98 protein-coding genes (1 of these 98 running past the window's edge) are annotated in these 115,343 nt (G+C 50.4%); 58 read left to right on the forward strand and 40 right to left on the reverse strand.

Annotation, left to right across the window (positions count from 1 at the left end):
- Nucleotides 1-228, forward strand: a 228-nt coding sequence (locus BMW93_RS29060; RefSeq protein WP_143061713.1) for a transposase, incomplete at its 5' end; no start/stop codon positions are given.
- Between the two features lie 257 nt (nt 229-485).
- Here BMW93_RS29060 and mraY read toward each other — a convergent pair.
- The 5 genes from mraY to rsmH all read right to left on the reverse strand — a co-directional run bounded on the left by mraY (nt 486) and on the right by rsmH (nt 6,966).
- Nucleotides 486-1,700 carry a phospho-N-acetylmuramoyl-pentapeptide-transferase gene (mraY, locus tag BMW93_RS29065; protein WP_090384841.1) on the reverse strand — a complete coding sequence of 405 codons (1,215 nt, stop codon included), beginning with the start codon at nt 1,698-1,700 and terminating at the stop codon, nt 486-488.
- Nucleotides 1,701-1,771: 71 nt separating this feature from the next.
- On the reverse strand, nt 1,772-3,247 hold the full coding sequence (locus BMW93_RS29070) for a UDP-N-acetylmuramoyl-L-alanyl-D-glutamate--2,6-diaminopimelate ligase (RefSeq protein WP_090384844.1): 1,476 nt from the start codon (nt 3,245-3,247) through the stop codon (nt 1,772-1,774).
- Between the two features lie 7 nt (nt 3,248-3,254).
- On the reverse strand, nt 3,255-5,399 hold the full coding sequence (locus BMW93_RS29075; protein WP_090384847.1) for a penicillin-binding protein: 2,145 nt from the start codon (nt 5,397-5,399) through the stop codon (nt 3,255-3,257).
- A 22-nt stretch (nt 5,400-5,421) separates the two neighbouring features.
- A complete protein-coding gene (locus BMW93_RS29080; protein WP_090384851.1) occupies nt 5,422-5,835 on the reverse strand; it encodes an FtsL-like putative cell division protein in 414 nt (137 codons plus the stop codon).
- Nucleotides 5,836-6,048: 213 nt separating this feature from the next.
- Nucleotides 6,049-6,966 (reverse strand): 16S rRNA (cytosine(1402)-N(4))-methyltransferase RsmH, encoded by a 918-nt coding sequence (gene rsmH / locus BMW93_RS29085; RefSeq protein WP_090384853.1) that lies wholly within the window; start codon nt 6,964-6,966, stop codon nt 6,049-6,051.
- Between the two features lie 140 nt (nt 6,967-7,106).
- Here rsmH and BMW93_RS29090 point away from each other — a divergent pair, with 140 nt between their 5' ends.
- The 4 genes from BMW93_RS29090 to BMW93_RS29105 all read left to right on the forward strand — a co-directional run bounded on the left by BMW93_RS29090 (nt 7,107) and on the right by BMW93_RS29105 (nt 11,999).
- Complete coding sequence (locus tag BMW93_RS29090; protein WP_090385279.1) at nt 7,107-8,354, forward strand: peroxiredoxin; 1,248 nt, start codon at nt 7,107-7,109, stop codon at nt 8,352-8,354.
- Between the two features lie 145 nt (nt 8,355-8,499).
- A complete protein-coding gene (locus BMW93_RS29095) occupies nt 8,500-8,964 on the forward strand; it encodes a MarR family winged helix-turn-helix transcriptional regulator (RefSeq protein WP_090384855.1) in 465 nt (154 codons plus the stop codon).
- Between the two features lie 39 nt (nt 8,965-9,003).
- A complete protein-coding gene (locus tag BMW93_RS29100; protein ID WP_090384858.1) occupies nt 9,004-11,409 on the forward strand; it encodes a 3-hydroxyacyl-CoA dehydrogenase/enoyl-CoA hydratase family protein in 2,406 nt (801 codons plus the stop codon).
- 146 nt (nt 11,410-11,555) lie between these two features.
- Nucleotides 11,556-11,999, forward strand: a complete 444-nt coding sequence (locus BMW93_RS29105) for an Rrf2 family transcriptional regulator (RefSeq protein ID WP_015812979.1) — start codon at nt 11,556-11,558, stop codon at nt 11,997-11,999.
- 18 nt (nt 12,000-12,017) lie between these two features.
- On the opposite strand, the gene BMW93_RS29110 is transcribed toward BMW93_RS29105, so the two are convergent.
- From BMW93_RS29110 to dctA, 6 genes are all read right to left on the reverse strand, one after another.
- Nucleotides 12,018-13,625 carry a hypothetical protein gene (locus BMW93_RS29110; protein WP_090384860.1) on the reverse strand — a complete coding sequence of 536 codons (1,608 nt, stop codon included), beginning with the start codon at nt 13,623-13,625 and terminating at the stop codon, nt 12,018-12,020.
- A 4-nt stretch (nt 13,626-13,629) separates the two neighbouring features.
- Nucleotides 13,630-14,577, reverse strand: coding sequence for a glycosyltransferase (locus tag BMW93_RS29115; protein ID WP_090384861.1), 948 nt, complete (start codon nt 14,575-14,577; stop codon nt 13,630-13,632).
- Nucleotides 14,578-14,631: 54 nt separating this feature from the next.
- Complete coding sequence (locus tag BMW93_RS29120) at nt 14,632-15,708, reverse strand: NAD-dependent epimerase/dehydratase family protein (protein ID WP_090384865.1); 1,077 nt, start codon at nt 15,706-15,708, stop codon at nt 14,632-14,634.
- A 240-nt stretch (nt 15,709-15,948) separates the two neighbouring features.
- Nucleotides 15,949-16,203: a hypothetical protein gene (locus tag BMW93_RS29125; protein WP_090384866.1), complete on the reverse strand. Its 255-nt coding sequence runs from the start codon at nt 16,201-16,203 to the stop codon at nt 15,949-15,951.
- Between the two features lie 77 nt (nt 16,204-16,280).
- Entirely contained in the window at nt 16,281-18,014 is a 1,734-nt protein-coding gene (locus BMW93_RS29130) for a M3 family oligoendopeptidase (RefSeq protein WP_090384868.1), read from the reverse strand.
- A gap of 30 nt (nt 18,015-18,044) precedes the next feature.
- Entirely contained in the window at nt 18,045-19,316 is a 1,272-nt protein-coding gene (gene dctA, locus BMW93_RS29135) for a C4-dicarboxylate transporter DctA (RefSeq protein WP_090384870.1), read from the reverse strand.
- A 213-nt stretch (nt 19,317-19,529) separates the two neighbouring features.
- Here dctA and BMW93_RS29140 point away from each other — a divergent pair, with 213 nt between their 5' ends.
- From BMW93_RS29140 to BMW93_RS29170, 7 genes are all read left to right on the forward strand, one after another.
- A complete protein-coding gene (locus BMW93_RS29140; RefSeq protein WP_090384873.1) occupies nt 19,530-19,877 on the forward strand; it encodes a DUF6686 family protein in 348 nt (115 codons plus the stop codon).
- Between the two features lie 9 nt (nt 19,878-19,886).
- Nucleotides 19,887-20,717: a hemin ABC transporter substrate-binding protein gene (locus BMW93_RS29145; protein WP_090384878.1), complete on the forward strand. Its 831-nt coding sequence runs from the start codon at nt 19,887-19,889 to the stop codon at nt 20,715-20,717.
- A 6-nt stretch (nt 20,718-20,723) separates the two neighbouring features.
- Nucleotides 20,724-21,830, forward strand: coding sequence for an iron ABC transporter permease (locus BMW93_RS29150; protein ID WP_090384880.1), 1,107 nt, complete (start codon nt 20,724-20,726; stop codon nt 21,828-21,830).
- Nucleotides 21,827-22,624 carry a heme ABC transporter ATP-binding protein gene (locus tag BMW93_RS29155; protein WP_090384884.1) on the forward strand — a complete coding sequence of 266 codons (798 nt, stop codon included), beginning with the start codon at nt 21,827-21,829 and terminating at the stop codon, nt 22,622-22,624. The genes BMW93_RS29150 and BMW93_RS29155 overlap by 4 nt, the downstream gene beginning before the upstream one ends.
- Nucleotides 22,625-22,649: 25 nt before the next feature.
- The gene (locus tag BMW93_RS29160; RefSeq protein ID WP_090384887.1) at nt 22,650-23,696 is read left to right on the forward strand and encodes a hemin-degrading factor; all 1,047 of its coding nucleotides are present in this window, start codon (nt 22,650-22,652) and stop codon (nt 23,694-23,696) included.
- A 290-nt stretch (nt 23,697-23,986) separates the two neighbouring features.
- Nucleotides 23,987-26,539, forward strand: coding sequence for an adenosylcobalamin-dependent ribonucleoside-diphosphate reductase (locus BMW93_RS29165; protein WP_090384889.1), 2,553 nt, complete (start codon nt 23,987-23,989; stop codon nt 26,537-26,539).
- Nucleotides 26,540-26,690: 151 nt separating this feature from the next.
- Nucleotides 26,691-26,921: a helix-turn-helix domain-containing protein gene (locus BMW93_RS29170; protein ID WP_090384891.1), complete on the forward strand. Its 231-nt coding sequence runs from the start codon at nt 26,691-26,693 to the stop codon at nt 26,919-26,921.
- A 1-nt stretch (nt 26,922) separates the two neighbouring features.
- Here BMW93_RS29170 and purB read toward each other — a convergent pair whose 3' ends face one another.
- Nucleotides 26,923-28,278, reverse strand: a complete 1,356-nt coding sequence (purB, locus tag BMW93_RS29175; protein ID WP_090384894.1) for an adenylosuccinate lyase — start codon at nt 28,276-28,278, stop codon at nt 26,923-26,925.
- A gap of 154 nt (nt 28,279-28,432) precedes the next feature.
- On the opposite strand from purB, the gene BMW93_RS29180 reads away from it, so the two are divergent.
- Nucleotides 28,433-29,173, forward strand: coding sequence for an MIP/aquaporin family protein (locus tag BMW93_RS29180; RefSeq protein ID WP_090385280.1), 741 nt, complete (start codon nt 28,433-28,435; stop codon nt 29,171-29,173).
- Nucleotide 29,174: 1 nt separating this feature from the next.
- Here BMW93_RS29180 and BMW93_RS29185 read toward each other — a convergent pair whose 3' ends face one another.
- Together BMW93_RS29185 and BMW93_RS29190 are read right to left on the reverse strand one after the other, a co-directional pair.
- Complete coding sequence (locus tag BMW93_RS29185) at nt 29,175-34,634, reverse strand: alpha-2-macroglobulin (RefSeq protein WP_090384896.1); 5,460 nt, start codon at nt 34,632-34,634, stop codon at nt 29,175-29,177.
- A 141-nt stretch (nt 34,635-34,775) separates the two neighbouring features.
- On the reverse strand, nt 34,776-35,999 hold the full coding sequence (locus tag BMW93_RS29190; protein ID WP_090384900.1) for a 4-hydroxy-3-methylbut-2-enyl diphosphate reductase: 1,224 nt from the start codon (nt 35,997-35,999) through the stop codon (nt 34,776-34,778).
- A gap of 180 nt (nt 36,000-36,179) precedes the next feature.
- Here BMW93_RS29190 and BMW93_RS29195 point away from each other — a divergent pair, with 180 nt between their 5' ends.
- From BMW93_RS29195 to BMW93_RS29205, 3 genes are all read left to right on the forward strand, one after another.
- The gene (locus BMW93_RS29195) at nt 36,180-36,743 is read left to right on the forward strand and encodes an RNA polymerase sigma factor (RefSeq protein WP_090384902.1); all 564 of its coding nucleotides are present in this window, start codon (nt 36,180-36,182) and stop codon (nt 36,741-36,743) included.
- 217 nt (nt 36,744-36,960) lie between these two features.
- Nucleotides 36,961-37,569 carry a hypothetical protein gene (locus BMW93_RS29200; protein WP_090384904.1) on the forward strand — a complete coding sequence of 203 codons (609 nt, stop codon included), beginning with the start codon at nt 36,961-36,963 and terminating at the stop codon, nt 37,567-37,569.
- On the forward strand, nt 37,529-38,593 hold the full coding sequence (locus BMW93_RS29205) for a hypothetical protein (RefSeq protein ID WP_229240957.1): 1,065 nt from the start codon (nt 37,529-37,531) through the stop codon (nt 38,591-38,593). Before BMW93_RS29200 ends, BMW93_RS29205 begins: the two co-directional genes overlap by 41 nt.
- Before the next feature lie 8 nt (nt 38,594-38,601).
- Here BMW93_RS29205 and bshC read toward each other — a convergent pair whose 3' ends face one another.
- The 7 genes from bshC to BMW93_RS29240 form a co-directional block, all read right to left on the reverse strand.
- A complete protein-coding gene (gene bshC / locus BMW93_RS29210; RefSeq protein WP_090384907.1) occupies nt 38,602-40,152 on the reverse strand; it encodes a bacillithiol biosynthesis cysteine-adding enzyme BshC in 1,551 nt (516 codons plus the stop codon).
- Nucleotides 40,153-40,402: 250 nt separating this feature from the next.
- On the reverse strand, nt 40,403-42,217 hold the full coding sequence (locus BMW93_RS29215; protein ID WP_090384909.1) for an acyl-CoA dehydrogenase family protein: 1,815 nt from the start codon (nt 42,215-42,217) through the stop codon (nt 40,403-40,405).
- Nucleotides 42,218-42,381: 164 nt separating this feature from the next.
- Entirely contained in the window at nt 42,382-45,270 is a 2,889-nt protein-coding gene (locus tag BMW93_RS29220) for a putative Ig domain-containing protein (RefSeq protein WP_090384912.1), read from the reverse strand.
- A 1-nt stretch (nt 45,271) separates the two neighbouring features.
- Nucleotides 45,272-46,387, reverse strand: a complete 1,116-nt coding sequence (locus BMW93_RS29225) for a glycosyltransferase (protein WP_090384914.1) — start codon at nt 46,385-46,387, stop codon at nt 45,272-45,274.
- Nucleotides 46,384-47,391 carry a glycosyltransferase family 2 protein gene (locus BMW93_RS29230; protein WP_090384917.1) on the reverse strand — a complete coding sequence of 336 codons (1,008 nt, stop codon included), beginning with the start codon at nt 47,389-47,391 and terminating at the stop codon, nt 46,384-46,386. The genes BMW93_RS29225 and BMW93_RS29230 overlap by 4 nt, the downstream gene beginning before the upstream one ends.
- Nucleotides 47,392-47,497: 106 nt before the next feature.
- Nucleotides 47,498-48,676 carry an acetyl-CoA C-acyltransferase gene (locus BMW93_RS29235; RefSeq protein ID WP_090384919.1) on the reverse strand — a complete coding sequence of 393 codons (1,179 nt, stop codon included), beginning with the start codon at nt 48,674-48,676 and terminating at the stop codon, nt 47,498-47,500.
- A 159-nt stretch (nt 48,677-48,835) separates the two neighbouring features.
- Nucleotides 48,836-49,069: a PspC domain-containing protein gene (locus BMW93_RS29240; RefSeq protein ID WP_090384922.1), complete on the reverse strand. Its 234-nt coding sequence runs from the start codon at nt 49,067-49,069 to the stop codon at nt 48,836-48,838.
- A gap of 283 nt (nt 49,070-49,352) precedes the next feature.
- Here BMW93_RS29240 and secA point away from each other — a divergent pair, with 283 nt between their 5' ends.
- Nucleotides 49,353-52,697 (forward strand): preprotein translocase subunit SecA, encoded by a 3,345-nt coding sequence (secA, locus tag BMW93_RS29245; RefSeq protein WP_090384925.1) that lies wholly within the window; start codon nt 49,353-49,355, stop codon nt 52,695-52,697.
- Nucleotides 52,698-53,050: 353 nt separating this feature from the next.
- Nucleotides 53,051-53,710, forward strand: coding sequence for a phosphatidylserine decarboxylase family protein (locus BMW93_RS29250; RefSeq protein WP_090385284.1), 660 nt, complete (start codon nt 53,051-53,053; stop codon nt 53,708-53,710).
- Here BMW93_RS29250 and BMW93_RS29255 read toward each other — a convergent pair.
- On the reverse strand, nt 53,702-54,322 hold the full coding sequence (locus tag BMW93_RS29255; protein ID WP_090384927.1) for a rhomboid family intramembrane serine protease: 621 nt from the start codon (nt 54,320-54,322) through the stop codon (nt 53,702-53,704). The genes BMW93_RS29250 and BMW93_RS29255 overlap by 9 nt on opposite strands.
- A gap of 24 nt (nt 54,323-54,346) precedes the next feature.
- The gene (locus BMW93_RS29260; RefSeq protein WP_229240959.1) at nt 54,347-55,321 is read right to left on the reverse strand and encodes a polyprenyl synthetase family protein; all 975 of its coding nucleotides are present in this window, start codon (nt 55,319-55,321) and stop codon (nt 54,347-54,349) included.
- 150 nt (nt 55,322-55,471) lie between these two features.
- On the opposite strand from BMW93_RS29260, the gene BMW93_RS29265 reads away from it, so the two are divergent.
- The gene (locus BMW93_RS29265) at nt 55,472-56,302 is read left to right on the forward strand and encodes an aminotransferase class IV (protein ID WP_090384932.1); all 831 of its coding nucleotides are present in this window, start codon (nt 55,472-55,474) and stop codon (nt 56,300-56,302) included.
- A 101-nt stretch (nt 56,303-56,403) separates the two neighbouring features.
- Here the strand turns inward: BMW93_RS29265 and BMW93_RS29270 are convergent, their stop codons facing one another.
- From BMW93_RS29270 to BMW93_RS29280, 3 genes are all read right to left on the reverse strand, one after another.
- A complete protein-coding gene (locus BMW93_RS29270; RefSeq protein WP_229240961.1) occupies nt 56,404-57,258 on the reverse strand; it encodes a hypothetical protein in 855 nt (284 codons plus the stop codon).
- A gap of 142 nt (nt 57,259-57,400) precedes the next feature.
- Nucleotides 57,401-58,423 carry a thiamine-phosphate kinase gene (gene thiL, locus BMW93_RS29275; protein WP_090384935.1) on the reverse strand — a complete coding sequence of 341 codons (1,023 nt, stop codon included), beginning with the start codon at nt 58,421-58,423 and terminating at the stop codon, nt 57,401-57,403.
- An 82-nt stretch (nt 58,424-58,505) separates the two neighbouring features.
- Entirely contained in the window at nt 58,506-58,925 is a 420-nt protein-coding gene (locus BMW93_RS29280) for a hypothetical protein (protein ID WP_090384939.1), read from the reverse strand.
- A 175-nt stretch (nt 58,926-59,100) separates the two neighbouring features.
- On the opposite strand from BMW93_RS29280, the gene BMW93_RS29285 reads away from it, so the two are divergent.
- The 28 genes from BMW93_RS29285 to tssD (BMW93_RS29420) all read left to right on the forward strand — a co-directional run bounded on the left by BMW93_RS29285 (nt 59,101) and on the right by tssD (BMW93_RS29420) (nt 86,465).
- On the forward strand, nt 59,101-59,337 hold the full coding sequence (locus BMW93_RS29285; RefSeq protein WP_090384942.1) for a cytochrome b5 domain-containing protein: 237 nt from the start codon (nt 59,101-59,103) through the stop codon (nt 59,335-59,337).
- Nucleotides 59,338-59,355: 18 nt separating this feature from the next.
- Nucleotides 59,356-60,225: an N-acetylglucosamine kinase gene (locus BMW93_RS29290; RefSeq protein WP_090384945.1), complete on the forward strand. Its 870-nt coding sequence runs from the start codon at nt 59,356-59,358 to the stop codon at nt 60,223-60,225.
- 105 nt (nt 60,226-60,330) lie between these two features.
- Complete coding sequence (locus BMW93_RS29295; protein ID WP_090384948.1) at nt 60,331-61,581, forward strand: sensor histidine kinase KdpD; 1,251 nt, start codon at nt 60,331-60,333, stop codon at nt 61,579-61,581.
- Nucleotides 61,581-62,267, forward strand: coding sequence for a response regulator transcription factor (locus BMW93_RS29300; protein ID WP_090149477.1), 687 nt, complete (start codon nt 61,581-61,583; stop codon nt 62,265-62,267). Before BMW93_RS29295 ends, BMW93_RS29300 begins: the two co-directional genes overlap by 1 nt.
- A gap of 93 nt (nt 62,268-62,360) precedes the next feature.
- Nucleotides 62,361-62,600 (forward strand): 50S ribosomal protein L28, encoded by a 240-nt coding sequence (rpmB, locus tag BMW93_RS29305; RefSeq protein ID WP_090384950.1) that lies wholly within the window; start codon nt 62,361-62,363, stop codon nt 62,598-62,600.
- Between the two features lie 89 nt (nt 62,601-62,689).
- Nucleotides 62,690-63,178, forward strand: a complete 489-nt coding sequence (folK, locus tag BMW93_RS29310; protein WP_229240963.1) for a 2-amino-4-hydroxy-6-hydroxymethyldihydropteridine diphosphokinase — start codon at nt 62,690-62,692, stop codon at nt 63,176-63,178.
- A 289-nt stretch (nt 63,179-63,467) separates the two neighbouring features.
- Nucleotides 63,468-65,831, forward strand: a complete 2,364-nt coding sequence (locus BMW93_RS29315) for a TonB-dependent receptor (RefSeq protein ID WP_090384955.1) — start codon at nt 63,468-63,470, stop codon at nt 65,829-65,831.
- Between the two features lie 39 nt (nt 65,832-65,870).
- Nucleotides 65,871-66,803: a DUF4249 domain-containing protein gene (locus BMW93_RS29320; protein ID WP_090384957.1), complete on the forward strand. Its 933-nt coding sequence runs from the start codon at nt 65,871-65,873 to the stop codon at nt 66,801-66,803.
- Nucleotides 66,804-66,893: 90 nt separating this feature from the next.
- Nucleotides 66,894-68,012 (forward strand): P1 family peptidase, encoded by a 1,119-nt coding sequence (locus BMW93_RS29325; RefSeq protein ID WP_090384959.1) that lies wholly within the window; start codon nt 66,894-66,896, stop codon nt 68,010-68,012.
- Between the two features lie 236 nt (nt 68,013-68,248).
- Complete coding sequence (locus tag BMW93_RS29330; protein ID WP_090384962.1) at nt 68,249-68,899, forward strand: response regulator transcription factor; 651 nt, start codon at nt 68,249-68,251, stop codon at nt 68,897-68,899.
- Nucleotides 68,900-69,003: 104 nt separating this feature from the next.
- Nucleotides 69,004-69,228: a response regulator transcription factor gene (locus BMW93_RS29335; protein ID WP_255372361.1), complete on the forward strand. Its 225-nt coding sequence runs from the start codon at nt 69,004-69,006 to the stop codon at nt 69,226-69,228.
- A gap of 21 nt (nt 69,229-69,249) precedes the next feature.
- The gene (locus tag BMW93_RS29340; protein ID WP_090384966.1) at nt 69,250-70,413 is read left to right on the forward strand and encodes a hypothetical protein; all 1,164 of its coding nucleotides are present in this window, start codon (nt 69,250-69,252) and stop codon (nt 70,411-70,413) included.
- Nucleotides 70,414-70,585: 172 nt separating this feature from the next.
- Nucleotides 70,586-71,533, forward strand: a complete 948-nt coding sequence (locus BMW93_RS29345; protein ID WP_090384968.1) for a hypothetical protein — start codon at nt 70,586-70,588, stop codon at nt 71,531-71,533.
- Nucleotides 71,534-71,565: 32 nt separating this feature from the next.
- Nucleotides 71,566-74,037, forward strand: coding sequence for an ATP-dependent Clp protease ATP-binding subunit (locus BMW93_RS29350; RefSeq protein ID WP_090384971.1), 2,472 nt, complete (start codon nt 71,566-71,568; stop codon nt 74,035-74,037).
- A gap of 42 nt (nt 74,038-74,079) precedes the next feature.
- The gene (locus tag BMW93_RS29355; protein WP_090384973.1) at nt 74,080-74,547 is read left to right on the forward strand and encodes a hypothetical protein; all 468 of its coding nucleotides are present in this window, start codon (nt 74,080-74,082) and stop codon (nt 74,545-74,547) included.
- 42 nt (nt 74,548-74,589) lie between these two features.
- Complete coding sequence (locus BMW93_RS29360) at nt 74,590-75,429, forward strand: hypothetical protein (protein WP_090384976.1); 840 nt, start codon at nt 74,590-74,592, stop codon at nt 75,427-75,429.
- A 42-nt stretch (nt 75,430-75,471) separates the two neighbouring features.
- The gene (locus BMW93_RS29365) at nt 75,472-76,620 is read left to right on the forward strand and encodes a hypothetical protein (RefSeq protein WP_090384978.1); all 1,149 of its coding nucleotides are present in this window, start codon (nt 75,472-75,474) and stop codon (nt 76,618-76,620) included.
- A 134-nt stretch (nt 76,621-76,754) separates the two neighbouring features.
- Complete coding sequence (locus tag BMW93_RS29370; RefSeq protein ID WP_229240965.1) at nt 76,755-77,489, forward strand: fibronectin type III domain-containing protein; 735 nt, start codon at nt 76,755-76,757, stop codon at nt 77,487-77,489.
- A gap of 7 nt (nt 77,490-77,496) precedes the next feature.
- Entirely contained in the window at nt 77,497-78,615 is a 1,119-nt protein-coding gene (locus BMW93_RS29375) for a hypothetical protein (RefSeq protein WP_229240967.1), read from the forward strand.
- Nucleotides 78,612-79,724: an OmpA family protein gene (locus BMW93_RS29380; protein WP_090384988.1), complete on the forward strand. Its 1,113-nt coding sequence runs from the start codon at nt 78,612-78,614 to the stop codon at nt 79,722-79,724. The genes BMW93_RS29375 and BMW93_RS29380 overlap by 4 nt, the downstream gene beginning before the upstream one ends.
- A 3-nt stretch (nt 79,725-79,727) precedes the next feature.
- A complete protein-coding gene (locus BMW93_RS29385; protein WP_090384990.1) occupies nt 79,728-80,744 on the forward strand; it encodes a hypothetical protein in 1,017 nt (338 codons plus the stop codon).
- Between the two features lie 82 nt (nt 80,745-80,826).
- Nucleotides 80,827-81,126 carry a PAAR domain-containing protein gene (locus BMW93_RS29390; protein ID WP_090384993.1) on the forward strand — a complete coding sequence of 100 codons (300 nt, stop codon included), beginning with the start codon at nt 80,827-80,829 and terminating at the stop codon, nt 81,124-81,126.
- A 32-nt stretch (nt 81,127-81,158) separates the two neighbouring features.
- Nucleotides 81,159-81,608 (forward strand): hypothetical protein, encoded by a 450-nt coding sequence (locus tag BMW93_RS29395; RefSeq protein WP_090384995.1) that lies wholly within the window; start codon nt 81,159-81,161, stop codon nt 81,606-81,608.
- A 237-nt stretch (nt 81,609-81,845) separates the two neighbouring features.
- The gene (locus BMW93_RS29400; protein WP_090384997.1) at nt 81,846-83,216 is read left to right on the forward strand and encodes a DUF5458 family protein; all 1,371 of its coding nucleotides are present in this window, start codon (nt 81,846-81,848) and stop codon (nt 83,214-83,216) included.
- 34 nt (nt 83,217-83,250) lie between these two features.
- Nucleotides 83,251-83,658 carry a type VI secretion system tube protein TssD gene (tssD, locus tag BMW93_RS29405; protein WP_090384999.1) on the forward strand — a complete coding sequence of 136 codons (408 nt, stop codon included), beginning with the start codon at nt 83,251-83,253 and terminating at the stop codon, nt 83,656-83,658.
- 3 nt (nt 83,659-83,661) lie between these two features.
- Entirely contained in the window at nt 83,662-84,162 is a 501-nt protein-coding gene (tssD, locus tag BMW93_RS29410; protein WP_090385002.1) for a type VI secretion system tube protein TssD, read from the forward strand.
- On the forward strand, nt 84,163-86,001 hold the full coding sequence (locus BMW93_RS29415; protein ID WP_090385003.1) for a type VI secretion system Vgr family protein: 1,839 nt from the start codon (nt 84,163-84,165) through the stop codon (nt 85,999-86,001).
- Nucleotides 86,002-86,048: 47 nt separating this feature from the next.
- Nucleotides 86,049-86,465 (forward strand): type VI secretion system tube protein TssD, encoded by a 417-nt coding sequence (tssD, locus tag BMW93_RS29420; protein WP_090385005.1) that lies wholly within the window; start codon nt 86,049-86,051, stop codon nt 86,463-86,465.
- Nucleotides 86,466-86,539: 74 nt separating this feature from the next.
- On the opposite strand, the gene BMW93_RS29425 is transcribed toward tssD (BMW93_RS29420), so the two are convergent.
- The gene (locus BMW93_RS29425) at nt 86,540-87,307 is read right to left on the reverse strand and encodes a TssN family type VI secretion system protein (protein ID WP_090385008.1); all 768 of its coding nucleotides are present in this window, start codon (nt 87,305-87,307) and stop codon (nt 86,540-86,542) included.
- Nucleotides 87,308-87,385: 78 nt separating this feature from the next.
- Here BMW93_RS29425 and BMW93_RS29430 point away from each other — a divergent pair, with 78 nt between their 5' ends.
- Genes BMW93_RS29430 through BMW93_RS29440 form a run of 3 tightly spaced genes read left to right on the forward strand, consistent with a single transcriptional unit; the run spans nt 87,386 to nt 90,638 of the window.
- A complete protein-coding gene (locus tag BMW93_RS29430; RefSeq protein WP_090385010.1) occupies nt 87,386-87,814 on the forward strand; it encodes a GPW/gp25 family protein in 429 nt (142 codons plus the stop codon).
- A gap of 1 nt (nt 87,815) precedes the next feature.
- Entirely contained in the window at nt 87,816-89,672 is a 1,857-nt protein-coding gene (locus BMW93_RS29435; protein WP_090385013.1) for a type VI secretion system baseplate subunit TssF, read from the forward strand.
- Nucleotides 89,673-89,726: 54 nt separating this feature from the next.
- Nucleotides 89,727-90,638 carry a hypothetical protein gene (locus BMW93_RS29440; protein ID WP_090385015.1) on the forward strand — a complete coding sequence of 304 codons (912 nt, stop codon included), beginning with the start codon at nt 89,727-89,729 and terminating at the stop codon, nt 90,636-90,638.
- A 2-nt stretch (nt 90,639-90,640) separates the two neighbouring features.
- On the opposite strand, the gene BMW93_RS29445 is transcribed toward BMW93_RS29440, so the two are convergent.
- Nucleotides 90,641-91,912 carry an outer membrane beta-barrel protein gene (locus tag BMW93_RS29445; protein ID WP_090385017.1) on the reverse strand — a complete coding sequence of 424 codons (1,272 nt, stop codon included), beginning with the start codon at nt 91,910-91,912 and terminating at the stop codon, nt 90,641-90,643.
- A gap of 270 nt (nt 91,913-92,182) precedes the next feature.
- On the opposite strand from BMW93_RS29445, the gene BMW93_RS29450 reads away from it, so the two are divergent.
- The 3 genes from BMW93_RS29450 (at nt 92,183) to BMW93_RS29460 (ending at nt 97,468) form a co-directional block, all read left to right on the forward strand.
- Nucleotides 92,183-92,575 carry a hypothetical protein gene (locus BMW93_RS29450; protein WP_229240969.1) on the forward strand — a complete coding sequence of 131 codons (393 nt, stop codon included), beginning with the start codon at nt 92,183-92,185 and terminating at the stop codon, nt 92,573-92,575.
- 123 nt (nt 92,576-92,698) lie between these two features.
- Nucleotides 92,699-95,695, forward strand: a complete 2,997-nt coding sequence (gene secDF, locus BMW93_RS29455; protein WP_090385020.1) for a protein translocase subunit SecDF — start codon at nt 92,699-92,701, stop codon at nt 95,693-95,695.
- Between the two features lie 123 nt (nt 95,696-95,818).
- The gene (locus BMW93_RS29460) at nt 95,819-97,468 is read left to right on the forward strand and encodes an amino acid permease (protein WP_090385022.1); all 1,650 of its coding nucleotides are present in this window, start codon (nt 95,819-95,821) and stop codon (nt 97,466-97,468) included.
- 74 nt (nt 97,469-97,542) lie between these two features.
- Here BMW93_RS29460 and lhgO read toward each other — a convergent pair whose 3' ends face one another.
- The 5 genes from lhgO to recQ all read right to left on the reverse strand — a co-directional run bounded on the left by lhgO (nt 97,543) and on the right by recQ (nt 105,282).
- Nucleotides 97,543-98,742: an L-2-hydroxyglutarate oxidase gene (gene lhgO, locus BMW93_RS29465; RefSeq protein WP_090385024.1), complete on the reverse strand. Its 1,200-nt coding sequence runs from the start codon at nt 98,740-98,742 to the stop codon at nt 97,543-97,545.
- 23 nt (nt 98,743-98,765) lie between these two features.
- Nucleotides 98,766-99,959, reverse strand: coding sequence for an anhydro-N-acetylmuramic acid kinase (locus BMW93_RS29470; protein WP_090385026.1), 1,194 nt, complete (start codon nt 99,957-99,959; stop codon nt 98,766-98,768).
- Nucleotides 99,960-100,028: 69 nt separating this feature from the next.
- Entirely contained in the window at nt 100,029-101,606 is a 1,578-nt protein-coding gene (gene ricT / locus BMW93_RS29475) for a regulatory iron-sulfur-containing complex subunit RicT (RefSeq protein ID WP_229240971.1), read from the reverse strand.
- A gap of 117 nt (nt 101,607-101,723) precedes the next feature.
- Nucleotides 101,724-103,013, reverse strand: a complete 1,290-nt coding sequence (gene purD / locus BMW93_RS29480; protein ID WP_090385029.1) for a phosphoribosylamine--glycine ligase — start codon at nt 103,011-103,013, stop codon at nt 101,724-101,726.
- Nucleotides 103,014-103,068: 55 nt separating this feature from the next.
- Nucleotides 103,069-105,282: a DNA helicase RecQ gene (gene recQ, locus BMW93_RS29485; protein ID WP_090385031.1), complete on the reverse strand. Its 2,214-nt coding sequence runs from the start codon at nt 105,280-105,282 to the stop codon at nt 103,069-103,071.
- Nucleotides 105,283-105,374: 92 nt separating this feature from the next.
- Between recQ and BMW93_RS29490 the strand changes: the two genes are divergently transcribed.
- A complete protein-coding gene (locus tag BMW93_RS29490) occupies nt 105,375-106,349 on the forward strand; it encodes an SIS domain-containing protein (protein WP_090385034.1) in 975 nt (324 codons plus the stop codon).
- A gap of 129 nt (nt 106,350-106,478) precedes the next feature.
- Here BMW93_RS29490 and BMW93_RS29495 read toward each other — a convergent pair whose 3' ends face one another.
- From BMW93_RS29495 to rpmG, 6 genes are all read right to left on the reverse strand, one after another.
- Entirely contained in the window at nt 106,479-106,955 is a 477-nt protein-coding gene (locus BMW93_RS29495; RefSeq protein WP_090385037.1) for a DUF4293 domain-containing protein, read from the reverse strand.
- 72 nt (nt 106,956-107,027) lie between these two features.
- Nucleotides 107,028-108,338 carry a 30S ribosomal protein S12 methylthiotransferase RimO gene (gene rimO, locus BMW93_RS29500; RefSeq protein ID WP_090385039.1) on the reverse strand — a complete coding sequence of 437 codons (1,311 nt, stop codon included), beginning with the start codon at nt 108,336-108,338 and terminating at the stop codon, nt 107,028-107,030.
- A gap of 131 nt (nt 108,339-108,469) precedes the next feature.
- Nucleotides 108,470-109,087: a hypothetical protein gene (locus BMW93_RS29505; RefSeq protein WP_090385041.1), complete on the reverse strand. Its 618-nt coding sequence runs from the start codon at nt 109,085-109,087 to the stop codon at nt 108,470-108,472.
- 99 nt (nt 109,088-109,186) lie between these two features.
- Nucleotides 109,187-110,149 carry a signal recognition particle-docking protein FtsY gene (ftsY, locus tag BMW93_RS29510; protein ID WP_090385043.1) on the reverse strand — a complete coding sequence of 321 codons (963 nt, stop codon included), beginning with the start codon at nt 110,147-110,149 and terminating at the stop codon, nt 109,187-109,189.
- Between the two features lie 136 nt (nt 110,150-110,285).
- Entirely contained in the window at nt 110,286-110,438 is a 153-nt protein-coding gene (locus BMW93_RS29515) for a DUF4295 domain-containing protein (RefSeq protein ID WP_015813059.1), read from the reverse strand.
- Between the two features lie 103 nt (nt 110,439-110,541).
- Entirely contained in the window at nt 110,542-110,724 is a 183-nt protein-coding gene (gene rpmG / locus BMW93_RS29520; RefSeq protein ID WP_019944752.1) for a 50S ribosomal protein L33, read from the reverse strand.
- Between the two features lie 274 nt (nt 110,725-110,998).
- Between rpmG and BMW93_RS29525 the strand changes: the two genes are divergently transcribed.
- From BMW93_RS29525 to BMW93_RS29535, 3 genes are all read left to right on the forward strand, one after another.
- The gene (locus BMW93_RS29525) at nt 110,999-111,547 is read left to right on the forward strand and encodes a hypothetical protein (RefSeq protein ID WP_090385046.1); all 549 of its coding nucleotides are present in this window, start codon (nt 110,999-111,001) and stop codon (nt 111,545-111,547) included.
- A 94-nt stretch (nt 111,548-111,641) separates the two neighbouring features.
- Nucleotides 111,642-113,132, forward strand: coding sequence for an Asp-tRNA(Asn)/Glu-tRNA(Gln) amidotransferase subunit GatB (gene gatB / locus BMW93_RS29530; RefSeq protein ID WP_090385297.1), 1,491 nt, complete (start codon nt 111,642-111,644; stop codon nt 113,130-113,132).
- Between the two features lie 32 nt (nt 113,133-113,164).
- Nucleotides 113,165-114,316 (forward strand): TlpA disulfide reductase family protein, encoded by a 1,152-nt coding sequence (locus tag BMW93_RS29535; RefSeq protein ID WP_090385049.1) that lies wholly within the window; start codon nt 113,165-113,167, stop codon nt 114,314-114,316.
- 58 nt (nt 114,317-114,374) lie between these two features.
- Here BMW93_RS29535 and BMW93_RS29540 read toward each other — a convergent pair whose 3' ends face one another.
- Nucleotides 114,375-115,250 carry an NAD(P)-binding domain-containing protein gene (locus BMW93_RS29540; protein WP_090385051.1) on the reverse strand — a complete coding sequence of 292 codons (876 nt, stop codon included), beginning with the start codon at nt 115,248-115,250 and terminating at the stop codon, nt 114,375-114,377.
- A gap of 16 nt (nt 115,251-115,266) precedes the next feature.
- On the opposite strand from BMW93_RS29540, the gene BMW93_RS29545 reads away from it, so the two are divergent.
- On the forward strand, nt 115,267-115,343 hold the beginning of the coding sequence (locus BMW93_RS29545; protein ID WP_090385054.1) for a gliding motility protein. 934 nt of this gene lie beyond the right edge of the window; only the first 77 of its 1,011 coding nucleotides appear in the window; its start codon is at nt 115,267-115,269; the stop codon falls past the right edge of the window.

Genomic DNA, 115,343 nt, shown 5'->3' on the forward strand with positions numbered 1-115,343 from the left:
CAAGTAAATGTGGACCTGGAAAGACATAAACAGCAGGCAGACGAGTTACTGAAAAGTGAAGAGGGAATCCAGAAACGAAAAAAGCGGTGCTTTGATGTCGAACCTGTCTTCGGCAATATCAAGCATAACCACAACTTTCGCCGGTTCATGCTCCGTGGCAAGCAAAAGGTTGAGATCGAATGGGGATTGATTGCGATAGCACAGAATATCAGGAAGAAGGCAGCTTAGATAGGCTTGATCTAGCTCAGGAACTGCCCATGCCGCTAAAATCTTATACCAATCGGAAAACACGTTTGTAAACCATTTAAAACAGAAGCCCGTCCCAAAAATGATTTGAGACGGGCTCGAGTGAGTGCCGGTCTCTGACCGGCCTGTGCGACGTCGCTTTAATGTTGCTTACTGGTCAGAGACCAGTTGTCGCTCGGACGTAGTCGGAGATTACGCCCAACTGTTTTCCTTTTTTATTTCCTTTTCCCTTTCCCCTTCTACCGCAACTTCAAAGTCGCCAGCGTCAATATCGCCAGGATAATACCGACAATCCAGAACCGCGTCACGATTTTGGCTTCGTGGATACCCTTCTTCTGGTAATGATGGTGCAGCGGTGACATCAGAAATATCCTTCGACCTTCGCCATATTTTCTTTTGGTGTATTTAAAATAGCTGACTTGTAGAATTACCGACGCATTCTCGACGATAAAAATACCGCACATCACCGGGATCAGCCATTCCTTACGGATCGCGAGTGCGACTACCGCGATCACCCCGCCGAGCATTAAACTCCCCGTATCACCCATAAACACCTGCGCAGGGTACGCATTATACCATAAAAACCCGACACAGGCCCCTATGAATGCCGCACAGAATATTACCAGCTCCCCCGAGTTCGGGATGTACATGATGTTGAGGTACTGCGAGAATTTGGTATTACCCGATAAATAAGCCAGTACGCCAAGTGTGAGTGCGATAATGCCCGAAACGCCCGCCGCCAGACCGTCGATACCGTCGGTAATGTTGGCGCCGTTAGAAATGGCCGTGATGATAAAAATCGCGATGATGGTGTAAATCACCCACGTATATTCTTCTGGTAACCAGCCGAAAAGCAACGCCCGGTAGTCGAACTCATTGTTTTTAATAAACGGGATCGTCGTTACTGTCGGATGGATAATGTCCCGGTAACGCTGCACTTCGCCCAGGCTGGAACTGAGTACCGGCTGGTCGTAGACGCGGATTTTGACATTGTCGTTAAAAGAAAGTGTTATACCTACGATCAAACCCAAACCAACCTGACCGACGATTTTAAAGCGCCCGGCCAATCCGTCTTTATTGTTCTTGAATTTTTTCAGATAATCATCCAAAAACCCGATACCACCTGTCCAAAGGGCTGTAATGAGCAGCAGAACGATATACACATTGCTCAATTTGGCAAACAGCAACACGGGGATCAGCAGCGACGCCAGGATGATGAAACCACCCATGGTAGGCGTTCCCGCTTTCTCCATTTGCCCGGCCAGCCCGAGGTCGCGGATCGACTCGCCCATTTGCTTTCTCCGGAGCAGATTGATGATCGTCTTTCCGTAGGCGGCGGCGATAAACAGCGACAAAACCGTCGCACCCAGCGCCCTGAACGAGATGTACTGGAATACCCCGGCGCCGGGAATGTTGAATTGTTTGTCTAAATATTCGAAGAGATAATAGAGCATGAAAAAGCGTGTTGGGATGACGGCTGCAAAATTGGTTTTTTTAATAGACTACGCCAAAAGCATAGTGATTTTTAATTGCCTGCCCGCTTTGCGAACACTTCCATCAGCACTTCTTTATCGTCGAAATGGTGTTTTACGCCTTTTACATCCTGGTAATTTTCGTGTCCCTTCCCGGCGATCAGGATAATGTCGCCCGGCTCCGCTTCCAGACCGGCTTTGAGAATGGCCTCGTGGCGGTCTTCGATCACGGTTGTTTTTTTGTAATCCAATGGCGGTACGCCTTTGCGCATCTGGTCCAGAATGTCCATCGGTTCTTCGAAACGCGGGTTATCCGATGTCAGGATCACGCGGTTGCTGTACCGACAAGCGATTTCGGCCATTTTCGGGCGCTTTTCGGCATCCCGGTTGCCTCCGCAGCCTACTACGGTCACCACCTGCTCATTGCCCTGCCGCAAATGCGTGATCGTTTCGAGCACGTTTTCGAGCGCGTCGGGCGTGTGTGCGTAATCGACAATGCCCACGATATGGTCTGCCGAATGGAATTGTTCGAAGCGTCCCGGAGGGCTTTTCAGGTTCGAAAGTTCTGTTAAAACAGCCTCTTCCTTTTCACCCAAAAGCACCGCTGCACCATATACTGAAAGCAGGTTGTAAGCATTAAAGCGGCCGATCACACGGAACCACACTTCCTGGTTATTGATCTCCATGTGCATCCCCGCTAGCGTGTCGGAAATGATCTTTCCTTTGAACGTCGCGAGTGTTTGCAGCGAATAGGTTTCGACCCGCGCCTTGGTATTCTGCACCATCACCGTCCCACGACGGTCGTCGATATTCACCAATGCGAATGCGGACTTTGGCAATGCATCGAAAAAGCCCTTTTTGGCTTTGATATAATTATCGAAAGTTTTGTGAAAATCGAGGTGGTCGTGGGTAATGTTGGTAAAAATACCCCCGGCGAAATGCAGACCGGTAATGCGGTGCTGCGCCACCGAATGCGAGCTCACTTCCATAAACACGTGGCTGCAATTGCGTGCCGCCATCTGCGCGAGCAATGCATTCAATGCAACGGCATCCGGCGTGGTGTGTGTGGAAGGGATCACTTCGTCCTCGATCTGGTTCTGGACCGTCGAAAGCAAACCGCAACGATAGCCCAATGCTCTGAAAAGCTGGAAAAGGAAGGTGGCCACCGAAGTTTTGCCGTTCGTGCCGGTCACTCCCACAAGCTTTACTTTTTTGGATGGATATCCATAAAATGCGGCCGCGATGAGCCCCATAGCCGCGGCGGAATCCTCTACTTGAATATAGGTTACATCCTCACGAACACTTTCGGGCAGTTCTTCACACAAAATGGCCGTCGCGCCAAGCTCGGCTGCCGTGTGGATAAACTGATGGCCGTCTACTTGCGTGCCGCGCAATGCTACAAAAAGGCTTCCGGGTAGTACTTTTCTGGAATCCAGGATGATATTCTTGACCTTGACATCGGCATAACCATGAATAATGGCTCCTTTCACTTCGCCGAGCAGGCTGCTCAAAATTAGTTCGTTTTCCATTGAAGGATTATTGTAATGTAAGCAGGATTGTCTTGCTTCCTGTTTTATTGGTACCCGGCGGCAGCGATTGCTCCACCACCTTGCCCGAGCCTTTGAATGTTACTTTGAAACCCTTGTTCTCCATCAAATACAATGCATCACGCATCGACATGCCTTGCAGGTTCGGTACGTCCCGGGAATCGACCTCGCGCGGGTTCCATTTCGTTTTACCTTTTTTGTAGAGCGACGCAGATGCATATTCGCTTTCATCCGGAGCAGGCGTCATATTCAACGTCTTGCTGATCACATTCAGATCGTTGGTCATTCCCGCCCACTTCACATCCTCCGATTTTTCGGGGACCGAATCCCTTACCGGTTTTTGAATAGCTACGTCGTAAGCGTAAATCCGGTCGGCTACTTCCTTGAAAACGGGCGCTGCCACGCTTCCGGCGTACCGGGTGTAATCGGCGCCGGTGCTTTTGGGATTATCGATAATCACAATGCAGCTGTATTTTGGCTTGTCGGCCGGGAAATAGCCTGCAAACGAGGTGTAGTTTTTGCCCTCGGTATAAACCCCGTTGATCAGCTTCCGCGCGGTACCGGTTTTCCCGGCGATCTGGTACAAATCGCTTTTGATGTGTTTTGCTAAACCCGCATTCACCACGCCTTCGAGCATTTTCTTCACTTTCCGGATCGTTTCAGGCGAGCAAATCGGCTTTTCTTCGACATATGGCGGGATTTTGTCTTCGATTTCCTCCGCATTGCGAATTTCACGCACGATCATCGGCCGCACCCAGTAGCCATTGTTCGCTACCGCATTGTAGAATGCCAGCGTTTGCAAAGGCGTCATCTGCATTTCGTAGCCGTGCGCCATGAAATACATCGAATAGCTGCTCCATTGCTTCGATTTCCGGTCGCGGATCAATGGCGGCTTTTCGCCTTTCATGTGAATGCCGGTAGGCTGGTTCAGGTGGAACTGTTTGAGATAACTCAGGTATTTGTCCGGCTTGTTGGCAAAATACCGCTGCATGAGCTGCACAATGCCGATGTTGGACGATTTTTCCAAAACCTGCGCGGCGGTAATCGTGCCAAATCCCCCGCGGTGCGCGTCGCGGATCACGTGGTTACGGAACTTCATGGCGCCATTGCCTGTGTTGACCATCACCTGGTCGGGGTCCATATGGGTTTCTTCCAGCAAGGCCATCATCGTCGCCAGCTTGAAAGTCGAACCCGGATCGTTACTGCCTGCCAATGCATAGTTGAAAACCTCCTCATATTTACCCGGGCCGCGCTTGGTCAGGTTCGCCATGGCTTTGATTTCGCCGGTAGCAACTTCCATAATAATCACCGAACCGAAATCCGCATCCATTTCCAGCAACTTCCGGCGCAATGCGATTTCGGTACGCTCCTGATAGTTCATATCCAGCGTGGTGTAAATATCCCTTCCGGCTGCCGGCTGCACATTCAATGCGTCCCCGACCGGGATTTTCAGTCCGCCTTCCACTTTTTCCACCCAGCCGATACCCGGCCGACCTTCCAGTTGTTTGTCAAAACTGGCTTCCAGACCAATATACCCGCGCCCGCTTTTCGGGTCGATGCCGCCGATGGTGCGGTCGGCCATCGGGCTGAATGGTTTGTAGCGCTTGTAGATCGTTTCGAACTTGCCTCCGCCGCCTTTCCGGTCTTTGGCAAAAAACGGCCATTTTTTGAGCCGCTCACGCTCCAAATGGGTGATTTCCTTGCTTTTCAGGCGCAGGTACCGTTTGCTTTTGCTCACGCGGTAGCGCATGATCTTGCTTTTGTAGCCTTCGGCAGTGTTTTCTTTGAAATTCTTGGCGAGTAGCGACGCGAGTTCGTCGATATGGTTATAGAAATAGGCCGAATCAGCGACTTTTGTATCAAAACCTACATAATAATAGGGCAACGACGTTGCCAGCAGGCTATTGTCGCTTGCGTAGATGTTCCCGCGCATGGCCGGGATCGTGTCCAGTTTCAGGTCGTTCTTTTCCGAATACTCGGCCCAGGTTTTTCCCTTAAAAGTATCGTAATACTGAACCCGGATCAGCTTGGCAAAAACCATGATCGCCAGCAAAAACAGCATCCAGCCGACCAAACGGGCCCGGTTGATCAGCGCTTTTTTATTGTTCTGACCGCTTTCGACTTCGTTTTTCATGAGGCGTTGAGAAAAAAACGGCTTATTCTTCGTCTTCTTTTAAAATGATTTTCTTCGGTGGGATAAGGTTCTCGACCAATCCCTGGGCCTGTACTTTTTCCACCACCACCGACTGCTTCCCGGCCCGCTCGTATTCGGCGTGAATAGAGGTGTATTCCGCTTTCAGATCGTCGACCTCCTTTTTGAGCTTAATGCTTTTCCTCACATAATCCTCCGACTGAAACCCGATCCGTTCGTACGCGACGAGCAATATGATCACCCAGCCGAAATAGTAAAAGTACTTCACCGGCAAACGCTCTTCCTGTCCCGGCAACTTCTCGCCAAAAACCTTGTCGAGCGGCAAAAACTTGTTCAGCCAGTTGAATAGCGAATATTCCCGCTTCCGTTTGGGCGGTTTAGGCGGCGTAACTTTGGGCTTTCTTCTATTTTCTGCCATGTGTAACGTTACGTTAAGTATTTGGACGACTAGGTTTTGTCAGGAGGTTGTCATTTGTTGTCAGGAGGTGGTCATTTGTTGTCAGGAATGGCAGGTGTTGTCGTGAAGTGGTCATTCACTTCTGACAGCGTTCGACCATGACTGACTACGCCTGGCAACACTTGACAACACTTGACAACACTTGACTACACCTGACAACATCCCCCGGTACCATCAGGCTTTTTCCGCAATCCGCAACTTCGCGCTTCTGGCGCGCGGGTTTACGGCTACTTCTTCCGCAGTCGCTTCGATGGGCTTGCGTGTCACGCTTTTCAGCGGTTTGAGCTCGTTTCCATAAAAGTCCTTTTCGACTTCTCCGTAAAATTTCCCTTTCTGAATGTAATTTTTTACCAGCCTGTCTTCCAGCGAATGGTACGACATTACCACAAGCCTACCGTCGGGCGTAAGCACCTCGGGTACCTGCGTGAGGAACTCTTCGAGTACCGCCAGTTCGTCATTCACCTCGATCCGCAATGCCTGGAACACCTGTGCGAAATACTTGTTTTCGCGGTGCTTGGGTGCGTAGCGCATGAGAATGCTTTTCAGGTCATTAACGGTTTCGATGGGCGTATTGTATCTGGCAGCGATGATCGCCTCCGCGGCGGTGCGGGCATTGGTCACTTCTCCGTACATACCCAGAATGCGTTGCAATTCCCCTGCCGAGCGTGTTTTGAGCACCTCCCGGGCTGTTTTCTCGGTATTGGGGTTCATTCGCATGTCCAGGTCCGCGTCAAAGCGTGTAGAAAACCCCCGCTCGGGCGTGTTGATCTGGTGCGACGAAACGCCCAGGTCGGCCAGGATACCGTTCACCTGCGGCGCTTTGTTCAGTTTAAGGTAGCGTTTCAAATGCCTGAAATTGGCAGGGATGAATGTAAAACGTTCATCATCCTTGAATTCCAGCGCATTAGCGACCGCGTCGGGGTCCTGATCGAATACCAGCAGCCGGCCGGTGGTCAATTTTTCCAGAATGGCCCGGGAATGCCCGCCGCCACCGAAAGTAACGTCGACATAAATGCCATCAGGCTGTATTTGAAGGCCTTCCAGACACTCGGACAACATGACGGGAACGTGGTAGGTACTAGACGAATCCATTTGTTAAAAGCAATGTACTGAGGAACTATTTCCGGCAAAGCGGCAGTTACAAACTTAGCAATTTTCAAGCGTAGGAATCATGCCCGCGCAGGGAATTAATTTTAACACCACTAATGTCTTTCAACACCAATAAATTGAATATGAGACTCCTGTTATTGTTTGGAATACTTTCATCTTTGATCTTCTCAACGAGTTTTCCAGCATTCTCCGACACACCCGTAAAATCGGGCATCTGGCGCGCGACATTGACCCGCGATAAGCAGAAACTGCCCCTCATACTCGATATTGCGCAAAATCCCGATGGTAAAACGCTCACTGTCCACATCATTAACGGAACGGAAAAGCTCAAAATGGACAGCAGCTATTTCCAGAACGACTCGCTCGTGATCCCGATGATGATGTTCGATGCCAAAATCATCGCCAAATCCAGCGGCGACGAACTGAAAGGTACGTATTACCGCTATGCCAACGGCGTGGTGGCCGGCTCATTGCCTTTTGAAGCGGAGCAGGGAGAAAATTATAAGTTTTTCAAAAAAGGCGAAGCCAAAAGCAGCCGTAATGTGAGCGGCAAATGGGCCACCACCTTTAAAAACCCGGCCACAGGCGACGAAACCATTGCGGTAGGAAACTTCACGCAGCAAGGTACCGACGTAACCGGTTCATTCCTGACGCCCACCGGCGATTACCGTTTCCTGACCGGCAGCGTGAACGGCGACAGCCTCTATTTATCCACGTTCGACGGCTCATTTGCGATGCTTTTCAAAGCAGGTTTTCAGCCCGATGGCTCATTGAGCGGCAACCAGTGGTCGGGCGTGAAAGCATTCAAAACCTGGACCGCGAAACCCGACGCGAACGCCAAGCTGCCGGATGCCACCAAAATGACCTTCCTCAAACCAGGCTTCGAAAGCGTGGATTTTGAATTGAAGGATACCAAAGGCAAAACCTGGACGCTCAAAGATCCGCGTTTCGCGGGTAAGCCGGTCATTATCCAGATCATGGGTTCGTGGTGCCCCAACTGTATGGACGAGACCAACTACCTCGCTCCGTGGTATAAAAAGAATAAAAAACGCGGTATCGAGATCGTAGGCTTGTCTTTCGAGCGCACCGACAAACCTGAGATCGCCAATCCGAAAATTGACCGGATGGTGAGCCGTTTTGGCATTGACTACCCGGTCGTACTGGCCGGCACCAGTTCTGATGCGTCTACGGCCAAGGCTTTGCCGATGCTCAACAAGGTAATGTCTTACCCGACCACCATTTTTATCGACAAGCACGGTAAAGTCCGCGAGATCCATACCGGCTTCAACGGCCCGGGCACCGGCCATTATTACGACGAGTTCGTGGCCGATTTCAATACCTTGATGGACAAGCTTATCAGCGAGAAGTAATCAGCAAAAAATACAGCGGCACACCGTCACATTTTGGGGCGGTGTGTTTTTTATTGGTCGCAAATTAGTATGCTTGCATAATAGTAGGCACTTTGCTTACATTTGTGATAAGGGCATTACCTGATACCAATAGCTTTTTGAAACGATGCGCAAGGAAAAAACAATCGATTTCCAGATCAAATGGGCCTGGCATTCCATATCGCGGATGTACAATGCCTATGCCGCCCGTTTTGACACGACGATGGCCGTCGGGTATGTCCTGCTGAATATCGACATCGAACACGGCACGCCAGCCACGAAAATAGCGCCATTACTAGGCATGGAGCCGCGGAGCCTCGTGCGGATGCTTAAAACCCTCGAAGAAAAAGGCCTGATCCGCCGGGAAGTGAGTAAAGACGACAAGCGCTTCGTCCGCATTGTGCTCACCGAATTGGGTAAGGAAAAACGCGAGCTCGCTCGCGAGGGCGTGATCTCCTTCAATACGATGATCCGCGACAAGATACCGCTCGATAAGCTCGTCGTGTTTTTCGATGTCATTAAAGATATAAACCGATTGGTGGAAGAAGAAAACCAGAAACTGAAAGCGGGCGAAATCACCGAAGATCTCTGATTACCACTAATCCCATCCTGAAAACCAACCTTAGTAAAAATGAATCGTTCCATTCGTAAAGTAGCTGTTCTTGGTTCAGGCATTATGGGCTCGCGCATTGCGTGCCATTTTGCCAATATAGGCGTTGAAGTGCTTTTGCTGGACATTGTGCCGAAAGATCTTACCGACGCCGAAAAAGCGAAAGGCCTCACCACCGATCACCCCGCGTTCCGCAACCGGATTGTGAACGACTCGTTCCAGGCGACGCTCAAAGCAACTCCGGCGTCGTTGTACAGCCCCGCATTCGCATCACGGATCAAGCTCGGCAACTTCGACGATAACCTCGCGGACATTAAGCATTACGACTGGGTAATAGAGGTAGTCGTCGAAAGGCTGGATATCAAGAAAAGCCTTTACGAAAAAGTGGACGCGCTCCGTAAGCCGGGTACGCTCGTAACCTCCAATACTTCCGGTATCCCGATCCATCTAATGGCGGAGGGCCGTAGCGAGGATTTCCGCAAGAATTTCGCAGGAACGCACTTCTTCAACCCACCGCGCTACCTGCGACTGCTTGAAATCATCCCGACAGCCGATACCGATCAGGGCGTGGTGGATTTCCTGATGCATTACGGCGAGCTGTTTTTGGGCAAAACAACGGTGCTATGCAAAGACACGCCGGGCTTCATCGCCAACCGCCTGGGCATTTACGCATTGATCCAAACCATCCGCGTGGCCGAAGAAATGGGGCTGAGTGTGGATGAAGTGGATAAACTGACCGGCCCGGTTGCCGGAAGGCCAAAATCGGGTACCTACCGGCTTTCGGATGTGGTAGGGCTTGATACGACCGTTCACGTGGCTAATAACCTTTACGCTTCCGGCGAAGGAAAGGACGAATCGCGCGATGCATTTGTACTGCCCGAAATCATGCAAAAGCTGTTTGACAACAAATGGCTGGGCGATAAAACCGGTCAGGGTTTTTATAAAAAAATCAAAGACGAAAAAGGCAAGTCGGTGATTCTGGCGCTGGACTTCAAAACGCTGGAATATGTACCGTCGGGTAAGGTCAAATTCGACACGCTCGAAGGCACCAAGAATATCAGCGACGTGTATAAACGTTTCGGCGCGCTCGTTGCGGGCAAGGACAAGGCGGGCGATTTTTACAGAAAAACATTTGCCGACGTTTTCAAATACGCCACATTCCGCATTCCCGAAATTTCCGACGAGATATTCCGCATCGACCAGGCTATTACGGCTGGTTTCGGCTGGCAATATGGCCTTTTCGAAACCTGGGACGCCATCGGCGTGAAAAATATGCTGGCGATCATGGAATCGCTGGATCTGAAACCGGCCGAATGGGTTTACGAAATGCTCGCGGCAGGTAATGAGTCGTTCTATAAGGTCGAGCATGGCAAGACGCTATATTATGATATTCCATCTAAATCTTACAAGAAGATCCCCGGCCAGGACAGCTTCATTTTGCTTAGCAATCTTTCCAACAATATTGTGTGGAAAAACGCGGGAGCGAATGTGTACGACATCGGTGACGGCATTCTGAACCTGGAATTCAAATCCAAAATGAATACCATGGGCTCGGAGGTGATCGAGGGTATTCAGAAAAGCATTAGCCTTGCGGAAAAGGATTTTCGCGGGTTGGTGATTGGTAACGAGGCTGTGGAGGCATTTTCTGCGGGAGCTAACCTCGCCATGCTGTTTATGTATGCCGTCGAGCAGGAGTTTGACGAGATTAATCTGGTGATTTCGCAGTTCCAGCAAACCATGATGCGGGCGCGGTACTCTTCGGTACCCGTGGTGGTAGCGCCTCACACGCTCGCGCTTGGGGGCGGATGCGAGCTCACACTTCACGCGGATAAGGTGGTGGCGCACGCGGAAACTTACATCGGCCTGGTCGAATTCGGAGTGGGATTGATCCCGGCGGGCGGCGGTACCAAGGAAATGGCGCTGCGCTGCTCGGATATGTACCAGGCCGGCGATCCCGAACTGAATATCCTGCAAAATGCATTCATGAACATTGCGCAGGCGAAGGTGTCCACATCCGCGCACGAGGCGAGGGCGATGAATTACTTGCAGGACAAAGACCAGATCGTACTCAACCGTTCGCGACTGATCGCGGAAGCGAAACAGGCGGCGATAGACCTTGCCGAAAACGGTTATACCCAACCCAAACCGCGTTACGACATTAAAGTACAAGGTAAAACGGGCATTGCATTGTTCCTGGCAGGTATTACCCAAATGCGCCTCGCCAATTATATCACCGATCACGACGCCAAAATCGCGGGCAAGCTCGCTTATGTGATCAACGGCGGCGATCTGAGCTACCCGCAGCTCGTTTCGGAACAGTATCTGATCGACCTGGAAAGGGAGGCGTTCCTTTCTCTGTGCGGGGAGAAAAAGACTTTGGAAAGAATGCAGGGGCTTTTGAATGGCGGCAAACCGCCCAGAAACTGATACGGGAATTATTGTTTCACCGATTTATGTTCTGTTGGATAGGATATTTGTTTAAAAATCCGAAATTTAGAACTGGTCAAAGCAAATATTCGCCAAAACTGGTTCATCTTTACGCTTGCTGACCCCAAATGTACATTTGATCAACAATGATTTCGAAAAAAGCTAAATACGCGCTGAAGGCCCTCAAAGTCCTCGCAGAACAATACGGAAAAGGACCGGTATTAATCTCTTACATTGCTGAAAAAGAGAAGATTCCGAAAAAATTCCTGGAAGCGATCCTGCTCGACTTACGGAACAACGGCGTATTACAAAGCCAGAAAGGAAAAGGCGGCGGCTACCTGCTGCGCGTCCCTCCCGGAGAGGTGAACTTCTCCAAAGTACTGCGGATCATCGACGGCCCTATTGCGCCTGCGCTATGCGTTTCGATGTTCTTTTACGGCAAATGCGACGACTGTAAGGACGAAGAAACTTGCAGCCTCCGCACCGTGCTGGAAAGATGGCGGGATGCCAACCTCGCAGTACTCGACAAAACCACGCTGAGCGATCTGTTGCAAGCTGAAAACGCTGCCTCGACGGACATTCTATCGTAGGGCCACGGCGAAGGCTGCTTACCTCCGGCCGTTGCGGATATAGAGCCGCACATCGTCATACTCGCCAAGTAAAGTGTAGTGATTACGGATATATTGATTTAACTCAGGGTAGCTTTCGATGCCCTGAGTTTTTTTGTCCTGTACCCAATGGCTGTTCTTCCCCACCGCGTCCACGACAAACGCAGGTCTGGTGCGGGCGAGATCGGACATGTAGCGCCTGCGGTAGGTCTCGCGCATAGGATGCTCGAAAATAGAGCGTTCGGAATGGTTTTCGGCGGTTCCTTCGGCAAGCTGCGCTTCCACGTAATAGGAGCAATTCCAACCCCACACAGCCATAAAATCGCCTTCTTTTTTGCGCTTCAGAATCTCCGTCACTACCGGGCTTCGCTGCAATGTCGTTTTACCCACCGAATCGAATGCATTCAACCGGCGCTCTTTCACATAGTGCAGCGCGTCGTAGCCGCCAAACCACGCGATAATGATCGCCGGAAATGCCAGCGACCAGCTCTCGACAGCTGAAAAGCCATAGGCGGCCAGCAAAGTCCAGGGGATAATGCAGAAATTGAGGTAATGGATAAAATCATTACCCGACTTGGTCACGGCGTAGACGCTCGCCAGAATCAGAAAAAGGATGGTAAATGGCACATGGAAATCCATTTTACCGGGCACATAAAGCCTTACTATCCGCACCAGGCCAATCGCCATCGGAATGATCAGCGCAAGGCTGAAAAATTGGAAGTCAGTCGATAATACGATGATTTTGTAGAGTTGCGAAGGAATATCCGCAAACGTGGCTCCGCCCGCGTAAATCGCATTACCGAGCACGTAAAAGTCGATCAGGTCGTCGAAAACGCCGAACGACAATGTGAATGCAAGAAAAAAAAGCGGCACGGTAAGCCCGCCCAATACCAATGCAATAGCCGATTTAAACTCTCCATATCTTCTAAAACGGCTGAATAAAACCCAAAATGCGGACAAAACAATGACCGCGACAATCGGCACAGCCTGCAATTTGCTAAAAGGCACCGCTCCTGCCGCCAATCCCAGGAAATACAGCCCACCCGCGGAAGGCATCGTTTTGGGATCGAGACGGGAAAGTTGGAATACACAAAATGCCAGCAGCAGTACCGGAAGCTGCTCGCTCGAATAATGCACGAAATCGATTTCCTGCGTGAATGCGACCAGAAGCAGCGGAACAACGGAAACGCCGCGTGCTATGGTTATGCCGAACCAGTTTTTCAATGCCGAAAACAGTAACAGCCACGAGCCTGCCACACAAAGCAGCCCCATAAAACGGGCGGAACTGTAATCAATCTGAAAACCGAGCAGTTTAGGGAGAACGAGCAGGTAATTATCCAGCGGTCCAATCGTAGTTCCATCGACCGAACGCCAATACACCGGGTCTTGCAAAAGCGTTATCGCATGACTCAGCATCTGGCTCTCGTCCTGATTAAGCTCCCGGTTGAAAACGATCACGGGCAGCCGCATGAATACAAGCAGCAGAACGCCCAATGACAAGTATGCCTTTGTGGACAGTGACCGATATTGTGAAGCAAAAATGACAATCCCAGCCAGCAGGTAGCCGATAAACCAGTATACAGGAGGAGAATTGTCGAAACTGAACATACGATTAGCTAAAAGACTCTACTTTCTCGACAAAATCGCGGTAATGAACGGCAGGGATAAAATGCTGCTGCGAACGGTATTGCAGCACCATAAACACCAGAAACAGCGAAATCAGGAAGGATTGCAGCATGAGGATCATGAGCGTACTGCCCAATGTCGACGCCCAGCCCGGCGTGGCATTTCCGATCAGTTTCAGGAAAAGAATAAAGAATATGAACCCGATCGCAACGGCCGACATGAAGATCGAGAAAATCAGAATGCGCACCGCCGTCGTATCGACCATCACCGAAATGGCGCTCAAACCGTGTAGTACGAGCGAAACGAAGTTCATCTTACTCTCTCCGGCCAGCCTTTTGGCACGGTTGGTGAGTACAGAATCGTATGGAATGCGGGATTTGATCACGCCGCCCGGATAGTTGTTCCAGATTTCCGAAACCCGAACGAGGTTCTGCAAACGGCTTTGCGGCACCAGGCTGAAATTGCCGAAAGTGATCACCTTGCCTGTCAGCAGTTTGAAAACATATTTGTAAATCACATAAAAAAACCGGAACAGGAAGCCCTCGGTACGCTTGTTGCGCTCAGCGAAAATGATCTTGTCAGGCTCCTCTATCGACCTCGCTGCCAGCTTGTTGATATCTCCCGGCGCGTCCTCTCCATCCGCGTCCATCACGATCACCTTGTCGGTCTGCATATGTTCGGCCACATACGAAAGCCCTATTGCAATCGCTTTCTGATGACCTAGGTTGCGGTACAGCTTCAACACTTTCAGCTCTTTTCCGCCAAAAGCGGCAAAAGGCTCGGTTCTTGAGCGGGAAGAACAATCGTCGACGATAAGCAGCGTCGTATTTTGAAGGATCGGGGTATTTAAATCCGCATTAATCTTTTGAATCAGCAGATTCAGTGCCTCCCAGTCATTGAATTGGGGTATAATAATGACGTAATTTTCTGGCATGGGAGAGAGTTACCAAAGCCTCCGGAAGGTGGTTCCGGAGGCTTTGAATGTGATTTAGACCGTTTTTACTCCTAGTCGCGACGAGATTCCGTCGTGGATCTGCGTAAGCGTTTCTGTCAGGCCGTATTCCCAGTTCCAGTCCGGGTAATGCGACTTGAATTTCGAAAGGTCGCTCACGTACCAGATGTGGTCGCCGATACGGTTCGTTTCCGAGTATGAGTAAGAAAGTTTGTTTCCGGTAATCTGCTCGCACAATGCGATCGCTTCGAGCATCGAGCAGTTGGCAAAACGGCCGCCGCCGGCGTTGTAAACTTCGCCTGGGCGCGGGTTTTGATAATAATGCCAGAACATGTTCACCAGGTCATGGCTGTGGATATTGTCCCGAACCTGCTTGCCTTTGTAACCGAAGATCGTGTAATGCGTTCCGGTAATGGCACATTTCATCAGGTAAGCCAGGAAGCCGTGCAGCTGCGCGCCGGAGTGATTAGGGCCGGTAAGGCATCCTCCACGGAAAACTGCCGTTTTCATGCCGAAATAACGGCCATATTCCTGCACCATAATGTCGGCAGCCACTTTGGAAGCGCCGAAGATCGAGTGTTTCGTATGGTCGATGCTGTGGTTTTCGTCGATACCATTCTCAAAATATGGGTGATTTTCATCGATTTCCCAACGTGTTTCGAGCTCTACCAATGGCAGGTAATTAGGGTTATCGCCATACACCTTGTTGGTAGAAGTAAAAATGAATACAGCCTCGGGTGCATGCAGACGGGTCATTTCCAACATATTCAATGTACCTACCGCATTCACACCGAAATCGGTGAACGGCTCGCGTGCCGCCCAGTCGTGGCTTGGCTGCGCTGCCGCGTGAACGATCATTTTAATATCTGTTCCGTACTCTTTGAAGATCGGTTCGAGCTGGCTTACTTCGCGGATGTCCGCAGAATAGTGCTTGTAGTTACCAAAAGCCTCCTCGATACGGTTACGGTTCCACTCAGTATTTCCATCCGCACCGAAGAAGTATTGACGAAGGTTGTTGTCTACTCCGATGACCAGGTCAAACTTGCCAGCCAAAAAAGCAACCGATTCACTTCCAATTAGTCCGGCGGAGCCGGTGACCAAAGCTATGTTCATGTTTTGAATACTTTTTAATCGCTTATTTCTATCTAAAATTTCGGCTTCGCCCTGCCTCGAATACGTAAAGTAAATTAAAAATGTTCAATCGTCACAACTTCACTTAGTCAATGGGCAGAATCCAGAAGGATAATACGCGTAATGCAATATTAAAATTGTTCAATATCCGGAAAAGGCGGACAAAAAAAAGATATCCCCATTTGGTGGGGATATCTCGTATATTTTCTCAATGAATGGCTGCTATTCTTTCACCAGCGAGCTAGGAATTTTACCACCGTAAAGTTTCGCGCGGATATCGTTTACACGGGCATCGAGCTCAGGCTTCGCCTCATACTTGAATGACATCTGACGTGGCAGGGAATCAGGGCTCACGCCGTAAACCCACTCGTTACCGGCATTCAGATCTTTCTGGTCCTTGTGGTTATACTTTTGGTATTCACAAGAAGAAAGAAGCACCACACACGCAACAAAAGCAACTATTTTATTGAATTTCATTTCTTTGATCGTTCATAGTATTGTGCGCAAAAATAACCGCCAATTTCATAACCACCAAATTGCGGACGGCTGAAATATTATTTTTTTAATTCGGCCAATTCGTCGCGTACAAACTGCATCAGCTCAGCGATATGCCGCTCCGAGAAATCGAACGGGATATTGGCCGCCTGGTAAATTTCACCGATCGTCGCGGTGTAACCCAGCTTCAATGCGTCGAGGTAGCCCTTCAAGCCGGCTGCGGGGTTCTCGCGATAGTTTTTCCAGACACCGATCGCGCCGAGTTGCGCAATGCCGTATTCAATGTAATAGAACGGGACTTCATAAATGTGCAACTGACGCTGCCACAGGTATTTTTTGAAGTTTTCCAACGTCGACCAGTCGATTACCGTGTCCGTAAACTCCTCGTAAATGCGTACCCACGCCTCGGTGCGTTGCTCCGGCGTATGCTGCGGGTTCTCGTACATCCAGTGCTGGAACTTATCGACCGTCGCTACCCAGGGCAATGTTTCAATAATGGATTCCAGATGCGTGATTTTGGCACGTTTCAGGTCTTCTTCATTCTCAAAGAATTCGTCCCAGAAATCCATCGTGATCAATTCCATCGACATCGAAGCCAGCTCGGCCACTTCCGAAGGCGTGTGTTTGAACGAGTTCAGCGCCAGGTCGCGCGTCACGAGCGAGTGTACCGCGTGCCCGCCCTCGTGCAGGAGCGTGACCATATCGCGCAGGTTCGAAGTCGCATTCATGAAGATAAACGGAACACCAATTTCGTCGAGCGGGTAGTTATAGCCGCCCGGCGCCTTGCCCTTCCGCGATTCGAGATCGAGGTGCTTCATCGTTTTCATGATGCGGAGGCAGTCGCCCAGAAACGGATCGAGGCGCGAGAATGCGCGGATCGTCTTGTCCAGCAGCTCTTCGCCGGTTTCAAACGGTTTCAAAGGCGGTAACCCCTTCGGATCGACCTTCGTATCCCACGGGCGAAGCGCGTCTACCGCCAATGCAGCTTTGCGTTCAGCCGCCATTTCGTTCAAAATCGGCACAACCGCCTTTTTCACGGAGCCGTGGAAGTTGAAACAATCCTGGGGCGTGTAATCGAAACGGCCCATTGCCGCGAACATGTAATCGCGGTAGTTGCTGAAACCGGCATTGCGACCAACGGTATCGCGCAGCGTTACGAGCTTGTTCAGCAGGTCGTCCAGCTTTTCGTGGTCGTCGTACCGGCGCCCGGCAATCGCCCGCCACGCTTCTTCCCGCACATTACGGTCGGTAGATTGCAGTCGGTCCGCTGCGCGTTGCAAGGTCATTTCCTCGCCGTCGAGCGTAACGGTCATCGCGCCAGCGATAGCGCCGTACTTGCGCTCCTCGGTCTGCATTTCGGTGATAACCGGGATATTTTCCTCACGGAAAATCTCGATCGCCTTCTTCATTCCCCGCAATGTGACCGCGAAACCTGGTTCCGTCAATTCGCTGAGGAATGGGTTATCGACGATCTTTTTGTCGAGCGCATTACCGTATTCGGCCAGTTTCGGCTGGATTTCAGTGATAAAGAATTGTAATGCGTTGATCAGACCTGTATTTGCGGTGTCGCAAGTCTGGCGGATGTAACGCCACGCAAAGTTTTCCGAGAGGTACGACTCGATCTCGCTGCGGTCCGAGAACCATTGTTTCAAATCTTCCAGCGAGTTGATCTCCCTGTTTTTCAAATTTTCGAAGAATGGCTGAACATCATCCCATTTCTTCAAATCAAATTCTTCCCCGATAAAAGGCCGTTTCGCCCGGGTAGGTATATGAAGTGTTTTCTGATTGGACATATAAGAGGTACTTTGTTTAAAAAATCAAATTTATAATTTAGTCTGCTCCGGCTGCGTAACGTCGCTCAGATTATCCGTCACCACATTCTCCGTCTCCTGAATATTCCGGAATGCGTATTCCATTTTGCTGCGGTCGAACTCTTTTTCGTTGTTGGCGAGCCAGATGGTGGCGACGCCGTTGCCGATGAAATTCGTGATCGCGCGGGCTTCTGACATGAAACGGTCTACGCCGAGAAGAAGTGCCAGCCCTTCGACGGGGATGACCTTAATGGCCGTCAATGTCGAGGCGAGCACGACGAAACCGCTACCTGTTACGCCCGCGGCGCCTTTGGAGGTGACCATCAATATCCCGATCAGCGAGAATATCTGGCCGATATTCAAATGCACATTAAAAACCTGCGCGAGGAAGATCGTCGCCATGGAGAGGTAAATGGTTGTTCCGTCGAGGTTGAACGAATAGCCCGCTGGCACCACGAGCCCTACGACCGGTTTCGAGCAACCCATTCGTTCCAGTTTGGCCATTAATGAAGGCAAGCCGGCTTCGGAAGAAGACGTACCGAGCACGATCAGCAGCTCTTCCCGGATGTACTTCAAAAAGCGCCACAGGCTGATCTTGTAAGTCCGCAAGATCAACCCCAAAACACCGAAAATAAAGACGGCCATGGTGGCGTAAACCGTCCCCATGAGCTTGGCGAGTGGCAGCAGCGTGTGAATGCCGTATTTACCAATCGTGAATGCCATTCCCCCGAATGCACCGATAGGCGCGAAGATCATGACGAGGTGCAGCGCCTTGAAGACATATTTGGATATAAAATTCAGCCCGTCCACAATGCGCTGCTTGGCTTCAATGCGGCTCAGTACCGAGCCGAAAACAAGCGCGAAGAGCAGCACCTGCAAGGTGATGTTATCGAAGAAAAATTGTAGCCAGCTGAAATCGTGCGCTTTTCCGGCGTATTTGGAGATATCCCCTTTTTCCAACGTATCCGTAACAACGCCGTGACCCGGGCGGATGATGTTGGCAACGATAATCCCCACTAGCAACGCAAGCGTGGTTACGACTTCGAAATACAGTAATGCTTTGGCACCTACCTTCCCTACCTTTTTCAAATCACCCATTCCTACAATGCCCAGCGTGATGGTCAGGAAGATAATGGGATTGATAAAAAGCTTGACTACGGAAATGAAACCTTCGCCGAGAATCTTCATTTCTACCGCCTTGTCGGGGAGATAGTGGCCCAGCAGCGCGCCGGCCGTAATGGCGGTAAGGACCCAGAAGGTCAGGTTGGTAACAAGCTTTTTCAAGGGCGTTCAGGTATAGGAATGAAATGGTTCGGATCGGGCGTCACCCACAGTCAGTTGGGCAACTCATCAATTTACAATAATAAGAAGTCTGCCAGACGATTCCGGGAAGGCAGAACTAAATTTTTATCAACTATTTATACTTGGTCTAAATTAATGCCATATATTTGCCTCAGACAAATGGTGGGCATTCACATCGATGATCATTAAGAGGCTATGCACGAGGATTCGCATTCATACAATTCGTTACGGATTTTGAGCCACACGGCCAAGGGGTATATCGGGCAGTGCCATTGCTGCACGCATTTCAATTTCGCCTACGGCAATGTGATTTTTGTTTTCACCGAAGATGGCTTGAAGGGCTTCCAATCCATTCTGTATGACGAATACCATATCCAGAGCCTCGGTGAGACGCTTCCCAACGGCAAAACGCATTTGTTACCCTCGCCCATCCCGAACTTCATGCTCTCTTTCGACAACACCGAGTTGGAGGAGATCCGCACGATGTTCCAGGAGGCGTTACTGGTTTTGGAAGTGGATAAAATATTTTCCTATAAAAAGTAAAACCCTGAAATGCAGTCAGTTTCGAAAATTTATATTTGTTTAATATTCATCCTGACCACGACGGCTTCCGGTTATGCCAAAGCGCTCCGGATCGTGTCGGCGAACGGGACGTTGAGTGAAATCCTGGTCGGGCTTGGCCTGGAAAAACAGATCGTGGGCGTGGACGTAACCAGCACGTACCCGGCTTCTCTTGAAAAAATCACGAAAATCGGCCATAACCGCACCATTGCGGCCGAAGGCATTCTGGCATTGAACCCCGATGTGATCATTTATACCAACCAGAGCATGTTATCGCCTGCTGTGGTGAAACAACTGAACAGCAGCGGCAAAAAGCTGGTCGAGTTCAAGCATGAGTATTCCAAAGAGGGCGCTATCACGCTCATTCGCGAAGTAGGCGCCTATTTCAATGCAACTGCTCAGGCCGAGAAAATGGTGAAAGCATTACAGGCCGATCTGGCAAAGATCCCAGCGCCGGTCAGCCCCAGGAAATTACTCTTCATTTACGCACGCGGAACAGGCACATTAATGGTTTCGGGCACAGGCACTTCGCTCGATAAAATGTTCGCATTGGCCGGACATAAGAATGCGGTAAGCGGTTTTACAGAATTTAAACCCCTTACCGCGGAATCCCTTATCGCCGCCAACCCGGATGTGCTCGTATTGTTTTCCAGCGGACTCGAAAGCCTCGAAGGCATGGACGGGTTGCTGAAAATACCCGGTGTGGCCAATACCAATGCGGGCAGGAACCGCAAGATCGTCACGATGGACGGGCAGTTCCTCACCGGCTTCGGTCCGCGGCTCGGCAAAGCAGCTATTGAACTTTCCCAAAAAGTAAAATAAGGAGCAATGCTGACAGAAACGGTAACCGAGCACGAAAGCACGAAAGCAGAAAGCTTCCAGAAACACATTTTGCCTTCTTCGATGGCTAAAATGGTGTGGATTCTCGGAGCGATACTGCTTGCGTGCTGCGTCTTGGCAGCCTGCACCGGTGCATTATCGATCTCCGTGAGCGAGCTCTGGCAGATCATCGCATTTAAATTCGGCTGGATTTCCGAAACGCAGGTCGAAGAGCAGAAATCGATCGTTTTCTGGATTATCCGCCTGCCGCGGGTGTGCCTCGCGGTGCTCATAGGCGCCGCATTGGGGATCGGCGGCGCATCCCTGCAAGGGCTTTTCCGAAATCCCATCGCCGACGCCACGCTCATCGGCGTTACCTCGGGCGCTTCGCTTTTTGCCGTTTTCGTCATTATGCTCAACGTTAAATACTTCGGAATGCTGAGCGAGCTTGCAGGCGCGTACGGCATTTCGTTCGTCTCTTTCCTGGGAGCTGCCTGCACGACGCTCCTTGTTTATCAGCTCTCCAAAATTACCAGTGAAGGCGGTGTGGCAACGTTGCTGCTCTGCGGGATCGCGATTAATGCATTTGTAGGCGCGATGACCGGGCTGATGACCTACCTTGCCGACGATGCCCAGCTACGAAACATTACTTTCTGGAACCTGGGCAGCCTGGGCGGCGCTAACTGGACGTCGGTAATGGCCGTGGGACCCTTCGTAGGCATATCACTTATTTTCATGCCCTATTTATCAAAAGCATTGAACCTGCTCGTGCTTGGTGAAAGCCAGGCGGCCAGCCTCGGTGTTAACATGAAATCACTGAAACGCCAGGTAATTATCCTCGCGACGCTGGGTGTTGGCGCTTCCGTGGCCGTGGCCGGGAGCATTGGCTTTGTAGGACTGATAGTACCCCACATTATACGCACGTTGTTCGGCCCAAACCACCGGACATTGATTATCGGATCGGCTTTTGCGGGTGCTATCGTGCTCACATTGGCCGACACCCTCTCCCGCACGATCGTGGCGCCGTCGGAACTCCCGATCGGCATTCTGACGGGCATGCTCGGTACGCCGTTTTTCATTTATATTTTGTGGGAACAAAAACGGAAGCGGCTATGATGGAGGTACGGAATGCCGGATTTGAAGTCAGAGGCCGGAAACTGCTGGAAAATGTCAGTTTTTCGATCAGACCGGGGGAATTCTGGGCGGTTGTAGGGGCCAACGGGGCCGGGAAGTCGACATTGATCAAGCTTCTTTCCGCCGAATTGGGCGCTACCTCCGGCTCGGTACTTTTCCACGACCGCGATCTCCGGAAGTACAAACTGAAAGAGCTCGCCACCAAACGGACGGTATTGTCCCAGCAAAACAATATCACGCTTTCGTTTACCTCACAGGAGATCGTGCTGATGGGTCGCTACCCGTTTTACGATGCCGATCCTACGCAACGCGACCTCGCGATCGTGGATATGTGTCTTAAAAAAGTGGGTATCGGACATTTGAAGGGTCGTCTTTACCCGACATTATCCGGCGGCGAACAGCAGCGCGTGCAGCTTGCCCGCGCGCTCGCACAGGTGTGGGAGATTGAAAACGGCCTGCTCCTGCTCGACGAACCTACTACCGGAATGGATCTGCTGCATCAGTATGAGACATTTAGATTAGCCAAAGAACTTACCCGCAAAAATTTCGCGGTCATTGCCGTGATCCACGACCTGAACCAGGCATTACAATATGCCGACCGCGTGCTGATGCTCAAAGGCGGATGCATGCACGGCATCGGTTTGCCCGAAAACGTGCTGACCGAACAGGCCATTCAGGAAGCTTTCGGGCTGCCGGTGCATATTATCCAGTCGGAAATGACGCCCTACCCGGTTATAGTGCCACAGGTGGCACCCGTTTCGTACAATTTACCCTGATTTGTAACTATTAAAATACCCAAAGATGAAGTCAACCCTTTCACCGGACAGAACTGAATTGAAAGAACGCTGGGCAGAGTACAAGCTCGCCAACCCGAAATCACGCATCCGCGACGACGCCAAGGCACTCGGCACGTCGGAGGCGGAACTCCTCGCTACCGGTCTTGGAACCCATGTGCAGCTGCTCGACGGTGATTTCAGGGAGCTGATCAAGGAAGTGGGCTCGCTCGGGCACGTGATGGCGCTCACGCGTAACGACCACGTCGTGCACGAGCGCAAGGGTGTGTATGAGAAAATATCGTTCAATAACCACGTCGGCCTCGTGCTGGGCGAGGATATCGACCTCCGCCTGTTCCTGGGCGACTGGAAATTCGGCTTTGCCGTTTCGGAAAACGAGCGTTTCAGCTTGCAATTCTTCAACAGTTTCGGCGAGGCGGCACATAAAATTTACCTGACGGACAAAAGCAATAAGGAGGCCTACGACGCATTGGTTACCAAATACCTCGCCGCCGACCAGGACGTGAACCTGTTTGTAAGCGAGAAAAAAGAAAAGGTGGCCGAGCCCGAGGAAGCGGCGGGTCTCGATAAAGCCGCATTCCAGGAAGAATGGCTTGCATTGAAAGATACCCACGACTTTTTCACGCTGCTGCGCAAGCACAACCTATCCAGAAAGCAGGCATTGCGCAATGCGCCGGAAGGTTACGCGCACCGTATCAAGCCAGAGAGCATGAAACCGCTTTTCGATGCGATTTCGGAGACGGAACTGCCCATTATGGTTTTTGTTTCGAATCCAAACTGCATTCAAATCCATACCGGGCCGATCAAAAAGATCTTCGTGATGGGCCCTTGGCTGAATGTGATGGATCCTGAATTCAACCTGCATTTGCGTGAGGATGCGATAGACGAGGCCTGGGTGGTAAGAAAGCCTACCGAAGACGGCATTGTGACCGGCATCGAACTCATCGACAAAGACGGCGTGATGTTCAACCAGTTCTTCGGCAAGCGCAAGCCGGGCATTCCTGAACTAGCCGCATGGCCTGCGCTGATCGAGCAACATTCAATCCAATTCTGATCAGAAAGGTAATCGTGCCAACGACTTAAGATTAAATTTCGCCATAGTAATTAGAAATTGCCGGCTCCTTTACTGAGCCGGTATTTTTTTGTAAAATTTTTTAAAAGTGATTTTTCAAGTCAAACAAAAATTTGCACACTTTTTAAAAAATGTAAAATTTTAATGTATTGAAATACAGTATTTTATAATAATTTATTTGTAAACTTTTTTCAATATTACCTTTCATTTAAATTCCAAAACATGTACATTTGAAATTCTCAACTTCTTCAAAAAACCTCTGATACCACCTAATGGAATCCATAAAATCTTCACAATCAGAAAGAACCTACACCAGTGACGAAGCCTTTCAGGCGTCGCTGGAATATTTCAAGGGCGACGACCTCGCTGCCCGTGTCTGGGTGAATAAATATGCCTTGAAAGATTCGTTCGGAGCGATCTATGAAGCGACACCGGACGATATGCACCACCGGATCGCATCGGAGATCGCGCGCATCGAGCAACGCTATCCGAATCCATTGAGTGAAGGCGAGATTTTCGATCTGATCAGGGATTTCAAATACATTATCCCGCAAGGCAGCCCGATGACGGGCATTGGTAATCCCTACCAGATTGCCTCGCTTTCGAACTGCTTCGTAATCGGCAACAATGGCGAATCCGACTCGTACGGCGGCATTATGAAGATCGATCAGGAGCAGGTGCAACTCATGAAGCGTCGTGGCGGCGTGGGGCACGACTTGTCGCATATCCGCCCGAAAGGCTCGCCGGTGAAGAACTCGGCGCTGACATCGACGGGTATTGTGCCGTTTATGGAACGTTTCTCCAATTCCACCCGCGAAGTGGCGCAGGACGGCCGCAGGGGCGCATTGATGCTTTCGGTTTCCATCAAACATCCCGATTCCGAGAGCTTCATCGACGCCAAAATGGAGCAAGGCAAGGTTACCGGCGCCAATGTTTCGGTGCGGATCGATGACGAGTTTATGAAAGCGGTGGATGCAGGAACAACCTATCGCCAGCAATATCCGGTCAAAAGCGCTAATCCTTCGCATATCAAGGACATCGACGCGACGGCGCTTTGGAAGAAAATCGTGCACAATGCCTGGCAGTCGGCCGAGCCGGGTATTTTGTTCTGGGACACTATTACCCGCGAATCGGTACCGGATTGCTACGCCGACCTTGGTTACCAGACTATTTCGACCAATCCTTGCGGTGAAATCCCGCTTTGCGCATACGATTCCTGCCGTTTGCTGGCCATTAACCTGTTCTCGTACGTAGAAGATGCGTTTACGAGCAAAGCCAAATTTAACTGGGAGCTGTTCAAAAAGCATATTGCCGCGGCACAGCGCATGATGGACGATATTATCGACCTGGAACTCGAAAAAATCGATGCGATCCTGCAAAAAATTGACGAAGATCCCGAAGACGCCGAAGTAAAACGCGTGGAGCGCAACCTCTGGCTGAATATCCAGACCAAAGCGAAAGAAGGCCGCCGTACAGGCATCGGTATCACCGCGGAAGGCGATATGCTGGCGGCATTAGGATTGCGTTACGGAAGCGACGAGGGCAATGCATTTGCAGTGGAGATCCACAAAACCGTTGCATTGGAAGCTTATCGCGGATCGGTTCATACGGCGAAAGAGCGTGGCCCGTTCACGATTTTCGATTCGGAAAGGGAGAAAAACAATCCGTTCATCAACCGCCTCAAAGAAGCCGACGCGCAACTTTACTATGAAATGCTCGAATATGGTCGCCGCAACATTGCATTGCTGACGATTGCGCCGACTGGAACGACGAGCTTAATGTCGCAAACCACGTCGGGTATCGAGCCGGTTTTCCTTCCGGTTTATAAGCGAAGAAGAAAGGTCAATCCGAACGATAAGGACGTGCGGGTGGATTTCGTGGACGAGGTAGGCGATTCGTGGGAAGAATATGTCGTTTTCCACCACCGTTTTAAGGAATGGATGGAGGTGAATGGCTTTGATACCACCAAAAATTACGCGCAGAAAGACCTCGACGAACTGGTTAAAAAATCGCCTTACTATAAAGCCACTTCCAACGATGTGGATTACCTCAAAAAGGTAAAAATGCAGGGCGCTATTCAGCAATGGGTCGATCACTCGATCAGCGTGACCATCAACATGCCGAATGATGTGACCGAGGAACTTGTGGGCGAATGCTACATGGAAGCCTGGAAAGCAGGCTGCAAAGGTGTCACCGTGTACCGCGATGGCTCCCGTTCCGGTGTATTGATCGCCAATACCGAGAAAAAAGAAGAACCACAGGAAGGTACTCCAACCCCGTTCCCGACCGAACGACCGCAGACGCTCGAAGCCGACGTGGTACGTTTTCAGAATAAAAAAGACAAATGGATCGCATTCATCGGCCTGATTGACGGTCGTCCGTACGAGATTTTCACCGGTTTCGCGGATGATGAGGATGGCATTCTGATTCCGCGCTGGGTGAATGAAGGATTGATTATCAAAAACCGGGAAGCCGACGGCAGCTCGCGTTATGATTTTCAGTACAAAAACACCCGCGGCTATAAAACGACTATTGAAGGATTGTCCTACAAATTCAATCCGGAATACTGGAACTATGCCAAGCTGATTTCCAGCACATTGCGTCACGGAATGCCCATCGAGAAAGTGGTAGACCTGATCAGCAGTTTACAACTCGACGAGGCGATCAACACCTGGAAAGCCGGCGTTGCCCGCGCATTGAAACGTTACATCCCCGACGGCACCGAAGCAGCCAAACAGAAATGTCAGAACTGCGGCTCGACGAATTTGCTGTATCAGGAGGGTTGTTTGACTTGCAAGGATTGCGGCTCGTCCAAATGCGGGTAATTTATTAATTTTGAATGAGTGAATGAGTGAATGAGTGAATATATACCCTATTCACTCATTCACTCATTCACTCATTACTACTACAAACGTCCCTCATACCCCCACAACGCCTCGCTCCGGTTCGAAGCATTTCACGCTTTAAACCGACACCATGCTTATTTCGCAAATCCTGCTCAGCTACCGCAAACACAATGGACTATCACAGAGGCAAATGTCCCATTTGCTCGGTGTTTCCCAGGTGGGTTACCACAAATGGGAAACCGGCACCACCAAAATTGAAATGGAGCACTATTGCCGCATCGCGACGCTCTGTGATGTGGATTTAATGGATCTTCTCCCGCGCGAGTGGCAGGAGAAGATCAGGGATGAACTGGGGGTTTGACTTAGAATGTCTCTTCTACAACGCCCAGGTAGTTGAACGGGCTCAATGCGCGAAGTTCTTCCCGTATTTTTTCAGACACGTCCAGTGTTTCGATGAAACGTGAAATGGAGTCGTGGGTGATTTTTTCGTTGGTGCGCGTCAGCTCTTTCAATGCCTCGTAAGGTTTCGGGTAGCTTTCGCGGCGTAGGATCGTCTGGATTGCCTCGGACACAACCGCCCAGTTTTCTTCCAGTTCCGCTTTCAGTACCTCACCGTTCAGCTCCACTTTGCCCAGGCCTTTCAAAAGGGAGTTCAGGGCAATGGCCAAATGCGCAATAGGTACGCCGATGTTGCGGAGTACCGTCGAGTCGGTAAGGTCGCGTTGCAGGCGGGAAACGGGCAGTTTGGACGCAAAATGCTCGAACAATGCCGATGCGAGGCCGAGGTTACCTTCGGAGTTTTCGAAATCGATCGGGTTCACTTTATGCGGCATGGCCGATGATCCTACTTCGCCGGCCTTGATCTTCTGTTTGAAATAACCCATTGAAATGTACGTCCACATGTCCCGGTTAAGGTCCGTGAGGATCGTGTTCAGGCGTTTCAGACAGTCGAAAGTAGCGGCCAGGTTGTCGTAATGCTCGATCTGCGTCGTATGGCGACTTCTTTTCAACCCCAAACCTTCGACAAAATGGTGGCCGAATGCCATCCAGTCCTGTTTCGGGTAAGCTACATGGTGGGCATTGAAGTTACCCGTAGCACCGCCGAATTTCGCTGAATGCGGGATTTTATCGAGCATTTCAAGCTGGCGCTCCAAACGCTCCACAAAAACCAGGAACTCTTTGCCCACACGTGTAGGCGACGCAGGTTGGCCGTGTGTGAATGCGAGCATCGGCACGTTCTTCCACTCGATCGACATTCTTTTCAATACAAAAAGTACCTGGCGAAACAAAGGCTTGACCTGGCGTTCCATCGCATCTTTCAGCGAAAGCGGGATCGCCGTGTTGTTGATATCCTGTGAAGTGAGGCCGAAGTGGATGAATTCCTGGTAAGATTCGATGCCCAGCTTCTCGAACTGCTCCTTAATAAAGTACTCAACAGCCTTGACATCGTGGTTGGTTACTTTTTCGATGTCCTTTATATGCAGGGCGTCGGCCTCGCTGAAATCTTCATAGATTTTGCGCAGCGACGCATATTTTTTCTTGTCAAATTCTGATAGCTGTGGAAGGGGAATTTCGCAGAGTGCAATGAAATATTCGATTTCCACATACACCCGGTAGTAAATCAGGGCATATTCCGAGAAATAGGCCGAAAGTTCAGATACTTGTTTGTAATAACGGCCATCAACCGGAGAGATCGCCGTAAGCTGATTTAATGACATGATTTTCAATACAAAAATTGATTATCAGGCAAAGTTAGCAGAATTCATGGTCCTAAAATGGTAAAACGAGAATGAAAAATTCTTTTTGGGATTGGAAATAGAAATTATAAAACTATTCGCATATTCGTTAACTAACCTTGATTATACATACCCCATGCAGCCATCGCCTTTCATTGGAGAATTAGTCGGAACAATGGTCCTCATCTTATTAGGCAATGGCGTAGTCGCCAATGTAGTACTGAAAAAAACGAAGGGCGAGAGCGGTGGCTGGATCGTGATAACGGCTGGATGGGCATTTGCCGTAATGTTCGGTGTGTTCACGGCCAATGCATTCGGTAGCGCTGCGGCGCACCTCAATCCGGCGGTAACTGTGGGCTTTGCAGTCCTTAAAAACGATTACAGCTTTGTTGCGACCTACATTCCGGCGCAGCTCATAGGCGCATTTCTCGGCGCAGTACTCGTGTGGTTGCAATATCTGCCGCATTGGAAAGCTACCGAGGATGGCGGGGCCAAACTGGCCTGTTTTTCAACCGGCCCGGCGATTAAAAGCACCGGCGCAAATTTCCTGAGTGAATTTATCGCAACGGTAATATTAATCGTCGGCATCGTCGCGATCGGCTACGCCGGTTCTTCCGATCCCGAAAAAGGCGGCATCCCTTCCGGTGTAGCCCCTTACCTGGTGGGTATGCTCGTTTGGAGTATTGGCTTGTCGCTCGGGGGCACCACGGGTTACGCCATCAACCCCGTACGCGATCTGGGCCCGCGCATTGCCCACGCCATTCTGCCTATTCCCAACAAAGGCAGCTCCGACTGGGGCTACGGCTGGATCCCCGTTGTGGCCCCCATTGCGGGAGCCATCATCGGTGGATTGATTTTGCGTAGCTTCTCTTTTTGATTTATTCAACCGTAATTTTTCCGCCGCCCGAATAGCTGCGGTATTCACCCCGGTACATGGCATCTGCCGAGGCCGGTCCGATCGTGAATGTACCTTTGGCCACAACCCTAACCTGGTAATAGAATGTCCTCGGCTGGCTTTCTGCAACGGTAAAGAAGTGAATGCGATCGTCGCGGATGTCATAAAACCTCGGTATGGCCGCATTGGTGATCCATGGCATATCGCGCGGCTCAGTGATCCGTGGATTTTCGATTTCAAAGCCTGCGGGCAGCAAATCGGTAATCACGATGTCGTCCACAGGTAGCCCGTTGGTGCTGCTAAGTGTCAGCTTCACTACCACGAGGTCGTTTTGATGGAAACTTTGTGTCGGCTGGCCATTACGCGTCAGGAACTGGCGGCGGATACTAATGCCCTGATCTTCTTCCACGTAGTTGCCCGTTGCCGACATGCCGTCGGTCTGGGCGAACCAGTACAGATCGCCCTTACCCTGCGTTTTAACCGTCAGTTTCTGATTTAAAATACCTTTGGAAATCTTCAACTCCTTACCCGAGAACTGGCCTAGCGATTTGCCGTTTGCAGATACCGAGGCAGTTACCGTGGAGTTGGCTGTCTTTTTCGCCAGTTTGCCCAAAGCGAGCACTGCAAATGCCGCTTCCTGCGTATTCAGGTACGAAGCCGATTGAATGGCTTGCGAAAGCTGTCGTCCCAAAACCGGGATTTGTGCATTGGAAGGATCAGATTCAATTAATGTATTCAAAACCAGAGACATATTCCGCAGCGGTGATGAATAGCTATTGTCGTAGTAATGTCCGGCGCTCCCAGGAACATACTTTTTAGGCAGCAATGCATTGAAACTCCGCGTGTCTCCCGCCAGCTGGAATGCACCTGCGAGCAGGTATTGGGCATCCTGCGTAAGCAAATGCGGGTTTTGTTTATAATAATTCATCGAAGCGCGGTTCGGGTGCCCGTTTAATGCCAGTACATAAAGTGAATAAATGGCTTCGCGGCGCGCCACGGTCTTTTTGGTTTGGGTTCCTGTCGGCTGACCTTCGTATGCTAGTCCATTGTTGGTGCTGGCAATGATCACTTCCCTGTTCGCGGTGGTACCGCTTTGCGCGGTCAGGAATTCTACGGCACGGCTGAGGGTTTTGGCATTTACTTCAAAACCCGCCCGACGCGCTTCTTCCAGGAAATGTACGGCGTAGGCGGTGGCCCACCAGTCTTCGAGCTGCGCACCCGGCCACATGCCCATTCCTCCGTTGAAGAGTTGCTGGGATTCTACCTTTCGAATGGCTTGCTGCACGTTGGTCATCGGATTAAAATCGCTTTCGCCGCTCTTCACCGTATAAACCGGCGCCGCCATCGCTTTCGTGAGGTCGGCGAAGTAAATCTGCGGGAAAGCTTTGGAAACCGTTTGTTCCAGACAACCATAAGGGTAGCCCAGCAATGCCGATAATGCTTTTCCTCCACCCTGCACCAGCGGCGATCGGCTCAGCACCAACTGGCTACTGCTCGTAGCAGGAATAAACGACGACCTCAAATCGATCTGGCCTTGCTTATCGCCTGCAATGAGCCCCGATGCGCTGGTTTTCAACAATGGTGATGCAGGACGAACCGTAATTTCCGTCTGATGAATGAAAGTTTCTTTAAATGCATTCACTTTCACAATTACCTTACCGACGCCGATGGCCGTGGCAGCTTTCACCGCGAACACCGCACGGCTTTCTTTTCCTGCCGGTACGGTGATACTTTGCGTCACCGGCGCAGCACCTGCCGCCAACGGACCGGATAGTTGCACGGAAACGGTTGCGGTAGTGGCTTTGGCTTCGGTATTGCTGATATTAACCGGCAGCACGAGCTCATCACCCGGGCTCAGGAAACGCGGCAGCCCGGCGCTGATCACGATCGGGTCGGCTACTTTCATATTTTTAGTTGCTGAGCCAAATGCATTGTCCTTATAAGCCACCGCCATAATGCGCAAATCGCCGCTGAACTGGGGGATATTCACATCGAAAATCACATCACCGTTTCCATTCGCTTTCAACTGGCCGCTCCAAAACGATACCAGCTCGGTACGGCCATTGCTGAGTGGGTTAATTCTTCTTTCCAGGTCATAACCGTCACCACCCGAGCTGGACGTTCCTGAAATGCTCAGTTCAGGGAAAAGTTGGGCGTATAAATCATGGCTGGAAACTTCCAATGCCCGTTTTTGGTAAAAATGCCCGTGAATATCCGGCGTTTTGGAGTTTTTGATCTGTAAAATACCTTCATCCACCACGGCCAGCGTCACCTCGGCATTCGGCTCCGTTTTGATCTTGATCTGCTGCTTCATTTTCGAGCGCGACTTTTCGACGGCGGTAATCGCGACGTTCAGTTTCCGGTCAGGATCTTCGACCAGAATGGGCTGGAAGCCATGGGCTACCGTCAGCGGCATATCCGAAGCATCCAGCGGCCGGATGAGCGTCGCGGTGACGAACACGTTCGGCAAATGCTCTTCCTGGATTTTGAATGTGAGTTCGGCGGCTTTTTTCTCGGTGGTTAGAATATGTTGTTCCAGCACATTATTACGTTCCACCGTCACGAGCAAGCGGCCATCGAATGGTGTTTTGAACAATACCTTCGCCGATTCGCCGGTTTTGTATCGATCCTTATCGGTTTCCATCAATACCCGCCCTTCATTGCTCACCTCGAAAGATGAGTACTGGGTATAACCGTAGCCATATGCATAGAAATTCGCGAGCGTGTAATGGGCCGCGCCCGGACGGCGCACGCGTACCTCATACTCACCCGAGACCGTAGGCACGTAACGGAACGTACCTTTTCCGCCCGAGAGCGTCAGTTTATTGGAATACACCAGTTTTTCACTCTTACGCGAGGTGTACTGCAAGCGATCGTATTTTTTTTCAACAACTGTTTGATATTCGAGGCGTACCACTTCGATACTGGCAACCGCGCCTGCTTTCAGCGCGCCGTCCTTTGTAAGTCCTACAATATCAACCGGAACAGGCGCGTTGGTGCCGACATATGAATCAGGAAGGCGGACACCATAAAATACCGGCTGCGTATACACGTCAAAACGTTGTAACCTGTTAACCGGCCTTCCGTTTTCGTCGAAAACTGTCACATAAATCTTGCCTTCGAGCACACCAATGTCCTGGATGGCCGATAGCAACGTAAACTGTTCATTGGCTTGGCCCTGTTCGTTGGTCGTACCCTGGCGACTATCGCGTTCGAAAGTAGTTTCGGCAGGAATATCAAATGTATATTCAGGAAATCCTTTGGCTGAAAAACCTTTTCGCTGCAACTGGAAATCCATTTCGTAAGTGCGGTTGCTCGCGGGCGGGCCGAACAGGTTGGTGGCGGTGGCAGTAAGCGAAACTTTCTGGCCGGAGACATAATCCTTGGCGGCACCTGTCAAATCCACTTTAATACGGTCCGGCATGAATTCTTCCACGCTCACGGCCTGCGAACCCAACAGAACCTCATTGGCATTGTAAACTTCGAGAATGTAAGTACCCGTCAGTACCCCGGCATCGAGCGGGATTTCGGATTCAACGGCACCTTGTTCGTTTGTAGTCTTGCGCCAGGTTCTGAACTCGCGGCCATTTGGCGTTAGCAACCGCAGTTTCAGGGGCACTTTTCCGGCCGTTTTCCAGTCCTGCGTCCGCAACACCGTGTTGAAATGCATCGTTTCCCCCGGTCGGTAGATATCGCGCTGGCCATAGATGAATACCTGGTAACCCGATGCATTATCCCGCAAGCCTTCCACATCGAAACGGGAGGTAAGCACCTGCGTATCTTCGAGTAGCAGGTAGTTGAAATCGTCTTCCGAACTCGCGGTAATCATCGCTACTTTGAAGCCCGGCGCTTTTTCGCTGAGTTTTTCTACGTGCGCAACACCTTCGCCGTCCGTTTTGATAGTGTGTACAGTCTGGTTATTTGAGCTTACGAGTGTTAATTCGAGGTCTTTGATCGGTTCGTTCGTCTTGATCGAATTAGCAAAAACCCACAACTCATCTTTCCCCTGCTTGGCAATGAGGCCGATATCGGAAATGGAGACGAGCTTGGTGGCCCCGAGATAAGCCTCTTCCTCTGAATTCACGGCCACCAGATATACGCCCTGACGCTTGTTATCGTCCGGCAATGCAATGTTCAATGCCGATACGCCTTTGTTTTTGGACAGGTTTTCGGTCTCGACGATCTTGTTGACGATCACGTCGCTCAACTGGCTTTCGCGGTCGTCGCTGTAATTGAAATTACCTGTCGGCTGCCAGTCGTCGCCTACGTATGCGTAATCGCTCCAACGGTTGTTATGGATGTAATGCAGGATATTATTGGCATACAACTTCGAAATGCGCACCTGTACTTTGGGTACATTCACGATATTCACACCGATATTTCTCGAACTTTTGGAAGACAAATACAACCCCTTTTTGTTCGCAAACGAGATCGCCGCAGGCATTTTACCGAAAAACAGGTCGCGGGAAGTTTCTTCTTCCAACGTCTGTCCCAAAACTCCTTTCAGCGATTGTTTCAGTTGCAGTACATAAGTTTCCGTTTCATTGAAAGTACCGCGAAGAATGAAGCCATTTTCAGTAGGTTCTGTTTCCAACGCCGCTTCGGGATTTATTGAAAAGCTGTTAGCAATGCTTTCTTTGTCAAGCTCCTGCGTAGTCACGATCCGCGCGTAGCCCGTATTGTTTTCAAAACCCGTTTTAATATCCACCACTTCCAGATGCAATGGCGAGGGAATACTGACTGTCTTCGAAAGCGCTTCCTGGCTGCTGTATGAAGTATTCTGCACCTTCACGCCTTTGTCGATCGCGATATTGACGGGCGTTTCATTATTATCCGCCGCTCCCACCTTTGCAAATGCCAGCGTCACCGAAGATTCGTCCTGTGACGGCAGCACCCTGTAATCCAATGGTTGACTTCCTGATAAAAGCTTCAACTTTTCGGCCACATTCTGTCCATTCACCGGGTAGTTGAAATGCAGCCTCAGCCGCGCTTCCTGCCGGCCCGTTTCCTGCGATAATGTCCACCAGCTTTCGGTTTCCACGAGCTGCAAATAAGGTGTGTGGAAAGCGATAGGGTCTTTGGAAAGTTTATACTTCTTTTCCTTATCCGCTTTTTCCGTGATCAGGTCCGTCAGCTCCGCTTTGTAGGATGTAGCGGCCCCAAATCCTGCGACGGGCGAAAACACGAGCTCGTTCGGGGCTGTCCATTTGAACTTGCCGCGAACTGCGGGCTCAAACGTGACATATTGCGTCGAATCCCAGCTATTCAGCTCGGCCGTCGAAACGAGGTCCTTATTGAATGTAAATACGAGGTTTTGCGATTGTCCGACCTCTTCCGTGAAGTTGGTACCCGCCACGCGGATTTCATTAAAGGAAGAGCAGTTGCTAAAAAGCCAGACAAAAAAAAGGAAGTAAAAAGAACTCAGGATGGCAGTCTTTTTCATAGGAAAGAAGATATAAAAAAACGGATGATTTTTGTAACCAAACCATCCGTCTAAATTAAACTATACAAGTTAATTCGCTCTTAATAACCTCTTTCAAATGATTCAACGGTGCCGCTGTGAGATTTAGCGGCAATATTTATCTCAAAAGGCTTCCATTACCTCCTCGATCGGTTTTGCCCCTTCGAAAAATGAAAGCAGCCGCAGGAGAATTCCTTCCACCACCGCATCCGGGCACGACGCACCGCATGTGAGCATGATACGCACGGGCGTTTTTTCGGGAATATAATTTTCAGTCACGATTTCCTCCTTTTTATGGAGGTCGAAATGACGGATCAAATGCCTGTCAAGAATTTTATTAACCGATTCGATAAAATAGGTCGGAAACTTCTGCTCACACAGCTCGACCAAATGCGATGTATTGGAACTGTTGTACCCGCCCGCAACTACAACAAGGTCCGCATCGTGCGTGAGCAATGCATAGGTAGCATCCTGGTTATCGTTCGTCGCGTAGCATAATGTGTCGCGCGTGTTCGCGAAATGGTTCTCCACTTGCTCCGGGCGCAGGTTATGATGCCTGATCATTACATTTTTAAGATGATCTGCAATACCCTGTGTATCGGAAGCCAGCATGGTAGTCTGGTTCACGACACCGATGCGCTGCAAATCCTTTTCCGGATCAAAGCCCTCGGAATACTGGTTTCTAAAATCATCAAAAAACTGCGATGCGGGCCTGCTGCCAGTCATATATTCCGCCAGGACTTCTGCCTGTTTCATATTTTCGACGACAACCGTCGGGGCATTCTCCTTGCTATGCGAGAATGTAGCGCGGGTTTCTTCGTGGTTCGGCTTTCCGTGGACTACGATCGTATAATCCTTCCCGCCAATCTGAGCGGCCCGGTTCCAGACTTTTTCCACAAATGGGCAGGTCGTGTCATACACGTACGCATTCACGCCCAGTTCCGACAGCTTTTGCTGATTTTCAATCGTCGTTCCGAATGCGGGAACAATCACAATGTCCTCGCCGGTAAGTTCTTCCCAGCCGATGAGCTGGTTGCCTTTGGTATCCATGATAAACTGCACGCCACGCTCTACCAGATCGCGGTTCACGTCGGGATTATGGATCATTTCACTCAAAAGAAAAATGCGCTTCCCCGGGTTTTCCGCAATCGCCTTATATGCAATGTCGATCGCATTCTCTACTCCGTAACAAAACCCGAAATGGCGTGCGATCAGGAAGCGGACCGGCCCGAAATCGAGCACGGTAGGCGAAAAATCCCTTTTCAGCTTGTCGTTTTTACGGCGGAACTCCTTGATCGGCGTGATAATGCGGCTCCGGTAAAAATCGGGGATATTGAAAGTTTTCATGTACTAAAAATCGGTAGATTGCATCTGGCAGCACAAAGATAATCCCGCCTTTCACTAAGAACAACACGGTATGTCCCTTTGTTCGGTATGCGGCATTTTGAAAAAATTTTTAAAACAAATGCAACATGCCGCAGAAAGGGTTGTCTTTGATTCAGAACGTTCAAAATATAAACCTTCTGCTTGAAAACACAAATTTACCCCGACCGGCACGTCGAACTGGTAGAGCGTTGTAAACTCGGAGAGCGCAAAGCGCAGTACGAGCTTTATAAACATTACTCGAAAGCCATGTTCAACATCTGCATGCGGATACTGAACCATTTGGGAGAGGCTGAGGATGCTTTGCAGGAGGCCTTCGTGGATGCTTTCACGAACCTTCACCAGTTCAGGCAGCAGTCGACTTTTGGGGCATGGTTGAAGCAAATCGTGGTCAACAAGGCTATCAACCACATGCGGAGCAGGAAGGTAAAGTGGGTGGAAATCGACGAATTCCACGAGACTTTGGAGCAAAGCGACCGGAATGAGGATTCTTTCGGACTGGATGAGAGCGACACGACGCTCGAAATAGAAAGGGTCCGCAACGCGGTACAGAAATTGCCGGATGGTTACCGGGTGGTATTGAGCCTGTATTTGTTCGAAGGCTATGACCACGAAGAGATCGGCGAAGTGCTCGGGATCAGCGAAACGACCTCCCGGACGCAATATATGCGGGCGAAGCGTAAATTGACCGAGATGCTGGTACGGTAGCGAAACGGTCAGATGTAGTCAGGAAGTGGTCAAGTGTGGTCAGGAAATAGTCAAATGGGAAAGAATCAACAAATGACAAAAAATGACGATACCTGACCGCGCGGCGGACCGCAACAAATGACTAAAAATTAGATTGTGCAAAACACGAATTACAATATTGACCTTAAACTCTTACGGATTTGAGACTATTATTTACACTTGACAAGTTAATTAATCTATGAAAAATTCTTCTGATAAAAAGGATCGATTGGAGCGGTTTGTGCGTGATAACAGGGATGGATTTGATACTTTCTTACCGCAGGATTCTTTATGGAGCCAGATTGAGAGCCAATTACATAACGAGATTCCGATAGTACCCGAGAAATCGAAAAAAAAAATCAGGCGTCTGAATAACCCTTATTTCGACTGGCGTATTGCCGCGGGGGTATTCCTGGCGCTCGGAATCGGGTTTCTGGTTTACCTCAATAACGAATACGGCATTACCCGTGATCCGCGCGTGGCCCTGAAAGTTCCCGCATATGCCCGCGAGTTCAATCAATACAATGTTGCAATAGACCAAAAAAGGGAGGAGATCATCAAACTGGCCCGGAACAATCCGGAGTTGTACAAAGATTTCTCCGCTGATTTGGAAAGTCTGGAATCGAGCTATAAAAACCTCCGTTCCAACTTATCTAACGCCCCTAACCAGGAAGCACTGCTAGAAGCAATGGTTCAGAACCTGCAATTACAGGTCGATCTGCTGAACCAACAACTGGAAATTTTGCAACGCATTAACAAAGTGAAAAATGATAACGATAAAGAAAATAGCGAAGCTCCTGTTATTTAGTGCGATCGCCGTACTTCCACAGGTAGCCAGCGCAACCGTCAATCCCGACGAGTCAGAACAGAACGGACTGGTTGAGAAGCGAAGGAATATTGTGAAGGTGTTCGACGTCAGAAAAAGCGACGCCCTTGAAATTGACAATCAGTTTGGCCTCGTGAAGGTGAACCTGTGGGCGAAAGAAGAGATTAAAGTAGAAATCGTAGTGACCGCCAGTGCGCCTTCCGACAGCCGTGCCGCAGAATATCTCAGCTCGGTGAACGTCGATGAAAAGCGGGTGAAGAACCTCATCAGTATCGCTACCCGCATCGACCGGAGCCAATTCGGCAAAAACGGCTGGAACAATAGCAAAGGCGACAAGAACTTCATCCAGATCGATTATACGATCTATATGCCGAAAGAGAATGCCCTGACGATACGCAACGAATTCGGGAACACCGATATCCCCTCCTTTTACGCGCCGCTCACCGTATTCTCCAGGCATGGCAACTTTATAGCCACATTGCTCGAAAACCCCGATAATATGATCGACGTGCAATTCGGCAGCGCTAAAATCGGCAAAATGGACGGTGGGAAGCTGGATTGCCAGTATTCCAATGTGAAGCTCGATCAGGCGAAGAAAGTATGGCTGAGCAATAAGCATGGCGAGTTGACGATCGGCGATGTCGTGAATCTGGATGCTGCTATCGATTATTCAGGTGCTAAAATCGGCACGATCCGGGGTACGGGTAAAATCAAGCTCAACTATTCGGGTAATTTCAAAATCGACGAACTGACGCATTCGGCACAGAATGTGGATATCCAGGCGCAATACTCGTCAATCGTGCTGCCGGCAGAAGCTAACCAGTTCAATGTGAGTGTAACCTATGGCAAGTTTAGCTATCCGACTGAGAATGTGAATTTCTCGATGCAACCGGACAAAGACGGTCGCCCGGATAAGATGAAGCATTACCAGGGCAAAATTGGCACCGGTGGCGGCACCAAGATTACCGTTACCTCACTGTTCGGTGATGTAAAATTGAAGAATTAAGCCCTCCCCTACTCTTCCAGCAGCACATTATACCTGAAATCCAACGGATCAAAGGCATTGTAAAGCTTCTGGATAAACTGAGGGTCGTTGATGTAGAAATTCAACAAGTTATCATACCGTTCCTGGGCGATTCCGTTCGGGAACAGTTTGTTTTTGAGGGTCAGCAATTGCTCTATCTCCGATTCATGATTGCGCTCCTCGGCCCGGATAATGCGCTTTTCCAGGTGTTTCAATGAATTCAGAAGACGTGTTTGCTCGGCTTTTACCGCGCCGTGCATGGTCTGGTCCACCTCCGTTGCTTTCGCCAGGATCTGGTCAAAAATGCCGTTGAATGCTTCCTTCTGGTCATTCAGATTAAGCTCGTGCTCGGTATTGCGTTCGATGAATGTCTTGCGCAATGCGATCTCGTCCAGGAACAAATCTTTGTAATCGATTTTCAGCTTCTGCGCTTTCTTATACTGATGACCGTTCATGTACAATGCAAAATTTCGCGGCATCAGCATCGGGTAGGGAACGTCAAAATGATCGAAAACACCTTTCAGCTGCATCCAGTAAGGCACTTCTGACGGCCCGCCTATATACGCGAGATTAGGCAAAATCACTTCCTCGTACAACGGCCGCAGGATCACATTCGGACTGAAACGTTCGGGGTTGCTTTCCGCAAGTGCCAGTAACTCTTGCTCTGTAAATTCGAGCTCCGTGTTCAGCACTTTAAACACACCGTCTTCGCGCACAATGCGTTCGCGCAAGTTGTCGTCGAGGTAAAAGAAATTGATTTCGCGCGCGTGAAGAGGGGTATGGTAACCAAGCGCATTCAACCGGGAGGTGGTTTCGGTAACGAGTTTCTCCGAGATGGAGTCTTTCAGTTCTTCCCGGATCACCGGCAGGAAATGCCGTTTTAATTCTGCATTGTCGGCGTCCAGGCTGATCAGCCCGTAACGTCCGAAAAGCTCGTGCATATAACATCGCACGGCATCCGACAATGTGCTGTTTTCAAGATAAGCCTTGGCAAAAAGCAGCGGTTTGTCCGGCAATTGCTTTAAAATACCTTCCAATTCCTTCGGATTCAGCTTTCCTACCGCGCCCTTATGCTCGCCCGTCCATTTGTGCGTCTGCCCGAAAAGGTGGAAAGAAGCGATTTCTTCAAAATCGTGATCTTCCGAAGCCATCCAGTAAATGGGTACGAAATTGTACTCCGGGTACTTCGCCTTTAAAGCTTCGGCGAGCTTGATGATCGTGACGATCTTGTATATGATGTACAACGGGCCGGTGAAGATATTCAGCTGGTGGCCGGTTGTTACGGTAAAGGTATTGTCTTGCAATAGAATCGAAAAATCGGGCAAATACGGTTGACCGTGGTATTGCTTCGTGAGCACATCCACGAGCGTTTTGCGCTTTTCGGCGGCAAATCCTCTTTTGTTCAAAATAGCTTCTTCCGCATTTTCCAACGTCGGGAAAGTGCTGTAAAAAGATTCAAGCGTAGGTTTTTGATCGAGGTAATCGAGTAGTAATGCAGGAAACTGGCCTGTGGTACGCAGATCCACGGAATGCAAGGTCATGAAAGGTGGTTTTTCAGTAACTAGTAGAGAATCCAACGTAATTATTTTTGCTATTTAACTCAAAAAAGAAACCTACCATCTAACGAGAAAGCCGCCGGTTTTGGTTTCCCAAAATTGCGCATTTTGACCGATAATCGAAAACCTTTTACCAAGATACAAAAAAGCCGCATCTGAGTCAGATACGGCTTTATACGTGTACATTTTGGTTTTCAGTTGAAGCAGGTTATTCACCTGAGATATTTATAATTTCTTAAAAGACGTAGTCGTTTTTGGCTATCAGCTCGTCCGCAATGCGGCGACGCGCGTCTTTGAGGTTCATTGGTTCGATCTTCGTGAACCTTTTCAGGCCCATCAGCATAACACGGAGCTCGTCGCTTTCTGCAAAACTGGTAATGGCCGACCGACCGGCATTGTTCACTTTTTCAACGGCTCGGTTGAGGTAAATCAGCGCTATGTCTTTCTGCAAAGCATTTGCTTCCTCGCCCAGCAATCCAATTCGCTTTTCTATCCTCAATAACACCGATTCGGCCACATAAATTTCAATAACCATGTCGGCAAGGCTCATGATAATCTCCTGTTCCTCAGAAAGTTTTGTCATAAACTTCTGCACCGCCGCGCCTGAGATCATCAATGCAGCTTTTTTCAGGTTTTTGATCACCTTTTTCTCCGCGGCAAACAAAGTTTCGTCCTCTTCCGAGCTGAAATCGGGGATCGATAAAATTTCCTTGCCCACCGCCATGGCAGGCCCCATCAGGTTGAGATGGCCTTTCATGGCACGTTTCAGCAGCATATCCACCACCAACAGGCGGTTGATTTCGTTGGTACCCTCGAAAATCCGGTTGATCCGGCTATCGCGATAGGCGCGATCCATGGGTGCATCGGCCGAAAAACCCATCCCTCCATATACCTGCACACCTTCGTCCACCACAAAATCCAGCACTTCCGACCCATGCACTTTCATGATCGCGCACTCAATCGCAAATTCTTCCAGAGCCTTCAATTTCGCCTCGGCGTCATTCATCCCCTTGTCCTTGAAGGCCTGGATGAGGTCATCTATATTTTGTCCCACACGGTAAGCCGCCGATTCCGTCGCGAACATCCCCACAGCCATTTCGGCCAGCTTGTGCTTGATCGCGCCAAAATTGGCGATCGCCGTACCGAACTGCTTTCGCTCGTTGGCATATTGTATGGCCTGAGAAGCCACTCGTTTGGAGCCACCGAGGGCTGCCGCCGCAAGCTTGATCCGACCGATATTGAGGATATTAACCGCTATTTTAAATCCGTTACCACGTTCCGAGAGCATATTTTCGACCGGTACGAGGCAGTCGTTGAAGAACAACTGACGTGTATCCGAACCCTTAATGCCCATTTTGTGCTCGGGCTCGTTCATCGTAATGCCGCCAAACGACTTTTCAATGATGAATGCGGTCAGATTTTTATCGGTCTCGCCATTTTCTTCGATTTTGGCAAAAACAATAAACACGTCGGCGAAACCGCCATTCGTGATCCACATTTTCTGGCCATTGATCACATAATGCTGCCCGTCCGCGCTCAATTTTGCCTTTGTTTTACCAGAATTGGCATCGGAACCCGAATCGGGTTCGGTGAGACAATAGGCTGCTTTCCACTCGCCGGATGCGAGTTTGGGCAGATATTGGCTTTTTTGCGCCTCATTGCCGTAGTAAAGAATAGGGAGCGTGCCAATGCCCGTATGTGCCGAAAGGGCCACGGAAAAGGAATTACCGGCGCCAGTAGCTTCCGCCACGAGCATGGAAGTATTGAAATTCATTCCGAAACCGCCAAACTCCTCCGGAACAGCGGTTCCCAATAAGCCGAGCTCACCCGCTTTGTCCATCAGACCGGAAATCAACGCCGGGCTTTTTGCCTGGTCGATTTCATCCAGACGCGGCCAAACTTCCCTGGACAGGAAATCGCGGCAGGTGTCAGCGATCATTCGCTGCTCTTCATTGAATTCTTCAGGGATAAAAATTTGATTGGCCAGGGTTTCCTTGATCAGGAATTCACCTCCTTTGATGGATGTCTGGTTTACTGCTGCAACGGACATATCTGAATGCGGGTTAGTCGGAAACGTGTTGAGTATGCTTGCATACCATTACAGGTTGATGCAAATATAGATTATAAAAAGTATTATGCAAGCATACTATTATCAAAATAAATGAAAATGACCGCCAGATGGACGGTCACGTTCAATACCATGCATTTGCGTCGCTATTTCTTAAAAATCCTGAATTGCTTTAAAAACTCGCCGTTGTTCTCAATCCGGATAAAGTAGATCCCGGCCGACAGCCCGATCGCGTCCAGATCGAGGTTTGCCAGCTCGTCCGAAACCTGGATCAGCGATCTGGCGATCGGCATTCGCTTGCCTGCGGCCGTTACAATTTCCCAGCTCAGATTATCGCCTGGTTGGTATTCCGGGAGTTTGATGTTAACGATGCTTTCCACCGGGTTTGGATAAAAAGCCCAATCCTCCATGTTTTTGCTGATATCCGCCTTGTCGCCCGCCGAAATACCGAACTCGATCGAGTTCGTAACCACTGCGGAATCGTCTTTAAAGGCCGTAACTGTGAGCGTATACCTGCCCACATAAGGCGCAAAACCGGACGCGTCCTCATACAAAGCATAAGGAAAAATCGACGTCGTCGCTTTCCTGCGGTACGGGCCGTTCAAGTCGAACGAAACCTTGTCGTATTCGAAATTTCCGTAGGCATACATGTTCAGCTTCGAAGGCAACGAATCGTAAGGTATCACGTCATCGCCCGATAATTTCCTGATCACACGCTGATCCACTTTGCTACCACCCTGAACGAGTTCAAAACGGATTTCCGGGATTTGCACCAGCAATACCAGCGGGATTTCCACGTATGCGCCTGCGTTGTCGTATGCGCGGATGATGAGCCGGTATTCGCCTTCCTCGGAAGGTGTTCCCGAAAATTCATTCAATGCAAAATTGAGCCATGAAGGCCGGTTCTGCACGGTAATAGATGAGATATAACCATCTGGATCTCCGAAAATATTGGTCGGAAGAATGTAGCTGAACGGCATGTTGATCTGCGCGAACTTCGTAGGCAGCCCGCTCGTAGCAAAAGGCGGCGCATTCAGGAACTGCGGCTCCACGACTTTAACGGTAAAGTAGGTTTCCACAAATGCATTCAGGTCGTCATATGCCTTGAGAATAATGCGGTAATCGCCCAATTTCGAAGGGGTTCCGCTGAGTACACCATTTGAAAACGTCAGCCACGAAGGCAATTCGGCTGCTTCCACTTTGGTAATGCTTCCGTCGGGGTCGACGAATGCTGTTTTGGGAATGGTGATGGTAAATGGCTTATCCACTGCCACCAGCTGATTCGAGAAATTACTGTCAACGGTCGGCGGTTTGTTCGCATTCTCACGCGTATCCACCCGAATCGTGAAAAACGCTTCTGCCGAGCCACCTTCGTCATCGATCCCTTTTACGGCAATGCGGTAATCGCCAAGTGCCGTAGGTCTTCCCCGCAAAACGCCGTTTTCATACCGCAGCCACGCGGGCAGTGCGCCCACGTCTACACGTACGACTGTGCCGTCGACATCCGAGAATGTATCGATGGGAAGCCGGTATTCGAAATCCTTGTTTACCGGAATAATCTGCATCGGCACCGGCCTGAATACGTAAGGCACGTGGTTGGACGCATCGTCCCAATAGCTCGGCGACAAAATGTCCTCAATCAAACGAATGCGGACCGGGCGCGGTTTCGACGGATCGGCATAGGCACGTTTGGCCCATTCATCGTAAATCACACCTTGCGCACCGCCCTTTTCGGTAGCCGCCGACAAGCGGTACGATACCGAATCGGCATACACGATCGGCGTCATGGGTTTGTTCAGCCAGGAGGATGATCCCTGTCGCAAGAACCCTTCCGCCCGAGCCATCTGTTCTTTCGTCGAAATAACTACCGCCACCACATTGGCGCCATGCTCGAAATTCTCGTTGATTTGCTTCATATGGGCATTATTATCGAGGTATGAGCTCACAAAGAGCTCATTGGCCGTAATAAAGCCCGGAGGCGCATCGCTTTTTAAAATATCCACGGACCACCGGTGGTCGTACGCGGCCAGCGCGTCGTTGACTTTAATCCCGTCTGTTTTTGCATTGAGGTCACGAAAGCCCAACGTTCCGCGTGTGGCAGATTGCGCATCGAAAACCGACCCGTAATCCGACACATATTTAATGCCCGGATCGATGCCTTTGATAGCAGCCACCATTTGCTCGGTAAACTTTTTGAGCATCATGTGGCGGTATATATACCAATCTTTCCCGTAGCGCTGGCGGAACGACAAGTTCGGCTCCCAGGCGGTGGCCGGCGGGTTGGCCTCGTCGAACGACTTGAAAGTCATACCCCAGAGAAAGTTGATCCGCTCGATCTTCTTGTATTTCCCTTTTACAAAATCCTTGAAACCCTTCACCATCGAAGGAGAGTAATCGTAAACGGCCGAGGTTTCCTTGCCATTTTCAATCAAACCACCCGGATATTCCCCTTCCTGGGTACCCGTGCCGGTTACCGACACATAGAGCAACCTCTTTTCGGTCTGTAAATATTTGTATCGATTGATAACCTCTTTCACGAATGCAACCCCCTTATCTACAATTGGCTGGTTATCAAATCCGAAGAAAGTATCCTGGTAACCGCTGAGCAGCGGCTTGCCTGAATGGCTGAACTGGCTGTCTGAAATCTCCCAGAAGCCTTTGATGCGCGTGCTATGCCGGCCGAGGTGAATACGCAATGCGACTTTCATGCCCAGATCCGTGGCAAGTTTGATCTGTTGATCATACTTGGCCCACAGCGGCGTGTCGGTAGGCGAGTTGAAATACACCTTGTCCCACGGAACGGTAATATAAACCGCATTAAGCCCGTAATCCTTCGCCGAACGGATCAGGTCCTGCTCCGGGCTAACCTCGTCCGGCGTGGTGAGGTTCAGGAGCATCAGCGCGAGGTAACGCTGGTTGTCCGTTTCGGTAGTTCGTTGAGTGCTCTGCCCTGAGACGCGGCCGGCCGATGCCAGCACGGTCAGCAACAAAGCAATAGGGGTCAAAAACTTAAACGCACGCGTAGAATTGAGCATACTAACGGGTTTTGTCAATTAATTCGATCCACTCATTATATCCGTTTTCCACATTGAACCGGCTTGCTACTTCAATGCTCCGGGCACTGTCGGTTTTCGTTTCTCCATTCATCACCGACCGCATGGCCGCAACCATTTGTCTGACGCTCAGATCGTCGGTGACGACGCCCATTCCATCCTGTACAAACTCGGAAACGCCCCCGGAAGGAAATGCAACAATAGGCTTACCCAGCAACGCAGCTTCTATCATCACCAGCGGAAAAGGGTCCTGCCGCGAGGTCAGCAGAAAACCATTTCCCATATTAAGATAGGCATAATAATCTTCTTTCTGCTTGCCGGTCAGGTGAATTTTGGTCGCCGACGTGTTGTTAGCGCAACGTTGCTCGGTATAATACACCAATCCATCATCGATCGTTGCACCGACCCAGACAAGGTGTACCCGCGGATCGTTCACTTCTGCGGCGATGTCGGGCAGCAAATCGAAGCCCTTACGCTCCGAGGTCATTCCCGACAATATCCACACAAAAGCATCGGCCGGAATACCCAGTTTTTTCCGCAATTCAGCGGAGCGGTTATCGTCTTTTTTTACCAGTGAAGGATCGATAAACGAGTATAGTAACCCTACATTTTTCCCTCCGGCATCTTTCAACGAATCACAAGTAGTCTGCGAGCAGCCGATCAGCAGTTCAGAGTAATCCACAATGCTTTTGAAGTCGGGCGCGCTCAGGTACGCGTATGTGAGGGGCATTTCGTGGAAATGGGTTATCACTTTTATACCAAATTCCTTTGCTACCACGATCGTCTCGGGGATCATTGTTGTATTCACATACCAGAAATCGGCCTGGAAACTCTTCGCCAGCTTTCGCAATGCCCGGAGCGTGGGGTTAATGCCCAGGTGAAAGGAAATTTTCTCGATCGTATTGAATTTGCGCGGGGCAATGTGGACGGGAATGTCCTGGGGAAACTCGGCGAGCAATTCACCGTTCGCGAAACTGACGATACCGACATCAAACCGCGAACGGTCTATTTTTTTCATAATGTACAACAGCATCATTTCTGATCCTGTCCGTGTGGCATAGGGCGTAAAAAAGAGGATTCTCTTCTTGGATTGATTCATGCAGAGGCAGTTAAGAGGTCGATGTTCTCCTGGGGCTTGATCTTGTACAGCCCTTTCCGTAGGAACAGCGTTTTCCAGAAATATTTTAAAAGAACGCGGGTCTTCCTTACATATATATGTTGTGTGCGAAGTTCCGAAAACGGATTTCCGCTTTTTCTCAAATTAAAGAGCATTTTCCAGCCATAAACCACCGGCACCATGAAAATGTAATGCAGGATCAACATAATATATTGCAAAATACCATACTGTTTCCGTACCCACAGGAAATTAGAAACCTGCATTTGGGTGCTGAACCGGTTGATCCACGAAATATTCGTCCGGCGGAACGGGTTGTTGTTTTCCAAATGGATAAAAGTGCAATCCTGAAAGTAACACAGCTTACCGAGCTTTCCCAACCGGCCCGACCATTCAACGTCCTCTCCATACATGAAAAATTCTTTACTGAAACCGCCCGTTTGCTCAAATCCTTCCTTTCTCACAAACATGAATGCCCCTACAAGCCAATCGTGCTGGTCGGGATCGGTGTAGGCCGGTTCAGGATAAAGTTTACCCACCACCTTATCTACCAGACCGCTCGGAGGAAGTATGAAAAACGTCTTCCGGAATTCGTTGAAGCTCCGGTAAAAAGGCATCGGGGTGCCGTCGGGATAGTATTGCAATGCACCGCAGGCGATAATGTCAGCGCGCTGGTTCATCCGGTCGAAACACCGTCCGATCACATTGTCGGTCAGCAGCGTATCGGCATTCAGCAACAGCAGATATTTACCTTTGGCGATCTCCATGCCGCGGTTGTTGGCAATGCCAAAACCCGCATTGTACTCCATGTCGATCCACCGCACTTCCGGATGGGCCTCTCTCACCAATGCGCCACCGCCATTCGCAGGATCGTTGTCAACAACAATAACCTCATAAGTTACTCCGGCTGTAACCCGGTTGACAGAATCTAAGCAATTGATAATGAGTTGAGGCGTCCTGTAATTAATGATAATAATGGATACATCCATGAAAGCGGGCGTGCATGATGAAAGGGCAAAAATAAAAAATCTCCCCGGAAGATGGGTAACACTTCCGGGGAGACGTATAAAATCAAGTCGAATGTTAGTCTACGGCCTAATTAAGTCTTTCGTAAATACCTGCAACGCCCTGGCCGCCACCTACACATGCCGTTACCATGCCATATTTCTGGTCGCGGCGCTTCATTTCGTTAAAGAGCTGGACGGAAAGCCGAGCGCCTGTGGACCCTAATGCGTGCCCCAATGCAATAGCGCCGCCATTCGGATTCACGATCGCGGGGTCGATACCCAGCTCCTGGATCACCGCCAGTGATTGCGCGGCAAATGCTTCGTTCAATTCCACTTGCTGAATATCATTCAGTTTCAAACCAGCTTGTTTCAATGCGAGCGGCACCGCGGCAACGGGCCCGATGCCCATAATGCGCGGGTCCACGCCCGCCGTCGCGTACGACATCATGCGTGCGATGGGTTTCAGGCCCAGCTCATTGACCAGCTTTTCCGACATTACTATCACAAATGCAGCTCCGTCCGAAGTTTGCGAAGAATTCCCGGCCGTTACCGAGCCTCCCGCCGCAAAAACGGGTTTCAGTTTATTCAATGCCTCGACAGTCGTATCCGCACGCGGACCTTCATCCTGGCTAATCACTGTTTCCTTTGTTTTCTTCTTACCCGACGCCTGATCGAAATAGGTTTCCTTCACGGTTACCGGCACAATGCCGTCTGCAAACCAACCCTCTTTTTGCGCGCGCAGCGCTTTCTGGTGTGACTGGAATGAAAATTCATCCTGCGCCTCACGGCTGATCTTGAAATCCTGTGCTACCTGTTCGGCGGTGAGACCCATGCTGAGGTAGTAATCGGGATTGGTATGTGCTATTTCGTAGTTCAATGCCGTTTTCCAGCCCATTGTAGGAACCAGCGACATTGATTCGGTGCCGCCCGCGATAATGCATTCGGCCATTCCGGCGTGGATTTTCGCCGATGCCATCGCGATCGCCTCGACACCCGAGCCGCAGTAGCGGTTGATAGTGATACCCGATACATTTTTGGGTAAGGAAAGCAATGCCACGTAACGGCCCATTTGCATGCCCTGCTCGGCTTCCGGGACCGCATTGCCCACGATCACATCATCCACGCGGGTCGGGTCGAGCTGTGGGGTTTGTTCCAGCAAATGTTTGATCACCGTCGCACCGAGGTCGTCGGGACGAGTAAACCGGAATCCGCCTCTCGGCGCCTTGCCCACCGCGGTGCGATAGCCCGCAACAATGTATGCGTTCATATTGGATCTGTTTTTGAAATCAGTTCAGCAGGGATTCATATTTAGTATGCCTGCATACCATTGGTAAAAATAGGTATTAATCCTAAAACAACAAACCGCCGGAGTTTGTTTTCCGGCGGTTTGTAACTACCAAGTCTTTGCTGATGGAAGTTTTAAATTTCAGGAAGGGATGTGCCCCTGTTCCAGCTCTTTGGGGCGTTTTGCGCTATCGGGCATGACGATCCAAAGGATGATGTAAAACAAAATGACAGGGAAAGTAACCGGGATGAAGACCGCGAGCACGAACAATACACGGATAATGGTGACGTCGATCTCGAAGTAATCGGCTAATCCTGAGGCTACACCGCCGATCATTTTATTGCTGGTGTTACGGAACAATCTATTGTGGTTCATGGCTATATCTGTTTAAATCGTTTTGATGTGTTAAAGGTACTATGCATTACCTAGTAGTGGTTTTAAATCTGTACAAACGGTGCAAGGCCATTAGCACGGGTCGTTTTTAATGATAATAAAACATTAGATATGCATTAGGATTATGCCAGTTGTTGCGTAATACTATTGGCAATGAATTACCTTTGGGCTAAGAAATAAGAGTTTTGCTGACAATGTGACACGCGTTTCTTTGCAGGCTCAATATTTTTCAAGGATAAAACCGGTTAAAAACATACATCACATCATGTTTAAAATATTTTCCAAGCTATTTGGCACAAAATCAGAACGGGATTTGAAAGAACTCACCCCGTATGTTGAAAAGGTGAATGCCGAATATGCCCTCCTGGCCTCCCTGTCGAATGATGAGCTCCGGGCACAGTCCGCGAACTTGAAACAACATATTGCCGATCAACTGAAATCTGTCGATGAACAAATCGCAACGTTGAGACAGCAGGCAGCCGACGAACCGAATGTGGACAACAAAGAGGCGATCTTCAAGAAAATAGATGCCCTCGAACTGGAAAGAAATAAAGAACTGGAAAGGGTATTGCTGGAAATTCTTCCGAAAGCATTCGCGATCGTAAAAGATACCGCACGCCGTTTTACAGAAAATGATAAACTGGAAGTAACCGCCAACTATTTTGACCGCGAAATCTCTACCAGAAAGTCGCATATAACCATTAGTGGTGACAAAGCAACCTGGAATACAACCTGGGATGTGATCGGCCAGCCTATCAAGTGGAACATGGTCCATTATGATGTTCAGCTGATCGGTGGTGTGGTGTTGCACCAGGGTAAGATCTCTGAAATGGCCACAGGTGAAGGTAAGACTCTCGTGGCTACGCTGCCTTCCTTCCTGAATGCATTGGCCGGACAAGGTGTTCACATTGTAACCGTGAACGACTACCTCGCCAAACGTGATGCCGAGTGGAATGCGCCTCTTTTCGAATTCCACGGCATGAGCGTAGACTGTATCGATCGCCACCAGCCGAACACCATTGCACGCCGCAATGCCTATAAAGCAGACCTTACTTACGGTACCAACAACGAATTCGGTTTCGATTACCTGCGTGACAATATGTCACGGACGCCGGAAGAACTCGTTCAGCGCAAGCACCATTTCGCGATGGTCGATGAGGTCGATTCCGTGTTGATTGACGATGCGCGTACGCCATTGATCATCAGCGGGCCGGTTCCGCGTGGTGACGAGCAGGAGTTTTTGGAACTGAAACCACGCGTTTCGAGGATCGTTGAAGCGCAGAAGCGCCTTGCGATGGACTTCCTGAACGACGCAAAGAAAAAAATCCAGGCCGGCGATAAAAAAGAAGGTGGTTTGGCATTGTTCCGCGCACACCGCGGTATGCCGAAGTATAAACCTTTGATCAAATACCTCAGCGAAGGCGGCGTGAAGGCCATTATGCAGGAATCGGAATCGATTTACCTGGCAGAAAACCAGAAGCTGATGCCACAGGCCGATGCACCGCTCTATTTTACGATCGACGAGCGTCATAACAGCATCGAACTCACCGAAAAAGGGATCGACTTCCTGACCGGCGAATCGGAAGAATCCAACTTCTTCATTCTGCCTGATATTGCCGTTGACCTCGATGCGATCGAAAAAGACGCTTCGCTCAACGAGCACGACCGCGTGATCAAGAAAGAAGCATTGATCCGCGACTATTCCGTAAAAACAGCCCGTATCCACACGGTGAACCAGCTTTTGAAAGCATTTACGCTTTTCGAAAAAGACGTGGAATACGTGATCATGGACGGAAAGGTGAAGATCGTCGACGAACAGACCGGCCGTATCATGGAAGGTCGCCGCTATTCCGACGGCTTGCACCAGGCGATTGAAGCCAAAGAAAGTGTACGTGTGGAAGACGCAACGCAGACTTATGCGACAGTTACCCTGCAAAACTACTTCCGGATGTACCACAAACTGGCTGGTATGACCGGTACTGCGGAAACCGAAGCCGGCGAGTTCTGGGAAATCTACAAACTGGACGTCGTTTCGATCCCTACCAACAGGGGAATCGTTCGTAAAGACCAGGAAGATAAAGTTTACCGCTCGGTTCGCGAGAAATACAATGCGGTAACCGACGAAATCGTAGAACTCGTAGAGGCCGGCAGACCGGTACTCGTGGGTACGACATCGGTTGAAAACTCCGAGATCATCAGCCGGATGCTTACGCTCCGCAAGATCCCACACCAGGTTTTGAATGCGAAACAACACCAGCGCGAGGCCGAAGTGGTTGCCGAAGCAGGTAAGCCGGGGACTGTAACCATTGCTACCAACATGGCTGGTCGTGGTACCGACATTAAGCTGACTGCGGAATCAAAATCTGCGGGCGGTTTGGCGATCATCGGTACGGAACGCCACGAAAGCCGTCGCGTCGACCGCCAGCTGCGTGGTCGATCGGGACGTCAGGGTGACCCGGGTTCGTCCCAGTTCTTCGTTTCGCTCGAAGATAACCTCATGCGTTTGTTCGGTTCCGACCGTATGGCGAAAGTAATGGACCGCATGGGCCTTGAAGAAGGCGAAGTGATCCAGAGCAGCATGATCACGAAGTCGATCGAAAGAGCGCAGAAAAAAGTAGAAGAGAACAACTTCGGTATGCGGAAACGCCTGCTGGAATATGACGATGTGATGAACTACCAGCGTGACGCGATCTATACGCGCCGTCGCAATGCATTGTTCGGGGACCGTCTGGCGGTGGATATTGCGAACACGTTGTTCGATGTATGCGACGAAATCGCTACTACCGCTGGAAGCTACGCGGAACTCGAACTTGCAGCTATTACCACATTGGGAATGGAAGTTCCTTTCAGCGAAACCGAGTACGGTACATTGAAACCAGCCGACCGTTCGCAAAAACTCTACGACGCGGCCGAAAAACAATATCAGGACAAAAACGACGGTATTTCAGGCAAAGCACTGCCGGTACTTCGCTCCATCCAGGCTGAACGCGGCGCGGTGATTTCCGAAATCATGATCCCGTTCACAGACGGTATCCGCCAGGCTGGTGTAGTTGTAGGCCTGCAAAAAGCCATCGATAGCGAAGGCAAAGACATTACCCGCGAAATGGAGAAGGCGATCGTGCTTTCGCTCATCGACCAGGAATGGAAAGAGCATTTGCGTGAAATGGACGATTTGAAACAATCGGTTCAGAATGCCGTATTCGAGCAGAAAGACCCATTGCTGATCTATAAATTCGAGTCGGTAGAGCTTTTCAAACGCTTCCTGAGCAAAGTGAATTTTGATATGATCTCCTTCCTGATGAAGGCCGATATTCCACAGGAAGAAGCAGCGCCGCCGACCGCCGTACCACAACAGGTTCGCCGTCCGGAGCCCGCACCCGAGCTTCATACCAACCGGGAGGAAGACTACGACGTGGAAACCGACACTTTCCATACCCAGGAATCCACAACCAAGGCACAGCCTGTACGTACGATCAAAATAGCCGACCGTAACCAGCGCGTTTCGGTTCAGTACCGCGACGGCCGCATTGTGCGCGACGTGAAGTTCAAGAAAGTGGAGCACGAAGTCAAAAACGGCGATTGCGTCGTGGTTGACGTGCATGAGGAATAGTCATTTGTGGTCAGGTGTGGTCATTTTTAGTCAGGTGTGGTCATTTTTAGTCAGGTATTGCCATTTTTAGTCAGGTATTGTCATAACAGTCATGTATAGAATATAGGAGAAGAATCTTTCTCCAAACTGTAATGACCATCCTTGACAACTTCTGACAGCCAATGACTACACTTGACAGCCAATGACTACACTTGACAACACCTGACCACTCTCGACAACACCTGACCACAACTGACAAGAAACGTTACTGAAAAGCCCCAGCGTTAACCGCCAGGGCTTTTTCGTTGCCGGAAAATCAGGATTTATGCGATATTTGCATTTCGGAGACCATCATTAACAAAAAACAAGCTTGCATGAAACTGCATAGAGAAGGATATACGATCATGGCTGTAACGGCCATTGTACTGATCATTATCAATTTTGGGATTAACTATCTCCTTCCCGACGGCTACTGGATTCCCAGATTGACCCTTGTTGCAAGCATTGTCATTTTCTTTCTTGTAGTACAGTTTTTCCGCGTCCCGACGCGCGTGGTACATAAAAGCGATCGTCAGATCGTCGCGCCCTGTGACGGGAAGGTGGTTGTGATTGAAGAAGTAGTTGAAACAGAGTATTTCAAAGGACCGCGCCGCCAGATCAGCATCTTTATGTCGCCACTGAATGTACACGTCAACTGGAACCCGATCAGCGGGGTTATTCAATATTTTAAATACCACCCTGGTCTGTACCTCGTGGCCTGGCACCCGAAATCGAGTACGGAAAACGAGCGTACCACCGTTGTAATTCGCACGATTGAGGGCGTGGAAGTATTATTCCGGCAGATCGCAGGCGCGGCTGCGCGTCGTATACGCTGGTATGTGAAGGAAGGCGATAAAGTGGAGCAAAGCACCGAAATGGGCTTTATCAAATTCGGGTCCAGAGTAGATCTTTACATTCCCCTGGACGCCGAAATCAATGTTAATCTGCAAGACAAGACGGTGGGTAGCGTTACTGTGCTGGCTACATTAAAATAAGCGCCAGCTCAGGATTTGCTCAAAAAACTGTGGTACCGAGCTAGGATACACCACAGCCATAAAAACCATCCCGAAAATGGCCCCGTACATGTGCGCGCTGTGGTTCACATAGCTCGTGCCGCGTCGTGCCTCATAAAACGAGTACCCGAGGAACAGCAGGCCGAATATGAATCCGGGCATACAAATGAAGAAGTACAGACAAATCTGCATTAAAGGCGCGTAAAGGATTGCCGCAAAAAGCACCGCCGAAACGCCGCCGGACGCGCCAAGTGAATTATACTTCGAGTTTTTCCGGTGCTTCAGAAAGGTAGGGATATCCGAAACGATGATGCCCACCAGGTACAGGGCCAGATAGTAAAATGTCCCGCTCGCGCCGAAAAGCATGCCGAACAGCCGCTCGATGCTTTCGCCCACAAACCACAATGAAAGCATGTTGAAAATCAGGTGGCCGAAATCCGCGTGGACAAAACCGGATGTGATAAACCGGTAATATTCATTGCGCTGTGTTACGCGGTAAGGGTTCAGGATCAGTTTGTCCATCAAACTGTAATTGTTGAAAGCGTAATAGCTGATCCCCGAGGTTATAATCACTAAAATGAGGGTAATCGACATATAATGGGTTATTTGTTGATAAAATTACTTTTCCCGCGCCACAAGCTGCTCCACAAACTGCAAGAGCACTTCTTTCTGAACGCTGTCCGAGCGCAGTTGCCGTAAACTAGCCATTCCGCGCGAGAAATATTCATTTATTTTACGTTCGGTAAATGCCCGGATATCCAACGCGTCGTAAATGCCGGTTACCGCCGATACTTTCTTCGCATTGTCGAATGTTTCAAGACTTATCCAGTGGTCGAGCTCGGTTTTCAGATTACCTCCGGCTTTCGACAATGCTTCGATCAGCAGGAATGTCTTTTTATTAGCGATAATATCCCCGCCCACCTGCTTTCCAAACTTCGCCGGGTCTCCGTAAACATCCAGCAGGTCATCTTTCAGCTGAAAACCGATGCCCATACTCTCTCCTGCGTCGTATAACAGTTTCGTCATCTCTTCATCCGCCCCGGCGATCATCCCGCCCAGTTCGAGCGCAAATCCGAGCAGTACCGAAGTTTTCAGGCGTATCATCCCGATGTATTCTTCCTCGGTCACGTCCCAGCGTGTTTCGAAGTTCATATCGAGCTGCTGTCCTTCGCATACTTCGGCGGCTGTCTGATTAAATCGCATAAGTACCGAACGCAACTTATCCTTCGGCACATCGAGCAGCAGGTCATAAGCGCGGATGAGCATTACATCGCCTGAAAGAATGGCCGTATTCGCATTCCATTTCTCGTGCACGGTAGGCATGCCCCTGCGCAGGGGCGCGCGGTCCATGATATCGTCGTGCATGAGCGTGAAGTTGTGGAACACTTCTACCGCCATGGCCGGCTTCATGGCCTTTTCAATATCCGTATCAAAAATGGAAGCGGCAAGGAGCGTCAGCAACGGCCGGAAACGCTTTCCGCCCAACGACATAATATAGGTGATCGGCTCATACAACTCTGCGGGCGCGTCGCCGTAAGAATGCCGGTCAAATTCAGATTGCAGTTTTTCAAGTAATGATGTGGGTTGGATCATGCGAAAGCGTAATATGCAGGCCCATGGCTGGCCCGACAGGTTATGTGAACCGCAAAGATAAAACCTAAAAATTGGCATTTACATTTACAAAAGCAGTATTTGAAAAGCCATTATCAATAACTTTACCCCGATCAAACAAATCCGCTTTCAATGCCTTTCCACCAATACTTCAACGGCGAAATCGTTCCGCTCGATCAGCCGGTTTTTCAGACCAACGACCTCGGATTGCTCCGCGGTTATGGATTATTCGATTTTTTCAGGACTTATAATGGTGTCCCTTTCCGCTGGAACGATTACTGGCAGCGGTTCGAAAATTCGGCGAGGCTGCTGAAACTGCCGCTTCCGGTGACGCAAGGCGAGACGGAAAAAATCCTGGCGGATCTGCATTCGATGTCGGGAGAGGCGGAAGTAGCGTTCCGGTTTGTACTCACGGGCGGTTATGCACCGGACAGCGTGCATGTGGTGCAGCCGAATTTGCTGATCCGCACGGAGGCATTGCCGCAAGATAATCCTGCTGGCCGTTTGAAAGGTATTAAAGTGCTTCCTTACGAATATGTTCGCGATTTGCCAGAAGTTAAAACCACCAATTATGTGCATATGGTGCTCATGGCCGACGAACTGAAACGCCAGAATGCAGCCGATTTGCTCTTCCATAAAGACGGGGAAGTAAGCGAGCTGACAAGGAGCAACCTGTTCGCATTCCTGGGTGATAAGCTCATTACCTCCGACCGGAATATCCTTAACGGCATTACCCGCCGCGTGGTAATCGAGCTTGCGAAAGCGGATTTTGAAGTAGAAATACGTCCGATAACCTATAAAGAAGTCATTACCGCCGACGAAGTTTTCACCACCAGCACCACCAAATGGGTTATGCCGGTAGTGCAAATCGGTGATCTGCCGGTTGGGAATGGACAGGCAGGCATCCGCACTTTGCATTTGCAACGCCAATTCGAAGAACTGGTAGCACGCTGGGGAAAGTAAAAACTGCCGTTGGTAGGACATTGCTACCCGGAAAATAAACGAAAAAGTGGCGATCCCGCAGGAAAGCCACTTTTCAACTACACATGGTAATAAGCACTTATCTAGTTAGGCGCATTCGGTGATTGTATATTGACGATCGGCCAGATGCCTGGTTTCGGAACACTAACGCCCTTGGTAGTTCCTCTGCCGGCTCCGTCCGGACCAAAATAATATAGTGGCCAGCCTTTGTAAGTCAGCTGTTTTTTGCCAAATACATCGATCGTACTGAACAATGTCTTGTCGACAGTCGATGGCAATGATTTCAGATCGGCTGTGTAAATAGGCCAGGTAGCGTCGTTGGAGAAATCCGGTTTCGTATAGTTGTTTTTGTTGTTTTTGTCATTTGCAAAAGCATACAAAGTACGTCCCTTGCCGTCGGTGAAGAACTGGGTGGCACCGGTACCCTCGGTGTAATCCGATTTGTACGACTTACCGTCATTACCCACGAGTTGTCCACTGGCAATCATGATCGTGTAATCGGTTTTCGCTACGAACCAAACGGTACCTACATTCTCTCCTTTCACATCTCCCGCAGCGGCATCGTCCTTGTAGTGATAAAGCGGCCAGCCTTTGTAGGTCGTTTGCTGTTTTCCATCCGTTGTAATTGTACCGAAATCACCCTTATCGAGACCGGCATCGAGCTTGATAGTCGACAAATCGCCTGCCGAATAGATCGGCCAGGTTATCAGGCATTGCCCGGCGCAGGCCGAGGCCCCGGAATTGTCTTTCGAGAAGTAGTAAAGCGTTTTGCCGTCTTTGTCGGTCAGGATTTTCCCCAGCGTCGCATTGTCTTTCAATTGAACATCGTTGGTGGGTGTGGGTGTAGGATCACTGTCATCGTCGTCCGAGCAGGAGAGGCTGACGGCCATTAACAGTCCCAATGCAACCAGCATTCTGGAAGTTGAAAAGATTTTCATCGGATTTAATTATGATTTGTTAGAGATGAATTGGATACGTCGCGATTACGACCAAATCTTTCCGATGGTTGCGTGTATAGGTTAAAACAAAAAAGCATAACCGGTGAGGGCTATGCTTTAAGGCTTTTTGACCGAAAATAACTCAGGCGTTCCAACCCTGCGCCGTAAGCGGTATGCGGGAATCCGCTTTGGTATGAAGCTCCACTTCGCCTTTTTTATCGGTGATATAACCGATGAAAGTGATCTTGGGATTGTTCTTGATCAACTCGTAAGCCGATTGCGAAACGGTGAAAAGTAGTTCATAATCCTCGCCGCCGTTCAACGCCGCCGTGGCCGCGCCGATATTCAGTTCGGATGCCGCCAGGTAAGTCTGCTCGTCGATGGGCAGCCGCTCTTCGAAAACTACCGCGCCCACGCCCGATTGCGCGCATATATGCAGGAGGTCGGAGGCCAGACCGTCGGACAGGTCGATCATCGAAGTAGGGATTACGCCTGCTTCGTCGAGTTCATATACCACATCCATTCTCGCTTCCGGGCGCAACTGGCGCTGGATCACATAGTCTTTGCCTTCCAGCTCAGGTTGCATATTGGGGTTGGCCAGGAATACCTGTTTCTCCCTTTCGAGCAATTGCAGGCCCATGTAGGCACCGCCCAGGTCACCGGTAACGCAAAGCAGGTCGTTCGGCTTCGCCGTATTCCGGTATGCGATCTTCTCTTTTTTGACCCTGCCAAATACACTCACCGAAATAATGAGTCCCGACCGCGAGGACGTGGTATCGCCGCCCACCAGATCTACATTGAAGTCTTTACAAGCGAGTTTCATCCCTTCATAAAGCTCGTCGACGGCCTCTACCGAAAACCGGTTGCTCAATGCAATGCTCACTGTTACCTGCCGGGGAATGCCATTCATTGCGGCGATGTCGGCAACGTTGGCCGAAATGGCTTTGTAGCCAAGGTGTTTCAGCGGAAAAAATGTAAGGTCGAAATGAACGCCTTCCAGAAGCATATCGGTGGTCAGCAAGCCGAATTCGTCTCCCGCGTCGATGACCGCCGCATCGTCACCAATGCCCCTAATGGTATCGGGTAGTTTTGGCTGAATGCTTTTATTTATTCTTTGGATCAGCCCGAATTCACCCAGGCTGCTTATTTCAGTTCTTGTTTCCATGCCGCAAAATTAGACAAAAAAAGCGAAGCCATTCCCGCATTGGAAATGGCTTCGCAGATGATATGCAGTATCGACTTCCCGCTTACGGGTTGGTCAATGTATATTCGTTAATGGTACCTCCTGTTTTAGGACTTGCCGTGAGGCGTGTGAGCACCACTTTCGCATCGTCGATCGAATTGATCGTGAATTCCAGTTTACCGCCCGAGCCGGTTGGTGCCGGTGTCAGGTTGGTGAGGACCAGCTTGGTATCCCCTTCCAGATCCCAGTTTCCCGTGAAAGTCTTGCCATCCACGTCGGTCAGGCTCACTGTTTTAGTGCCGCCGGTGTTGGTAAGCGTCAGCCGGAAGCCGGAGTAAGCGGCTTCGATGTTGCCGGAACCACCACGGGTGTAAACCACCGTTGCGCCGTGCTTTACCGATTCTGCCGTCCAGGCCTTTGCGATCCTTTCCGAAACCGGTTTGACTTTGTCCTTGCAGCTTGTCGCAATAAGTCCCAGAATCATGACTGAACACCAAAGAAGAGCGTAACTTTTTCTCATATTTTATTTTTCGTAAATGTCTTTTCAGAACGCCAAGTTCTTACATTTTAGTCTTATAATCAAAATATTCATCGCAGATCGTTTTCTAAATTTTCCAACGGAATACCCTTATCGCTAAATTGCACGCTAAAACAATATAATGAAAGTATATACCAGGGCACAACTGGCGCTTCGCAATGGGCAGGACCGGGAGGAAATATGGTGTGCATATAAAGGAATGATTTACGATGTGAGCGCATCGCGGCTCTGGCGCAATGGCCACCATTACGAGCACTGGGCCGGCCAGGACCTCACCAAAGAACTCGGCGACGCCCCGCATACCGAACGCGTTTTCGAACGGTTCAGCATCATCGGCAAGCTGCAATTACCCGAATAATCCACCGAACAATCCTTCATGTCTTCCAAATACATCCTCATAGCCGACAGCGGCTCGACCAAAACGGACTGGGCCTGCATTGACGGTAAAAGTGACAATTATCAATCGGTACAGTCGGCGGGCATTAACCCCTTTTACCAGACCACCGAAGAAATCATACCCGTTTTGCAAAGCGAAGTTACCCCGAACATCGGCGGCGCTGTTCAGGAAATCCATTTTTACGGCGCGGGCTGCGCCAACGAGCAATCGAGCCTGCCCGTTACTGATGCATTGAAGCATTGTTTTCCCTCAGCAACGGTTGTGGAAGTGGCCTCGGATATGCTCGGGGCCGCGCGCGGGCTATGCGGACATGAGCCCGGGCTCGCGTGTATATTGGGCACAGGCGCGAACAATGCTTTTTTCGATGGTACCCGCATTACGCATTCCATCGGCTCGCTGGGTTTCTGGCTGGGCGACGAGGGTAGCGGTTCCTATTTAGGCAAAACATTGGTCGTGCATTACCTGCAAAATGAGTTACCGGCAGACCTTCACGAAAGTTTCATTAAAGAATACCCCGGCCTCGATCGCCTCACCGTGCTCGACCATGCCTACAAAAAGCCTTACCCGAACCGGTATTTTGCTTCGTATTCCAGATTCATTGCTGAAAACCGTACCCATGCATTCATCCAGGCTTTGCTCGGCAACGCATTCGGGTTGTTTGTTAAAAAGTATGTTTTGAAACATGCCAACGCGGCACAATACCCTGTGCATTTCACGGGTTCAATCGCCTATTACTACCAGGATATACTTCGAACGGTGCTGGAAAACAACGGTTTGAAGACAGGCCGCATCCTGAAATCACCTTTGGAAGGGCTTGTAGACTACCACCTCACCGATTTGAAAGCTTAAAAAGTTAATGAAATGTTAAACACCGCCGCGTCGGCTACGTTACGGCTGGCACGGCTGTTTAATTGAACGAATGGCCGTATATTTATTGGTCATTTCGAGTTAGTTATGTCAAGACGTACCATTCAGTCCCTCACGGTTTTTTCTGCATTGCTCATTATCGGCGTCGTTATCACGCAGATATACTGGGTAAAGCAAGCGCTAGACCTCCGGCACCGGCAGTTCAACCAGAATGCCCACATAGCATTGCAGGACGTGGCCGGGAAATTGGCCCATGTGTGCGGGGTAATGCAAACCACCAACCCCGTAGAGCAACTTTCGCCCGAATATTTTCTGGTGAATACCAATGCCACCACCCAGCCCGAAGTGCTGGAACATTTTATCAAGGACAGTTTTCAAAAACATAACCTGATCACCAATTTCGAGATCGGTATTTACGACTGTACCACCAACCGGATTCGCTACGGAATGTCGCTGAGCACGAAGAACAACGACAAAATCCCCACCAAAACGACCAATTGGATTAAAACAGACAAATATCCATACTACTTCGGCGTACGCTTTCCGGAGCAGGAAACGTATTTTGCGGGTAGCATCAGCGGGGCCATCTGGTCGTCAGCGCTCGTATTGGTGGCGGTGTCGTTCTTTGCCTATGCATTGTTTATCATTTTAAGGCAAAAACAGCTTTCCGAAGTGCAGCGGGATTTTGTCAATAACATGACCCACGAGCTGCAAACGCCCATTTCGACGATCCGCATTGCCGCTGACGTGCTCAATTCCGATAATATTGTGACGCAACCGCAGCGCCATAAACGCTACGTGCAGATCGTCCAGGACGAAATCCTCCGCTTGCAGGGGCAGGTGGAAATGGTACTTTCCATGGCCAAAGCCGAACGCGATGCATTGCATTTGCAAAAAGAGCGGCTCGACGCCCGGCAGATGATCGAATCCATTCTGTTGCCATATGAAGAAAAAGTACGGTTCCAGGCCAATGCGACAAACTACCAAATCGACGCCGACCCGTTCCACCTGCGCTGCCTGATCAGCAACCTGGTCGATAATGCATTGAAATATTCCGATGATGTGCCGGATGTGGTTGTGGACGCATACAATAAAGGTAATAACCTCGTTATAGCTGTCCGCGACCAGGGCATAGGCATCGCGCCCGAGTACCAGAAGAAGGTTTTCAACCAGTTTTTTCGCATTCCCTACGGCGATGTGCATAACGTGAAAGGCTTCGGGATAGGTTTGAGTTATGTCAAACAGATCGTCCGAGCGCACCGCTGGCACCTTCGGCTGGAAAGCGCCCTGGGCAAAGGCAGTACATTTAAAATCACTATTCCGCAGAAACACGCTTGATGAAAAAGAGAATCCTGTACGTCGAAGACGACCCCAATCTGGCATTTGCCACCAAGGATAACCTCGAACAATACGATTACGAAGTCGTGCACGCGACGGACGGCGCCGAAGCGCTGGAATTTTTCGGGAAAGAGCATTTTGATATTTGTGTTCTCGACATTATGCTGCCCAAAATGGACGGCTTCACATTGGCCGAGAAGATCCGCAGCTCCGACAGCCAGGTACCCATTCTGTTTCTCTCCGCGCGTTCGATGCAGGAAGACAAGATCAAAGGCCTCAAACTCGGCGCCGACGATTACGTCACCAAGCCATTCAGCATCGAGGAACTGAAACTCCGGATCGACGTTTTCCTCCGCCGGAGCAAAGCCGATTCGATATTGGTCGTAAAACCCGGCAGCAGGCAGATCGGTAAATATGTATTTGATTTTCAAAAACTCACATTGACACTGGACGGCAAATCGCAAAGCCTCACTTTCCGCGAGGCCGAAGTATTGAAATTCATGGCCGAACGCACCGATCAGGTGATCCGCCGCGACGAGCTTTTGAAGGCCATATGGGGCGATGACGACTATTTTATGGGAAGAAGCCTCGATGTTTTTATTTCCAGGTTACGCAAATATCTCTCGGGCGATCCCGACATCCGCATCGATAATGTGCACGGCGTCGGGTTCAGGATGAGATGGTAAAATGCTGTTTTTTTGAAAATTTGTTTTGTCGTTACTTGCTCAACAAAAATTAATTACGCATCTTTGCACCCTCATTTGGAAAAATTGTAAGTCATGGCTAAGGTTTGTCAAATAACAGGTAAAAGAACTCGCGTCGGAAATAACGTTTCTCACGCTAACAATAAAACAAAACGTAAATTCTTCCCGAATTTGCAAAAGAAACGTTTCTTCCTTCCTTCATCAGGAGAGTGGGTTACGTTGAAAGTAGCAGCTTCTGCTCTTCGTACCATCAATAAAAACGGTATCGAAGCAACTATACAAAAAGCATACGACAAAGGAACACTTACGTTCTAAAAGGAATTTTACGAATTTATTGGAAAAGGACTTTCCTCCATCGGGAAGTCCTTTTTTTCGTGCATTGAAGTTCCCTAATGCTTTCCGTTATGGCGACCGAACCCGTTTTTCTGTTGTTAGGCTCCAACCTCGGCGATCGCCCGCAGGTACTCGCGGCTGCGCGTGAGGCGATTGCGGACCTGGCCGGAAGCATTACCAGTCAATCCGCCATCTACGAAACCGAGCCCTGGGGTATTACCTACCAGCCGGCATTCCTCAACCAGGTACTCGAAATTTCCACCTCCCTCCTGCCTGAGGATTTGCTCAGGATCATTCTCAATATCGAACACGACCTCGGGCGCGTACGTTACGAGCGCTGGGGCGCACGCGTGATCGACATCGATATGCTCTATTTCGGTCAAGTAATTATGGACAGCGCCCGGCTTACATTACCTCACCCCCGCATTCAGGACCGCCGTTTCGTACTCGCACCACTGGCCGAAATCGCACCGGACTTCCTTCATCCGCTTTTGCAAAAAACCTCCACCCAATTACTGGAACAATGCCCCGACACCTCCGCTGTGTCAAAAATACCTTGAAATAGTACCATAAGCAGTTTGACTGTTTCATTTTGGACATCGAGCCATTTATTCAGGTTTTTTACCAGTTCATCATTTTTTACTGTCTTTTTAAGCTGATTAACACGTGCTTTGTTCGCCTTTGTAACTATTGCTGAAATATTTTTTCTCAATGCGCAGGGGGTATATCCACACTGAGTTGTCACGGAGAAAAGGAAAAATTCAATTTGATCGTCTGCATTAAAAACGGCGATTTCCCTTTTTGCCAGCAACAGAATAAACCAGTTTATAGTAACTATCGTAAAAGTCCATGAAAAACAAAGTACTCAAATGCCTTCTATTAGCCTTGATCAGCCTGCCGGCACTCGCCCAGAACCGGCACTCGGTGAGTGGTTACGTGAAAGACAACTCGAATGGCGAGGGACTTATCGGCGTATCCGTTTACGTGCGTGAAGCCGAAACCGGCGTTGTCACCAACCCTTACGGTTTCTATTCACTAACCCTCCCCGACGGCAAGTACACGCTGGTATTTACCTACATCGGTTACCAGAAAGCGACCCGCGAGGTGGTGCTCGATGGTGACAAGACCGTGAGCATTGAAATGTCCGACGAAAGTAACCAGCTCTCGGAAGTTACCATTTCGACGCAAAAGGAAGACGAGAACGTGCGCAGCATCGAAATGTCGGTGAACAAGGTGGAGATGAAAACCATCCGCAAAATGCCCGCATTGCTTGGTGAAGTCGACCTTATCCGCAGCATTCAGCTGCTTCCGGGCGTGACGACCGTCGGCGAGGGTGCCTCGGGTTTTAACGTGCGTGGTGGGGATGTTTCCCAAAACCTGGTACTGCTCGACGAAGCACCGGTTTATAACTCTTCCCACTTATTCGGCTTCTTCTCGGTATTCAACCCGGATGCCGTGAAGGATGTGAAACTGATCAAAGGCGGTATCCCGTCGCAATATGGAGGCCGTATTTCTTCCATTCTGGACGTGCGTATGAAAGAAGGTAATGCCAAGAAACGCGAGATCAACGGCGGTATCGGTTCAATCTTCTCCCGTTTGACTTACGAACAGCCTTTTGCGAAAGGGAAAGGGTCGTTTATCGTGGCAGGCCGTCGTTCGTACATTGATGTTTTGGCCAAACCATTTCTGAACTCGGATTTGAAGGATTCGAAATTCTATTTCTATGACCTGACGGCAAAGGTGAATTACCAATTGGGTAACAAGGATACATTCTACGCGTCGGGTTACTTTGGGAAAGACGTATTCGGCGGCGGAGATTTCGGTTTCGGATGGGGTAATGCTACGGCGACAGCGCGCTGGAACCACATTTTCTCCAACAAGCTGTTCATGAACCTGACCGGTTATTACAGCAACTACGATTATAACCTCGGCCAGAACCAGAACAAACCCGACGCCAAAGACAAATTCGACTGGAAATCGAAAATCATCAGCACGAGTATCAAGCCTGATTTTACATTTTACATTACTCCCAACAACCAGCTGACGTTCGGTGGCCAATACATCTATTATGATACACGTCCCGGCAAAGCTACGTTCGTTTCGGAAGGCGATATGCAAGACATTAGCCTCGAACCGCGTTATGCCGACGAATCAGCATTATATATAGGTAATGAACTGAAATTCGGCGACCGTATCTCATTGCAGTATGGCGCGAGGTATTCCTACTTCCGCAGCCTCGGCCCGGCCACAGAATACGAATATGCCGACAAGGGCAAAGGCGTTAGCAAAGACCCGATTTTCCCGGGTACCGAATACAAAAGAGGTGATGTGATCAAAAGCTACGGAAACCTGGAACCGCGGGCCGCATTGAATATCGGTATTACGAGCAATGCGTCCATTAAAGCCAGCTATAACCGCACTTCGCAGTACCTGCATTTGCTTTCCAACACCGCAGCCAGTTCGCCACTCGACGTGTGGACGTTGAGCGGGATCAATATCAAGCCCGAAAAAGCGGATCAGGTTGCATTAGGCTGGTTCCAGAACTTCCAGGACAATACTTACGAAGCTTCGGTGGAAGTGTATTACAAAAAACTATACAACCAGATCGACTATGTGCCTGCTTCCGACCTGCTGCTGAACGAATATTTTGTCGGCGACCTGCTTTTCGGCAAAGGCCGGGCTTACGGGGCTGAGTTTTATGTGAAAAAAAACAAGGGCAGACTGACCGGCTGGGTAAGCTACACATTGTCCCGGACCGAGCGTTTGGTAGAATCTGTTAACAATGATGACTGGTTCCCTGCGCGCTTCGATAAGCCGCATAACATTACCGCAGTGGCCATTTATGAACTGACCAAGCGGTTGTCACTCTCGTCGAATTTCACGATTCAGAGCGGTACACCGGCTACATTCCCGACTAACCGTTACAGTACCGGCGGTTTTGAGATTGGCAACAACTATGGTGGCTTCCGCAACAACAGCCGCATTCCTGCCTACCACCGCCTGGATCTGGCTGCTACATTGAAGGCGAAAAAGAAACTTTTCAAGGTAGGTGAAGGCGAATGGGTATTCTCGGTGTACAATGTTTACAACCGCCGCAACCCTTTCTCGGTCTACACACGGGTGAACGAAGACAATCCGCTCAAAACGGAGGCCGTCCGCTATTCCGTGATCGGGAATTTCATTCCTTCTGTGACCTACAACTTCAAGTTCTGACACCAACCAACAGAAATCTATCAAGCCTGAAATATAGCAATGATGAAAAAGCTTAATACATTGAAATACCTCAAATTCCCTGCATTGTTCGCCCTGGCGCTTGCTACGCTCACGGGTTGCGAAGATGTGATCGACCTCGATACGGCCAATGGGCCTTCCCAGCTCGTGGTCGACGGCTGGCTGACCAACCAGGCCGGCGAGCAAGCCATTAAATTGACCTGGTCGCAAGCTTACTTCGATAACAATGCACCGAAACCCGTCCTTGGCGCGCAGGTGACGGTTACCGACGATAAAGGCAAAGTTTACAAATTCGAAGACGCTGACGGCGACGGCAAATATACCTGGGGCAAAACCACCGCCGACACGCTTGGGCACGTCGGCCGCACCTATTCGCTCAAAGTGGTGAACGGTACCGACACATTTACCGCTAAATCCGAGCTGAAACGCGTTCCAACCGTGGATTCGGTGGTTTATCGTCACGAAAAATGGCCTTTTGAACCTGATAAGGGCCCTCGTGAAGGTTTTGTGGCCTCATTTTACGCACGCGACCTCGAAGGTGAAGGTGATACTTACTGGATCAAACCCGTGATCCGTGGCAAGGCAGTTGTAGATAAAGCAGTGAATATCTCCATTGCTTACGATGCTGCATTCGGTGCCGGAGCGCCTTCCGACGGCCTGATATTCATCCTGCCGCTGCGCGAATCCATCACCACCGACTCGCTGTATTCGGCTGGGGCGGAAGTGGGTGTGGAACTGCACAGCATTACTTACGAAGCATTCGAATTCCTGAAACAGGTAAGTGAGCAGGCTGCCAATGGCGGGTTATTTGCAACGCCTATCGCCAATGTCCGGTCGAATGTGATCAATGCCGATCCGAAAGGCCCGAAAGCGCTCGGATTTTTCAGCACATCGGCTGTAAGCCGCATGGAAACGGTCATCGACCCTGAAAAAGCCCGCCCGGACGACGACTAAAAATTACACTTCAACAGCAGATGTATCCACTGGAGAGCCCCGGTTCCCAGTGGATTTTTTATTATATTTCAATCTAAATCGAACTGACTAATGAAGCACCTCTTCTCACTCCTTCTCATGTTGCCCCTTACCCTCGCCGCCCAGAAACGCCCCCGCGAACTGGGTATCAAAATCGGTGTGCTGCCAACAGGCGCATTGAATGCGATCACGGATGTGGCTGGTGTGAAGGTAGGTCAGGTGACGCTCACGGAAGGCGCGGACGTACGCACAGGCGTGACGGCCATTCTACCGCACAGTGGCAATATGTTCCAGCAAAAGGTCCAGGCTGCGATGTACATTGGTAATGGTTTTGGTAAAATGACGGGCTATTCGCAGGTCGAGGAACTCGGTACGATCGAATCCCCTATTGTTTTAACCAACACATTAAGCGTACCTACCGCCGCCGACGCTGTAATCGACTGGACATTATCGCAAAAAGGCAACGAGAATGTGAGATCGGTGAATCCGGTCATCGGAGAAACGAATGACGGTTTCCTGAACGACATCCGGGGACGGCACGTGCGGAAAGACCACGTCCTGAATGCATTGGCCCAGGCCGAAAATGGCCCGGTGACCGAAGGCAATGTAGGCGCCGGCACCGGAACTGTTTGTTTTGGATGGAAAGGCGGCATCGGCACGGCGTCGCGGAAATTGCCTGAGAAGCTGGGCAATTACACGGTAGGCGTATTGGTACAAACCAATTTTGGCGGTGTTTTGAAAGTAAACGGCGTACCGGTAGGTCAGGAACTGGGTAAATATGCATTCAAAGAATCGCTCGACAAGTCATCGGACGGCTCCTGCATGATGGTACTCGCCACGGATGCGCCCCTGGACACCCGAAATCTGAAACGACTTGCGAAACGCGTCATGCTCGGCATGGCACAAACGGGCGGTATTGCGGCAAATGGCAGTGGCGACTATGTGATCGCGTTCTCGACAGCCAACAAAGTATTGCACGAAACATCCGAAGCGGTTTTCAGCTCGGCATTCCTGCACAACGACTACGTGTCACCCCTCTTCATGGCCGCAATGGAAGCGACCGAGGAAGCCATTGTCAACTCGCTTTTCATGGCCAGAACCTCCGAAGGCACTCAGGGGCACAAGGTAGAAGAGCTTCCGAAAGACAAAGTGCTGGAAATCATGCGCAAGTATGGGCGGATCAAGGAATAGCCTGAGAAATAGTTTGACGTATATAGTAAACAGTCAGTGAATACCCCTAAGGGATTCCCTTATATTTTGGCTAATGCAAACAATTAGTTAGGATTTTACTCAAAAAACGCTAATTTTCAACCCTTTACGAAACCGGGTAATCTTACTTGTCTTTTCCTGTACTTTCCCGTATTGCCGCACCTGTCGCTTAGAATTACTTTTGATGTATTAAATTATGATACTCAACCCCGAAAAGTATGGAACATTCTATTACACACGCGTGCCTCGTACATCCGCACCCCTTAGAGTGCGAGGCGGTTGCAGAATGGCTGAGGAGGAGGTCTTACATCGAGCTGGTTGGTAAGTGCAACAATCTTGAACTCATCACGCAGTTACCCTACCTGAAAGAAATCGATATCGTAGTCGTATTTGCCCATCACGCCGAGAAGACGGCAGACCAGATTTTAAAGATCAGAAAACTCTACCCCAAATTGAAATTTCTCCTGCTCGCCCCCAGCCCATCGGCCGAATCGGTCCGCGAGGTAGTGCGGTCGGGCGTAAGCGGCTACATTGTTTTCGAAGCCGAACTCGATGAATGGGAGCGCGCCATACGGGCCGTTTCGGAAGGAAAAGTGTATTACGGACAAGAAGTAATGCTCAAACTGGCCGAAACATCCATGGATAAATACATCCAGGAACCCGCACCTTCCACCCGTGATTTTTTAAGCAAAAGAGAAGTTGAGATCCTCCGGCTCGTGGCCAGCGAATACTCTACCAACAAGATCGCCAGCGAGCTCTGTATCAGCGACAAAACTGTCGAAACCCACCGTCGTAACCTCTTTCAGAAACTGGGTGTCAGAAACTCGGTAGGTCTCACCAAGGTAGCCGTCCGCATGGGCGTAGTGTAGTTTTTTGCAGGTTTTCATAGTGGAAAACACTTAGAAACAGCAGTCAAAACCATTAGTAAAATCAGGGTAAAAATCCGGAAAATTCAGGGTATCTGCCGATTGAAATAGCGCCTGCGCCGCAACAACTTTGTCTAAGTGTTTTAATTATGGAACTGACAAAGCGCGAAAAGGAAATCCTGGACCTGATCATGGACGAAATGAGCTCCAAGGAGATCGCCGAGAGGCTGCAAGTGAGCATTTCCACGGTGGAAGCCTACCGGCGAAGTCTGTTCAGAAAATTCGGTGTACGTTCGGTGATAGGGCTGGTGAAAGCAGCCATGAAAATGTAGTACTCGTAATTGGAAATTGGTATGGCAGATATCCGCCGCATGGCCGTCAACTGGGTCGACGGGATGAAAATCTCGCGTCAGCATTTTATCGAAACAGATCACTACCACACCGATCAGCTTCGACGCGCCGGAGCCGCATTGTTAACCCCGCTGAACTATGGCCTGCTGCTCCCGAAAGACGGTAACGATTCGTTGGAAATACAGGTATTAGGCGATGCGGGAAATCAGATCAGGGTAAAAGTGAATCGCTGCCAGGCGATAGCGCCCGACGGCAGCCTGCTCGACATCGAAGAAACCGACGAACTGAAACTCGATACTTCGCTGGCCGGAATTTTGGAACAATACCGGCTTCCGATGACACAGAATGTGGAAATATATATGGTACTCAGCGTAGGCGTATTCGAAAGGCAGCCGGCCGGAACACCGTCGGAATCGGAAATCCCGGTGCGGCACCCTTACACGCTTCCACTGGCCCGCGTAAGCCTGGTGCCCGCCGAACTCATCAATATCGAACAATGGGGCGGCCCCGGGCTGATCATCGGCAAGCTGGCGTACAGCAATTCCGAATTGCGCGTTTTGCACGATTTTGTACCGGCAAGCCGGGCGGTGCGCAGCCACAAAAACCTGCGAGAATGGCATAGCCGGTGGACGGGTTACCTGAACGACATTGAAATGTACTCGTTCCGGATCTTGCAGAAGATCAAGACCAAAAGCCAGAAGAGTACGCTTTCCGATAGTGTCCAGTTGATGGTGGAAGGGCTGGTGAGCACGATGGCGATGGTCAATATCAGTTTCCAGCGACTGGTGCCTTTCGAGCCTCCGGTACAAATGGTAACGTCGATGATTCAGACGGCCCAGGCTATTCGCGTAGCATTGGAATGCCTCACCGACCGGGAAAAGGAAGAGTTACTGGCCTATCTCGGCGAATGGGCCGACGATTCGCCGGGAAGCATCGAAAAGCAGTTATTAGCCGTGATACAGGTACCGTTCAATCAAAATGACATATTGCCCGGCCTGCGGATTGTCGACAGTTTTTATAGCATGTGGACGGCCCTGTTCCTGAAACTGAGCCAGCTTGAATTTATCGGTAAAAGAAAAGGACAGCAGGTTTTCATCATCGAAAGTCCCGTACACGAACCGCCGGTGCAGCCGGAGAAAACAAAATCGCGGTGGAGCCCTCTTTAGCGCTTCTGTCCGTCCCTTTCCCAGGGGTTTAAACCCCTGGATATAAAATGACCCGCGCCTCTGGCGCTACCTATGATATTTCCAACCCAGGGCTTCTGCCTTGGGCGCACCCACGATACGTCACTATACCCACGACACGTCACCATACCTACGCACAGCATGTAGCACAACTATGGAACCAATTAACAAAACCCAGCGAAAAACAGCGATCGGCAGGTTCGTAGGCATGTACGTACTATCGCTCACGTTCCCGCTCGCAGCCGTGTACCTGCTCATGCGCGTGCCCGACTCGGTCAGCGCATCGGAAACGCGCCGGTACCGTCTGATCGTCGAGGAACAGGACCCGATGCTGGTCGATACCGACACGCTCAGCCAGATATCACGCCGGCTCATCCAGCTCGATGGCCTGTACAGCAGCGCCACCGACGAAATGGCCAAAGCAACTGCCCGGACGCAGCTGGTAGATATTGAAAGCCGCATCAACAGCATTATGAGCCATTTCAATAACCTCGCTGCATCGGCAGCTCATGAGCAAAACAAACGCCTGTCGACCGGCATTGCCAAACTAACCGAAGCGTTAGTCACCTACCGCCAGACCATCGGCGAGCTCCGGCGCACATTGGATAGCAAGGGTATCGATATGCAAGTGGTGAATGATCTCCGTAACCAGATTAATATGAAGGATCTGGAAATCAAAGGCATGGAACGCCAGCTGCTGACTGCCGCCGTGAGTGGTGGTGGTGGAGGTGGGGGAGGCGGGGGCGGCGGCGGCCCGGATAAAGAGCTGCAAGCCAAAGTGGCCTCTCTGCAACGCGATCTCGACAATTGCAGGAGTTCCAAATCGGGAGGTGGAGACATTTCGGCCATCCAAAGACAACTCGATGAATGCCTCGCAGCAAGAAGTGGCACCGCCGTCACATACCGCGAATGGCTCAGGTATTCCGAAGCGGAAGGTTACTACCAGTTGCTCACACAGGGAAACCTGCGTAAGAACGATCGCAAAGTGTATTACGACCAGGCGAAACAGATATTCGACGGTTTACAGGTTTCGACCGCCAATAAGGAAATGAAGGCCAAAGCGACAGAGCGGTTATTGGCACTGCAAAAAAATCAGCCCTGAGAAACAGCGTTCCAAATCCATCCTATTAATCCATGCAAACCGAAGCACTCAGATACGCGATCACGATCGCACAGTCGTTGGCGCGCGAATACCGGCAGGAACGTTTTGGCCCCGCGCACTTGCTCATGGGCCTGCTGCACAATGATGTGGGCCTGGCTTCCGAGCTCGTGATGGCCGGCAAAGACCTCCCGTACCTGCGTGACTGGGCTGAGGTACGCCTGGAAGAAACCGCCAAATCGGTGCGGGTACCCGAACTGCCGCAACCTGACAACCAGGCGACCGCAACGCTGGAACTCGCCGACCTCATCGCATTGCAGTTCAATATCGATACCGACCCGCTTTGCACATTAGCTGCCCTACTCAAAGCAGGAGTGGGGTTCTCTTCCGACCAATTGAAATCCCTTCCCATTACCCAGAAAGAGGTATTAGCGCTCCATGCCGCGCCACTCACTGCTGACAATGGAGAAACCCAAAATACAAAGCAGGCTTCCCCGGCGACGGTAAAAGGCACCGGCTACCTGGAAAAGTACACATCCGATAAAACCCAGCGGGCGGCAGAAGGGAAAACCGACCCCATCATCGGCCGCGACCGGGAGATACGCCAAATGGCCGAAATACTGGGCAGAAGAAGTAAACCCAATGTAATACTGACCGGAGAACCCGGCGTAGGCAAATCGGCACTGGTAGAAGGTTTTTCCAAACTCATTGCAGAGAAAAAAGTGCCCCAATTACTGCAAAACGCCCGTTTACTTGAACTGGACACGGGCTCACTCGTAGCCGGGGCATCTTACAAAGGCGAAATCGAGGAGCGGTTGAAAGGTATTTTAAATGAATTGAAGGGATTTGATAAGGCCATTCTGTTTATCGACGAAATACATATGCTGCTCGATCCGAAAGGCTCGGTCGGTGCGGGCGTTGCCCAACTGCTCAAACCGGAGCTGGCACGAGGCGAACTGACATTAATAGGCGCCACCACACCGGAAGAATACCGGAAGTACATTGAAAAGGACGAAGCATTCTCCCGCCGGTTCGAAATACTCCATGTGGAAGAGCCCGACGAAGCCACAGCGACGCGTATGATCGAGTATATGCTGCCCGTTTACGAAGCGCACCACGGCCTGAAAGTTTCGGAAGGTACCGCGGCTGAGGCTGTCAAACTGGCGAAAAGGTATGTGAAAGACCGTCGTCTCCCCGACGTCGCGCTCGACCTGCTTGATCGGACAATGGCAGCCATGCGGTTGATGGACGAAGTTTCCGAAAATGAATTAGCGACATTACAAACGGATCTTGACACCCTGATGGCCGTCGACGAAGCGGAAAGGCTCCACGAGCTCAAATGGTTTGCCCGGCAACTGCCCAACCGCCTTAGCCCCCTGCTTACCGGCCAGCTCGATGCCGGCGACGACGCCGATCTCGAAACATCGGAAGGCATTCATAATCAATTAAATAATAAACTTTCCGCACTGCGAAACCTGGCCATACGCCGGTCGGACTCGATCGACAAAAACGACGTGGCGGCCATTATTTCCCATAAAACAGGCATACCGCTGGGTAAGCTCCAGAGCTCGGAGCGTGACAAATTATTAGGAATTGACGAAGTGTTGAAAAAAAGGGTGGTAGGCCAGGACCAGGCAGTGAAAGCACTGAGCGAAGCCATTCTCGAATCGCGCTCCGGCCTGATTAAGGCCGGGCAACCCATCGGTTCGTTCTTTTTGCTCGGACCAACCGGGACCGGTAAGACCGAAATCGCAAAAGCGCTGGCGGATTTCCTTTTCAATGATGAATCTTTCCTGATCCGGTTCGATATGTCGGAATTCAAGGAAGAGCATTCGGCAGCATTGCTGTACGGCGCGCCTCCGGGGTATGTCGGTTATGAAGAAGGTGGGCTATTGGTGAACAAAATCCGCCAGAAACCCTATTCGGTCGTACTGTTTGATGAAATAGAAAAGGCACACCCCTCTGTTTTTGACCTTTTCCTCCAAATCCTGGACGAGGGTAAGCTGCACGACAGGCTGGGCAAAGAAGGTGATTTCTCCAATGCGGTGATCCTTTTTACTTCCAATATCGGGCAAGAGCATATTATCCAGGAGTTTGGGAAAGGCGGCATTCCGCAGTCATCCGACCTGATGGAAATTATGGCCAAGTATTTCCGCCCTGAATTTTTGGCCCGGCTAACGGAAATCGTCCCGTTCGCACCGATTTCGGAGGATAATGTGGTTAAAATATTCGATATCCATTTACGCGGCCTTACGGACTTGCTCGACAAACAGGGTATCAGCCTCAACCTGACACCCGAAGCACGGAAAAGCATCGCAATGCAGGGTTTTACGCCAAGATATGGAGTAAGGCCGCTGAAAGGCGTCATCCGCAACCTGCTCCGGCGACCGGTAAGCCGGATGATTATCTCCGGCCAGGCCGGAAAAGGTTCCGTGATCGACCTCAGTACCGATAACAATGGAGAAGTCGTCTGGAATATCCACCAGGCAGAAAGCATATTAGAATAGCACCCATTTTAATAAACTATCCACACCTTCCTGAATCGAACAATGAGTGTACTTGGAAATGCTGTCGCGCAATTCGCGCAAACTAACCTGGCCGGCCAGGTAGGAAACGGAGAATGCTGGACACTGGCCGAACGCGCGCTTCAAAGCGCAGGCGCCAGGACATCCACCGAAATCATGGGCCACATCGGCCCGGACGACAATTACGTATGGGGTACCGCCATTACCTCGGCCAACCTCGAAGCGGGCGATATTATCCAGTTCCGGAATTATACATTCCGTTTCGATGCCTCTGACGGTGCCTGGCGAACGGAATCCCGGCCGCATCACACGGCGATTGTGATGTCGGTCGACACTTCCGGTACCGTGGAAGTATATGAATGCAATGTAAATAACAGCAAAAACGTACAGCAGAACCGTCTGTACCTGCGCACCGGCGCCATGAGCGGCGGAAGTGTGACCGTTTCTGGACAAATGTGGTTCTACCGTCCGCAAGCCCGCCCGACCACCTGACCCTCCGTGCAAGAAGTTATCCATCCGAAAACCTGAAACATTATGCACATTCATCTATTCAGAAATGCGAGGCGGTGGGATTCATGCCTTATTCCGATCGACGATACTACTTTCGGGATGATCCTGCAATTCAAAGTACACCTGGCACGTGTGAATCCCGACACGCGGTTTTTCATGGGCGACACTTATGCGACAGGCAACGGCATTTTGCACGATACCTACGGCCGCTTTCACCTGGAACGGTGGGGTGACCGGGAATGGGAAGATTACAAGAACCTGTTCGTCACGGTGGTGCAAAGGCATTGGAGTGATAAATTCATACTCAATCCGAACAAAGACTGGTATGTGCCCCGCACTTCCGCACCCCGTAACCCGGCTACGATCCAATGCGGCTTGTCCATTCAGCTGGTCGATACGTCGTCACAGGCGCATCAAACCTACCGGATCATCCATCCGAGGGAAGATACATTCCGGTCTTTTGTAATCGAATCCAGCCGAACCGGCATATTCACCCAAAACGACCTCGAATCGCACTGGAACGACCGTCCTACCCGTATAGGCTCGGAAACCCATAGTGTGTCGTTTTTGCAAACTACCATCAACCACGAGTTTGGTCACACGCTCGGGTTGGGGCACGTCAATGGCTCTGGTAACGAAGATCGCCACTATGGTGTAACACTGGCCCAGCGCGAAAATCAGATGGGTATGGGCGGGTTACTTACGCCGCGTCACGCGCAGCCATGGATCACGCGCCTGCGCAACCACCTGATCCCGCAAACGCATTACGATACGACAGTTTCCTTCCTCGGAAGAATTGCGAGCCCTCAGCTGATCGAATATTGGGACAACGACTGGCGGCCCGCCGCACCGGCAGCTTCCTGAAAATATGAATGAACCAATCCGCTGGATACAGCGACCAAAGCCATGCAAAAGTTTATCAGCTTATTAATAATCACAGGTCTTGCATTGCTCTTAAAAGCATGCAATATGTTCACACCGGTGGACCCGCTGACGCCGGCGGCATCGGAAGTGAGTGTCGAGCAGGTGTGGACGTCGGGTGCGACGGTGAGGGGAAAAATCGATAATCTCGACCCTAAAAACGACCGCCAGGAGAAAAAAAGCGGTAAAATACTTGAATACGGCTTTGTTTGGGCCACCCAAAACCAGCCTACCCTGGAAGCCGGAACCGTAATCAAGGTAGGCGAGGATAACCCTCCGACCCCGTTCGAATTCGTCCGCGAAATAAGCAGGCTGTCTGTCCTCACCACCTATTACGTACGCACCTATGCCCGCAACGAGGGAGGAGGCGTAGGATATGGCCCGGTAGCTACGTTCAAAACCGATGATTATGTGTTTGCGGAGCTTTCGATAGGCAAGATTACCACCACTTCCAAGGCATCTGCCGATATAGTGGTCAACATTCTTTCACTGGGCAATGCCGAAATCTCTTCATTCGGGGTTTGCTATTCTTCGACAAACAATGAGCCGACTACCAAAGACAGCCGGGCGGCGGCCAGCGGCAAAGCGGTCAAGGGTAGTTTCACCGTCAACGTAGGCGGATTATCCGCCGGAAACACTTACTACGCCCGTGCTTATGCGATTACTTTGGGCGGGATCATCTACAGTGATGCGACCACGGGATTTTCTCTCGGCGAGCCCGCTGTTTTTACCCCCAAGAAATCATTCATTATGTATTATTCCAACCCGTATGACCTGGATGGCGGAGAACTGGTATCACAAGTGGGCTCCGAGGACTGCAATTGGTACCCCTATAACGACAAGCCGGGTATCTATCCAAAAAACGGGGCCCGATTTGCGGTTTTAGGCGCCGTGAATTTCGACCAGGTGAAATACAGCGATCTCACAAGGGCTAACCTGTCGACGAACTTTATCAACGGAAGCTATACCGATACAAAAGCGAACCAGCTGCAAAACGGTACGGTGCTCGCATTTGTGACGAACCAGGGCAGGTATGGCAAGCTGCGCGTCGATGCCCACGGGGAAGATCGCACGCCCGGCGTGGCAGGCGGGGGCGATATGGAAGTGACCATTCTTACTTACGATAAACAGTAAGCGTATATACGTAACCGTAAGGAACATTAATTAAGGAAAACCTCATGAAAAAGCGTCCGATCAGTTGTTTGTTGATGTTGACTGCGATAGTCCAGTCCTGCAATCTCTTTTCGCCTGTTGATCCACTTCCGCCGATGGTATCCAAACTGGAACTGGTGGATATCAAACGCACAGAGATCACTGTGAGCGGCAACATTCAAAACCCGGACGCCAAAAACGACCGTCAGGAAAAGAAAAGCGGAGGTATTCTTGAATATGGAATAGTATACGGAACGTCGGCAGCACTCGACGTCCAGAAGGACAAGGTTCTCAAGCTAGGAGAAAAGCCTGCGCAAGTGCCAATCTTAATACAAAACCAAAAGATCACCGGACTTGCGGCCGACACGCGCTACTTCGTGGCGCTATATGCCCGGAACGAAGGCGGCGGGATGGCTTACAGCGAAATAGTGGAAGTAAAAACCACATTGTCACCTCCGATCAAAGTTACACGCAACTCCGTCAAAATATCCAACCGCAGCGGACTGGCGTATGACCTGGATGAAGGGAACATTGTGGTGAGCAGTGATCCGAAAGCGGATGTGGGCATTGATATATTCACCATTACAGGCCGCGGGACTACGCTTTCATTAGAGTCGATAGGCAATTTGCGACTAAAAACACTCGGAGTAGCCGAATACGACAAGATCTCCTACCTCGATCTGGCGCTCATCCAGGATCTGACCACCGCGGGTGTCGGCTACCTGGTGAATGCGCAGTCGGCCAACACGGTGATCGCATTCAGGACCGGGGAGGGAAGGCTGGGAAAATGGCGGCTGGAAAACGCATCCGCTAATGAGCTCACAATTAGCCTCGTTACGTACGATAATTGATTTGGTAATGAAAAGACTCTTTACATTTTTGATGACGCTGCTTGCCGTACAGGCACTGGCCCAGGACCGGATCTGGCTCGATAACGGCAATCCTGTACAAGCCAAGCTCAGCCGTGCGATGGACAGCAAGCTGGAATGGATCGCTTCGGACGGTATTCCGCGGATTTACCACAGGAAGCGCTTTCTGGTCATATTCGGGTCGGCGGGGCAATTCATGGTGATTTCGGAGCTGAACGAAAGCCCGAACAAAGCCCAGACGCAGATCGAGGCGTTCTATAAAGCACCGCCGCGGAATGTGAGCCAGGATATTATCATCAAAAGCGTCCCGCTGACCGTGATTACCGGCAACATCTCCTACGAAAGCGACGAGGTGATCAATTACCTGACCATGGAAGGCAATGCGGCGTCGATCAACAAGGAAGAAGTAGCGACGGTCATTTACCGCGACGGCCGCCACGAAATCCTGCGGGATGTGGTAGATGTGGCGCCATTGCTCGCATTGGCACATAAGGAAATAGAGAAAAAGGAACGCGAGATCGTCAGAAAGGAAGCGGACAAAACGCAAAATCAACCCATTGCCAAAAAAGACGTCCCGCCACCGCCGAAAGAGCAGACCAAACCGGTACTGAACGACGCCGAATACAAGGAATACAGCGCAAAAGGCATTCGCCGGGTGGATGAATTTACCTCCTACCTGCGCATTATCGGGGATAAAAGCCTGAAATCGGAAGACAAGAACAAAGCGGTGCAGCAAGCGCTGAGCCTGTTTGAACCACAAGCCACGGTGGCCGTCAGCTCCGCAAAAGGCGTGAAGAAGTATCCCGTTAAAGAATACCTCAACCGCCTCAAACTTTTACCCTATTCCAAAATCAATATTACCTGGAACGAGGTCAAATATGTGAGCGAGCTTAAACAGGAGGCTGACGGCAACTATTACGGGATTATCGCCGGTCAGCAAGTTTTTGAAGGTTATGCAGCCAATGGAAAGGTCGCCTACGGGGATATTACCCGCAAGAATATCCGCGTCAAACTTGAATCGTATCAGAAAACCATCGATGGCAAGGATACGGTGAACTGGGAAGTTTTATTGGGAAATATAGGCGTCGAAACCAACGAGGGACAATGAAAACCAGGCTATACATCTTCCTGTTTTTGTTTCAGGCGGCCTTCCAGGCGGCCACCAGTTCGCTGCATGCGCAATGCGGTTACCTGTCGGGCAAGATCACCGATATTTCGGGTGCGACGCCCCTCGTGGCCAGCCTCTCCGCCAAAACCGACCAGGGCAAACTGCGGCTCGGCAAATCCGACAGCCTGGGCATATTCAAAGTGGAAATGCCTTGCCAGATTATCGAGCTGACCATCGAATGCCCGCAATTCCAGACGCAGCATATTCCGGTCAATATTGACGGGAAAGCCGAAGGCACGTCTGTCGTCTCATTAGCCATGATGCCTTTGGGCAAACAAACCAGCGACGAACCTTACGCGCAATCGGAGCAAAAGCATTTTGAATTAAAGGATTCGCTGAAAGCAGTATCGATTGTGAGGCGAATTGAAGTGCGCGATGCATTGTCGGACCAGCGGCTACCGGCGGAGATTTGTCTTTATTATACCCAAAAACAGAAAAAGGACTGCTTCGCGCTGACGACCGACCGGCCAAGGGCTGAAATCGTATTCACTGAAAAAGATATTGTAGCCATTGAAGTAAAATCGGGCGGCTACCAGGGTTACAACGGCAATCTTATCCTTGACAAAACCGACGAAGAGCCCAGAACTTACATTATCAAACTGAACCTTCAACGGACGATCAATATTAAGGGGCAACCGATCGCTAAGCCCATCGCTGCTGTGGCGAATGTAGAAACACCGGCTCTCAAAGGCGTTACCGCGTCCGACAAGACGCTCTATTTCCCGAGAAGCGATTACAAGCTGCCGGTACAATCGCGCACCTACCTCGATTCGGTGGCCATTTACATTCTCGAAAACAAAAACAAAGGCCTGCGCATTACCGGCCACACCGACAACGTAGGCAACGCCGGCCTCAACATCACGCTATCGGAATACCGTGTCCGGGTGATCTCGCGGTACCTCATCGGCAAAGGTGTGCCCGAGGAAGTGATTGCGGCGGTGGGTATGGGCAGCAAATTTCCGGTTCGCCCGAACGACAGCGAGGAAAACCGGCGCATGAACCGCCGCGTGGAGGTGCAGATCATTGATTTAGACTCAAAAAGCAACTGAAATATGAAAACGGGAATGAAGAACAGTTTCGAATGGCGGATGGCATTGCTGCTATTGGGCCTCATGGGCGCCACTTTGCAGGCGGGCGCGCAGGCGCTCACACGCAGGGACGCGGACGAAATACGCGTACTGGCACGCGAGAAGGTCAAAGGCCTCAACGACCTCCTCAATGCGATCGCCAACGAAGACCTCAGCAACTACGAGCGCCGCTACCTGATGATGAACAGCTATATGCCCAGCAACGACCAGATTTTCATCAACGACGGTGTGATCGTGGAGGACGACGTAGATCCGAAGCACAAAAGCAGCGCCCCCGGCCTCGATACGCCCATCGAAAAGTATCTGAGCAACTTTGACCTTTTTTATGTCAAATCGGAAACGAATACCATTGAATTTACCAACCTGGTGGTTTCGGATGTCAAAGTCGACAAATACCCGTTTGTAAAGGTTTTTTATACCCAGCATTTCAAAGGCAAAAGCAATAAAGACAATACGCCCTACACGCCCATTGCCCGCGTGGCCGAGCTTCGGGCGGACAAGTCGGGCAACGACTGGATCGTGTTCCTGACGCGCATCGCATTTAATTCGGCCGAAAGCGCCAAATCGGTGCCGGTAACCCCGAAACCTTCCGCTACTTATGATTCGCTCCAACGCCAAAAAGAGCCTGTTGTAAGTAAGGCATCGGACCGTCCGCCGGTGGCAAAGCCCGAAGACGCGAAGGAAGGCGAGCGGGTTTTCAAAGAACTTAACAAACCTAATGCCGAAGCGGCAGCCAATGCCCGCAAATGGGGGGCGATCAAGCTCGGGGCCGGAGTCGCAGCCCTTGCATTCGGCGCGGTGACTTACAGTATGCTGAATAAAGATTACAAAGAATATAAGAAGCTGATAGACAATCCGGAAGGCCTTACCAGCTATGCCAAGCCGGGTATTTACGTCTCGGTAGGCGCAGCGGCGGTCGGACTAGGCGTCTCGCTCACTTCCCTTTTCGATTTCAAGCGCGCGAAGCAGCTTTCGCAGTAATGTGAGGGCGTTTGGCGGATTTATAACATTTACCTTCTTGACCGCTGACGGCTGAGCGCCGACGGCCGAAAACCTTAAAGTTATGCCTCAACCAGCAGCAAGAATTGGCGACATGCACGTATGCCCGATGGTTACTCCCGGAACGCCTCCGGTGCCCCATGTAGGCGGACCCGTGCTGCCCCCGGGCACCCCCACTGTGCTTATAGGTGGGCAGCCGGCCGCTTGTGTCGGCGATATGTGTGTATGTACAGGCCCGCCTGACTCCATCGTCATGGGTTCCACGTCGGTAATGATCGGCGGAAAGCCCGCGGCACGCCTTGGCGACCCTACCGCCCATGGCGGAAGCATTGTAGTGGGTTGTCCCACAGTTTTGATCGGCTAGCAACAACAGTATTTACTTAATCCTATACAACTATGTTCAACTACGGAATAGGCGGTAATGAACGCAAGATTGACCAGTCCAGTGAAGGGATTGCTGATATTCCCCAAAACCGCACCCTTTTCGCCACGCAACTGACCGGCGACCCGTCGCCCAGGCCGGAAATGGTTTACGATCTCAAAACCACCGAAGAAGTCTTCGCCCATTATCAGCCCGAGTCGGAAGTCGAGTTTATCACATCCGACGGCAGTTTTATCAATGAAAACCTGCGGTTCAGGAATCTCGGGGATTTTGGTAAAAAAGGGATCATCGCCCAAAGCGCATTCCTCCAAGACCTCGACGCACGCAACGAAGCTTACCAGCAGGTAGTAAGGCACCTCAAAGTGAACAAGATCCTGAAAGCCGCATTGGAAAAACCCGAAGCGAAGGCCGCATTGCTGGGCGTTTTCCAGACGCTGATAAACGAGTTGGAGGAAGCGGGATGAATTAATGAGTGAATGAGTGAATGAGTGAATGAGTGAATTTTGAATGATTGAATGACCGAATGATTGAATAGTCAACACGTCATTGTCTTCGGATCAAAATTGTCATAAAGTCTGACAAACCAGAATCACTTTTTAGCGTACCCCGTTCACTCATTCACTCATTCACTCATTCACTCATTCAATCATTCAATCATTCAATCATTCATCATTCAGTCATTCAGTCATTCAAAATTGAACATGGCAACCGATACAAAAACAACCCAAGACGACTCCGCCCCGGCGCTCCGTGAACGCGTAGCCGTTCCGCTGGAAACCGGCCTGCCGCTTCTGGCTAAATATGGCAGCTTCGACCTCGTGGAAACCATCATCGAGGGCGCTGCGAACATTAATCCGGAGAAAAAGGCCCGGAAAAAGATATTCCTTACCGAAGCCGACAAGAAGAAAGAACGCCAGCAATTGAAAAAACGGCTGGAACTATGGTCGGAGCTGCTGAGCAGCGCAGAAAGTGTGCCGGACATGATCGAAGCCGGTCAGAAGCAGGCGGATTCCGCATTTGAATTATTAAAAGAAAACCTCGGTAAAGCCGTGGAGCAGATCCGGCCACTGGAACAATCATACCGCTCCGTGGCGATGTTTTTCAAGAATACGGAACAGGATAAGGTCAAAAACGTCACATTCCTGAACGCAGCGGCCGATCAGTTACAGGATCTTGACGTGACGACATTCATAGACGCTGTTGGAGAGGAACTTGCTTCTAAGTACGACCGCCTCGATTTGCGCGAGAACTACTCGATCCTGAATGTACCGGGCTACCTGGGCTCCGGCAAAGTAGTCGACAAATGGGCGAAAATGGCGCACAAAAACAAAACCATGCTCCTGACCGACTTCATGCACCTGGACGCACCCGAGGATGTCATGGAGCTTTTTGAATCGGCTAACCTCACCGGCGGCGCGGCGCATTTATCCAATGTAATGATGACCTGCAACTGGCTCGTAGGACGTGCAAAACACGACGACCTCGGCGAAGAAGACGACCTCTACATTCCGCCTTCGACCGCTTTGGCCGGTAATGTGTATAAAACCCTGATGTCCCAGGTGGCTGCGGGAAAAAAACACGGTACGCTCAGCGAAGTGGACGGTGTGCGGTTTCCGCTCAAAAAATCGGAGATCGCGGATCTGGAAAAAATGGGACTGATCCCGATGGTGAACGAATACAGCAAGGTCATGGCATTCTCGGCCAAAACACTGTTCAATGGCGATAATGTCGGCTTGCAGACCTACTCGGTCGTCCGCGTTTTCGATTACATCACCAAAGTTCTGATCGATTTCCTGAACCGCCGGGCATTCGAAAACTTCGATTACAACACCAAAAACGACCTGAAAAAGCAGATTATCAAGTTCCTCGACAGCGTCACCGGCCCCGGCAAGCTTATCGAGAAATTCAGCGTAATGCGTTTCGAGCAGGATAAGGACCAAAAAGACAAGGTTTACCTCGACATCCACATGGTACCCTATTTCCCCGCGAAAAACTTCATGATAGCCCTCACGGGACAAAAAGGAGACGATCTGGACGCCGCCGCCTGGGCAGCGGAATATGCGCAACAGTGATAATGTTGAATCATTCAATCATTAAAAGTTAACGATGCCATACAGTGCGACGCTAAAAATCGACGGGGAACATGAATATAGCGTCATGTTCATGCAATTCGAGTTGCACCAGACGGTGGACGACGCGATGTCCATTACCTCGCCGATCCAGTGGGCGCATTTGTACATGGAGCTGGAAATGGTACTCGACGATTTTTTGGTGGAATGGGCCAACAAGCCATCGCAGAAATACGACCTCACGGTGGAGCAATTCGGAGAGGTCGGCTCTTTCAAAACGTTGAGTTTCAAGGAGGCGGTTTGCATTGAGTTCGTGGAAATGTTCGACGACGGTACCGACGACCTCGACAAGGCGCTCAGCGCCCGCTTGCAGAATTTCATCACCTGCATTACCGTGACGGCCGGCAACGTGGAAATCAACGAAGCAAAACTTGAAAACTTTTAGCAAATGGCTGACCAGGATGCCAGTATCGGGGTGGAAGCACACCTTACCCTGGACGGGAAGGAGTTCACGGTGAAAAAACTCGCTTACGGCTGCAACCGCAATGCCGACGAACGCGGGAGCCCTACGGATTCGCCGAAAGCACGGCTCATACGGATGACGATCGCGCCTATGCAGAACGACGATTTCGCATTACTCTACGACTGGGCATTCAAAAACGACCGGCAGCTCAGCGGGCAGGTGGAGTTCAAATACGACAACGACTCGCAGATATTGCGCAAAATGGAGTTTGAGGAAGCCTATTGCGTGGGTTTCCGGGAGTCGTTCCGGGCTAAGCAGTCGACGATCCGGGGAAATAAGTTGGCGCATGTGCCGGATACGAAAGGGTACCTGCCACAGCACCGGGGTAAGGATTATTTCCTGCGCGACAGCAGTCTCGCATTGGTTTACGAACTGGTGATTTTACCCCAAAAAGTCAAAATCGGTCAGGTTGAAATAAGTAGCTAAATGGCACGACAGGTTAACACGAGCATTGAAATCGAAGGCGGCGTCGAGATTACCCGGCACCTCGGGCTGGTGATCGAACAGGATTTGTTCGCGCATCACTGGTTTGAGCTGCTGGTACCGTTCGAGCAGCTGGAAGACGAAGGCGAGCATTTCTTCAACCGTTCGCACCGCGCGGTAATGGGCAAGAAGATCACTTTCTCGTTCAGCCCCCGCCTCGGCTCCGATTCTTTCGACTTCGTATTTCAGGGCATTGTAACCGAGATCCGCCTCCGAAGCCTGAGCGATATGAGCAGCGCATTTGTACTGAAAGGTTACAGCCCGACCATCGTACTGGAAGATTCGGTGCAGCGACGGTCGTTCCTGCGGGGAACGGTGCAGGATATATTTAATACCGTCCTTCAACCTTATCCGCAAAATTTGCTCAGAAAGCAGCTTAATCCTGAAAATGGCGGTCGGCAGGTCCCTTTTACCCAGTACAATGAGAGCAATTACAAATTCCTCTGTCGCGTAGCCGACCGTTGCTGCGAGTGGTTTTATTACAATGGTCGCGAGCTCGTGCTCGGCGACAACAGCTCCGGGGAAGTCGATTTCCTGGTGGATGGTTTGCAAAACTTCGATGTGGCATTACAACTGCAACCGGCCGCATTCAGCTTTGAAGGATACAACTATACCATTCCTGAGGCATTCACCGGCCAGTCGTCGCAGCAGAATGTGGACGGGTTGACATCGCTTAGCGAGTTTGCGTTGGAGCAGTCGGACAGCCTTTTTGCCCAAACTTCGCTCCTGCCCTCGCCCGAGATTGTGGGCGGCCAGGGTGAAATCGACGAGCTCACCAAAATGGAACGTTCGGCCAGGGTCACTTCCATGGTCGATTTCCGGGGCTCGGGCGAAACGCCTACCATGAGCGTCGGCACGGTACTGGCTGTAAAAGGCCAGCGGCTCAACGAGCGCGGCGAGGCTTATGAAGAAAATTTCGGAAAATACCGGGTGGTGCATATCCGGCACGAGGTGAATACGGCCGGAAGTTACCAGAATAGTTTCAACGCAGTACCGGAATCGGCGCAGCACCCGCCCAATAACCCTCACGTCCGCAACCCGCTGGGCGAAACGGAACAAGCAGAAGTGATCGCCAACGACGACAGCGAAAGCCTCGGGCGCGTACGTGTGAAGTTCTTTTGGAGCCAGAGCCGTCAGCAGGACCAGGAGTCGATATGGATGCGGGTAGGGACGATGCACAATGCCACAGGCCGGGGTGTGAACTTCGTGCCCGAGGTAGGCGCGATGGTGATGGTGGGGTATGAAGGTAATCTGGCAGAAAACCCTTTTGTGATGACCTGCCTTTACCCCAAACCGGAAGAAGACATCAGCTACACCTCCGATAACAACGATTTCAAGGTCATCGCGACGCGTTCCGGCAATATGGTCATTTTCATCGACGAAGATGGCGACGCCAAAATACAGATCAGCAACCGCGAGAAGACCGACACATTCCTGGAATTCGCATTCAAGGACGACGGCAAGATCAGGCTGCACGTCGAGAATGGACTTCTGGAAATCAAGTCCAAAGAAATTAACATAGAAGCGACGGAGGACATTACTGTCAGTGCGGGCGGAAAATTTGATTTGCACGCGGGCGAAATCGCGATGAAGGCCGATCAGAGCATCAAAATGGAAAGCGGTACCGACACCAATATCAAGGCCGGCACCGAGTTGAATACGGAAGGTACCGCAAGCGCGAAAATGAAAGGCGCGCAGCTCACCCTCGAAGGCGAGGCTATGGCCGAATTGAATAGCAATGGCACCACCGTCATTCAGGGCACGCTCATCACTTTGAATTAAGTCAATATATCCATAATCAATTCATTCACTTTTAAACACTTACAACTATGCCAGCTTCAAGTTTTGACGCTTATTTTACCTGGGATGGCGGCCCGTCGGGCGACGGCATCGCCGTGATCTCATGCAGCTACTCCCTGTCGCAATCCACCGACGATAAAGGACGTGTTTCTTCCAAAGTATATGGCGGAAACGTGTTTATACAAGTTGACTCTTCCAGCGCCGACGATAGCAGAAGCCTCTGGGAGTGGATGGTAGATCCAGACGGAAAGAAGGCCTCCGCAAAGATTACTTTCAAGAATGTAGACGAAGAGCAAACCCAAAAGGAGCTCGAACTCACCGATGTGTACTGCGTGCAATATGCCGAAAGCTTCGTAGAAACCGGCTCCATGCCTATGACTACCAGCATTACGTTGTCGGCGAGGGAAATCAAATTGTTTGGTACGCCGCATACCAATCGTTGGTAGTTATTGTGTCAGCCTGAGCGCGGTCGAAGGCCGTTACATTACCGGCCTTCGACTGCGCTAAGGCTGACATTACCCTACCCACGCACGGCCACGATCGTCTCGTTATCGACAATGTGGTTGGCCTGAAATGTAAGGTCCGGGTCCATGTAAACGCGGCGCTTGTACCAGGGGAGTTTTTTATAAAACAACCATCCATAAGGCGTACCGTCGGGCGCGAGGTATTCCACCGGGCTGCCGGGGTTACGGTCGTTGTAGTCGTTCAGGAAAATAAAAAACAGCTCGCCGAACAACATGGAATGCGGGGCTTTGGCACGGAAGTTCGTAAATGCGGCTTCATCGGCCTTTTTGGTAAACTCAAACTGGATCACCAGCACGCGGGAAAGATCGAGCAAATCCATATCCGGCAATGACTGGCCGACGGGATAATACCACTTTTTGTATTCTTTGAGGGGTATTTCGAGATAACTCTGATAAACCCTGGCCACAAAAACCGGGAATAGAAAGCCGACCAGCGCCGTGGCCATTCCCACACCCTTGAAAAGCTCCTGGGCCAGTTTATGGTAAAGGAAAATGATTACCAGTGCGGTGAGCAGGGTGATCAGCAATGTAAAACCGATTGCCCGCGCCGAGCGGCTTTCAAAAAGGCTGCCAAACCATTGCGAAAGCAGGTAAATGTGCAGGATGCCCAGGACCAGAAAACAGATCATGGCCATCGGGTAGGCATCGCGGTAATCGATCACCCGGAAACCCAGCGCGCCTACCAACGTCAGAACGGCTATCAGAACGACTGCATATAAAACTTGGAGACGTTGCGTGACAGTTTTAACAAACGGAAGGTTCATCGGGAAGCTTGGAAGTTGGTGACCAGACAAAAATAAGCCAGACTTTCATTAATACAACCACAATTTATTAAACGCCGGATGGAAGATCAAAACTATTCTTTGCCGCTCGCGCTCGACCGCATCGTGGCCGGCCTGCCGCATCCGAAATGCCCAGACAGGGAGGCGATCCATCAGCATTTGTACCTTTTAATGGTAACCCACTTCGACGAAAACCGCTTCGATAGCCGCTACGGATGTGCGCTCTGGGAGCACGACTTTTCGGTTTTATCCCAAATTAAATGGAAAGACCTCATCCGCGAATCGCTCGAAGAAGCGGTTGGCACCTACGAACCGAGGCTTACCAATGTCAAAATCAGGGTTGAAATGGAAGAATTCGAGGTTCTGACGAAAACGAACAACTACGTCCGCAAACGCGTGGGCATCGAGATCAAGGCCACGATCCGGCGGACCAACGAGCCGTTCGTATTCTTCGAACGCATTTTCATATCCCCTTTATCCATCGAATGATATGCCCGAAACGATCAACTATACCAAGGAAAACATCTCCCGCCGGCTGATCAGACGCTGCGCCGAACTCTGGGGCATCGACGACGCCCAGGCCGACCATTTCGATCCGCTGGTACGGCTGCTGGTGGAGGCCTGTTCGGTGGAATTTGAAAAGGTAGGACAGGAAATCGAGCATACCGAGCTGCGACTGATGACCCGCCTGGCCGAAATCCTTTCACCCGAAACCCATAACGGCCCGCAACCTGCCACTGCCATCGTGCAAGCACGCCCGCAGGAACCGACCGGCTGGATCGAACCTGAGAACCAGCTGACCGGCAGGCGTACCAATGTGCGGAAAGGGGAAACCACCGAGGTGCATTTCGCCCCCGCGGGCCGGTACCCGCTCGTGAATGCGACAATTATCCAATATGCTACACCGCAGGGGCTTTTTTCCGTAGAAAAAGGCGCAAAAACATTAGTTGCCAAAACATTACCCCAACCCGGCGGCGAACAAAGTATTTGGCTTGGCCTGGAAATCGAGCCGGGCATAACTTCCTGGAACGGCTTCCGCTTCTATTTCGACTGGGCCGCGGCCGGCGGTCCGGGCGATGCGGCCGAATACCAGTACCGCGAGTTTTTGCCAACAACGGGCTGGTGGGCAAACGGCAAGCAACTCCCCATTCTGAACGGCTTGCAGGACGAAGCCATCGACGATTCCATTCTTATCTACAACGACAGCTTCGTCCGCATTCAAAGCGACGATTCCTGGGAAAAGGGCAAACTGAAAACCGTGCCCTACCCCGCCGCATTCGAGGCCATGTTCGATATGCGGACTCTGCAATCCCTGAAAAGGCCTTTGACATGGATACAAATAACCTGGCCGGCCATATTTCCGCTGGCGGGATTTGAACAAATGAATGTCGCGCTGAATGCGTTTCCTGTACAAAACAAGCAACTCAACAAAATCACCTACCGCCTGCAAACCGGTTTGAACGGCATTGCTTTACCCAGCGGCGACGCTTTTATGGGTATTCAAAGTGTGGTTAATCAAAAAAATCAGGTGTATACGGCGTCCGAAAAGAACCTGTACACCGATGAAGAAACTACGCAGCCGCCTGGTATACAGCAAATTAATACGTCGCCCGCCAGCACACCACGAATTTATACCCTCCGCAGGCAAGGCATCGGCCGTTTCGATAAACGTGATGCGCGGGCAGTACTGTACCAGCTTCTGGAATTGCTTCGCGACGAGGTGACGGCCTTCAATGCGATCGGTGAAGACTTCCTGGCTTCCATTCTCCGAGAAATTGCCCAGAATATGGCGAGGATCGAGCAGAAGCTGGGCGTCAAAAAAGCCAGTGAAACCACCGCGCAGCCGTTTCTGGTCATTCGGGGCGATAAAAATCCGGATGTGCTTTTCATTTCCTATTGGAGCACGCTGGCCGAGCAAGCCAACGGCATTCCTGCGGGTACGCGCCTGCAATCGTATGCGGCCTCGGGCGTGAGCGGTACGGACATTACCCTGCTCACGCGCTCATCGGGCGGGAAGGCCAGGCCGGACGAAAGCGATTATGTGAACCAGCTGCGAAAGAACATCGTCACCCGCAACCGGCTCGTCACACTGGAAGACATGCGCGCATTCTGTACCTCCGAACTAGGCGACAGGCTTCGTAAAGTTCAGGTAAAGCCGCATTTCATGCCCGGCAAAATGCCCGGTCAGGGATTCGTGCGCTGTCTGCAAATCGGCCTCACGCCAGCCTCCCCGGCCCGTGCAAGCGACGACTGGGCCCGCGAATGCGAACTGCTGCAACTAAAAGTAACCCGCCTCTCAACCGGCATGTACCCCATCCAGGTAGTCACAATCCCCAACCACACCTGACCACCCCTGACAACACCTGACTACACTTGACAACACCCGACAACACCTGACCCAATGAACCCCCGCCCCGACCTCAAAGCCGAATTCATCGCCAGTTCATGGCTCGAAAACGATATTCCCGCGGCGCAAATCCTTTTTCGCCCGCTGGGCGATTTCAAGCGGCGCAGCCACCACGATATCGAAAACACGCGCGAGCTGGAATTGGGCAATTTCAAAGGGCAGGTAATCGATTCTAACCGAAGCGGTATTTACGACCATCTGCCCGAGCAGCTGTTTCATTTACCTTCATCGACCAATTTGGGTACGGTTAAGAAGAAAGTGGACGAAATAAGGCTGCAACGCGAGAAGGAACAGAAATCACGGTTGTTTTTCCTGCCATTGGAGCAGGAATTCTTCCTTAACCGCGTTAGCCTGGCCCGGCTGGAACAATGCGCCTGGGAATTGGGCGCGGATTCGGGGTTACTGCAAGAACTGAAAGCATTCTGGCAGGCGCCGCCTTCGCTGGATGAAAGTGTATTCGTTCAACTACTTCCTTTGCTCCCGCTCGTTTCTGAAAACCGGGGCAATCTCGATAAAGCCGCGGAAATCATGACCATTGCATTGCGCCTACCGGTTGAAATACACATCATTTATGGTTTGAAATACCATTATGAATGCAACGCCAGCATGGGTGATGCCTTGCTCGGAGCTGATACCGCGCTGGGTGGCGACTTGGACACCTATTTACCTCAAATCAATGTCGATATCGAGGTCCCTAGCCCCGCCGGACTGGATAAATACCTTCACAACCCAAACTTTGATGTACTGGTAAACTGGCTTCTGGGCTGGTTTGTCCCGGTTGAATATGATTTCGCCGTATCGCTCAAACTGCCTGCCGATGCATCCGCATTCACGCTCGCTTCCGAGGATGGTTTTTCAGTCCCGCTGGGTTACGCCACGCTGTCTGCCGAGATCAATTTCGCGTAGGCCTACCTTTCCAACAGTCGATAGGAAAGCAGGAAGTAGTTACGACCGATTTTGGAATCTAACTTTTGATAAAAGGACATTCCTCCTGAGGTTTCGTGACGAAACTCAATGCCAAATTTCTTGTAACTGACTCCCAAACCGTAGATTAATCCGAATTCATATTTCCGGGCTTTCTCAATCGCCTCCTGGCTGGTTATTGTAGGGTTGGAAGTTTGAAATTTTTCCTCGGTAATTCGCTCGTTCGTTACTGAAATGGCCCGGGCGTTTGATACCCCTGCATTCAAAAATAATTTGCAACCACCGACCGGGATCTGATATCTGGCCATATTGATGAGTTTGAGATACCCGAAACCGAATGTATTCGTGACTTTATTATAACTATTATCGGAATAGGTGGCCTGCTTCGAAATGCTCGTCTTGTAGGCGGTAAATGCAAGCTCATTGTACAACGACACCCTTTGCTTCAACCTGGGGAACAGATAATTCAGGAACACTCCGCCCGAAACTTTATTTGACACGGGAAAATCACCATTTACAAGGTCCGGCTCCACTGGTCCTTCAAAACTCAGCTTTGAGCTGGACAGCCCTGCAACAATACCCAACTGGATGGATGAACCGGTACGTTTATACGACACTGTCGGTGCTTTTTGCGAGGAGCATTTTTCGTAGAATCTGTCGAATACCTTACCAATCGAATTCTGGGAATACGGCAGCAATTTCTCGTCGGATAATAATCCCGGGCATTCCGTAAAGAAATTTTTCAATTGCTCGCGGTAATAGGTGACGTTCACCACATTTTGCGAGCCATTACTTGCGATATACCGGTGATTGATCAGCAGTTGGTAAGGCCCGTTCTTGTCCCTGATGTATAGCTGAACTTTCCCGTCTTTGTCCTTCAAATAAAACAAACCTTTCGGACCATTGTTGACAACCAGCAAAAAAGCCACTGTTTTTATAAGTTCCGGCTTTGAAGAAGAAGATAACCTGTCAATCTCGGTCGGGCTTATGTTTACCTCCACATCCGCTTTAACGTAGTTTTCTCCGTGCACTCCGAAGCCTTCCATGTCGCTCAGGCCGTAGGTTTCAACTTTTTCATCAGAGAAAGTTTTGAAATTGATTGTCTCCGGGTTCCGTGACCAGCTTTTGTAATCGATGTAGCCCCTTATCGTATCGTTGGGAGAAGTGACCAGGTAACCAGGTTCAAAAGATTTCTGCGCTTTGGAGCAATAGGAATATAGAACAAAAAGAATTAGGCAGGCGAACTTAAAGCGCATAGAGATTTTGAAGAGCTAATTGAGTCCCAAAGAAACGACAAAAATTTATATCAACAGTCTGCAAGAAACAGGCACATCTGGACCGCGTTTTGTATCACCTTGACTTTCATTGCCTTAGCATATCTAGTAAAAAACAGCCTTTTCAACTCAAAAAACACGCAAAACACAAGTTATTAACAAAATAGTAATATCGACTCGTGGGAAATTTATCTTGCGATTCTGATTTTTTCGAATCAAATTTGCGGTTTCATTGAAATCCCGAATCTGAAAGTGAAGACTGTACGAGTGATTAACCAGGCCATCAGCTTAATGCTTGCCGTCATGCTATTGACGGTGGCGGGCGCGCGGTCGTGGTCGGATCATACGGATCGGGGCGCTTTCCGGAATACCAAAACGGAGGCGGTTGCGAAAGATCTGGCGAAAAAAGCCAACGCGCAGCCCGGCCAGTCGGAGCAGCCCGAAGTCAGCGCACTCAGTTTGAATGCGGTCATCACACCCGCCATTTCCTTCGATTTTTATCAATACCTCTATTTTTTACCGCAACCTGTCTGGCATTTCGTTGCCAAAAAACTCGTTGTTCGGATCGCCTTCAGCGAGCCCGTCTACCTGGTTTCGCATTTCCAGCGGGTCTTCGGCCGGTTTATCGTCACCAACGCTCCGTAATGTGTGAGCGGGCCCGCCGGGTCCGCATGTATGCATTTCCAGAAAGCCTGCACCATTTGATATTTCCTGGCGGGCGGTTTCCAGTTGTATTTCAAGCATTTCAATTAAATTTTTCATTACAAAATGACCAACAAGAACGGGATAATCGCGTTGACGATCGTCATCGCCCTTATTAGCGTCTATAACCTGTCCTTCACTTTTGTGTCGCGCAACTTTAAAAGCAAGGCTATTGCTTATGCGACCGACACGAAAGGAGAGGTGGATATGACCAAAAAACAGCATTATATCGACTCCCTGTGGCGTGAAGAGGTATACCTCGGCCATACTTTGCAAGAAGTAACGGAGCGTGAACTGAACCTCGGCCTCGACTTGCAGGGAGGTATGCACGTAGTATTGGAAGTAGCTCCTGCCGACATCCTGAAAGGAATGGCCGGCGGTAACGCACGCAGCGCGGCATTCCAGAATGCATTGAAAAAAGCAGGCGAAGACAAATCGGCCAGTAACAGCTCGTTTATCAACCGTTTTGTAAAAGCTTATAAAGAACAGGCTCCGAATACGAGCCTCGCTTCAGTATTCGCTACCAGCGCGAACCGTGGCAAGATCAACAGCAACTCGTCGGATTCGGACGTGATCAAGATGCTGAACACGGAGATCGACGGCTCTATCGACCGCGCGTTCCAGATCACCCAGGCTCGTATCGACAAATTCGGTGTAACCAACCCGAACATCCAGCGCCTACCGGGCCAGAACCGCGTTTTGGTGGAGCTTCCGGGTGTGGATAATCCAGAGCGTGTTCGCCGCCTCCTTTCCGGCGCTGCGAAACTCGAATTTGCGGAAGTGTACCTGACCAACGAACTCGGTGCAGGACTCGAAGGCCTTGGCCGTTACCTGACGCAGCAAGCTGAAATCGAGAAAGCGGCCAAGAAAACTGCCGCACCGGCAGGTGCTGCGGCTACCTCCGCGGTTTCTACCGATACAACCAAAAAATCAACAGACGGCAGCCTGGCTGCCCAGTTGGAGAAAAAGGCGGATTCCACTGCCACCGATTCGGCTGCATTGGCCGCTCAAAGCGCTGCATTAACCAGCCTTTTCGTACCAATGCCGCAGGGCCTTGGCGTATACCTGAAAGACACCGCGCGTGCCAGCGCGATCCTGCGCCGTCCGGAAGTGCGGTCACTTTTCCCTGCCGACCTCGTGTTTATGTGGGACCGCAAAGGCACCGAAGCAGGTGGTAACCAACTGATCCTGCCTTTGTATTTCATCAAGAAAGCCAATGGTGAAGCTGCTATGGAAGGTGACGTGATCGTGGACGCAACGCACGACTACGACGACCGTGGCCGTCCGGAAGTAACCATGCGTATGAACGGCGAAGGTGCCCGCAAATGGCGCTCACTCACTGCCCGCAGCGTAGGCCGTCCGGTAGCGATCATCATCGATAACCTGGTTTACACCGCTCCGACCGTACAAGGCGAAATCCCTAACGGTAACTCGTCTATCACCGGTAGCTTCACTGTGGAAGAGACAAAAGATATGGCAAACGTGTTGAAAGCGGGTAAGCTACCTGCTCCTACGCACATCGTGGAAGAAGCCGTTGTAGGTTCTTCATTGGGTGCGGAGGCGATCAACGACGGTTTGTGGTCTTCCGCGGTAGGTCTTCTGATCGTACTCGTGTTCATGGCTGCTTATTACAACCAGGCAGGATGGATCGCCGATATCGCGCTTCTGATCAACTTGTTCTTTCTTTTGGGCGTTATGGCGTCCCTCGGGGCAGTTCTTACGCTTTCGGGTATCGCGGGTATCGTACTTTCGATCGGTATGGCGGTGGATGCCAACGTACTGATTTACGAAGGTATCAAGACCGAGCTGGCGGAAGGCAAGCCATTTGCGCAATCGATCCGTGACGGTTTCAAGCATTCATTGACCGCCATCATCGACTCCAACGTAACGACTCTTTTGACAGGTATTATCCTGTACACATTCGGTACAGGTCTCGTACTCGGTTTTGCAACAACCCTTGTTCTGGGTCTATTGACTTCTTTGTTCAGTGCGATCTTCATTACGCGTTTACTGCTGGAACAAAAACTCAAAAACGGCAAAGTTTTCTCATTCACGAATAACCTGACGAAAAGCTGGTTCCAGGATAACCATTTCGACTTCGTTTCGCAACGTCGCCGTTTCTACATCATCTCTGGGATCATCATCGCGATCGGTGTGGGTTCATTTATCTTCAAAGGATTTGGCTTGGGTATCGACTTCAAAGGTGGCCGCTCTTATGTGGTTCGTTTTGAAAATAATGTGGACGCAGATGCGCTTCGCGCCAACATGGACGAAGTACTCGGCTCGACTACCGAAGTGAAAACTTTCGGAGGTCAGGATCAGGTGAAAATCACTACTCCTTACCTCATCGAGGACACAACGCCGGAAGCTGACCAGAAAGCGGAAGCGAAAATCCTGGAAGGAACCAAGAAAATCGCCAACAACCCTGCTAAAATCGTTAGCTCGAACAAAGTAGGTCCTACTATGGCGAAAGACACGCTGTGGAGCGCGGTTTACGCGGTATTGCTTGCATTGGCAGCCAACTTCGTGTACATCCTCATCCGTTTCAAACGCGTAGCATTCTCGTACGGTGCGGTAATGTCCCTCGCACATGACGTGGTGATTATCCTCGCGATCTTCTCGTTGTTCAACGGATGGTTGCCCTGGTCACTGGATATCGACCAGGCATTCATCGGTGCGATCCTGACCATGATCGGTTATTCGATGAACGATACCGTCGTAATTTATGACCGTATCCGTGATTACCTCGCCGACGAGAAATCGCGCGGGCAAAACCTGTCGACCGTCATCAACAACGCGTTGAACAGTACTTTGAGCCGTACGGCTGTAACCGGTATCTCGGTAATCCTCGTGTTGATCGTTCTGATGATCTTTGGTGGAGCTGTTATCCGCGGATTTACCTTCTGTATGTTGCTCGGGGTGATCGTGGGTACTTACTCTTCACTCTTCGTTGCGGCGCCTATCGTGGTTGACCTTTTGCAACGTTCGCAGAAGAACGAGCCGGCACAGGCAATAGCGGCAGACGCTGCGGCGGCAACGGCGACGAAAAAAGTTAAGGCTTAATTTAAAAGAATAAAAGAGGGTAAGTTTTGTACTTACCCTCTTTTTCTTTGGTGTCTATACGTAGTTAGCAAATTTTCTTTTAGCTTTATCAGACCATCATTTCTACAACAACGAACCTAATATATGGCAAGTCAACTCTGGATTAAGAAACCACTTGAAAAACTAATGCAGGAGTCCTCCGGTGAGGGTAACCAGCTCAAACGCACGCTCGGGCCGGGAAGCCTGATTGCGCTCGGGATTGGTGCTATCATCGGTGCAGGTCTATTTTCCATCACAGGGGGAGCAGCCGCGAACCAGGCTGGCCCTGCCATCACCATCTCCTTTATCGTAGCGGCATTGGGCTGTGCATTCGCCGGTCTTTGCTATGCCGAGTTTGCATCGATGATTCCCGTTGCCGGTAGTGCTTACACCTATTCCTACGCCACCATGGGTGAGTTCATCGCCTGGATCATCGGCTGGGATCTTGTACTGGAATATGCGGTGGGAGCGGCCACGGTAAGTATCAGCTGGAGCCGGTATTTAGTCAAGTTCTGCGAGGGTTTCGACGTGCATTTACCCACGGCTCTGACAGTCGGTCCGTGGGATGGGGGGATTATCAACCTGCCTGCTATTTTCATCGTGATCCTGATGAGCTTGCTTTTAATGAAAGGAACACAGGAGAGTGCAACAGTGAACGGGATCATCGTAGGCCTCAAAGTTGCCGTTGTGATCATCTTCATTGTCCTCGGCTGGAAATACATCAACGAATCGAACTACGTACCTTATATCCCTGATAACACCGGGAAGTTCGGCGAATACGGTTTCAGCGGGATCATACGGGCCGCCGCGATCGTCTTCTTCGCCTACATTGGTTTCGACGCCGTAAGTACCGCGGCGCAGGAAGCTAAAAACCCCCGGAAAGACATGCCGATCGGTATCCTCGGATCACTCGTGATCTGTACCGTTCTCTATATCCTTTTTGCACACGTAATGACCGGTGTAACTCCATACACCGCATTCAAAGGTCAGGACGGTATCGCACCGGTCGCGGTTGCGATCGAATCGATGGGTACACCCGATGCCAGCGGCGCCATTCACCCCGATTATCCCTGGTTGAACCGCGCAATCATCGTGGCTATTCTTGCAGGTTACGCTTCTGTGATCCTGGTAATGCTTTTGGGCCAGAGCCGCGTATTTTTCAGTATGAGTAAAGACGGCTTGCTGCCACGCGTATTCTCGGCAGTACACCCTAAATTCCAGACGCCGGTTAAGAATAACACCATGTTCCTGGTATTCGTAAGCCTTTTTGCTGCTTTCGTACCTGCGCGCGTGGTGGGTGAAATGACCAGTATCGGTACATTGTTCGCGTTTATCCTCGTTTGTATCGGCATTATCGTGATGCGCAAGCAAATGCCGGACGCGCCGCGTGCATTCAAAACGCCGCTCGTTCCGCTGGTTCCGATCCTCGGTATCTTCACCTGTTTCTTCATGATGGCGTTCCTGCCGCTCGATACCTGGATCCGTCTGTTCGTTTGGATGATCATCGGTTTCGATGTGTATTTGTATTATGGAATCAAAAACAGCTTCCTGTCGAACAGGTTACCGGCAGCCATTGCAGCGGGTAGCAAAACCGTGGGGCTGGTTGGGATCGGGCTCGCTGTGCTCCTGGCCGTAATCGCTTATGCCCATCACGTACAAACCGACGGCGCCGACACAGGCATTTACTACTTCTCGATGATTTTCGCCCTGATTCACCTTGTGACTTTCGGCATGGCGCAAGCTAAGAAGGCGTAATTGCTAACGCATTTAAACGAAGAGAGGCCATTCCGGTGCGGAATGGCCTCTCTTCGTTTATAAATACATCAATGCTAAAACCTGGACAGCACTTTCTCGGAAACCGTTTGCCCGATGGAAAGCGACGATGTTGCTGCCGGCGATGGCGCATTGCAGACATTGATGGCCGTTTTGTTTTCGATGATCGAGAAATCATCCAGCAGGCCACCATCGTAGTCGCATGCCTGTGCGCGTACGCCTGAGCCGCCGGGAATGAGGTCCTCGCTCCGGATTTCAGGGATCAGGCCCTGCAATGCTTTGGTAAATGCGGCTTTCGAGAACGAGCGGTAATATTCTCCCATTCCCGTGCGCCAGTATTTCATCGCTACCTTCCGGAAACCCGGCCACGAAAGCGATTCAAGCATTTCGGGCACATTAATGTCCAGTTTGTTGTAACCTTCCCTTTTGAATGCAAACACCGCATTCGGGCCCGCTTCGATACCTCCTTCGATCATACGCGTGAAATGCACACCCAGGAACGGAAAATTGGGGTCGGGAACGGGGTAAATGAGGTTTTTGACGAGGTAATGTTTCTCCGGACGGATCTTGTAATACTCCCCACGGAAAGGAATAATACGGACATTAATATTCTCCGGTTGGGTAAGCTGGGCTACTTTGTCGGAATATAGTCCGGCGCAGTTCACGACGAGTTTGGTTTCAAAAAGTTTCCCGGTGTCTGTTACCACTTCCGAATGCGTGTTACGGTTCCTTACTTCGGTCACTTTCTCGCCGAAACGCACCTCGCCGTCCAGTTTCCGGAAGTTTTCGGCGTATTTTTCACATACCGTTTTATAATCGATAATGCCGGTGTAGGGGACCCAAATTCCCTCCAAACCTTTCACATGCGGCTCGATTTCCTTCATTTCTCCTTCGGAGATCATGCGGTTATCAGTCAATCCATTCTGATTTCCCCGTTCGAAAAGGTTACGCAGCAATGGACGCTGCTCTTCGGTAGTGGCTACCACTATTTTCCCACACAAATCATACGCAACACCTTCCTTTTCGCAGAAATCAATGAGCATCTGGTAGCCGCGGATGCAGTTGGTGGCTTTCAGGCTTCCGGGTTTGTAATACAATCCGGAGTGAATCACGCCGCTGTTATGACCGGTCTGGTGCCTGGCCACTTCATTTTCCTTTTCGAGCAGGAGCACTTTCAATGCTGGTTTCTGCTCCTTAATGCGGAGAGCTGTCGCGAGGCCTACAATGCCGCCGCCTATGATGGTAATGTCGTACATATATTCAAATACTTATTCCTTACTTAACCGGGGAAGGAAATTTTCCCCATGGAAACGCCCGGCACGCCTTTCTTTTCCCCAAAATACACGGCTTCGCCTGCTACCGCTTCATTAGCGAGTACGGCAAACAGTACCGCTTCCTTCGCATCGCCGGATACACCCAGTTCATTGATCAGACGAATATTAATGCCTAACAACCTGCCTATCGCACCCATCAGCACCGGATTATGCGCACCGCCTCCGCTCGCATACACCTCAAATATTTCACCGAAAGGCATTGCATTGCGGATCGCCTCAGAAATCGTTTCCGCACTAAATCGGGTCAAAGTTGCAATCAGGTCTTTCGGTTCAATCGCATTCCGGTTCGAAACCTGCAATGCATTTTCTACATACTCTATGCTGAATACCTCCGGACCGGTGGTTTTAGGAAAAGATTGTTCGAAAAACGATGAATCTTTGAGCACATTCAGCAATACTGCATCGACGGTGCCGCTGGCCGCAATGCTTCCGTTTTCATCAAATGGTTTTCCAAAATGCCGGCGCGTGAATGCGTCGATCAATGTATTTCCGGGGCCGGTGTCGGTCGTGAAAACTTGTGACGCATTGAGGTTACCGGGCAGGAATGTGAAGTTGGCGATGCCGCCCATGTTCAGCAATATCCGGTTTTCGTCTTTTTGTGAAAACAGAAAGTAATCGCCGTACACGGCCAGTGGTGCGCCTTCTCCTCCTGCGGCAATGTGTTTCTGCCTGAAATCGTTGAGGGTGATAATGCCGGTTTTAACGGCAATATGGTCACCGTCACCAATCTGCAAAGTCGCATTCGGGAAAGCCGCTATTTTGTGTTGCTTTTGCGGGGCGTGAAAAACAGTTTGCCCGTGGCTGGCGATCAGATCAACCTCCGAAGGGTCGATACCCCATTCGGCAAGGCATTCCAGGATCATTTGCCCGTGTTGCAGGCCAATGAATGGGTTTAGCAATACCAATTGCTGAAAATCAATCTGCCTTTTGGCAAAAATCTCCCGAACCGCATTCCTGAAATCCTCCTCATAAGGTACCGTCTTGAAATACTCCACCTTCAACCGGGTTTCCGGCCCGCTGCCTTCCGCGCGGCAAAGCGCCACATCCAGCCCATCGAGCGAAGTACCCGACATAAGCCCGACGATCCTCCGGAACGGCTTGCGGCTCAGCGCGTAAAGCTTTTCAACGTGTTCTTTCACAAATGGTATGGGTAAAAAACGGGCCAGCCTTTGAGTGAGCTGGCCCGTTTGGATTCGTTGGAAGGGATATTACCCGTTGTTTTCACCGTCGGACGGCGCTCCGTCGCGCGGCGCTCCGTCGGGTTTCGGTCCGGCAGACGGCCTTTGCTGGCCTCTGTTCCGGTTCCGGTTGTTTCTGTTTCCTTCGTTATTCTTATTTCCTTCGCCGTTTCTGTTTCCCTCGGGATTATTGCCCTTGTTGCGGGGCTCGCCGCCCGGGTTATCGTTGTTCCCCTTATTTCTTGGTTCGCCGCCGGGATTATTTTTCCCCCGGTTGCGCTGGCCTTCGTTCGGGTTGTTCCCCTTGTTGCGTGGCTCTTCGCCCGGATTGTTGCCTTTGTCGCGAGGCTCGCCTCCGGCGTTATTTCCGCGGCTTTTGGATTCATCCCCCTGGTTATTACCACGGTTTTTCGGCTCACCGCCCTGATTATTTCCGCGGTTTCGCTGTCCCTGGTTTTGGTTGTTACCTTTGTTCGAAGGTGGATTGCCTGCATTATTTACGGGATTACCGTTTCCGGCATCGCTACCCGCATTCTCGGCGCCACTGTTTTCAACGCCGTTTCCACGGTTTTTACCCGAGCGGTTCTTCTTCTTTTTCTTTTTCTTCTGCTCGTCGCTGTACTTTTTGTCCAGGTTTTCCAGGTCGCTATTGAGCTTGCCGGGGACTTTGTCCGCACCTTTTTCCGGCTCCGGCGTCAGGATTTCGAGTGATTCGGGGATAATATCCTTTTTATTCAACTCAATGATTTCCAAAACCTTGTCGATAGGCACAGGATACCAGTTCGTATCCTTATCGAAGCCAAACCACATGATTTTCTTGAAGATATCCGTCTTCTGCAAGGTAGCCACGCCCTTTTTGGTTTTCAATGGCGCATCCACCGTCGGAATATCCCGCAATGCATCGATATAAGTTTCGAGCTCGTAGTTCAAACAGCATTTCAGCCTCCCGCATTGGCCCGACAGTTTCGCAGGGTTTAGTGAAAGGTTCTGATAACGCGCGGCGGCGGTTGAAATATTCTTGAAATCGGTGAGCCAGGTGGAGCAGCAAAGTTCGCGCCCGCAGGAGCCTAACCCGCCCAAACGGCTCGCTTCCTGCCGCAAACTTATCTGCCGCATTTCAATGCGCACCTTGAACTCCGAAGCCAGCATTTTGATCAGCTCCCGGAAATCCACACGTTCTTCCGACGAATAGTAGAATGTCGTTTTGGTATTGTCCGACTGGTATTCAACATCCGAAAGCTTCATATTGAGCTTCATATCCCGGATAATCTCACGGGTACGGTAGAGCGTAGGCATTTCGCGCGCCATCGCCTGCGTGGATTTGTCGAGATCTTTCTCCGTCGCAATGCGGTAGATCACGTGCAGGTCGTCGTTCATCTGGACACTCTTGCGCTTCATTTGAAGCCGCACGAGTTCACCCTGCAACGATACCGTTCCAATATGCTGGCCGGAAGCCATTTCACAAACCACGTAGTCGCCTGTGACGAATTCCAGCTGATTTATATTCCGGAAATATTCCTTTCTGCCTCCTTTGAACTTGACTTCGACTACATCAAAACGCTGTCCCGACGGCACGTCCATGTGACTGAGCCAATCGAAAACATTCATTTTATTGCATCCGCCCGTTCCGCAGCTTCCTTTACTTCCACACCCCGAGACAGCCGTACCGTTAGTACCGCAGCCCCCGGATGAACATGATCCACATCCCATAATTACTCCGCTTCATCAATCGTTATAACGAATTAAATCCACGCCAATATCGTGCCGGAAATACTTTCCTTCGTATTGCACTGCCTGTGCAGCCCGCTGTGACTTGTGCACCGCGTTTTCGAGGGAATTGGCAAGGCCCGTCAAGGCCATCACCCGTCCTCCGTTCGTCACGACTTCGGCGTTTGCATTAAAAGTGGTTCCTGCATGGAACACATGCACATCATCCACTTTTTCTGTTCCCGAAATGACTTTTCCTTTTTCGTAATCTTCGGGATAACCGCCCGAAACTACCACCGTCGTCACGGCCACTTGCGGTGAGATCTGCAAATCGAAATCATGCAGGGTACCCTTGGCCGTCGATGCCATGAGCATCGCAAAATCCGACTGGATACGGGGGATTACTACTTCGGTTTCGGGATCGCCCATCCGGACGTTGTATTCAATCACATAAGGCTCACCTTTGATGTTCATCAAACCGATGAATATAAAGCCTACATATTTAATTCCTTCACTTTGAAGACCGAACAATGTCGGCTTTACCACCTTCTCTTCTACCTTCCTGATAAAGTTCGCATCTGCAAACACGACGGGCGACACCGCGCCCATTCCGCCCGTATTGAGGCCCGTATCGTTTTCGCCGATACGCTTGTAATCCTTCGCTTCGGGAAGGATTTTATAATGCTCTCCATCAGTAAGTACAAAAACCGACAATTCTATCCCTTTCAGGAATTGTTCGATCACAACTTTGTTACCCGCCTTCCCGAATTTCCCATCCAGCAGCATCTCGCGGAACGCCTGTATAGCGTCGGAATGCTTCTCGGCGATGATCACACCTTTCCCCGCCGCGAGGCCGTCTGCCTTAAGTACGATCGGTAGTGAATGGTTTTCGAGGTATTCCAGACCTACTTCCAGATTTTCGGCAGTAAATGTCCGTGACGCGGCGGTTGGAATGCCGTATTTGTCCATAAACTGCTTCGAGAAGTCCTTGCTTCCTTCGAGCTGTGCACCGGCTTTGTCCGGACCGATGATCCGCACTTTGGAAAGGTCTTCCCGTGCATTGAAATAATCGACCACCCCGTTTACCAGCGGTTCTTCGGGGCCTACGATCACGAGTTCGATGTTATTTTCAATTACCGCGTTGGCAATGGCGTCAAAATCGTTATAAGAAAAGGATAGGTTCGTTGCTATGCCCGCTGTCCCGGCGTTTCCGGGAGCCATAAATAAGGTATCGCAAAGAGGGCTTTGGGCTATTTTCCAGGCAAAAGCGTGTTCTCTTCCGCCCGATCCCAAGATGAGTATGTTCATAACTGGTTTTAAAAATTCAAAATATACTGATTGTCCGGCAAGTACTCCGGGGGTGCTAGTTGGCTAGTTCCGATAAAAACTTGATCCGCATCAGCCGCAATTCTTCTTCACTGACCTCTTCGCCCTCAAATTCGTTCAACGCGGTGCTGATGTTATCGGTTTCGGCGGTCATAAAGTAATCGTAAATGTCCTGTTGCCGCTCGCGGTCGATCACCTGGTTGATATAATAGTCCAGGTTAAGCTTCGTGCCGGAGTAGCAAATGTGTTCCACTTCTTCGATCACATCGGCCAATGCAAGATCTTTCACTTCGGCAATCTCGTCAAGGCTTACCTTCCTGTCGACCTGCTGGATGATAAAAATCTTGATTTTGGATTTGTTGACCGTGGATTTGATCACCACGTCTTTCGCCGTCTCGATCTCGTTTTCTTCCACATAGCGCGAAATGAGTTCTATAAACGGCCGGCCAAACTTCTGCACTTTACCCATTCCGACGCCGTTGATCTGCGCCATTTCCTGTTGGGTAGTCGGGTAAGTAGTGGCCATTTCTTCCATCGAAGGGTCCTGGAAGATCACATACGGCGGCAGGTTTTTCTCCTTCGCCACCTTTTTACGCAATGCTTTCAGCATTCCGAGCAATGCCTCGTCGTATGCATGCGCGCTCCCGTTTCCGTTCACGGCCTCCTTATCGTCGTCCTCCGGTTTCACTTCCTCCTCGTCGAAGTTGTGGTCCTTTTGAAGGGTGATGGGATAAGGGTCGTTCAGGTATCTGGAGCCTTTTTCGCCCAGCCTGATCACGCCATAATTCTCAACGTCTTTTTCAAGATAGTTAAGAATCACAAGCTGGCGGATGGCCGACACCCAGTAATCGCGTGATTCATTCAGTTCCAATCCTTTACCAAAAACTTCCAGCTGGTCGTGCTCGTAGCTTTTCACATACTGGTTGTCGGTGGATGTGAGCAAATCTGCAATGTGATCGGCGTCGAAACGCTGCTCGGTCAATGCAACCGATTTGAGGATAAGGATTACATCGTCCTGTACTTTCAATTTCTCTGTCGGCTTGTTGCAATTGTCGCAAAAACCGCAATCTTTTTCGAGATACTCCCCGAAATAACTCAGCAATTGCCGTCGGCGGCACACGCCCAATGTCGAATAGGCGACCATTTCATTCAGCAAATGGCGTGCATTGTCGCGTTCGGTAACGGTTTTGTCCTTGTTGAATTTTTCGAGCTTCTGGATGTCGTCGTAGCTGTAAAACATCAGACAGTTACCTTCCAGCCCGTCACGACCGGCGCGGCCCGTTTCCTGGTAATAACCTTCGAGCGACTTGGGCACGTCGTAATGGATCACAAAACGCACATCCGGCTTGTCGATCCCCATCCCGAAAGCGATCGTCGCCACGATCACGTCGCATTCCTCGTTCAGGAACGCGTCCTGATTCGCCATCCGCGTGTTGGCGTCGAGGCCGGCATGGTACGGTAATGCACGTACGTCGTTGACATTCAATAGCTCCGCCACTTCTTCTACCGTCTTCCGGCTGAGGCAATATACAATGCCCGACTTGCCTTTGTTGTTGCGGATATAGCGGATGAGTTGCTTCTTGATATCCTTTTTCGGACGGATCTCGTAGTAAAGGTTTTTACGGTTAAAAGAAGACTTAAACGTCTCTGCCTCTTCCATTTGCAGGTTTTTGCGAATATCCTGCTGCACTTTGGGCGTCGCCGTAGCCGTGAGTGCGATAATGGGGAGCCTTCCGATATTCTCTATAATCCCGTAAATGCGGCGGTATTCAGGGCGAAAATCGTGACCCCATTCCGAAATACAATGCGCCTCGTCGATGGCTACGAACGAGATTTGTACCCTTTTTAGAAAATCGAGGTTATCCTCTTTGGTGAGCGATTCAGGGGCGATGTAAAGCAGTTTCAGGCTTCCGTCGAGCGCGTCGGTTTTGACGCGCGTCATTTCGGCTTTGGTAAGCGTGGAATTCAGGAATTGTGCATTGATACCGAACGCAGTAAGCTGGTCGACCTGGTTTTTCATCAGGGCGATCAGCGGGGAAATCACGATGGTCAGTCCGTCGCTGACGAGGGCAGGAAGCTGGTAGCAGAGTGACTTACCTGCGCCCGTGGGCATAATCACGAATGTATTTTTACCTAAAAGGATATTTTGTATGATAACTTCCTGATCTCCGCGGAATTGACTGTATCCAAATATTTCTTTAAGCTTCCCTTTTAATGTGTCGGTCACGACTTTATCAACCTGCTGTACCATACTCTGTTCACAAAATGGTTATTCCAAACTTCCCTATCTTTGCGCTTTGAAATAAATAATGACTTTTTGTCTCTCTAAACTGTGTTTCAGATTTGAAATTAATAAAAAATATTCAGTCAACCGCAAAAGAAGTATTACGTCAGGAGGCAGAAGCCATACGTAATGTGATTGAATTGATTGATGATGAATTTGAAAAATGCGTATATGCCATTTTACATTCCGGTGGGCGCGTTGTAGTCTCTGGTGTGGGTAAAAGCGCCATTGTAGGACAGAAGATTGTAGCCACGCTGAACTCCACGGGTACGCCGGCATTATTTATGCACGCCGCCGACGCGATCCACGGCGATCTGGGCATGATCCAGGACAACGACGTGGTGATCGTGATCTCCAAAAGCGGCGATACGCCGGAGATCAAAGTACTTGTGCCCTTATTGAAGCGGACGGGCGTTCAGATGATCGCAATGGTGAGCAACAAGAATTCCTATCTTGCCCAAAACTGCATTCTCACGCTCCACGCACATGCCCCGGCGGAGGCGGACCCGCTCAATCTTGCGCCTACTACAAGTACTTCCGTCACGATGGCCCTCGGCGATGCATTGGCCATTTGCCTGCTCGAAGCGCGCGGCTTCACACACGACGATTTTGCCCGTTACCATCCCGGCGGCTCATTAGGCAAGCGGCTTTACCTCAAGGTCTGCGACATTTACCCGCATAATGCATTACCTACCGTGAATGAGGCGGCTACATTGCAGGAGGTGATCCTGGAAATGACTTCGAAGCGGCTTGGAGCCACAGCGGTAGTAAGCGAAAATGGCTTGATGGCGGGGATTATTACAGACGGCGATCTCCGGAGAATGCTGAAAACCTATGGCGCAGCGGGGTTATTGGACTTGCACGCTCACAACATTATGACAAAAATGCCGATCACGGTTTCGCCGGATGAATATGCGGTGAATGCATTGGAGATCATGCAATCGAAGAGCATTACGCAGGTGGTGGTGGTAGAAGAGGGTAAGGCGCTGGGGTTCGTGCATTTGCACGATTTATTGCGCGAGGGATTGGTGTAGCAGGAAGGGGACGTTCGCGCGGACTTGCAATATGTCATCCAGAGCGCAGTCGAAGGGTGAGCGAAGTCGAAGGGCATTGCATCACGCAACTATCCTTCGACTTCGTTCAGGATGACATAACTTTTGATATTATCTGAATCTTTTCGATTGCTGTACCTCGCGCTCGTCCTTGCGGATGAAACGGTTGGCAAACACGTTGGCGAGCATGGCGCCTACCAATCCGTAAAAACCGATATCATATTTGCCGGTCAGTTCCGGATCGAACAGCTTCGCCGTTTTGTAAAAGGTGAAGTAGATTACCAGACCCATTGTCACGGTCATCAATATCGAATTCACCGCACACAAGGCCGATTGCAGAATGCGGTTTTTGAACTGTAAAATCGCGTAGGCTGCTACACCGGCTGTAAGGATGGCCAGCGCGACGAGGTAATATACCGGCTGGACATTGGATTGAACTTCATTGATCTGATGATGCAGCCTCAGGGCCGTCAGATCGGCACTTTGTCCTCTTGCTAATGCTACTTTCGACCAGATCGGGAAGGCAAGGAAAATACCCATTCCGATGACGACCATTGCGAGGAAGATAGTTTGAATACGTTGTAACATGCTTTTTTAAGAATTGTTCTTTTTCAAATGATCGGCAAATTTAGGCAAAGACACCATTTGCCGGAAATAGCATCAGGAAATCACTTCGCCGTAAAGGTCGAATTCCTCGGCGGAAGTGACTTTTACATGAGCGAAATCGCCCAGACGCACATACTGGCTCGCAGGCACGAGTACCTCATTATCAACCTCAGGCGAATCGTACTCGGTGCGGCCGATGAAATAGCCGCCTTCTTTACGGTCGAAAAGGACTTTGAATGTTTTGCCGACTTTCTCCTGGTTCAGTTCCGCCGAAATGCCTTGTTGCAATTCCATAATCGCGTCGGCGCGCTCCTGCTTCACTTCCGGATCGATGTCGTCTTCCATTGTGAATGAATGCGTATTGTCCTCGTGCGAGTACTGGAATGCACCCAGGCGGTCGAAACGCATTTTTTCAACGAACTCGTACGTCTCATCGAACAGCGCTTCCGTTTCTCCCGGGTGGCCGACGATCAGCGTCGTACGCAATGCGATATCGGGCACTTTGTCGCGGATCGAATGAATCAGCGCTTCGGTTTTTTCACGGGTAATGCCGCGACGCATGAGTTTCAATATGTCCGTCGAGCCCGATTGCAGCGGCATATCGAGGTATTTGGCGATGTTGCTGCGCTCGTTCATCACGTCGAGGACATCCATGGGGAAGCCCGCCGGATAGGCATATTGCAGGCGGATCCAGTCGATGCCTTCCACATCGGAAAGCTGGCGCATTAAATCCGAAAGATTTCTTTTCTTGTAAATGTCCAGTCCATAGTAAGTCAGATCCTGGGCAATGAGGATGAGCTCTTTGGTACCGCGTTTGGCGAGGGATTTGGCTTCTTTTACCAATTCTTCGATCGGCCGGGAAATGTGGCCTCCACGCATGAGCGGGATCGCGCAGAATGAACACGGGCGGTCGCAACCTTCCGCGATTTTCAGGTACGCGTAATGCGCGGGCGTCGTGAGCAGGCGCTCGCCTACGAGTTCGTGCTTGTAATCGGCTTTCAGGGTTTTGAGGAGGCGGGGCAGTTCGTTGGTCCCGAACCACGCATCTACTGTGGGTATTTCAACCGAAAGTTCATCCTTGTACCGGTGCGACAAGCAGCCTGTTACATACACTTTATCCACCATTCCGGCTGCTTTCGCATCGGCATATCGCAAAATGGTGTTGATCGATTCCTCCTTCGCATTGTCGATAAACCCGCAGGTATTGATCACGACAATCTGGGAATCATCCTTTTTCGACTCGTGATCCACCGCGAACCCGTTGCCTTTAAGCTGCGTGTACAACACCTCCGAGTCGACCAGGTTTTTGGAGCAACCCAGCGTCACGATATTGACTTTATTCTTGACTATTCCTTTGGTTTTCATTGAAATTGGCCTCGGGCTTTAAGCCGTAAGCTGTATGCTTTTGAATTGATTAATCGCCATTCTGCGTCAAAGTGACTGATAATGAACGGCGAAATGGGGTGCAAAGTTCGTGAAAAAATGAATAGGAAGTACTATCGGATGAAAGGAAAACGGCTACGTGTGTATTCCGTCGGAAGATTTTGGAAATACTGGTCTATCACCCAATATCCCTTCGTTTTGGGTGAAATAATGAACTCATCGCCCGTCCTGAGATAATAATGCATGTAAGCGAGTGGAAACTTGATGTTATTATTATGGTAAACATGCACTCTTTCGATATCACCTTCCCTTAAACGGAGCACTTTATCCGTAAATGTGAGTTCAAGCTCGCGTTGCTCGGGAAATGTCTCTATAACAAGCCCTTCAACATATTGCCAGTGATTGATATCGAGCGTCACCACCAAAAGACCGAACCCCATGGCCACCAAACCAATCGCGAGAAACCAAAGCCGCACCAACAGCGGGTGATCCTCGGTGTAAGAAATATGCATGAAAAGCGCCAATTTAAAGAAAAAGCTGCCTATCAGGATGAAGTAATAAGTGAACAGACCTTCGAATTGAAAAAAGTAGTTCCAGGGCGTGGTTATGAATGTGCGCGATACTTTCAGGGGTGAGTTCCCTCCGATTGTGTCTTTCGTAAATCGCAGCATGCGCCAGATATACCATACAAATGGCGCGAAAACAATCAAAAAGACCAGCAGTGTATCCATGAAAAAAGGTATCCCGGAGTTGAATACTCCAAGATACCTTCTTGTGCTAAAACTGAATGGCTTAATCTACGAGCGGTTACCCTCGCTGACCAGCGCCATTTATCCTATTTTCTTAAACAGCGAATCCACAAACTCCGCGCGGTCGAAGACCTGCAAATCGTCCATTTTCTCGCCTACGCCAATGTATTTGACTGGTATTTTAAATTCATCCGAAATCCCGATCACGACGCCGCCTTTTGCGGTTCCGTCGAGTTTGGTGATCGCTAGTGCAGTAATATCGGTTACCTTGGTGAATTCGCGTGCCTGGATCACGGCATTCTGACCGGTGCTGCCGTCGAGGACGAGCAATACTTCGTGAGGTGCATCCGGGATGATCTTCTGCATGACGCGCTTGATCTTCGAAAGCTCGTTCATCAGGTTCACTTTCGTATGCAAACGGCCGGCCGTATCGATAATGATCACGTCCGCGCCGGTTTCGGTACCCTTTTTCAAAGCATCGAACGCTACTGCCGACGGGTCGGTGTTCATTCCGTGGTCGATCACCGGCACATTCACGCGCTGGCCCCAGAGTTTCAGCTGGTCGACTGCCGCCGCACGGAAGGTATCCGCCGCGCCCAGCACCACTTTATGGCCCCGCTGGTGAAACTGGTGCGCGAGTTTACCGATCGTCGTCGTTTTACCTACACCATTCACCCCTACCACCATAATCACATAGGGCTTCGGCAAATGTTCGGTTTCGAAGCTATCCTGGTTATCCACCGATTTGTTCTCCGTCAGCAATGCGGCGATTTCCTCGCGCAGAATGCTGTCGAGCTCGGCTGTCGATGCATATTTATCTCTGGCCACGCGCTCTTCGATGCGTTTGATGACCTTCACGGTCGTTTCCACGCCCACATCCGAGCTCACCAGTATATCTTCCAGTTCATCGAGAACGTCCTCGTCGATGGTGGTTTTACCCACGATCGCCCGTGAGAGTTTGCCAAAGAAGCTATCCTTGGTTTTCTCGAGGCCCTTATCTAATGTTTCTTTTTTCTCCTTTGAAAAAAAGCCAAATAAACCCATAGCGCTGATTACATTTATGGCTCAAAAATAAAACAAAAAAGTCCCGGAAAGGGACTTTTTATAATTCAATATCACGCCCAATGTCAGTCTGAGCGGTCGAAGACAGTCCGAACGAACCGGGTGGGCCCGTCGAAGACTAGTTTTTCAATGCACCCTGTACACCGTCCAGGGGAACGATTTCTTCTTTGAAGGTATAAGCTCCTGTTTTAGGAGATTTTACGGCTTTGATCACTTTCGCAAATGCCTTACCGCCTTCTTTTTTCAGGGTAGCAACTACTTTCTTTGCCATGTCTGTATATCAGTTAGAAGTTATATTGTTAATGATTAACTGTTCCGCGCTTACCCAGTTATTGTTCAGCTTCACGTGACAGTTAACGGGTAACAAGACGAACTTACTTAATTTCTTTGTGGACTGTGTAACGTCTCAGGAAAGAGTTGAATTTCTTCAATTCCATACGGCCTGGCGTATTCTTCCGATTTTTTGTGGTCACGTAACGTGACATGCCTGGAACACCGCTTTCTTTCTGTTCTGTGCATTCCAAAATGACCTGTACTCTATTGCCTTTCTTAGCCATTGCTTTACATCGTTTTACAAATAGGAGTGCAAAAGTAAAGCGTTTTCCTATTAATCGCAACAATCACAGACAAATAAACCGGAAATTTTGCATATTTTTTTCCAACCTGCCCCCCAGTAATAAGTTGTCAGACAAGTCGATACGTCGGGTCTTTTTAGGGATTTCCCCGAATTTCTGTCATGTTCATGAAGGAAATCTAACGCAAACATGCTTTCTTCGTGGTCGATTTGGTATCGCAACCTTAATCTGGCGAAAATTCTTAAAAATTAACAAAATGACACTCAAAAAAAGCGCTTCTTTGGCCCTGATGGCCCTGGCAGTTTCTTTCTTCATCGGTTGTTCGTCCAAGGAAGACCGTGACAAATATGATCAATGGTACGGCTCAGGAAGCAAAGCGCGGGAAGAATCGGCCCTTGTGAAGCTCCAAAGCGATAGAAAAGCAGCAGCAGAGGCTTCGGACAAAGCAAAAGCCGAAGCAGCAGCAAAACCTGCGGCGGCACCCGCAGCTCCCGGCGATACATCAGCCGCAGCAGCTCCCGCAGCCGATGCACCGGCAGCGCCTCCAAAACGCAAACCCGTTCCAGCGGATGTTTCTGCATTGCTCAACAAACATGCGTGCTTTGCTTGCCACCAGGCTTACGACAAGGTGATCGGCCCTGCTTATTCGGAAGTAGCGAAGAAAAAATATACGCCGGACCAGATCGTGGAGCTCGTTCACAATCCGAAACCGGAACACTGGCCCGGCTACCCTCCGATGGCGCCGCTGGCACACGTTCCAAAAGCTGACATTATCGTAATCGCCAACTGGATCAACTCACTCTGATCACTGGCAAAACCGGCTATAATCCATAAAATACGGGCCGTCCATGCTATGGACGGCCCGTATTTGTATCTTTGCGAAAGCATTAGCATATAATATGAGTCAAACCGCAATTCACCCCGCTGACGTTACCGATGAACTTCTGGCCGCTTATGAAACCGTAATCGGGCTCGAAGTACATTGCCAGCTTCTGACGGAATCCAAGCTGTTTACCCGCGATTTCAACATTTTTGGAACAGAACCCAATACCAATATCGGTCCGCTGACGATCGCATTGCCGGGGACTTTGCCCAAAGTCAATAAAAAGGCCGTCGAATACGCCATCCGCCTCGGCATTGCCTGCGGGTGCTCGATTAGTAAAAGGACGATTTTCGACCGTAAAAACTACTTTTACCCGGATCTTCCGAAAGGTTACCAAATTTCGCAGGACAAAAAACCGATCTGCGACCAGGGCGGTGTTACCATTTCCTTTAAGCATGACGGCAAATTCGCCGAGAAAACGATCCGTTTTCACCATATCCATTTGGAAGAAGACGCCGGAAAATCCGTGCACGACGGCAGCCATACCGAAACAATGCTAGATTACAACCGTGCGGGAACGCCACTGGTGGAGATGGTTTCTGAACCGGATTTGCGTTCTGCCGAAGAAACAGGCGCATTCGTGACGGAAATTCGCCGACTGGTGCGTTACCTGGGCATTAGCGACGGTAATATGGAAGAAGGTTCGCTGCGTGCGGACGTGAACGTGTCCCTGCGCAAGAAGGGCGCCGCGGAATATGGAACAAAGGTCGAGATCAAAAACATGAACTCGATCCGCAACATGATGCGGGCCATCGCATACGAAGAGCGCCGCCAGGCCGCAATGCTCGAAAACGGTGAGGCGATCCAGCAGGAAACGCGGATGTTCGACGTGGAAAGCGGACAGACTTACGGAATGCGCGTGAAGGAAACGATGAACGATTACCGCTACTTCCCCGATCCCGACCTGAGCCCGATTGTCGTTTCGGACGAATGGCTGGAAAGCATCAAGGCAAGCATGCCCGCATTACCGCACGAGCTGCGTGAGAAATTTGTGAATCAATATGGTATCCCGGCTTACGATGCCGCGGTATTGACCGATACCCGCGAGCTGGCCGAGTATTTCGAGGCAGTTTGTGCCAAGACAACGCATTTCAAAGCCGTATCAAACTGGCTGATGGGTCCCGTGAAATCGTATCTGAACGATCACCACGGCGACATCGCCCATTTCCCGATCAGTGCCGGAAATCTGGCTGCTTTGATCGAACTGAACGAGTCGGGAGCGGTGAGCCATTCGGTGGCTGCGCAGAAGGTTTTTCCGGTAATGCTGGCCGAGCCAAACCGTGAACCTTCGGAGATCGCATCCTCAAATAACTGGCTGCAAAACAGCAATACAAATGAGCTAGAAACGTTGGTAGATGAGGTAATCGAGGCCATGCCCGACAAGGTTGCAGCTTACAGAAAAGGCAAAAAAGGCTTGATGGGATTGTTCGTCGGCGAAGTGATGAAGAAATCCAACGGGGCCGCCGATCCCAAGCTTGTGAACCAGTTACTGGCGCAAAAATTATAGATCACACATTTGACAATCAGTTACAGAAGATCATGAAGGCATTTATCAAACAGAGTGCATTGGTTTTGGGCGGCGCGTTGCTAAGCTTCCAGGTAATGGCGCAAATCGAACCGAAGGGCTTTTCCATCAACGGAAAGGTTAAAAACGGCTCCAAAGGCGAAAAGGTCATTCTGTCACAATCCACAGCTGCCGGATCTTCTGTTAAACTCGATTCTGCACAAATTGGCGCCGATGGAAGTTTTACACTCAAAGGCGTCGATAAAGACCGCGGCAGCTTTTTCACCGTCAATATCGCCGACCGGCAGAAATTCCCCTTGCTCGTGGAAGGCGGCGAGACATTCAACATCATAGCCGACGGCACAACGCGCGACGATAAGGGCAATGGCGGAAATGTATCCGTTACCGGGTCCAAAAACATGGAGTACTATGCCAAAGTCGACCAGTTGATGCAGGCATTCGCAGCGAAAGTGACTGGCTGGAACGAGCAGTATGCCACGGCGGAAGAGAAAAAAGACTCCAAAAAGATTCAGGAAATACAGCAGGCTTACCAGGCTGCGGAAAAAGAAAGGGTCACTGCATTGCGCCAGATGATCCCGGAAATGGGTACATCGCTTATCGCACTTTTTGCCGCCAACAACTTCCTCACTCCGGAGAGCGATCTGGACGTGTTGAAAAAGTTGGCCGATGATTATTCCAAAGTAGAGCCTGTGCCTACGCTCGCGAAAGGTTTTATCGGTTCTGTCAAAAGAATGGCCGGTCTTGCGGTTGGGGAACAAGCTCCCGATTTCACGCTAAATAGCCCGGAAGGCAAGCAAATCGCATTGTCGTCGTTGCGCGGCAAATATGTGCTGATCGATTTCTGGGCCTCATGGTGCGGCCCTTGCCGGATGGAAAACCCGAATGTGGTGCGGATGTATGGCAAATTCAAGGACAAAGGCTTCGATATCTTCGGCGTATCGCTGGACGATAACGAAAAAGCGTGGAAAACAGCCATCGAACGCGATAAGCTGACCTGGCTGCACGGTTCGGAATTGAAGAAATGGAATTCCGGCGTAGCGCAGAGCTACGGTGTCAATGCGATCCCGGCGACATTCCTGCTCGATAAAGATGGAAAGATCATTGCAAAAAATCTCCGTGGCGCGGCGCTTGAAACCAAGCTGACCGAGTTGCTGGGAGCCCAGTAATATACTTTTTGGTTATAAATAATAAAATCCGCAGAGTTGATCCTGCGGATTTTTTGCGTTAAATGTCTTCCAGCTGGTAATGGAATTGCAGCGGATCGGGATAGCTGAACTCGTATTGATAGGTTTTTGAAAACTTATCCCCTGAAATCAATTTAAAAGCCGGGTGCTGCTCCGGTATTTTGAACGTCGGTGCTTCCCATCCGAACTGCGCACAGGAATCGACGTACACCTCGCTGCGTGTCGGGTGAAAAGGGGCGGTGATGTTGAATGTTTCGTTTTGAATACCTTGCCGGATAATGGCCTGGATAGCACCCGCCGCATCGTCGCGGTGAATGTAATTTACTGGAATATCGCCGGTGGTCATGTCTTTCTGGCCCTGCACGTATTTTCCGGGAATACGGTTATAGCCCAGTAAGCCGCTTAATCGCAGGATAGTCACTGTTTTCTCCGGCCTTAGTGCGGCTATCGCATTCTCCGCCGCGACCATTTCGGGCTGCGCGGAATGCTCCGGTAATTGCACATCCGGCTCGACAGCCGTCTGGCTCAAATCGCGGTACACGCCGGTGGAGCTTACGAAAATTACTTCTTTCGCGGGAGATTGACGGATCGCTTCCGCCACCATCCGCATTTGAGCGGAATAATTTCCGGCCACGTTTTGCGACATGCGTGGCGGGATGGAGATCACGATAATGTCCGATTCGAAAAACGATCCGGACACGGTCGCGTCGAGGCCTGCATCCGGGTTTAATGGCAGCAGGTAACCGTCGATTCCCGCAGCGGCGAACTGATCGAGTTTGGCCTCCGATGTGGTACTACCTTTTACCACCGATGTAATACCGCTCCCCAGTAACCGTTTAGCTAATGGAAACCCCAGCCAGCCGCAGCCCAGGATGCTTATGCGTTTTTTTTCTACTTTTGAAACTTGTTCCGACATACATTCTCTCCGCCAAATGGTTTATTTCAAGTCCTTATTGTGCATTCTGTTTGTAGCTTTTCTCCAATTTTCATGTAAAACCGACCAGCGCAA

This window comes from Dyadobacter sp. SG02, assembly GCF_900109045.1.
GTDB lineage: Bacteria > Bacteroidota > Bacteroidia > Cytophagales > Spirosomataceae > Dyadobacter.

Coding starts and splice junctions, on each gene's coding strand:
- mraY (WP_090384841.1), bottom strand. CDS start 1,700: ATGCTCTATTATCTCTTCGAATATTTAGACAAACAATTCAACATTCCC.
- BMW93_RS29070 (WP_090384844.1), bottom strand. CDS start 3,247: ATGGAAAACGAACTAATTTTGAGCAGCCTGCTCGGCGAAGTGAAAGGA.
- BMW93_RS29075 (WP_090384847.1), bottom strand. CDS start 5,399: ATGAAAAACGAAGTCGAAAGCGGTCAGAACAATAAAAAAGCGCTGATC.
- BMW93_RS29080 (WP_090384851.1), bottom strand. CDS start 5,835: ATGGCAGAAAATAGAAGAAAGCCCAAAGTTACGCCGCCTAAACCGCCC.
- rsmH (WP_090384853.1), bottom strand. CDS start 6,966: ATGGATTCGTCTAGTACCTACCACGTTCCCGTCATGTTGTCCGAGTGT.
- BMW93_RS29090 (WP_090385279.1), top strand. CDS start 7,107: ATGAGACTCCTGTTATTGTTTGGAATACTTTCATCTTTGATCTTCTCA.
- BMW93_RS29095 (WP_090384855.1), top strand. CDS start 8,500: ATGCGCAAGGAAAAAACAATCGATTTCCAGATCAAATGGGCCTGGCAT.
- BMW93_RS29100 (WP_090384858.1), top strand. CDS start 9,004: ATGAATCGTTCCATTCGTAAAGTAGCTGTTCTTGGTTCAGGCATTATG.
- BMW93_RS29105 (WP_015812979.1), top strand. CDS start 11,556: ATGATTTCGAAAAAAGCTAAATACGCGCTGAAGGCCCTCAAAGTCCTC.
- BMW93_RS29110 (WP_090384860.1), bottom strand. CDS start 13,625: ATGTTCAGTTTCGACAATTCTCCTCCTGTATACTGGTTTATCGGCTAC.
- BMW93_RS29115 (WP_090384861.1), bottom strand. CDS start 14,577: ATGCCAGAAAATTACGTCATTATTATACCCCAATTCAATGACTGGGAG.
- BMW93_RS29120 (WP_090384865.1), bottom strand. CDS start 15,708: ATGAACATAGCTTTGGTCACCGGCTCCGCCGGACTAATTGGAAGTGAA.
- BMW93_RS29125 (WP_090384866.1), bottom strand. CDS start 16,203: ATGAAATTCAATAAAATAGTTGCTTTTGTTGCGTGTGTGGTGCTTCTT.
- BMW93_RS29130 (WP_090384868.1), bottom strand. CDS start 18,014: ATGTCCAATCAGAAAACACTTCATATACCTACCCGGGCGAAACGGCCT.
- BMW93_RS29140 (WP_090384873.1), top strand. CDS start 19,530: ATGCACGAGGATTCGCATTCATACAATTCGTTACGGATTTTGAGCCAC.
- BMW93_RS29145 (WP_090384878.1), top strand. CDS start 19,887: ATGCAGTCAGTTTCGAAAATTTATATTTGTTTAATATTCATCCTGACC.
- BMW93_RS29150 (WP_090384880.1), top strand. CDS start 20,724: ATGCTGACAGAAACGGTAACCGAGCACGAAAGCACGAAAGCAGAAAGC.
- BMW93_RS29155 (WP_090384884.1), top strand. CDS start 21,827: ATGATGGAGGTACGGAATGCCGGATTTGAAGTCAGAGGCCGGAAACTG.
- BMW93_RS29160 (WP_090384887.1), top strand. CDS start 22,650: ATGAAGTCAACCCTTTCACCGGACAGAACTGAATTGAAAGAACGCTGG.
- BMW93_RS29165 (WP_090384889.1), top strand. CDS start 23,987: ATGGAATCCATAAAATCTTCACAATCAGAAAGAACCTACACCAGTGAC.
- BMW93_RS29170 (WP_090384891.1), top strand. CDS start 26,691: ATGCTTATTTCGCAAATCCTGCTCAGCTACCGCAAACACAATGGACTA.
- purB (WP_090384894.1), bottom strand. CDS start 28,278: ATGTCATTAAATCAGCTTACGGCGATCTCTCCGGTTGATGGCCGTTAT.
- BMW93_RS29180 (WP_090385280.1), top strand. CDS start 28,433: ATGCAGCCATCGCCTTTCATTGGAGAATTAGTCGGAACAATGGTCCTC.
- BMW93_RS29185 (WP_090384896.1), bottom strand. CDS start 34,634: ATGAAAAAGACTGCCATCCTGAGTTCTTTTTACTTCCTTTTTTTTGTC.
- BMW93_RS29190 (WP_090384900.1), bottom strand. CDS start 35,999: ATGAAAACTTTCAATATCCCCGATTTTTACCGGAGCCGCATTATCACG.
- BMW93_RS29200 (WP_090384904.1), top strand. CDS start 36,961: ATGAAAAATTCTTCTGATAAAAAGGATCGATTGGAGCGGTTTGTGCGT.
- BMW93_RS29205 (WP_229240957.1), top strand. CDS start 37,529: ATGATAACGATAAAGAAAATAGCGAAGCTCCTGTTATTTAGTGCGATC.
- bshC (WP_090384907.1), bottom strand. CDS start 40,152: ATGACCTTGCATTCCGTGGATCTGCGTACCACAGGCCAGTTTCCTGCA.
- BMW93_RS29215 (WP_090384909.1), bottom strand. CDS start 42,217: ATGTCCGTTGCAGCAGTAAACCAGACATCCATCAAAGGAGGTGAATTC.
- BMW93_RS29220 (WP_090384912.1), bottom strand. CDS start 45,270: ATGCTCAATTCTACGCGTGCGTTTAAGTTTTTGACCCCTATTGCTTTG.
- BMW93_RS29225 (WP_090384914.1), bottom strand. CDS start 46,387: ATGAATCAATCCAAGAAGAGAATCCTCTTTTTTACGCCCTATGCCACA.
- BMW93_RS29230 (WP_090384917.1), bottom strand. CDS start 47,391: ATGGATGTATCCATTATTATCATTAATTACAGGACGCCTCAACTCATT.
- BMW93_RS29235 (WP_090384919.1), bottom strand. CDS start 48,676: ATGAACGCATACATTGTTGCGGGCTATCGCACCGCGGTGGGCAAGGCG.
- BMW93_RS29240 (WP_090384922.1), bottom strand. CDS start 49,069: ATGAACCACAATAGATTGTTCCGTAACACCAGCAATAAAATGATCGGC.
- secA (WP_090384925.1), top strand. CDS start 49,353: ATGTTTAAAATATTTTCCAAGCTATTTGGCACAAAATCAGAACGGGAT.
- BMW93_RS29250 (WP_090385284.1), top strand. CDS start 53,051: ATGAAACTGCATAGAGAAGGATATACGATCATGGCTGTAACGGCCATT.
- BMW93_RS29255 (WP_090384927.1), bottom strand. CDS start 54,322: ATGTCGATTACCCTCATTTTAGTGATTATAACCTCGGGGATCAGCTAT.
- BMW93_RS29260 (WP_229240959.1), bottom strand. CDS start 55,321: ATGATCCAACCCACATCATTACTTGAAAAACTGCAATCTGAATTTGAC.
- BMW93_RS29265 (WP_090384932.1), top strand. CDS start 55,472: ATGCCTTTCCACCAATACTTCAACGGCGAAATCGTTCCGCTCGATCAG.
- BMW93_RS29270 (WP_229240961.1), bottom strand. CDS start 57,258: ATGAAAATCTTTTCAACTTCCAGAATGCTGGTTGCATTGGGACTGTTA.
- thiL (WP_090384935.1), bottom strand. CDS start 58,423: ATGGAAACAAGAACTGAAATAAGCAGCCTGGGTGAATTCGGGCTGATC.
- BMW93_RS29280 (WP_090384939.1), bottom strand. CDS start 58,925: ATGATTCTGGGACTTATTGCGACAAGCTGCAAGGACAAAGTCAAACCG.
- BMW93_RS29285 (WP_090384942.1), top strand. CDS start 59,101: ATGAAAGTATATACCAGGGCACAACTGGCGCTTCGCAATGGGCAGGAC.
- BMW93_RS29290 (WP_090384945.1), top strand. CDS start 59,356: ATGTCTTCCAAATACATCCTCATAGCCGACAGCGGCTCGACCAAAACG.
- BMW93_RS29295 (WP_090384948.1), top strand. CDS start 60,331: ATGTCAAGACGTACCATTCAGTCCCTCACGGTTTTTTCTGCATTGCTC.
- BMW93_RS29300 (WP_090149477.1), top strand. CDS start 61,581: ATGAAAAAGAGAATCCTGTACGTCGAAGACGACCCCAATCTGGCATTT.
- rpmB (WP_090384950.1), top strand. CDS start 62,361: ATGGCTAAGGTTTGTCAAATAACAGGTAAAAGAACTCGCGTCGGAAAT.
- folK (WP_229240963.1), top strand. CDS start 62,690: ATGGCGACCGAACCCGTTTTTCTGTTGTTAGGCTCCAACCTCGGCGAT.
- BMW93_RS29315 (WP_090384955.1), top strand. CDS start 63,468: ATGAAAAACAAAGTACTCAAATGCCTTCTATTAGCCTTGATCAGCCTG.
- BMW93_RS29320 (WP_090384957.1), top strand. CDS start 65,871: ATGATGAAAAAGCTTAATACATTGAAATACCTCAAATTCCCTGCATTG.
- BMW93_RS29325 (WP_090384959.1), top strand. CDS start 66,894: ATGAAGCACCTCTTCTCACTCCTTCTCATGTTGCCCCTTACCCTCGCC.
- BMW93_RS29330 (WP_090384962.1), top strand. CDS start 68,249: ATGGAACATTCTATTACACACGCGTGCCTCGTACATCCGCACCCCTTA.
- BMW93_RS29340 (WP_090384966.1), top strand. CDS start 69,250: ATGGCAGATATCCGCCGCATGGCCGTCAACTGGGTCGACGGGATGAAA.
- BMW93_RS29345 (WP_090384968.1), top strand. CDS start 70,586: ATGGAACCAATTAACAAAACCCAGCGAAAAACAGCGATCGGCAGGTTC.
- BMW93_RS29350 (WP_090384971.1), top strand. CDS start 71,566: ATGCAAACCGAAGCACTCAGATACGCGATCACGATCGCACAGTCGTTG.
- BMW93_RS29355 (WP_090384973.1), top strand. CDS start 74,080: ATGAGTGTACTTGGAAATGCTGTCGCGCAATTCGCGCAAACTAACCTG.
- BMW93_RS29360 (WP_090384976.1), top strand. CDS start 74,590: ATGCACATTCATCTATTCAGAAATGCGAGGCGGTGGGATTCATGCCTT.
- BMW93_RS29365 (WP_090384978.1), top strand. CDS start 75,472: ATGCAAAAGTTTATCAGCTTATTAATAATCACAGGTCTTGCATTGCTC.
- BMW93_RS29370 (WP_229240965.1), top strand. CDS start 76,755: ATGGTATCCAAACTGGAACTGGTGGATATCAAACGCACAGAGATCACT.
- BMW93_RS29375 (WP_229240967.1), top strand. CDS start 77,497: ATGAAAAGACTCTTTACATTTTTGATGACGCTGCTTGCCGTACAGGCA.
- BMW93_RS29380 (WP_090384988.1), top strand. CDS start 78,612: ATGAAAACCAGGCTATACATCTTCCTGTTTTTGTTTCAGGCGGCCTTC.
- BMW93_RS29385 (WP_090384990.1), top strand. CDS start 79,728: ATGAAAACGGGAATGAAGAACAGTTTCGAATGGCGGATGGCATTGCTG.
- BMW93_RS29390 (WP_090384993.1), top strand. CDS start 80,827: ATGCCTCAACCAGCAGCAAGAATTGGCGACATGCACGTATGCCCGATG.
- BMW93_RS29395 (WP_090384995.1), top strand. CDS start 81,159: ATGTTCAACTACGGAATAGGCGGTAATGAACGCAAGATTGACCAGTCC.
- BMW93_RS29400 (WP_090384997.1), top strand. CDS start 81,846: ATGGCAACCGATACAAAAACAACCCAAGACGACTCCGCCCCGGCGCTC.
- tssD (WP_090384999.1), top strand. CDS start 83,251: ATGCCATACAGTGCGACGCTAAAAATCGACGGGGAACATGAATATAGC.
- tssD (WP_090385002.1), top strand. CDS start 83,662: ATGGCTGACCAGGATGCCAGTATCGGGGTGGAAGCACACCTTACCCTG.
- BMW93_RS29415 (WP_090385003.1), top strand. CDS start 84,163: ATGGCACGACAGGTTAACACGAGCATTGAAATCGAAGGCGGCGTCGAG.
- tssD (WP_090385005.1), top strand. CDS start 86,049: ATGCCAGCTTCAAGTTTTGACGCTTATTTTACCTGGGATGGCGGCCCG.
- BMW93_RS29425 (WP_090385008.1), bottom strand. CDS start 87,307: ATGAACCTTCCGTTTGTTAAAACTGTCACGCAACGTCTCCAAGTTTTA.
- BMW93_RS29430 (WP_090385010.1), top strand. CDS start 87,386: ATGGAAGATCAAAACTATTCTTTGCCGCTCGCGCTCGACCGCATCGTG.
- BMW93_RS29435 (WP_090385013.1), top strand. CDS start 87,816: ATGCCCGAAACGATCAACTATACCAAGGAAAACATCTCCCGCCGGCTG.
- BMW93_RS29440 (WP_090385015.1), top strand. CDS start 89,727: ATGAACCCCCGCCCCGACCTCAAAGCCGAATTCATCGCCAGTTCATGG.
- BMW93_RS29445 (WP_090385017.1), bottom strand. CDS start 91,912: ATGCGCTTTAAGTTCGCCTGCCTAATTCTTTTTGTTCTATATTCCTAT.
- secDF (WP_090385020.1), top strand. CDS start 92,699: ATGACCAACAAGAACGGGATAATCGCGTTGACGATCGTCATCGCCCTT.
- BMW93_RS29460 (WP_090385022.1), top strand. CDS start 95,819: ATGGCAAGTCAACTCTGGATTAAGAAACCACTTGAAAAACTAATGCAG.
- lhgO (WP_090385024.1), bottom strand. CDS start 98,742: ATGTACGACATTACCATCATAGGCGGCGGCATTGTAGGCCTCGCGACA.
- ricT (WP_229240971.1), bottom strand. CDS start 101,606: ATGAATGTTTTCGATTGGCTCAGTCACATGGACGTGCCGTCGGGACAG.
- purD (WP_090385029.1), bottom strand. CDS start 103,013: ATGAACATACTCATCTTGGGATCGGGCGGAAGAGAACACGCTTTTGCC.
- recQ (WP_090385031.1), bottom strand. CDS start 105,282: ATGGTACAGCAGGTTGATAAAGTCGTGACCGACACATTAAAAGGGAAG.
- BMW93_RS29495 (WP_090385037.1), bottom strand. CDS start 106,955: ATGTTACAACGTATTCAAACTATCTTCCTCGCAATGGTCGTCATCGGA.
- rimO (WP_090385039.1), bottom strand. CDS start 108,338: ATGAAAACCAAAGGAATAGTCAAGAATAAAGTCAATATCGTGACGCTG.
- BMW93_RS29505 (WP_090385041.1), bottom strand. CDS start 109,087: ATGGATACACTGCTGGTCTTTTTGATTGTTTTCGCGCCATTTGTATGG.
- ftsY (WP_090385043.1), bottom strand. CDS start 110,149: ATGGGTTTATTTGGCTTTTTTTCAAAGGAGAAAAAAGAAACATTAGAT.
- BMW93_RS29515 (WP_015813059.1), bottom strand. CDS start 110,438: ATGGCAAAGAAAGTAGTTGCTACCCTGAAAAAAGAAGGCGGTAAGGCA.
- rpmG (WP_019944752.1), bottom strand. CDS start 110,724: ATGGCTAAGAAAGGCAATAGAGTACAGGTCATTTTGGAATGCACAGAA.
- BMW93_RS29525 (WP_090385046.1), top strand. CDS start 110,999: ATGACACTCAAAAAAAGCGCTTCTTTGGCCCTGATGGCCCTGGCAGTT.
- gatB (WP_090385297.1), top strand. CDS start 111,642: ATGAGTCAAACCGCAATTCACCCCGCTGACGTTACCGATGAACTTCTG.
- BMW93_RS29535 (WP_090385049.1), top strand. CDS start 113,165: ATGAAGGCATTTATCAAACAGAGTGCATTGGTTTTGGGCGGCGCGTTG.
- BMW93_RS29540 (WP_090385051.1), bottom strand. CDS start 115,250: ATGTCGGAACAAGTTTCAAAAGTAGAAAAAAAACGCATAAGCATCCTG.